The sequence below is a fragment of the Chromatiales bacterium genome, assembly GCA_014762505.1.
Lineage (GTDB): Bacteria > Pseudomonadota > Gammaproteobacteria > SpSt-1174 > SpSt-1174 > SpSt-1174.
This window is the reverse complement of sequence record JABURS010000043.1, coordinates 1-114927: the sequence shown is the minus strand read 5'-3', so window position 1 is coordinate 114927 and position 114927 is coordinate 1. Positions and strand designations below refer to the sequence as shown.

The window sequence follows — 114927 nt, the reverse complement described above, 5'->3', positions numbered from 1 at the left end:
ACGCGGCAACGCCGTCCTCGGCCGCCAGGGGACTGAGGGTCCGGTTGAGACGGCGCAGGACACGTGTACGCACGGCATCCGGGTCTTCCTCGCGATAGACCACGACGGTTGCCTTGACGACGACCTGCTTGTAGCGGGCCCAGGACAGCAGGCACTGGGTGCCGAGTGGACGGCGCTCATCGAGCGTCTTCTGCAATGCTGCCAATGAGCTGACATTTTCATGGGCATGCAGCTGTTCGAGGGTGACTCGGTCGCCGGACCAGGCCTGCACCGGCACGGAGGGCACGAGCACCAGTTCGGCCGCGCCCGGCTGCGCATGACGCCAGATGGATGCACGGGTAAAGGCCTTGGCGCGTGCCACTGCCCCCGAGCTCCGCTCGGCGAGCATCTCGAAGTCGCGCGCCGTCACGGCACGATGCAACGCGTGTATCTCCTGCGCGCCGCGGCGCATGGCGTTATCCAGTGTCTCGGTCGCCCTCCCCCCGCTGGCCGGCACCGGGTTTGTCACCTGCACGCCCGGGATTGCATCCTTTAGCTGGGTGAGCGTCTGCGCCGTCACATTTCCCGCATCCCCTCCGCCCTGCAGATACCAGGCGCGAATCTCCGCATCCTTCGGCGGGATCTCCGCAAGAGCCCGCGCCTCGGTCAGACCTTCTTTACCACCCAGGTGAATGGCCGGAGCGAACTGAATCAACCCGCTCAGGCGATCGGCGACGAACACGAACCGGTCTTCCACCGGATCGCTGAAGTTCTGCACCTCGCGCCAGATCCGGAACGCCTTGCCCTCGTATCTCAGGGCCGGGGTATCCGAACCCAGTTCGCTGGCATCGACTTCCACCCCGACCACCAGTTGCAGGCGCGGATCGGTGGCGGCCACGACAGGGTGCTGACGCAGCCGAAGCGACTGACCGGCCAGCCCGGTGCCATGCCCCAGGAGCTCGGCATCGATCATCGTGGCATGAAACCCGGGCACCTCCACCCCGGTCGCCCCGGCATCGATCGTGGCCGACTCCAGCGTCACGAACACCGGCGCATCAGCACCGCCTGCCGCGGACACGCGCGTACCGCGCGGTATCGTCACTGCCTTTTCACGTGCGCGAGCCAGGCTGAAACGCAACTGCGTGGAGGCGGCAGTCGGCGCATACAGCTTCACGCCGATCAGACGCAGGAACTCGATGTACGCCTTTTCCGGCAGCCGGTTGAGGCGATACAACATGGTCTCGGTCAGGTGGGCGAAGACGTCCACCAGCACCATGCCCGGATCGCCGGGCGACCGGTCGCTCCACTCGGGGCAACGCTGGTCGATGACATGCAGTGCATCGGCGACCAACTGCTCGAAATCGCGATCGTCGAGATTGGGCGAACGCAGCGGCATCAGATCTCTCCCTGTTCCAGCATGACAGTCACGGTCAAGGCATCCTGCTGCAGCGTGCGGCGCACGCGATATGACAGCCAGACATCCATACGATGCGACTCCTCGAGGTTGGCCGTCGCATCCACATCCAGCACATCCACACGCGGCTCCCATCGTTCGATTGCACGTCGCACGTAGTGGATCGCAAGCCCATGCGTGGTGGCATCGTTCGGTGCGAATGCCAGGCGGTACAGCTCGCAGCCATAATCGGGGCGCATCACGCGTTCGCCAGGCCTGGTCGTGATCAGCAACAGCAGGGACTGTCGCACCGAGGCCGCCTCACTCACCATGGCGATCGCGCCGGTACGCGATACCCCGATACCCTGTCCCTCGACAGGGGTATCGAAATCCGGATGCACGAAGCGCCAGGCCCGATAGCGCTCCATCAGCGCCCCTCCTCCACGAGATCCTGGCCACTACGCCGCACCTTGTACTCGACGGCTCCCGGCGGCGTCCCGTCGGTGAGCCCCGTTACGGTGTCCAGGCAGACGGGGCGGCCGTCGATGCGAAGCAGCGCGGAATATCCCTGCTTCACCTTCAATGTGGCCGTGCATGGCTTGATGGTTGGCCCCACGTTCGGGCATCCGACGATGGGCCGACCTTCCGGATCGGTTGCCACGAGTACCCTCCGGCGCTCGATGCTGACCAGGTCCTGTGTCGCCACAATACCCACCAGCCCCGTCTCATGGGCACAGACCAGCACGGCATCTTCCGTCAGCCAACGCATCATGCACTCTCGAAATCTATGGACTTGCCACGTATGGTGATCGACCGTCCCGGGGCATCGATCTCCAGGTCCACCCCCGCGTGCAGGCGTACACGCTCGGAGGACAGCTCGATGAAACTGCCGTCACTGTTGCCGGCCCGCAGTCGATCCGGCGCGAGTTCCAGGAACTCACCGTTGTCGTTCTTGACTGTGACGCGTCGCCGCCCGTCATCGAGCGTCAGTTGCTGACCGCCCGGTGTTCGGAACAGGAAGCGCTCGACCGCACCGGATGCCACGCCTGCTTCATCCGGCGGCGTCACTTCACCGTACAAACCACCCAGCACCACGCCCTGGGCGGGGTCGTCATCTGCAAACATCACCAATACGCGATCGCCTGTATCGGGCAAGGCGACAAGGCCCTTGTCCTTGCCCGCACCCGGGAGCAGCACCTGCAACCAGAGCGAGTCGGTGTCTGCGAAACCTGGCAGGCTCACCCGCACACGGCCGAGACCCTGCGGGTCGTCGACATCGGTTACCAGACCGATGGTCATGCCGCCCTGGTCGGACGACGTCGTTGACTCGGCCACCGATGTGTCGATCTCGGTGAGATAGCCGCGACGGCGATCGATACGATGCCTGGCAGCTGTGAGCACATATCGCCCGTTAACGGCAGCCGCCAGGCCGCTCACCTGCACTACCCTGCCCGGATGCAACGCAGGATCACCCGCGGCCACCCCGGCCAGCACCACTTCGTTGGCATGTCGCCGGTCGAGCTCGGCCTGGGCCAGGGCATCAGCCTGGACCGTATCCTGCAGGGTACGGCCCGCCAGGCTGCGCACCGGCTCGCCGCCAACGCGCTCCGGTTCGGCAGTGGCTGCGACTCTTCGTCCGGAACGGGCGGCCGTGGCATGCCCGGGGCGTGGCGCCGCCTCCCAGGGATCCCAGGCATGGACATCGACGCCACGGCAGGCCCGGTCGGAATTGACCTCGACGCCCGCCTCGAGCAATGAATCGCCGAGCACCAGTTCCTGCGCCGGGTACTCCATCCCCTCGAGCGTCATCAGCCGGAGGACGTCGTCATGCAGATAAAAGTAGTAGCCGCCACGTTCGGCCAGGGTACGGAGCAGTTCCAGATCCGACTGACGATGCTGAACAAGCCAGCGCAGCATCGGCCCGTCGTCCTCGCCTTGCACGGTGATCCCGATATCGGCCACCAGGCTGCCGGCAAGTGCGGCCAGCGTCTGGTCGGCGTGGGCGCGCACCGGCTGGCGCTTGCGCAGACGATGCAGACGGTCGTAGCAACGCACACGGAGCTCGCGCCCCCGGTCTGCCCCATACCGATCGTTGACGGCCGTCACCTCACCAGCGAACAGGCGTCGCCTCTCTTGCGTGACGGTCACGATCAGCGTACTGCCGGGCATCAGCGTATCGAGGTCACTCTCCACCGGCAGGTCATGGAAGACCAGCTCGCATTGACTGGGCCGTGACAGCTGTTGCGACACCATGATCTCTCCCAGTGCCTGCTGACAGGCAGCGGACAAGGCCTGGCCATCCACCGCCACCCCGATCTCCGGCAATGTGACAACCGCATCCATCAATCGGTCTCTGGCTCGATGAAGGAAGGAATTTCCAGCTGCAGCCCTGGCGCGAGCCGAAAGGGACTCTCCAGTCCATTGAACTGCGCGAGGCGTCGCCACAGCGAGGCGTCGCCATAGTAGCGGTAGGCCAGCGTATCGAGCCGGTCGGCCGCCCCCTCGCCCTGGACACCCGAGACCTCGTGCACCTGGATCCCATCGGGTGAGGCGGGCTGGGCACCCTGCTGCGGCCAGTCGCCGACCGACCCGCCCGGGTGCATACCGGGACGCCGTGTTGTCGCCACGTCCGATACGGCGCGCAGCATCCGCAGTCGCAGCCATGAGCGACGTGGCGCACCGTCGGCAGTGAAATACTCCAGACGCTCGGCGATTGCCGCGATGACGCCCGGGATGTTCCAGCTCTTCCCCCAGAAGAACCGCACCTGGGGTGGGCGCCCCCTGCCCCCGGACAGGGCAGAGTTCTCCGCCAGGCCCCATAGCGGCCCGGTGAGATCACGCACATCGGCGCTGCGAATGCTGGAGCCGTCCAGCGTTACGTCGAACAGCAGATTGAGCGTCAGCTCTGTCCAGCCGCCACCCGTGAGCAGCAAGGGATCATCGAGCAGATTCGCGCCGCTCAACAGCCCGCCGGCCGATTCCCGCGGCCTGACCCCGGACTGCCGTCGCAGCTGTACCGACTCCGGATTCAGCAGGCAGCTCACGCGCTGACCAGTCTCCTCGACCAGGAAGGCTACCCTCTCCAAGCCACCCCCTCCTGCTCACGACGCAGCCGGCTCCGATGCCTCTGCAGCCATCCGTTCCCGTCATGCCCTTCGTGCTCGCGCGTTTCCTTCGGCAGGACGGGCCAGCTCCCGGGACGGTCCTCCGTCCCGTCGGTCTCGTCCGGCAGCCTTGGCCATGGTGGCCGCAGTAGCACCTCGTCAACCTCGCTGTGCCCCTGCGCCACGGCACCGGCCCTGCGCGACCTGGGCTGCTGTGCGGCGACCGCCTCCTGCGACATTGCCTGCCGGCCCGTGTACGACACCTGTTCCCGCGCATCCGCCGACCCGGCTGAGTGACTCTTTTGCGTCCTCGAGCCGTCCAGTGCCTCGCCACGCGATATCTTCCCCTCCGGCCTGTCACCGGCTTCGTGACCCGACGCCATGGCATCGACAGGCTTGACGGGTGACCGGGGCAGCGCATCGCGCCTGTTCGCCACGGAAGCAGCCATGCGGTCCTTCGTGCGCGCCGCGTCATGGGGCGGCGCATGTCGAACCACGCCCGTCGCTGCCGCCGGGGAAACATCTGCCTGCGCCCCGCCCGCCGAGACCACGACTGCGTCGGCAGCGTCCTTCGCCGGCTCCGTTTTGCGCACGGTTTGGTGTCGGCGGGCCGTATCGTCCACCGGTGGGAGATCAGCGCGCGCCTGGATTCCCTGCACGCCACTATGGACCGGATCGCCCTGACGCGCCGCCCCCCTGCCGCGATCCCGCACATTCACTACCCCGGCAACAGGGCGTGCAGCTGTCTCGGCGGATACGCGGTCATGCCTGGCCGGCATGGATGCCACTTCCTCGGTTCGTCCACCGGACTCACCCCGGCGTCGTGCCGGTGTCGATTCCCGGGGAGATGTCGGGCCGAGGTTCGGCTGACGCTCGGCCACGCCATGCAGGGGCGGGCGCCGCAACAACCAGGGGGCACGCCGTCGCACCAGGTCAACCCAGTGGTCGGGCGCCTCGTCTGCCGGCGCCTGCCCAGCGGGGCCCGTGTCCGTGAATGCGGACGTCTCTCCGAGCAGGCGTTGCTCGATCCGCCCCTGCCAGCGGTAGAGGCGCCACTGCCACGCCTGGAGCAGACCCAGTACGCGCGTCACCAACCGTCGTTCGAACTGGCGAAGGCTCGGCCTCATGCCCGCTCGAGGCCTTCATGGGTGATGACCATGGTCTCGATGGCGACCTCGTTCTCGCTTGCATCAAGACTGGCGCCGCGCCAGCTGCATGGCCAGGCGTTGCGCAGGTTCCAGCGCGTCGCCTCTTCCACCCCATTGGGCTTGCGCAGGATGACGGAGATATCCTTGCGCTGAATGTCGCCCTGCGCGATGGCCTTGAGCCAGTCCGTGAGTTCCCTGTTCTCCGTGAGCCCCCACTTCAGTGTGACGTCGCCGTACTTGACCCGCCCGGGCAGCTTGCGTACGGCAGGCCCCGCACCGCCCTCGCGGTATTCGATGGTCTCGATCTCGACGTTCAAGCCACTGACCTCGGTGAAATACCCGGCGTCCTGGTCCTGGATCTTCAGCACGAAGTTATATGCGCGATATGTCTCGTTGATGGCTTCAGCCATGATGTTCTACTCCCTGTCAGCTATGGGCCTCAGGCCTCGGCCTCGGCAGCGGTCACGGTGGCGGTCTCGCCGCTCCACTGTGAGACGCGGAAGATGACGAACTCGGCCGGCTTCACCGGTGCCACACCGATTTCCGTCACCATCTGGCCCGCGTCGATCACCTCGGGCGGATTGGTTTCCGCGTCGCACTTCACGTAAAACGCCTGCTCCGGTGTCGCGCCCATCAAGGCACCGGCACGCCACTGCAGGGTGAGGAAGGCGCGTATATCCCGCTCCACCGTCTTCCAGGTGTTCTCGTCGTTGGGTTCGAACACGGCCCAGCGCGTCCCGTCCTGGATCGACTCACGCAGGGCGAGCATGGTGCGGCGCACGGGGATGTAGCGATACTCGCTGGCCGCCTCGTCGAGGGTGCGCGCGCCCCAGATCAGGATGCCGCTGTCGGAGAAGAAACGGATGCAGTTGACGCCGGCGCGGTTCAACTCACCCTGCTCGGCATGGGTAACCTGGTAGGTCAGGCCCAACGCCTGGCGAATCGGTTCGTTGGCCGGCGCCTTGTGCACGCCGCGTGTCGCATCGGTACGCGCATACACCCCCGCCAGGTGGCCGCTGGGCGGCTGCGTCACCGGCTTGCCACTGTACTTGTCGGATACCACCAGCCAGGGAAAATAGAATGCACCGTAGCTCGACGCGCGCGGTCGCAGACCGGACGATGCGCGCCGACGGCTGCTGCCGCCCTCCTCGTCAGCATCGGCGGCGGTAGCGCCTGCCACCTCCTTGAGTGCATCCGGGTTTTCCCTGGCGCCTTCCGCTGCATCCAGGATGGCAAAGCGATCCCCCATGCCCTCGCAGTGGGACAGCAGCGCCTCGTAGGCCGCCGCATCGGTGGCACCGGGTGCCGCGACCATGGCGATCTCGTCGATCGATGCGAGCGCGTGCACGCCGCTGCGCTTTCGGGCATCGCCGGCCACCGTGCCCTTCTCGCCGATATTCAGGACATAACAACGTGATCCGCCGTTATCGAAGAACCCATGCACCGCCCGGGACAGGACGGTCGACTCCTTTCCCGACGGGTTGAACAGGCGCTCGAATTCGCTGGGGTTGTTGCAGGCCCTCGGGGTTTCGACAAACCGGCTGCTGTCGGGCGCCACACCGATGAAGGCCGCCGTGCGTGTCCCGACCATCTCGATCGGGCGCGCACCGGATTTGACCTCCTCGACGTAAATTCCGGGTGAAAGATACTCAGGCATCTCAGGCCTCCGTCAGGTCCAGGTGAATCGTGACGGGCCCCGGCTGATCGGGCCGGTGCTCCGCGGTGGTTGCCAGATCGCGCCCCTTGGCACGTATGCGCAGCTGCTTGCGTACGGGCTCCACGGGGATGGCGGTGAGGCAGAAATAACCCTTGCGGTCACTCACGGCGTGGCGACCAAAGGCCGGCAGCTCCACCCGGGCGCCAACCACGGGATGGTCACCGGGACCCAGCAGCACCCCCTCGAACCGACCGAGGACCTGGGCGCGCAGCGTGGGCGGCTCGCGGATGAGCTGTACAGGTGCCAGTTCGCGCTCGGGCTCGAAACGGGCGCAGAGCAGGAAGGCCGGGCGCGGGGCAATGCCGAATGCAGCCCAGGCCGTGGCGGGCAGGGGCTCGAGATCAAGCTGGTAGTCAGGGTGCTCGGCCAGCTGTATGGCCAGCTCGCCCAGCCTGCGGTGTGCGATCAGTGGGTCCTCGTCCCAGGCGGTGACGAGGTAGCGCAGCAGGAGACTGAAGGTTTTCGACCGGCCGCGGTTGGCCGGCGGGGCATGCTGCATGTCCAGCAGATAGAGACTCAGGCATCCATGTTTCGGACAGAGACCGGGCGGCTCAAGGCTGACGTCCACGTCACCCAGTGTCGAAACCATCCATGCCTTCAGCGTGTTGTCGATTCCGTCGATCAACGAAGAGGTCCCTCTTCATCATCCTGAAACAAGGCGCAACCGGCGCCACGTGTCGCGATATCCCATCATCCCGCCCGGCAGTCATCCAGGATGACCCTGCCGAACGGCATCGCGACCCATGGAATCTAGTTTTATCACCCCCCAGATGCAAGCCCGGTCGCAAAACCTGTCGACAAGGCAACCCGTCACTGTCATGGGGGCAACATGGAAATCCGGCAGCGTTGCCGGTATCATTCGCGTCCCGTAATCCCCGACCTTGAAATACCCGATGCCGCATCCGCACCGCTGGCTACCGAGTCCGCCGTAGCCATCCGCGCCTCGCGCTCACAGCAATAGAGCGCACCCTCAATTCGCCTTGATCCACGGGCGACACAGTCCCCCTGTGCCTGCACGACAGGCCCTCAGATTCATCACGACACCGGCCGGCGCCCGATGCCGGACACCGTCGCAAGCAACGGAAAACAGCAACATGTACGAGACGATACGCAGAGACTGGTTCGGCAACATCCGCAACGACCTGCTCGCCGGCCTGGTGGTCGCCCTGGCCCTGATCCCGGAGGCCATCGCCTTTTCCATCATCGCCGGGGTGGATCCCAAGGTCGGGCTCTATGCCTCCTTCGCCATTGCCGTGATCATCGCCTTCACGGGCGGGCGCCCGGGCATGATTTCGGCGGCCACCGCTGCCATGGCCGTGCTCATGGTCACGCTGGTCAAGGAACACGGCCTGGAATACCTGCTGGCCGCCACCCTGCTCACCGGCGTGATCCAGATCGTCTTCGGCTTCCTCAAGCTCGGCTCGCTGATGCGCTTCGTCTCCCGCTCGGTGATGACGGGCTTCGTCAACGCCCTGGCCATCCTCATCTTCATGGCCCAGCTGCCCGAACTCACCAACGTCACCTGGCACGTCTACGCCATGACCGCCGCGGGCCTTGGCATCATCTACCTGCTGCCCCTGGTCACCAAGGCCGTACCCTCTCCGCTGGTCACCATCGTGGTGCTCACGGCGATCGCCATGTACTTCAATATCGACGTGCGCACCGTGGGCGACATGGGCGACCTGCCGGATACCCTGCCGGTCTTCCTCTGGCCCGACGTACCGCTCAACCTCGAGACCCTGGCCATCATCTTCCCCTACTCCCTGTCGCTGGCCATCGTCGGCCTGCTGGAGTCGCTCATGACAGCGAGCATCATCGACGACCTCACCGACACGAAGAGCGACAAGAACCGCGAGTGCAAGGGCCAGGGCGTCGCCAACATCGGCTCGGGCCTCATCGGCGGCATGGCCGGCTGCGCCATGATCGGCCAGTCGGTCATCAACGTGAAATCCGGCGGCCGCGGACGTCTGTCCACCTTCGCAGCAGGCATCTTCCTGCTGATCATGGTGGTGTTCCTCGACACCTGGGTCGCGCAGATCCCGATGGCCGCGCTGGTGGCGGTGATGATCATGGTCTCCATCGGCACCTTCAGCTGGCGCTCGATTCCCGACATGAGGAAGCACCCTCCGAGTACCAGCATCGTCATGGTCATGACCGTGATCGTGGTGGTCTTCACCCACAATCTCGCCTTCGGCGTGCTCACCGGCGTGCTGCTGGCCTCGCTGTTCTTCGCCAACAAGGTGGGCCAGTACAAGTACGTGGTCTCGAAGCTCTCCGAGGACGGCAACACCCGCAGCTACCGCGTGGTCGGCCAGGTCTTCTTCGCCTCGGCGGACAAGTTCATCGAATTCTTTGATTTCAAGGAGGCGGTTGATAAGGTGATGATTGATCTCACCGAGGCCCATTTCTGGGACATCACCGCCGTGGCCGCGCTGGACCGTGTGGTGATAAAGTTCCGACGCGAGGGCACCGAGGTGGAGGTCATCGGGCTCAACGAGGCCAGTGCCACCATCGTCGACCGCTTCGCCGTGCATGACAAGCCGGATGCCGTTGATAAACTCATGGATCACTAGGGAGGACACAACAATGACAAACGTGATCGCCTGCATCGACGGCTCCACGGCCTCGCCCGCCGTCTGCGACTACGCCGCCTGGAGCAGCCGGCAGATGGACGCCCCCCTGGTGCTGCTGCACGTGCTGGACAAGAGCGAATTCCCCAGCGGCAAGCGCAACCTGAGCGGGAACCTCACCTTCGGCAACCGCGAAAGCCTGCTCAACGAACTGGCCGAGCTGGACGCCCAGCGCAACAAGATCGCGCTGGAACAGGGCCGGCTGATGCTGGAAGAGGCCTACGACCGCGTGAAGGCCGCCGGCATTGCCGAGGCCGACCGCCGCCAGCGCCATGGTGACCTGCTCGAGACCCTGGTCGAGCTGCAGGAGGAGACCCGCCTGCTGGTGCTGGGCAAGGAAGGCGAGCATACCGACAGCCTCGGCGAGCACATCGGCAGCAACGTCGAGAGCGTGGTGCGTACCGTGCAGCGCCCGGTGCTCGTCACAACCACCGAATACACCGAACCGCGCCGCATCATGATCGCCTTCGACGGCAGCGACACCACCCGCAAGTGCGTGGAGATGGTCGCCGGCAGCCCGCTGTTCAAGGGCCTGCCCGTGCACGTCGTCATGGTCGGCGACGACAAGCCCGAAAACCAGACCCAGCTCGACTGGGCGCGCGAAACCCTGCAGGCCGCCGGCTTCGAGGCACCGGCCTGCATCCAGGCCGGCGACGTCGAGACCGTGCTCTGCAACTACCGCAAGGAACACGCCATCGACCTCATCGTGATGGGCGCCTATGGTCACTCCCGCATCCGCCAGTTCCTCGTCGGCAGCACCACCGCCAACGTCGTGCGGCATGCGCATGTGCCGGTATTGCTGCTGCGTTAGGCGTCAGGAGCAAAACAGTGCCGCAAGGGCGCGCCGGCGATATTGCCGGCGCGCCCGGCACGAAACCTATCACGCATTTCATGGTCCGAGTCTGGCATGCATACCTCGTGCCGCATGTCGCGGCGGGCGTACTTGCAACCCAACACCGGATGGCATAGACTTCATAGCGTGAACAGACTGACACACAGCCTGCTGAGCCTGCTGGTTACCGTCACACTCCTGACGGTGCCGCTACAGCCCCTGTTCGCCATGCCAGCCACCAGTGACGACAGCATGCAGATGCACGAACGCAGCGGCGTGGCACATCCCATGCCAATGGATGCGGCGGATCAGCATGAAAACACACACGACTGCGATTGCTGCCCACCCGGCACCTGTCATTCTGCCTCCATGAGCTGCAGCACCGGCCAGTGCGGCAGCTGCACCTTTTCCATCATCGCCCTTCCCCCCTCCCAGACGCCGACACTGGCGGATGGACACGCCCGTCTCAAGTCCGTTTCTGCGGTCGCCTCCCCCCCAGATAGCCTGTACCGCCCACCCCGTAGCTGATTTCCCCCTGTTGAACGCAGAACGGCCCTCTAGTGGCCGAAACGTTTCATGCCTGGCGTCTGTTCGCGCAGACACCACAAGCAGAGGAAAACCAGTATGGGCAACAAGATTCTCCTGCCGCGCCACCGGGGTTTCTCCCCCTCGCGCCGGCGTTTTGTCACGGGCGTCGCCGGCGGCGCGCTGCTCGGGCTGACCGCAGGCCCCAGCCTTGGCACCACCCGTAATCCGCACCAGGGGCCACAGATACTACACGGCAGCCATTTCGAGCTGACCTATAGCCCGACACGGGTCAACTTCACCGGGAAGGAGCGCATCGCCACCGCCATCAACGGCTCCGTACCTGCCCCGGTCCTGCGTATGCGCGAGGGCGACACCGTCACGCTGCGCGTGAACAACATGATGGCCGAGGACACGTCCATCCACTGGCACGGACTCATCCTTCCAAGCACACAGGACGGCGTGCCGCACATCAGTGACGGGTTCAAGGGCATCAGACCCGGCGAGAGCTTCACCTACAGCTTTCCGGTCATCCAGAATGGTACCTACTGGTATCACAGCCACTCGGGCTTTCAGGAACAGACCGGCTCCTACGGCGCCATCATCATCGATCCGAAGGCCCCGGAGCCCTTCGCCTACGATCGCGATCACGTCGTCGTACTGTCCGACTGGAGCGACGAAGACCCGTATCGCATCTACGCCAAACTCAAGAAGCTTTCGCACTATTACAATTTCCGCGAGCGCACGCTGGGAGAACAGATCGCAGAGCTCAAGGAAAAGGGCTTCGACGACTACATGGCGGCACGCGCCATGTGGAACGAGATGCGCATGTCGGACCGTGACATATCGGACGTCACCGGCTACACCTACACCTTCCTGATGAACGGCGTAACACCCGACGACGGCTGGGTGGGCATGTTCAAGCGCGGCGAGAGGGTTCGGCTACGCATCATCAATGCGGCGGCCATGACCTTCTTCGACCTGCGTATCCCCGGCCTGAAGATGACCGTGGTCGCCGCCGATGGCCAGTACGTGGAACCGGTCACCGTGGACGAGATTCGCCTCGGTGTGGCCGAGACCTATGACGTGATCGTGGAGCCGAAGGACGATCGGGCCTATACCGTCTTCGCGCAGGCCATCGACCGCTCGGGTTACGCTCGCGGCACCCTCACCCCCGACCCTCGGCTGGCCGTCGATGTGCCGCCGATGGATCCGGCACCCGTACTCAGCCACATGGACATGGGCATGGACATGAGCGGCATGGGGCACGCCGGGCACGACATGTCGACCATGCCCGACAATTCCCCCAACACACCAGCCATCGACCATTCCGGACACGACATGTCCCAGATGTCCGGCATGGACCACTCAGGGCACGACATGTCCCATGCCGGCCACGACATGGGTCGCGACAGCATGACCGCCGGCGCCATGGGAAACGGCCGTGCGGGCTATGGCAGCAAGGCCCCCATCGTCCATGCCCGGACAGAGTACGGCCCACACATCGATATGCGGGCCGAAGCCCCGCAGTACCGGCTGGATGACCCCGGCATCGGCTTGCGCGGCAACGGGCGCCGCGTGCTCACGTACGCGGATCTCGTCAACCTTCATGCCACGCCCGATCCACGCGAACCCGAACGCGAAATAGACCTGCATCTCACCGGCAACATGAGTCGTTACATGTGGTCGGTCAATGGCGTCAAGTTCGCGGATGCCGAACCGCTGCATTTCCGGTACGGCGAGCGACTACGCATCAATCTCATCAACGACACGATGATGAACCATCCCATCCACCTGCACGGCATGTGGAGTGACCTGGAGACCGGCGAGCCCGGGCGCATCCCACGCAAGCACACGGTGATCGTCCAGCCAGGCGCCATGATCAGCTATCTGGTCACGGCCGACGCCCTGGGCAGCTGGGCCTATCACTGCCACCTGCTTTACCACATGCCGGGCATGTTCCGGAAAGTCGTCGTGAGCTGAGGAGAACTGTCATGCAGAACATTAAACACGCCTTGCTCGCAGTCGGAATGCTGACCGCACTCCCGGCAGGCGCCCTGGCCGGGGCCGAGGATGACCCACTGCTGGCTATGGTCAAGATCGACCAGTTCGAATGGCGCGACGTCGATGACGGCGACCTCTACGCCTGGGAGGGCGAGGCCTGGGTCGGCCATGATCTCAACAAGTTATGGATCAAGACCGATGGCGAGCGTCTTGAGGGCAAGACGGAATCCGCTACCGGCGAATTCCTCTACAGCCGGGCTGTCGCGCCGTACTGGGATTTACAGGTCGGCTGGCGCCGCGACTTTGAGCCCGATCCGGAACGCGACTGGGCCGCCATCGGATTCTCCGGTCTGGCGCCCTACTTCTTCGAGGTGGATGCCTTCGTCTACGCCGGCGGCAATGACGGCAACCTCGCCGCCAGCCTGCAGGGCGAATACGAAATCCTCTTCACCCAGCGGCTGATTCTGTCTCCGGAGGTGGCGCTCAACTGGCAGAAGGACGAAGACCCCGAGGTCGGTCTCGGCTCCGGCTTCACCGATCTGGAGGCCGGCCTGCGACTGCGTTACGAGATCCGTCGCGAATTCGCGCCCTATATCGGCGTGAACTGGGAGAAGAAGTTCGGCGGCACCGCCGACCTGCTCGAGGCCGCCGGCGAAGACACCACCGAGACCCATCTGGTAGCCGGGGTAAGGGCCTGGTTTTAAGGGACCGCTCCGGGGTCATCACAGGACCCCGGGGCCGCCTGCCCACACAGACTAATACCATGATATTTCAAATGTTATTGCTGGTTTGCAGTTTGCCGGGCCGACGACTACTTTCTCAGGTAGACCCGTCGGCCAGGCAATCTCGGAGGGATTGGAGGATTGGCATGAACAGGCAGCACGTCAACCTGAATAGGCACTTCCAGAGACACCGCCGGCTGGCGGCGACGCTGGTTCTGCTGTGGCTTGCCAGCTGGACGGTGCTCGCGCTCGAGCCCTGCTGCGAAGCGGTGGCGGCGGCGATGCCGCATGCACACACCACGGCGAACAACCATCCCTACTCGGCAGGTACCACGCCGCCCCCCCTGGGGCATGGTCACGACACGGGCGTGCACTGCCCGTCGATCGAGTCCCCGGCCGGTGAAGCGCCCTATTTACCCATCTCGGGCGAGCCCAAATCCGGTTTCGACTCGCCCAACGGCCTCTTCACGCACCTCCCACGCACCCTCGGCCTTACGCCACGACTCATAAGCCGCCACGTCCTACTGCTCCGGCGGTACCTCCCGACCGGACGAGCCTTGTTCCTGCGCACCGAACGCCTGCGCATCTAGACAACACCAACCCCTAACGGCACCGGAGCGCGCCTGCCTCACGAGGCCGCCTTTCAAACGCCTGCCGTGGTGGTCCCTCATCTTCCGGACCCACCTGAAGCCACAACGCAGGGTACCCGCCGCCACACCGCAGAAGCCGCGGCAACCGAGGTCATCCATGAACGTCAAGATCATAGCCACGCGAACCTGTAAACATCGTCTCAATCTCGAACGCGAACTTCGGGACCTGGGCATTGACTACGAACTCGTGTTCGTGGAGGAGCATCCCCAGGAAGCCCTACGCCTCGGCATCCGGCATTCACCCTGCCTGGTGGTAGACGACAATGTCATCTCCCGCGAGGTCCCCACCGAGCACGAGTTGCGTGCACTGTTCGCCGGAGTCAAGTGAGATGCACACCCACGCACACAATGCCGATCTTCCCACGGCAGGGCTCCAGGCACGCGCGGGAGGGAATCAGCACGATCACACCGGGCATGCCGGCCATGACCACGGGGCAATGATCACCGACTTCCGGCTCCGCTTCTGGGTCTCGCTGGCACTGACCGTCCCCATCCTGCTGCTGTCGCCGCTGATCCAGTCGGTACTGGGCATCGGCGACGCGCTGGCGTTTGTGGGCGACAGCTACGCCCTGTTCGCGCTCTCCAGCATCGTCTATTTCTACGGCGGCTGGCCCTTCCTGACCGGCCTACTCGACGAGTTTGGCAAGCGTCAGCCGGGCATGATGACGCTTATCTCGCTCGCGATCACGGTGGCCTACCTCTACTCGGCCGCAGTGGTATTGGGGCTGCCCGGCGGCGTGTTCTTCTGGGAGCTCGCCACGCTGATCGACGTGATGCTGCTCGGCCACTGGATCGAGATGCGCTCGGTCATGGGCGCCTCGCGCGCCCTCGAAGAGCTGGTGCGTCTGATGCCGGCCGATGCACACCGGCTGGACGCGCAGGGCCACACCGAGGAGGTTCCGGTAACCGAGTTGCGTGCCGGCGACCGGGTGCTGGTCAAACCCGGCGAGAAGATCCCCATCGACGGCAACGTGATCGAGGGCCGCAGCTCGGTCAACCAGGCCATGCTCACTGGCGAGAGCCGTCCGGTTGAAAGAGGTATGGGCGATGAGGTGATCGGCGGCTCCGTCAACGGTGAGGCCAGCCTGACGGTGGAAGTACAAAAGACCGGCGATGAGACCTATCTAGCCCAGGTCATCGACATGGTGCGCCAGGCCCAGGCCTCGCGTTCCCGCACCCAGGACCTCGCGAACCGCGCGGCCCTGTGGCTCACCCTCATTGCCCTCACCGCCGGCGGCACCACGCTGGCGGCATGGCTGCTACTTGGCGCTGATTTCCAATTTTCCCTCGCGCGCATGGTCACGGTCATGGTCATTACCTGCCCGCATGCCCTGGGCCTCGCGGTACCACTGGTGGTAGCCGTCTCCACCTCGCTGTCGGCCAGCCATGGCCTGTTGATCCGCGACCGCTCCGCCTTCGAGCGCGCGCGGACGCTTCAGGCCGTCGTGTTCGACAAGACCGGCACGCTTACCGAAGGGCGTTTCGGCGTCACCGATGTGATCGCACTCGCGGACCGCGGTGAAGACGAGATCCTCCGCCTGGCCGCCGGGCTCGAAAACCAGTCGGAGCACCCCATCGCCCAGGGCATTGTTACCGCCGCCGTCGAGCGAGACATCGACATTCCGCGAACACGCGCGTTCCACGCCATCCCCGGCAAGGGGGCCGAGGCGGAAGTTGATGGCAACACCGTGAAGGTCGTGAGCCTCGGCTACCTCGCCGAACAGAAGATCAAGGTCGATGACGACCGCGTAGAGGACGCGGCGGCCGCCGGGAAGACCGTCGTTTACGTGCTCGTGGATGAGGCGCCGGTGGGCGCCATCGCGTTGGCCGACATCATACGCGACTCCTCGCGCGAGGCCCTGCGTCGGCTCAAGGACAAGGGCATCCAGGTGATGATGCTGACAGGGGATGCCACGGCCGTGGCGCAATGGGTGGCCGAGGAACTGGAGCTGGACGACTACTTCGCCGAGGTCCTTCCCGACCAGAAGGCGGAAAAGATCAGGGAGGTGAAGTCACGCGGTCTGCAAGTGGCCATGGTGGGTGACGGTGTCAACGATGCCCCGGCGCTCGTGGAGGCCGATGTCGGCATCGCCATCGGCGCCGGCACTGACGTCGCGATGGAATCCGCCGATATCGTGCTGGTCCGCTCCGACCCGCGTGACGTAGCAGCCATCATCGAACTGGCCCAGGCGACCTACGCCAAGATGATCCAGAATCTCTGGTGGGCAACCGGTTACAACGTTGCTGCCATCCCACTCGCCGCCGGCGTCTTCTACTGGGCCGGCCTGCTGCTCTCGCCGGCCGTCGGGGCGATGCTGATGTCGCTATCCACTGTCATCGTTGCCGTCAATGCAAAGTTGCTGGGTTGGACTCAGATGAACGATTGAAAGGCGTGCATTCACAGCACCTGAAGGAGGGACCACTCCATGAAATCCATAAGCCTGTTTACAACGTTACTTCTTGCAGCTATCGCGTTCACGCCGATGAATCTCGGCGCGACCGAACACATACCACAACCGCCGACTCTGCCTCGCGATGCGGGCGACCCATCCGAGGCATTACAAGCGTATCCACTCGGCGTGATCGACGAGCTTACAGCCTTCGGACAGCATGGGGGAGCCCATCAGAAAATCACTCTACCCAACGGGCACATGGGATGGGTCTACGAATATGGGTATGGGCATGGCACACATCGCTACATCCTGGAATTCGACCAGCGAGGCGTGGTCAGCAATGTCATTTACCGGGGACTGGGGCCACATGATGGCATATCGGCACTCATTCTCCAGTCCCCTCAAATCGAAAAACCACGCGAAGAGCACGGAGGATGGCAATGGCCTTCTTCAAACTGAGCCAAAGGGGCTCACACACACGCGACCCAGGTCGCGATAACACAACCGGCAAGGAGTAACTGCCATGAAATGCACGATCAGTAAATCGCTCAAACCGGTCCTGCTGACAACGGTCTTCGCGGCCATCCTCAGCAGCGGCACAACCGCCTTCGCCCATGGCTACGGCGGAATGATGGGTGAGGCCTACGGGCCCTGTCAGAACGGCATGCAAATGGGCATGATGGGCCCGGGTGTGGGCATGGGCTACGGAATGGGCATGATGGGCGGCCCGATGATGGGAGGCCCTGGCTACGGCCAGGGCTATGGCAACCCCATGGCCATGATGAACCTGAGCGACGACCAGCGTCAGAAACTGTTCGATCTCCAGCAGAAGGCACAAAAGGAGCGCTGGGAGCACATGACCGACATGCAGGAAGCGATGCTGGAGCTGCAAAAGGAATGGGCCAAGGAAGACCCGAATCCGGATACCGTCTCCAAGGCCTATCAGAAAATGTCGGATATCCGGCTGGAGATGATGCGTGAAGGCCTGGAAACGCGGCAGCAGATGATGCAGATGCTCGACAAGGAGCAGCGTCAACAGTTCCGCGGCATGATGGGGCCCGGCATGGGCATGATGCAGTAACCCTGCGACCGGCACGCGATAACGCGTGCCGGTTTTTCCCCCTTGAACAAAACCAGGAGACTCTCATCATGTACGACTCCGGCTGGGGCGGCCATTCGTTTTTCGGTATGGGACTGGGCGGCGGCCTGCTCATGCTCCTGTTCTGGATCGTCGTCATTCTGGGCATCGTGGCACTTGCACGGTGGCTATGGAGCAGCACCCCGAGTGGGACGGGCAAATCCGGAAGCGAACAAAGCCGCGCCCTGGATATCCTCGACGAACGCTATGCCAGGGGTGAAATCGACGAAGACGAGTACCAGGAAAAACGACGTAAGCTGCAATGACCGACTGATGTTACATGGCACCGCGGCGTTAGGCCTTAGGTGAAAGGCGAAAGCCTATGCGCCACAGAGGGCACAGAGCACACAGAGGAAGAGCAGACACGGTTGTCTCTTTGCCACCTGCAGCAGAATCTTTCGCCAAGCAACAACAAGAAGGCCCCGTGCATCGAGGCCTTTTTTTCATATGGCGCGCCCGAGAGGATGGGCCGCTCCGGCGGCGGCCTCGCGCGCTGCGCTCGGCTCGAACCCGCTTTGTCTATCGTCAGAGGTTCGAAACCTCTCGGGCGATGGCGCATGGATGACCATAAAAAAGGCCCCATGTATCGGGGCCTTTTTTTACATATGGCGCGCCCGAGAGGATGGGCCGCTCTGGCGGCGGCCTCGCGCGCTGCGCTCGGCTCGAACCCGCTTTGTCTATCGTCAGAGGTTCGAAACCTCTCGGGCGATGGCGCATGGATGACCATAAAAAAGGCCCCATGTATCGGGGCCTTTTTTTACATATGGCGCGCCCGAGAGGATTCGAACCTCTGACCTTCGCCTCCGGAGGGCGACGCTCTATCCAGCTGAGCTACGGGCGCCTGTGACGGGCGGTTGAACGGGGCCTAGGATAGCCCTTTGACGCTGTGGCGTCTATGCGGGCTCGATGTCGGCGGGCAGCATCTCGCGCCAGGGATAGGGCGGATTGCCTTCGACCATGAAGTAGGGATTGAGCAGGTCTTCCTTGTTGTAGGCCAGCGGCCTGCCGGAGAGATCGGTGACCTGCCCGCCGGCCTCGTTGACGATGGCGTGCGCCGCGCCGGTGTCCCATTCCATGGTGGGGCCGAGGCGGGGATAAAGATGCGCCGCACCCTCGGCGACGAGACAGAGCTTGAGCGAGCTGCCCATGCTCACGACCTCGAAGTCGCCCACCTGGTCGAGGAAACGCTTGAGGGTCTCGCCGCCATGCGAGCGGGAGGCGACGATGTTCGGGGTGCTGCCGTCGTAGGCCGCCACGTGGATGGGCCGCGGGGTGTCCTGACCGTCCTGGCGGAAGGCACCGTGACCGCGTGCCGCAAAGTACAGGCGGTCGAGCACGGGGGCATAGACCACGCCCAGCACCGGCACGCCGTCCTCGTCGACCAGTGCGATGTTGACGGTGAACTCGCCGCTGCGCTTGACGAACTCCTTGGTCCCGTCCATCGGATCCACCAGCCAGTAGCGGGACCAGCCGGCGCGCTCGCTGTAGGGCGCCTGCCGCGATTCCTCGGACAGCACCGGGATGCTGGCGTCCAGCTGGCGCAGGCCGTCGACGATGACGCGGTTGGAGGCGAGGTCGGCGCGGGTCAGCGGGGAGTCGTCGCCCTTGGTCTGGACGTCGAAGTCGTCGCTCTCGTAGACACGCAGAATGGCGGCCCCGGCCTCGCGGGCTAGGTCGCAGACGGCGGGCAGCAGGGCCTGGGTATCGACGGGCATGATGTACGGATTCCTGGGTCGGCGTGTTACTTGAGGAAGCCCATGCTCTCCATCTTGAGCAGGATGCGATGGGCGGCCTCGTCGGCACTGGCATCGGCGGTGTCGATGCGCATCTCGGGGTTCTCCGGCTCCTCGTAGGGATCGCTGATGCCGGTGAATTCCTTGATGAGGCCGGCGCGCGCCTTGGCATACAGCCCCTTGCGGTCACGCTGCTCGCAGACCTCCAGCGGGGTGGCGACATGCACCTCGATGAAGCCGCCGTGGGCCTCGGCCATCTCGCGCACCTGGCGGCGGGTGGCCGCGTAGGGCGCGATCGGCGCGCAGATGGCGATGCCGCCGGCCTTGGCGATCTCGGCGGCGACGAAGCCGATGCGCTGGATGTTGAGATCGCGGTGCTCGCGCGAGAAGCCGAGCTCGCTGGACAGGTTCTTGCGCACCAGGTCGCCGTCAAGCAGCGTCACCGGGCGACCGCCCATCTCCATGAGCTTCACGCGCAGGGCGTTGGCGATGGTCGACTTGCCGGAGCCCGACAGGCCGGTGAAGAAGATCACCAGCCCCTGGCGGTCGCGCGGCGGGTAGCCGCGACGCAGCTCCTGCACCACGCCCGGGTAGGAGAACCACTCGGGGATGTCGAGCCCTTCGCGCAGGCGGCGGCGGAATTCGGTGCCGGAGATGTTGAGCACGGTCTCGCCCTCGGCCACCTCGTCGATCGGCACGTACTGGGCGCGCTCCTGCACGTACACCATCATCTGGAAGGGCACCATCTGGATGCCGAGCTCGTCCTGGTAGGTCGCCACCAGTTCCTGGGCGTCGTAGGGCCCGTAGAAGTCCTCGCCCGCCCGGTTCTTGCCGGGACCGGCGTGGTCGCGCCCGACGATGAAGTGGGTGCAGCCGTAGTTCTTGCGGATGATGGCGTGCCACAGCGCCTCGCGCGGACCGCCCATGCGCATGGCCAGACCCAGCAGCGACAGGCCGGTGGTCTGGTCGGGGTAGCAGTCCAGGATCTTCTCGTAGCAGCGCACGCGCGTGTAGTGATCGATGTCGCCCGGCTTGGTCATGCCGACCACGGGCTGGATCAGGAGATTGGCCTCGACCTGCTGCGCGGCCCGGAAGGTGAGCTCCTGGTGGGCGCGATGCATCGGGTTGCGGGTCTGGAAGGCGACCACGCGACGCCAGCCCCACTTCACGAACTTCTCGCGCAGCTCGCGCGGGGTGTCGCGCAGGTGACGGAAATCGTAGTGGGTGGGCGGCTCGATGCCCTCGAGGCTGCCGCCGAGATAGACGGGGTTGGAACGGTTGAGCAGGAAATCCACGCCCGGGTGCAGGTCATCGTCGCTGCCGAACACGGCCACGGCCTCGGCCCGACGATCCGGCGTCCACATGTCGGTCACGGTGAGGATGGCGATCGGCACGCCCTCGGGGCAGCGCAGGGTAATACGATCCCCCGCCTTCACGTTGCCGGCGAAGGCCTCGCTCACGTCCAGGGTGATCGGCATCGGCCAGAGGGTGCCGTCTGCCAGGCGCATGTCGGCGAGCACGGCACGGTAATCGGCCTCGCCCAGGAATCCCGTGAGCGGGGAGAAGGCACCATTGAGCAGCAACTCGGCGTCACAGAGCTGGCGCGGGGTCAGATCCCAGGAAGGCAGGTCCGAGACCTCGCGCTTGAGCGCCTCGACGCGCGCGGAATCGGCATAAAGCTCCTTGAGCTCGCCCCCATGTGGGGCGATCAGGCCTGTTGTCATGTGGTGCTTACTCTTGCAAGTCCGTGAAATCTGTCATGCCCGCTGCTCGGGCACGATACATGCATGCCCAATGGCTGGAGACTAACGGGCGGGGGGAGAGGGTGCCACAGTGGCGGATGCACATTCTGTGCAGCACGTTCCATCAATTCCCTGCCCGGGATGATAGTTTTGGGTCGCCACGCCTTTGCCCGGGGGTAGGCGATGGTACCGAAACCGGGCGGGACGTGTCGAGTGCCGATTGAAATCACCCTGCCCGGCGTCGTATCATCGCTCGCTTATATTATGTGCCTGACAGGGTGGCGCCTAGGATAGGCCCCTGCGGCCTGGGGAAACGGGTGACTTCTGCTGTGAAATGAACCACTTGGGGAATTCAGCGGTCGTACTTTACTATTTGCCCGAACAGATTGACGCAACAACCGGATATTTCCGAAAAACGGAATAAGGAACACTGTAATGCAGCCGACAGGCAGTTCGCATGATCTAGCTTTGCGACCTTCTACATTCTCGACCCTGTGCGAAGCCCTGGATTATGCCGCTGGCGGTGAAACTGGCGTGAACTTCTACAACGCGCGGGGCGAGCTGTATGCCGCCGCGAAATATGCCGAGCTGCGTGAACAGGCCCTGGAGCTGGCGCGTCGACTGGTCGGGCTGGGCATCGAGAAAGGCGGGCGCGTGGCCCTGGTCGCCGAGACCACGCCCGACTTTGTCCGCTTCTTCTGGGCTTGTCAATACGCCGGTCTGGTGCCCGTCCCCCTGCCCGCCACCGTGCACATCGGCGGCCATGCCGCCTACGTCTCCCAGCTGCGCAAGCTGATCGAGAACTGCGGCGCCGCCGCCGCGATGGCGCCGTCCGAGTGGATGAGCTTTCTCGAGGAGGCCGTGGAAGGCCTCGACCTGCGCTGCGTGGGCACCCCCGAGGTCTTCGACCAGCTCGAGCCGGCCACCGGCGAACTGCCGGGCGCCGAACCGGGCGATACCGCCTACATCCAGTACACCTCGGGCAGCACCCGCTTCCCCCGTGGCGTGGTCATCGACCACACCACAGTGCTGGCCAACATCCACGACATGGCCGTGCACGGACTGGAGCTGAACGAGCAGGATCGCTTCGGCTCCTGGCTGCCCTTCTTCCACGACATGGGGCTGGTGGCCTTCATCATCATGCCGATGGTCACCCAGCGCTCGGTGGACTTCCTCGGCACCCACGACTTCGCCATGCGCCCGCGCAAGTGGCTGGACATGATGTCGGCCAACCGCGCCACCATCACCTCCGCCCCGCCCTTCGGTTACGACCTGGCGGCCATGCGGGTGCGTGCGCGCGATGCCGAGCAGTGGGACCTCAGCGCCCTGCGCGCCGCCTGCGTGGGCGCCGAGATGATCAGCCCGGAGCCGCTGCAGCGCTTCGCCGAGGCCCTGGCGCCTGCCGGCTTCAATCCGCGCGCCTACCTGCCCTGCTACGGCATGGCCGAATGCTCGCTGGGCATCAGCTTCGCCAAGCTGGGCGCCGACCTGGGCATCGACTACATCGACGCCGAGCACCTGCAGCATGAAAGCGTGGCCCGCCCGGTGGACCCGGAACAGGCCAAACGCGACGGCACCCGCGTGGCCCGCTACGTGGACTGCGGCGTGATGCTGCCCACCTTCGAGGTCTCGATACGCGACGACAACGGCAACCCGCTGCCGGAGCGCCATGCCGGAGCCATCCACGTGCGCGGCCCCAGCGTCATGAGCGGCTACTTCCACGACGAGGCCGCCACCCGCGAAGTACTGAGCGAAGACGGCTGGCTCAACACCGGCGACATCGGCTACCTGATCGGCGACCGGCTGTTCGTCACCGGCCGCAAGAAGGACATGATCATCGTGCACGGCCGCAACATCTGGCCGCAGGATCTCGAATACCTGGCCAAGACCCAGCCCGGCGTGCGCTATACCGACGTGGCCGCCTTCTCCGTCACCTCCGAGGAGGATCAGCACGAGATGGCCGCCCTGGTGGTGCAGTGCCGCGAGCGCGACAACGAGAAGCGCGAGCAACTGGTGAAGAACATCAAGGGCCTGGTTCGCGCCGAGTTCGGCATCGAGTGCATCGTCGAGCTGGTGCCGCCGCGCACCCTGCCGCGCACCTCGTCCGGCAAGCTCTCGCGCTCGCGCGCCCGCCTGGACTACATCGCCCGCAAGCAGGGCACCGCCTCGCGGGTCGGTTCCGAGGCCTCGCGCACGCGTTCCGCACAGCCGGCCGGGGACCCGATCCGACGCCTGGCATGACCGCAACAGTCGCCGTTACCGGGGCGTCGGGTTTCGTCGGACAGGCCCTGGTCGCGCAACTGCTGGAATCGGGGTGGCGGGTCAGGGCGCTGGTGCACCGGCAGACCCTGCCGCTGCGTCACCAGGCACTGGAAACGGTCACCGGCGGACTGCACGACGAAGCCTCCCTGCAGCAGTTGCTGGCCGGCGCGGACGCCGTGGTGCATGTAGCCGGCCGCGTACGCGGACGCACGGAACAGGATTTCCGGCCGATCAACGCCGACGGCGCCGAGCGCATTGCCCGTATCGCCCTGGCCCAGCCCCGGCCTCCCCGCCTCATCCTGATCTCGTCCCTTGCCGCCCGCGAACCGGGCCTGTCGCCCTATGCCGCGAGCAAGCGCGAGGGCGAGGTGCGCCTGGCCTCGGTGGCGGAAGGCACGGCCCTGTCCTGGGCGGTGCTGCGGCCACCGGCGGTATACGGGCCGGGGGACCGCGAACTGCTGCCGCTGTTCAATACCATGGCCTGGGGGCTGACGCCCCTGCTCGGCTCGCCTGGCGCGCGCGCCTCCCTGCTGCACGTCAGCGACCTGGCCACCGCCGTCCTCAGCCTGCTGGACAGTGAGGCGCGTGGAACGTATGAAATACACGACGGTCGTAGCGAGGGTTACAGCTGGGAAGACATCGCCACCATCGTCGAGGACGTCACCGGGCGCGGCCGTGGCCTGCGGCTGAGGGTCCCGGGCGCGCTGCTGCGCGGCCTTGCCGCCGCCAACCTCCTCGCTGCGCGTCTGTTCGGCTATCTGCCGATGCTGACGCCAGGCAAGGTAAATGAACTTCGCCATCCCGACTGGGTTTGCGACAATACCGAATTCAGTCGCGCCACCGGCTGGCAGCCCACCATCACCCTGCGTGACGGGCTACCCTTACTGCTCAAGCGAGCGCGACCTCGGACGGATGAGGGCATATCGAATGTCGAGTGAGACCAAAGACCTGTACCAGGAGATCCTGCAGACGCTGTTTCACCTGCTGGAACGCTTCCCGACCAAGAACATCGAACTGAACGAGCAGACCAACCTGGTGGCGGACATGGGTCTGGACTCCATCAACGTCATGGAACTGCTGACGGAGATCGAGGACCATTTCGACGTGATCGTCCCCCTGAACGTGATGGCCGATGTCAGCACCGTCCAGGATCTCGCCAACCAGGTCAAACGGCTTGCCGAGGATAAGTCATGAGTATTTCCAAACGCTTCGCCGAACTCACACACATTCGTGACGCCCTGGGAGCGGCCGACGCCGACCCCAGCCGGGTCGTCATGGAGAAGCTGCTGTCCGCCACCGAGGCCATGATCGCCGGCAGGCGCACCATTCTTGCCGGCACCAACAACTACCTCGGCCTCACCTTCGAGCAGGGCATTCTCGATGCGGCCTGCGACGCCCTGCACGAACAGGGCAGCGGCACCACCGGCTCGCGCATGGCCAATGGCAGCTTCTCCAGCCACGTCGCGCTGGAACAGGAATTTGCGGATTTCTACGGCGTGCCGTCGGCGATGATCTTCTCCACCGGCTACCAGGCCAACCTCGGCCTGATCATGGGCCTGCTGCGCGCGGGCGACAAGGTGGTGCTCGACGCCCACAGCCACGCCAGCATCTATGACGGCTGCCGCATCAGCGGGGCGGACTTCTTCACCTTCCGCCACAACGACCCGGACGACCTGCGCAAGCGTCTCGGCCGTCTAGGCGCGGACGCCGAGGGTTCACTGGTCATCACCGAGGGCCTGTACAGCATGCTGGGCGACACCGCCCCGCTGGCGGAGCTCTGCGCCGTGGCCAAGGAATTCGGCGCCTACTTCATGGTGGACGAGGCCCACTCCCTGGGCGTGTACGGCGAGAGAGGCCTGGGCGTGGCTGAACAGACCGGCATCCTCGACGAGGTGGACTTCATCACCGGCACCTTCAGCAAGAGCCTGGGCTCGCTGGGCGGTTTCTGCGTCAGCCGCCACGAAGAACTCAACCTGCTGCGTTACGGCAGCCGCCCCTACATCTTCACCGCCTCCTCGAGCCCGGCCAATATCGCCGCGGCACACTGGGCACTGAAGGCCATCCGCACCCGCCCCGAGATCAAGGAGCGGCTGTGGGCCAACGTGGACCGGCTTTACACCGGCCTCACCGACCTGGGTTGCAAGCTCGCCTCGCCACCCAGCCCGGTGGTCGCGGTACGCGTGGAGTCCCACGACGAGGCGGCCCGCATCTGGAACGAGCTGCTGGCCAGCGGCGTCTACGTCAACCTGGTGGTCCCGCCCGCCTCGCCGGACGGCGCCTCGCTGCTGCGCTGCAGCATGAGTGCCGGTCACAGCTTCGAGCAGATCGATGCCATCGTGGCCGCCTTCGGGGACGCCCGTGCCAGCACGGCCTTTGCCTCGGCCCGCTGCGGCGGCCAGGACTAGGCGCTCGCGGGCCGGGCCACGTGCCCGGCCCGCCATATCAACCCGGCAAACCACGACGACGCTGATGCAGCCCCGCCGCCACCCAGAGGACACGAGCAGCACGGTACTGGCACACCTGTCGGACCCGCACCTGCCGTTGCCCGCCGGTGTGCCGCCCACTGCCGTACTCAACAAGCGCCTGCTGGGCCTGCTCTCCTGGTACACGAAACGCCACAAGCGCTACCTCCCCGAGACCCTGGACCGCCTGGTGGCGGACCTGCATGCCCAAGCCCCGGACTGGATCACCGTGACCGGCGACCTCACCAATCTCGGCCTGGAGAGCGAATACCGGCAGGCGCGCGCCTGGCTGGATCGCCTTGCCGACCCCGCGCGCGTGATGATCGTGCCCGGCAACCACGACGCCACCGTACCCGGCGCCTGGGAGCAGGGCGCCGCCCACTGGGCGCCCTACTGGCAGGGCGACGCAACGGATGCAGCCGCGGACGATGTGGACAATGCCTTCCCGGTGCTGCGTCGCCGCGGCCCACTGGCCTTGATCGGGCTGTCCAGCGCCGTTGCCTCGCCCGCGGGACTGGCCGTGGGCCGGGTCGGCGCGGCACAGCGCGAGCGCCTCGTGCAGCTGCTGCGCAGCACGCGTGCCGAGGGCCTGTTCCGCGTCCTGCTCATCCATCACCCGCTCATCGAGGGCACGGTCAGCCGCCGCAAGCGCCTGGTCGACAGCGCCGAGCTGCAGGCGCTGCTGGCCGCCGAGGGCATCGAGCTGGTCATCCATGGCCACGGCCACGAGAGCCATCACCAGGCGCTGGAGACCCGTGACGGTCACGCCCCGGTGATCGGCGTCCCCTCCGCCTCCTCGGTGCACGGCGAACTGGCGGCGTATCATCTCTACCGCATCACCCGTGCCGGGCGGGGCTGGGAACTGGAACTCACCGCGCGGCGCGTAGGCATGGACCACCGCGTGGAGACGAGCACATGCACCACCCAGTCGATCGAACGCGCACACGCCGCGTGATGGCCATCGGCCGGTCACGACCATGCTGATCGACCGCTACATCGTCCGCGAGATCCTGCGCCCGGTTATCCTGGGGGTAGGCCTGTTCCTGCTCGTCTACACCGGCTTCAGCCTCTCCAAGAACCTCGCCATGGCGGCCGACGGGCTCATCGACATGCTCACCGCCCTCAAGCTGGTGGGGCTGTCCAGCATCACCACGCTGGAGATCATCCTGCCCACCTCGATGTTCTTCTCCGTGCTGTTCGTCATGGGGCGGCTGTACCAGAACGGCGAGATCGCCGTGCTCGCCTCGGTGGGCGTCTCCCCGCTGCGCCTGCTGGGCAGCGTCGGCATGGCCGCCCTGCTCATTGCCACGGTGGTGGCCCTGCTTTCGGTATTCGGTCGCCCCTGGGCCTACGACAGCATCTATCGCCTGGAGGGTCGCGCCATCAGCCAGCTCGACGCCAGCAACCTCTCGGCCGGGCGCTTCGTCTCGCTGGACGACGACGGCTACATGTTCATCGCCGACGAACGCGCCGAGGAAGAGGGGCTGCATCGCAAGGTCTTCCTCTTCCAGACCCACCTGGACGAGGACGGCGCCAGCTACATCGAGCTGATACGTGCCGAGACGGCCCGCCTGCCCCGGCTGGACCCCGGGCAGGAGGCGCTGCTGACCTTCGGCGACGGCTACAGCTACCTGCTCGACCAGGCCGGCGAGACCGACTGGAGCATGCGCTTTGCGGAGATGAACATTATCTGGGGTGCCGCCGAGGAGGCACGGGAGAAATACCGCAACAAGGCCACCCCGACCTTCGAGCTGGCGCGATCGACCGATCCGAAGGATATCGCCGAATACCAGTGGCGCCTGTCCACCCCGCTGGCCAGTATCCTGCTGGCCCTGCTCGCCTTCCCGCTGGCCCGTTCGCGGCCGCGGGCATCGCAGACCCGGGGCAACCTGCTGGCGGTAGCCGCCTATCTGTTGATCTTCACCGAGATCACGGTGATACGCACCCTCGTCGAGCAGGGCAGCATTCCGGCGGTACCCGGGCTGTGGCTCGCCTATCTGCTGCCGCTGGCACTGCTGCTGGGGCTGATGCTGCCGGGGGCACGTCTGCGGCCACTGCGCCTGCGGGGGGCCCACTGACGCCATGCGCATACTCCGCGGTTACCTGACACGCCACATGGTCGCCGGCTGGCTGATGGCCACCGCCATCCTCGCCATCCTGCTCATGCTGGTGCGCCTGATCGACGAACTCGACCGCGTCACCAGTCGCTATACCACCACCGAGGCCATGCTGTACGTGGCCTTCACCCTGCCGCAACAGCTCATCATGCTCGCCCCGGTGATCGTGCTGATCGGCACCCTCACGGCCTTTGCCCGCCTGGAACAGGCCAACGAGATGACCATGGTGCGTGGTTCGGGCCTGGACAAGTCCCGCTTCCTGCGCCTGCTCGCAGTACCCTTCCTGGTCCTGGCGCTGACGCTCTGGGGCGCCATGGAGTGGGTCACCCCGCCACTGCACCAGCTGGGCGAGGAGATCCGCAGCGACGCCCGCGGCAACAACAGCCTGGAGCCCGGCCAGAGCCTCTGGTCGCGCTCGGACAACACCTTCTTCCGTGTCGGCCGGCTGAAGGCCGGCAAGCCGCCCCGCGACATCGACATCTACGTATTCGCCGAAGACAAGCAACTGCTGCGCGCCATACACGCCGTGCGCGCCGAACCCCTGGGCGGGCGCCGCTGGCGCCTGCACAAGACCCTGGAGCGCCGCTGGGAGGGGGGAGTGATGACCATCCGGCAACCGGCCGAGCTGACGATGGACGGGCTCTGGTCGCAGGACGAGCTGGACCGGCTACTGCTCAGCCTGGACAGCATGTCGACCAGCGTGCTGCGGGAGTATCACGGCTACCTGACCCGCAGCGGCCAGGCCTCGGAGGCCCCCGCCATGGCCTTCTGGAACCGCCTGCTGCTACCACTGACCACCGTGACCATGGGACTGCTCGCCCTGGGCCTGGGCGTGAAGCCGGGTAGCCGGCGCAGCGGCATGGGCCGCCAGCTCGCCACCGGGGCGCTGATCGGCGTGCTGTTCTACCTCGGCTCCCAGGTGGTGCTGGCACTGGGCCAGATCTTCCACCTGCCGGCGCCGGCCACCGCTGCCTTCCCGCTGGCCTGCATCCTGGCGGCCGCCGTCCTGCTGGTCTACCGCCTGCGCTGGTGAGGCCGGTTTGAACACCCCCTGCCCAGAGGCGATAATCCCCGCCCCGGCCCGACCTGCGCCGCCACGCGACCTGGAAACCCGCTTATGCGTTTGATGCTCCACCTGTTCCGTGCCTACCCGCTGGCCAGCCTCCTGATGCTGCTGGCCCTGTTTCTCTCGGGTTTCGCCGAGGGGTTGGGGGTGTCGGCGCTGCTGCCCATGCTCAAGGTCGCACTCTACCCGGGCGGGACCGGCGCACCGGACGAGCAGCCCAGCGAGGCGGAGCAACTCGTGCTCGGGCTCCTCGACTGGCTCGGCATCCCCGCCACGCTCGGCCCGCTGCTCGGCCTCATCGTGGTCGCCGCCACGCTCAAGGCCATCCTCCTGCTGGTGGCCCAGCGACAGGTGGGCTACACCGCGGCACAGATCGCCACCGATCTGCGGCTCGAGATCCTGCGCAACATGATGCGCAGTCGCTGGCGCTTCTTCCTGCACCAGCCCACGGGCAAGCTCACCAACACCCTGGCCACCGAGGCCAAGCGCGCTTCCGACGCCTACATGAACGGGGCCACCGCCCTCACCTTCCTCGTGCAGGCGATCGTCTATGCCGCCGTGGCCGTGGCCGTCTCCTGGAAGGCTGCGCTTGCAAGCCTGGTCGGCGGGGCCATCATCATCGGGGCCTCGCACTTCCTGGTGCGCAAGACCCGCCGGGCGGGCAAGAAACAGACCGACCTGATGATCTCGCTCATGTCGCGCCTGACCGACACCCTCCAGTCGGTCAAACCGCTCAAGGCCATGGCCCGCGAGGAGCTGGCCGACCAGGTACTGAAGCTCGAGACCAACCGGCTGAACAAGGCCCTGCGCCGGCAGGTATTCGCCGCCGCGGCCCTCAACTCCGGACAGGACCTGATGTTCACCGCCCTCATCGCCCTGGGCATCTACCTCGCCCTGGAACCCTTCTCCATGGGACTGGCCACGGTGACCATCCTGGTGGTGACACTGGGCCGGGCCTTCGCCTTCCTCGGCAAGGTGCAGAAGCAGTACCAGAAGCTCGCCCAGGGCGAGAGCGCCTACTGGTCGCTGAAAGACACCAGCCGGCGGGCGGAAGAGGAACAGGAGCACCTCGGCGGAAACGTGCCGCCGGTGCTGCAATCGGGCATCGCCTTTCGCGACGTGGACTTTTCCTACGACGGTCACCGGGTCTTCTCCGGCCTGAACCTGGAGATACCCGTCCACCGGATCACCACCCTGATCGGCCCCTCCGGCTCGGGCAAGACCACCATCATCGACCTGCTGATCGGCCTGCTGCGCCCGGATGCTGGGCAGGTCACCGTCGACGGTGTATCGCTCGGGGACATCGACCTCAGGGCGGGGCGGCGCCTGATCGGCTATGTGCCGCAGGAGACGGTGCTGCTGCACGACAGCGTCCTGCACAACGTCACGCTCGGCGACCCTGCCATCACCGAGGCGCAGGTCATCGAGGCATTGAAAGAGGCCGAGGCCTGGGAATTCGTCAGCCGCCTGCCGGAGGGCATCCACACCCCGGTGGGCGAGCGTGGCGGACGACTCTCGGGTGGCCAGCGCCAGCGCATCGCCATCGCCCGCGCCCTCATCAACCGGCCACAGCTGCTGATCCTCGACGAGGCCACCAGCGCCCTGGACCCGGGCAGCGAGGCCGCCATCGTCGAGACCCTGGGCCGGCTCAGGGACCACCTGACCATCCTCACCATCTCGCACAACGTCGCGCTTGCCGACGCCGCCGACGTGGTCTACCGCCTCGAGCGCGGCGGGCAGGCGGAAAGGCAGTCCGGGGTCGCGAGCCTGAGGTCCTGAGCCCGTCGAATGGCATCTGCGGCGGCCACGGGGGCCGCCCTATGCATCGTGCCCCATAGGCGTACACGAAAAATCTAAGCGCCACAGAGGAAGAACACATCCGGTTTACCTCGGTGCCATAGGGCGGGCCAGGCCCGCCGCGACCGGGTGATACATCCAACCGGAAGGACGTCGCGCCGGTTTCAGGCTGGCGGCGCGTCCAGCCCCAGCAGCTCGTGTATCCGGGCCACGGCGCGCTGCATGTCGCTGGACTGGCCCTCGGCCGGCATCGGGGGCAGCGGGTCGCCCAGCCAGTTCATCTTCCCCGAGCGGATCAGGCGCAGGTGGACCTGGCTGATGTCCCGCGAGAGGTGTTTCCAGCCCCAGCGCATCAGCGCGCGGTAGGCCAGGGCGCCGATGGCCAGGTCCGGCCGGTCCGCATCCTCCCTCATGACCGCCTCTGCCCTTGCCGGCTCGCCGGCCGCGAGGTGCAGGTCGCGACGCATGCTCAGGCGCCCCGCCCCCAGGTCGAACATGTGGACCGGCTTGCCCGTGGCATAGGCCTCGGAGAGCATGGAGATGCTGTCGGCTGTGACGACGATCTCGTCGGCCAGGGCGAGAAAGCCCAGATAGGGGTTCTCGGCATCCCCGCGTTTCCAGCGGTAGAGCTGCATGGGCACGTCGCCCTGCGCGGCAAAGGCCTCGATGACGGCCGGGCGGGTCCGTGCGCTGGAACTCACCAGCAGCGAGCCGCCGCGCGCGCGCGCCAGGGCCACCGCATCGCGCACCAGTCGCCTCGCGGCATGCCGGCCGAAGGCGTAGGGGCCGCTGTTGCCACCCACGTTCACGGTGATGTAGGGACGCGGCAGATGGGCCAGCCGGGGGGCCCATCGGGCGGCGGCCTCGGCCAGCCGGTCGGGCCGCACATGGTGCAGGGGCAGGTCGTTGCGCAGTACGTTGGGCCGTTCCGGCACGCGGTACTGCGGCGTGGTGACCACCAGGTCGAAATGCGCGGGATCGGCCCACAGCCGGCCGATGAAGACGATGCGCGTGCGGCCACCGGACTGGTCGCGGATCCAGCGGCACACCGGCTCGTTGCGCATGCCGGAGGACAGCACCAGGTCCGGCCAGGGGGACTGCAGGGTATCGGAGGCGTCGAGGTCGATGCCACGGAGGTCGCGCCCACGAAACAGGTTGGTACGCATCTCGTACTTGCGGTAGCGCAGGGTCTTGATCTCGAAGGGCCAGCCCAGCCCCTCCGCCAGGGCCCGCAGCTGGGTCTGCTCCCCGGAGCGGTAGGCATCCACGACCCAGACCCGCGGCATGCTGCCGGCCTCAGGCACGCGCGGCCTCCGCCGGATACGCGTCCTTGGGCCAGCGCCGCTTCATGCACAGCCACTGGCCCGGGTCCTCGAGGATCCAGCCCTCGAAGACGTGATTGAGCTGCGCAGTAAGATCGAACACCTGCGCCTGTCGCCCGGCCTGCGGATCTGCCGGCGTGAGCGGTGCCAGCACCTCGACACGATAACGATGCCCCGGCAGGCGCAGGGCGCGGATCGGGATGAGCCTGTAGCCACGCAGGGACAGCAGGGCCGGCATGGTGTTGGTCGGGGCCGGGATGCCGAAGAAGGGCACCATCTCGCCCTGGTCCAGGCGGGTGTCGAAGGCCGCCCCCACCGAGTGGCCGGCGGCCAATTCGCGCACCAGCTCGCGCGCCCCGCCGGTGCTCGGCACCAGTCGCGCGCCGAAGGCCTTGCGCAGGCCGAGGAAGAAACGGTGCAGCCAGGGGTTCGGCTCCCTGGCGTAAATCGTGGAGATGGCCAGGCCATACTCGCGGCTGATGAGATTGCACAGCTGCCAGGCGCCGGTGTGCGCCGTGGCGAAGACCATCGCCTCCTTGCGCTCGAAGGCGGCCTGCGCCTCCGGGTGGACCGAGAATTCCAGATAGCGGTGGCGACGGCGCCAGAGTCGCCCGAGCAGGAAGAGCTCGGCCGCGGCCAGGCCGGTGGAACGGAAGATCCGCTTCACCACCCGCTCCCGCTCCGCCTCCGTGGCCTGCGGCAGCACCATCGCCACGTTACGCCGCACCACGCGCCGCTTCTTCTCGTTGTGATAACCGAGGCTGCCGAGCACGTACGAGAAGACGGCGGCGACCACCGGGAACGGCAGCAGGCGCGCAAAGGCCAGGAACAGGTAGAAGACCGATGCCTCGAGCATCCACACCGGCGTCTGCACCCAGGGGGCGCGGTCGATCAACCGTTTGGGCAGCAGATAGTACTTGGGCATGGCGGGTGTTCCGGCCTCAGCGGCCAGCGGGTGCGTGGATCACCACGACCAGGATCAGCGCTTGCCGGCGGACGCCGGTTTCGGCACGTAGGTGCCGAAGACCCAGTCCCACAGCGGGGAACTCACCCCGTAACGCCCTTCCTCACCGGCGAAGTGATGCCGCATGTGGTACTGCTTGAGGTAACGCAGCAGGGGGTGGCGCATGGGGAAGTGGTGCGTCGCGTAGTGGATGTAGTCGTACACCAGGTAACCGACGATGAAGAAGGCCGTGAAGGGCTCGGCCCAGGGCTGCGGCAGCACCAGGCTGAACAGCAGCCACAGCACGGCCAGGATCGGCGCCGCGCCGGCCGGCGGCATCACCAGGCGGGTCTTGTCCTGCGGGGTGTCATGGTGCACGCCGTGGAACAGGTAGATGAACCGCTTGCCCATCCGGCTCTTCGCCGGGAAGTGGAACAGGAAGCGGTGCAGCAGGTATTCGGCGAGCGTCCAGGTCAGCAGGCCGGCCACCGCGATCAGTGCCAGCCCGGCGGGGCCGATGCCGTGGACCGTCACCGCGCGCACCATCAGCCACAACGCCAGCGGGCCCCACACCAGCAGCGGCACGATGGGGTGCACGTGGCTGAGTTTCTCCAGCAGCGGGTTCTCGAACAGACGAACCGACTCGTCCACTCGATGCGCGCGGGTTGATTGATGCTCCGACATGACGGGATTACCTGTGCGTTGTCCGATACCTACGCCTTTCTGTAGGCATCGGTTCTGGCCCGGAGTATATCACCGGGCCAGATTTTTTTCGTACAAAGCCACTCGCCCGGACGCGCGCTGATCCAGCGCTCGTAGTGCTCGTGGATCTGGCGCGTGAGGTCGATGGCCTGCGTATCGACATCGGCCTGCGGGTCGCTCACCTGCAATGGCTCGTGGAAGGTGACACGGAACCGCGGCCCGGACAGCCGCTCGACCTGCACCGGCACCAGCGGGGCCTTGAAACGCAGCGCCAGGCGTGCGGGCAGGGTCGACGATGGCTTATCGACACCGAAGAACGGGATGGGTTCACCCCCCTCGACCCGCCGGTCGATGATCATGGCCGCCGAACCGCCGCCCTTGAGCGCGTTGACGAAGGGGCGCACCCCCTGGTCGCGCGAGATGAGCTCGCAGCCCAGCATGCCGCGATAGCGCAGCATCAGCCGGTTGAACCAGGGATTGGCCAGCGGCGCGTACATGGCATAGGAACGGATGCCGAATCGCGCCATGGAAGCGCCGACCACCTCCCAGTTGGCCAGGTGCGCCACCACGAACACCGCCGGCTGGTTCGGATCGGAATAGGCGGGGATCTGCTCGCGGATCACGATCTCCAGGAAATCGCGCTGTGGATCGATGATGCGGCGGATATGCGGGTACTCGGCCAGTATCGCGCCGGCGTTCGCCCAGACCTCGCCCACGTGGCGCTCGATCTCCTCGGCCGACTTCTCCGGGAAGGCCAGCGACAGGTTGGCACGGATATGCCGGTTTCGCCCCTCGAACAGCCGGCTGAACAGGCGACCGAGCCGGGCACCCAGTGCCGAGGCCCAGGTCACCGGCAGCAGCTTGAAGATGCCGTACAGCAGGCCGATGAGGAGCAGGTCCAGGAACCACAGCGTGTGGCGCACAACGGGGTTGTCGAACGCCTTCTTGCGAAACGTATTGCCGAGGATGAACTTGGCCACGGGGAGATCGACTTCCTTATATCCGGTGCGGGTGCCTGCCGGGGCAGGGCGTGTGAAATGCCGCCATTTTACCCGATTTGACCGGCCGGTTCGCATACCCGGGCCCGGGATGTGACCGGGGCACGCCGGCCGGGCAACCACGGCTGCAGGACGGCCCGGCATGCTATCATTCCCGGGTCTTCGCCGCGCCCGCGCGCGGCGCATCCGAGTACCGAGCGAGAAAGGACCTACATGCCGAACGCAGCGGCCGGCAGCGGCCACATCCGCGTCATCGAGGCAAACAGCCGACAGACGGTGCGTGACTTCCTGCACCTGCCGGAGCGCATCTACGCCGATGATCCGGCCTGGGTGCCGCCGCTGCTGCTCGAACAGAAACAGCGCGTGTTCCACAATGCACCGCTGTTCGCACACTGCGAGATCGCGCGCTGGGTGGCCTACCGCGACGGCGAACCGGTCGGTCGCATCACCGCCCAGCTCGATCAGCTGCAGCCGCCGCTGGACGGCGGCCCGGTCGGCTACTTCGGCATGCTCGAGGCCGTGGACGACGCGCCCGTCTTCCAGATCCTGCTGGATACGGCGCAGGCCTGGCTGCGCGAGCGCGGTGCCGCGTGGATCCGCGGCCCCTACAATCTCTCCATCAACGAGGAGATCGGCCTGCTGGTCGACAACTTCGAGGCACCGCCCTTCATCATGATGGGTCACGCCCCGCTCTACTATCAGCAACGCCTGGAGGAACAGGGCTTCGCCGGCGTGAAGAACCTGCTCACCTATACGGTGCGGCCGGACTTCACCGCCCCCGAGGTGATGGAGAAGCTCGCCACCCGTGCGCGTCGCCAGGTGACGATACGCCCCTTCAACCGCAAGGCGAAGGCGGCCGAGTTCGAGGCCATGCGCGACATCTTCAACGATGCCTGGTCCGACAACTGGGGCTTCGTCCCTTTCACGCACGCGGAGTTCGAGGAGGTTGCGAAGAGCCTCACCCTGCTGCTGCCCGACGACTATATCCAGATCGCCGAGATCGACGGGAGGCCCGTGGCCTTCATCACCGCCCTGCCCAACATCAACGAACTCATCGCCGACCTGCGCGGCCGCCTGTTCCCGCTGGGCTGGGCGAAACTGCTCTGGCGGCTGAAGGTGAAGGGTCCGCGCAGCACGCGCGTGGCGCTGATGGGCGTGCGCAAGGAATACCAGTACTCGCGCCTCGGCCCGACACTCGCCTTCCTCGTCATCGACGCCGTGAGAAAAGAGATGTCCCGACGCGGCGTGGAGACGGTTGAGATGGGCTGGATACTCGAAGATAATGACGGCATGCGCCATATCATCGAAGCGATTGGCAGCGACATCTACAAGCGCTACCGCGTCTACCAGAAGAAACTGTGAGCCGGGCGTGAGCGACCCGAAGACAACCCCCGCCCCGGAACACGCCCCGACGACCGACATGCCCGCCTTCGCCTCCGTGATTCTTGCCGGCGAGAGAACGCAGCGCGATGCCCTGCGTGACCACTCCGGCGTCGCCTGCAAGGCGCTCATCGACATCGGTGGCGCCAGCATGATCCGCCGCGTCATCCAGGCCCTGGAAGGCGCTGCCAGCATCGACTCCATCGACCTCAGTGGCCCGACCGAGGACTGCGTGAAGGCCGACACAAAGCTCGCAGAACTCGTCACGCAGCAACGCGTCGGCTGGGCACCGGCCGCGGGCACACCCAGCACCAGCGCCGATCACATGCTGCGCCGCTTCCCCGAGAGACGGCCGGTACTGCTCACCACGGCCGACCACCCGCTGCTCACCAGCGAAATCGTTGACCGCTTCTGCAGCGACAGTGCCGCCACCGGCTGCGACGTGGTCATCGGCCTCGCACCCTATGAGCTGGTGAAGAGCACCTACCCCGACCTGAAGAAGACCGTCCTGCGCTTTCGCGATGGCAACTACTGCGGCTGCAACCTGTTCGCCTTCATGACGGCGGACGGCCGGCGCGTGGCCGACTTCTGGCGACGCGTGGAGAAGGATCGCAAGAAACCGCTGGTGGTCATCCGCCTGCTGGGACTCTCGGCGGTGATTCGCTACCGGATGGGACGCCTGACGCTGGAGGATGCGCTCGCGCGCCTGTCGCGCAAGCTCGGGCTACGCCTGGGCGTGGTGATCCTGCCCTACGCCAATGCCGCGGTGGACGTGGACTCGGTGGCGGACTACCAGCTGGTGCAGCAGTACGCCAGCTCGGCCGCACACGGGGCGAAACAGAAAGGCTGAGCGGCCTCAGCCTGCCTGCGTGTAGCCGAAGACCGGCCGCAGGTGCTCGTCCACCATGGCGTCGATCACCGCGGTCTGCTCGGGCGTGAAATAATCCCGATAGCCACCCACCTTCCCACGCCTGACCTTGAAGGAGTCCGGGTTGCTGCTGTCACCCGGCTTCACGCGCTGCCCGGTTCCCCGCAGGTCCTTGCCGGCCTCGAGCTTCTTCATGTTCTCGTAGGCCGCGTACTCGACCGCCGCCGCGATCTGCTCCTCGCTGCCCGGCGTGCCGACGAAATCGAAGACCTGTCGCAGCACCGACGCCGCATCCTGGCGCAGGTCCTCGTAACGCACCATCAGCACATCCTCGCCCATGGTCTGCATGGCATCGGCGAGCACGTTGAGATAGGCGACGATCGCGGGGATACCGCAGTGCGGGTTGCAGACGAAGTCGTAGATCGACACCTCGCTGCCATGCAGCGGGTAGTTGTTGATCAGCTTCTTGCGCGGGCGCATGCGATAGCGCCACTGGAAGTACTGCGAGACGGCCACGTCACGCGGGTCGCGCACCAGCAGCACCGTCTTCTTGCCGCGGTAGTAGTCCAGGCTGTCCCGGTCGTGGACGTAGTCGCGGATATAGTTGTTGTGGGTGAACAGCACCTTCGGCGCCGACCGGTCGAGCCGGTGATAGTTGTCGAACTCGAGCAGGTGGTCGGTGGGCAGATCGTTGCGCAGCTGATAGAAGCGCGACACCATCACGCGAAACCAGGTGCGCCCGCTCTTGCCATAGGACAGCAGGACCCAGTCGGCGGCCCGGAGCAGGCGATGCTCCTCCTTGCCGCGCAGCCAGCGCTCCAGCGCCACATGCCGCGAGCGCGGCAGGAAGAACAGCAGCCCCAGCACCAGGTGGCGCAGCACGAGGGCGCTGATGGCTTTGAAGGACATGTCGGACATAGGCGGCGCGGACGTCGGTGGCGGAAAATCGGCGGGCAACAGCGCTGCATGACACACAGCCGGCAATCGGCCGGCCCGGCCGCTTTCGCCCCCCGGACAGGGCGCGTATCATAACACAGGTTTTTCAGGGGCAACCCGCCCACCTCAGGTCAGCGGATCGAACCGGCAGCGATGGAAAAACAGGTCTGGGTGTTGCTGGGCAGAAAGGCCGGTGACAACAATCAGGTACTGGCCCTGGCCGAGGCCCTCGGCTGGCCCTTCGAGGAAAAGCGCATCCTCGCCCGCAGCTGGGAGCTCGCCCCCCATCTCCTGCTCGGCACCACCCTGGCCGGCATCGACCGCAGCGCCTCCAGCCCCCTCGCCCCGCCCTGGCCCGATCTCGTGATCAGCGCCGGCCGGCGCAACGAGCCCGTGGCCCGCTGGATTCGCAGACAATCCGGCAACCGGACGCGACTGGTGCACATCGGCCGCCCCTGGGCGCCGCTGGCCTGCTACGACCTGATCGTCACCACCCCGCAGTACTTCCTGCCACGGCAGACCAACGTGCTGCACAACGCCCTGCCGCTGCATCGCATCACGCGCGAACGCGCGGCCAGCGCGGCACAGACGCTGGCCCCACGGCTCGCGCACCTGCCGCGCCCCTATACCACGGTGCTGATCGGCGGCGACAGCGGCCCCTTCGTCTTCACCCCCGAGAAGGGCCGACGCCTGGCCGCGGGCGTGAATCGACTGGTCGCGCAGACCGGCGGCTCGGTGCTGGTCACGGACAGTCCGCGCACGCCGCCCGCCGTGGCCGAGGCCTTTCGCGCGGCCCTGGACGTACCGGCCGAGGCCTACTGGTGGCACGCGCGGGACGGCGCGCAGGAAAACCCGTACCTCGCCTACCTGGGGCTGGCCGACCGCTTCGTCGTCACCGGCGAGAGCATGTCCATGCTGACCGAGGCCAGCGCACTGGGGCGGCCGCTGTACCTGTTCGACCCGGGCGATCCGCCCGGGCCCTGGTGGCGGCAGCCGCACAACTTCCGCCACAAGCCCCTGAGCCACCGTCTGGCCATGCACCTGGCGCCCCGGCGCATGCGCCGGGATGTTTCGCGCATCCAGGCGGCGCTGGTGCAGGAGGGCAAGGCACGCTGGCTGGAGGATGCGCCCGGGCTGATCGCCGGCGGCGAGGACTGGGCACGTGCGTGTGACGCACCGGACGAGGCACAGCGCGCGGCCGCGCGCATCCGCGCGCTCTTTACCGGCGCCACCACGACACAGGAACCGTAGTCCGAACGCAAGAGGCCCGGCATTGCCGGGCCTCTTTCATGGACGGTGTGGTGCTTGGCCTCAGGCCGCACTGTCCAGGCGCTGCGCGCTCAGCGGATGGGCCGGCGCGGCGGGCAGGGCCGGCGTGCGCTCCAGCACCTCGAAGGCGTCGTGGCGCACGTGGTTCCTGGCCATCTCCTCACGCAGGAATTCCTCGCTGATCTTGCCCTGTTCGACGCATTCCTTGAGCAGGCCGAAGAAGAAGACCTCCTGGTTCCGGTCCGGGTGCTCCTTGTACTTGCCGAGCAGCCCGTACTCACCAAAGATGTGACGGCGCGCGCGCAGGATCCAGGCCGCGGGCGGGAACAGACGGAAGCGCTCGGCCGGACGCCAGTCGATGGGCAGCCCGGTCTTCCAGGGCTGGGTCTTGCGCCGGGTGGTGTGCAGCATCTTCGTATTCGGCGAGAAGCTGTCGAAGTCGTTCCACTCCTTCTCGAAGAAACCGATGCTCTCGGGATCCTCGTTCTTCAGGCAGACCCAGGGCTGGTAGTCGAAGTCGCCGTCGAACATGGCATTGAACTGCTCCTCGACCTTCCAGTGCGTGAGCTTGGCGCAGTCCAGCAGCATCACGCTGCTCGCGTAGCAGCGGTCGATATAGCCCTTGGGGCCGGAACGCATGCGGCACATGATGGACTTGCCCTGCATGTCGCGGTCCAGCAGTTCCCAGATATCGGTGCAGGCGAAGATGTCGGGGTCGATCACCACCGCGCGGCCCTCGTAGCCCATCAGCTCCGGGGGCATGAAGCGGGTGGGGGTGAAGGACTGCAGGTCGTCGTTCAGCCAGACGCGCTGCACGCCGTCACGCAGATAGCTCTGCCCCTCGCGTGCCTTGAAGAAGGGATAGTCGCGGGTGTCCATGATGCGCACGTCGAACTGGTCGTTGTGCGTGGAGTACCGGCGCAGGGCGTGCTCGGCCACGATGGCGCCGACGATCTGCTTGTGGTTGGTCTGGATGAATACCGCGTGCTTCATGATGATTGGCCTGCCGATTGGCTGTTTACCTGCGCGCAAATCATACAGTATCCCCGCCACCGGTGTCATGACACAGGTCAAGCAATCCGGGCTAGCGGAACACCCCGCGCCGGTACAGCTGCCAGAACAGTCCCCAGATGTGGATGAGCGGCCGGCGGCGCACCTTGTCCGGGATCTCGACCACCTGCCCGGAGTGCCGGGTGAGCTTCCAGGCCAGGTAGTCGAGTCCGCCCTCGAAGGTGAACAGCCCCTTGATCAGCCGGGCCATGGAGAGGGTCTTGCCCTGCACCCGTCGCAGCCACCAGAGCAGCGACGCGAGGCGGCGCGAGGCGGCGCTGGCACGGGAGCGGTAACGCAGGCCGTCACCGCCTTCCTCCAGCGCCAGCAGACCGCCCAGGCGCGGGATGAGCACAGGGGTCAGGGCCGCGTAGAAGCCCTGCCCGTGACCGGCCAGCTCGGCGGCCCGCCCCCGGCGCTCGGAACGCAGCTCGGTGGCATAGCTCAGTGCCAGCGCGCCCGCCCACAGGGCGTCGAGCCGCCCCTCGGGCGGCAACGCCGGAATGGCCCGGCGCAGCAGGGTCTCGCCGGCCTGCACACAGGCCGCCTGCAGACGGGCCTCCACCGCCGGCTCGCGGCTGTACACCACCTTCACCGGCTGGGCGAAGCGACCCCAGAGGTAGGACTGGAACCAGGCCCGGCTGGTGCCACGCTCGAAATGGGCCAGACTCAGCACCGCGTACTTGCAGCGCACGGTGGCCTCCCCCACGGGGGCCTCCAGGTAATAGACGTTCGGCGGCAGCAGGCGCACACCGAGCCGCAGTCCCGCATGGGGTTCTGCGCGGGCGTAGTCGTCCACCAGGGCGTAGAGGTCCACCAGGCCATCGAGCAGGTCGGTGCTGCGCAGGCAGGAGCCGTACAGCACCACCGCCTGCAGGGCGTCGCCGAAGCGCCGTTCCAGGGCCTCGACCAGGGCGCGCAGCGGGGCCGAGTCGGCCGGCGTCGGGCCGTCGACGACAGGATAATCGGGCGGGGATGACTGCGGGCCGGTCATGGGGATCGGGCAAGCCTTGTTCGAGAAGCCGGGGGAGCAGGATACAGGCTACGGGCCTTCGTGGGCCAGGGGTGGGCCAGAGGCCCTGCGCCTGCAACACCCCTGGCCCTCTCCCATGTGGACGACCCGCGGCCGCCGCCCGCCCAGCTTCTGGCAAGAAGTGATTTTCACACGCCTAAAAATAACGGCGGGCATGGCCCGCCCTATGCCGCTCAACGCGGGCGCAGGAAGCGCACCGGGCCTTCTGCCGTCACCACCAGCGGCCGGTCGGCGGCGGTGGCGAAGAGTTCGCCGTCCAGGTTGAGCTCGCCGTCGAACCACAGCTCGGCACGATCGGCACGCAGGCTCTCGTAGCCGTTTTCAGGCGTGGCATGGCGGTTGGGCCGCCCGCGCAGCACCGAGAGGATGCTGCGCGAGAACCGCGCGGCACCGGCCTGGATGGCCGTCAGCCCCAGGGCGCCGGGCCGTGTCGACCAGAACGGGCGAATGCCCAGAAAGAGACGCCCCAGGGTGCTCGCCACCAGGATCAGCATCGGGGCCTCGTCCCGCTCGAGCGGGTCATCCTCGCCCGTCTGCAGCCGCATGCGCACCCGGGTGGGCTGGTAGAAGCGGGGATCCTGCCGGACCAGCCCCCAGAGGGCGCGAATCAGGATCAGGCCGAGACTGATCTCGCCCCCCAGCCCGCGCGAATGCACCGCGCTGTGGGCATACTGCGTGGCCTGCATGATCGCACCGGTGCCGAGGAACATGCCATAGCGTCGCTGTCCGTCCCGGGCCCCCTCCACGCGCATGATGTGGCGCTCGATGACTCGGCCGTCCAGCGGGCAGTCCTGCGCCAGCCAGCGGTAGAAGCGCCGCCAGGCGCGACGATGCGAGGCCGCCAGGCCGACGTCACCCGCCGTCATGTTGGCGGTACCGCCGGGGAGCACGAGGATCAGCGGCAGGCGATCGGCGGGCCAGTGGTGCAGGATCATGCCCACCAGGGCGGCGATGGTGCCGTCGCCGCCATTGATGGCGACCACCTCCACGTCCTCCGCGGCCAGGCGCGGGACCAGGGCCTCGGCCTCGGCGGGAGAGCGGGTGATATGGTGTGCGAGCTGCGGCCAGGCGGCCAGGCGCGCACTGACCCGGTCCAGCGCCCTGCGGTTGTTGCCGCTGCCCGGGTTGCTGATCAGCGCCACCCGCGTTGCGACGACGTTCCCAGGCCGTGTCATCGGGCGAGTCGCACGCTGTCCAGGCGCAGCTCGGTGGCGCCGACCCAGGGGGCCTCGCCACGCACGGCCAACGGCACGCGGGTCGCCGGATCGAGCAGGAGCTGCAGTGGCCCGGACATGCCGAGCAGGGTGAAGGGCTCCCGGGCGGTGCCCACGGCATGGGGCTCGACCTCGACGACCAGGACCCGGACCGGGCCGACGATCTTGCGTGTCGTGCCATCCATGGCCGTCTGCCGATATTCCACATCGACGGTCTCACGTCCCTGCACCCGCAGGGTGACACGGAAGAAGTCCTGGTCCGTGTGCACGTAGACGGTCTGGCTGTCGCCGCGCGTCTCCAGCGGGGCCGCGCTCGCCAGCGGCAGGAGCAGCATCGGCGAGACCAGACCGGCATCGGCCGGTATGGCGGCGGGTCGTGACAACCTGACCCGGCTGGACACCGTCCAGTCCGGAACGACGGCCGTCTTCGCGCCGCCCTGCACCCACTCCGGCTCGTCGGGACCGCCATTACCGCTGCGCTCGCGGCGCTCCCGCCACACCGTGGCATCCCCGTAGCGATAGCACTGGGCACGGCTGTCGCTACGGCCATAGGCCACGCGGCAGCGCTGCAACAGGGTCTCGGCCAGCGGGTCGAACCAGACCGAGAGTCGCTCGCGATTGGAGGCCGCCTGACTATCCGCCTGCAGGAGCAGCATCTGCCCGCCGGCCGGCGACAGCCCCTGAGATGCGCCCTGAGATGCCCCCTGACCCTGCGGCAGGCCGCCGGCCGGCAGGGACGAGGCAGGCAACTCGTGCAGGGCGATACGCGACGACACCGAGGCCCAGATGTTGGCGCGCGAATAGCCCAGGGACTGCCAACCGACGGCCTTCAGGTCCGGCAGAGACGACGTACTCGCCGCATCGGCCAGTGCGGAGGACGCACCCAGCACCGAGGCGAAGAGCGCTGCTGCCAACAGGCCGGTGCGGCGTCTTGCGGCGAAAAGGGGATGATGTTCGGACATGTGGGCCATGATAGGTCGGCGAAATGAATCAGGCCTGAAACAGCCTGGCGATGCGATCCGTGATGCGTGCCAGGTCCCGCTCACCCTGGCTCAGCACACGTGCCACCCCGTCCGCGCTGGAGCGCGGCTCGTCACCGCCCTCGCCGATCCAGCTCGCCAGTCCCTCGTCGACCAGCCGCTGGTGAAACCGTGGAAAATGCCGCGCCTGCTGCATGAGGCGGGCATGATACAGCCCGCGGGCCAGGGCGATGCGCAGCCGTTCACCGGCGCCGTTGTTGCGGGCCGGCTGGAACAGCCACACGGCGAGCCGGCGTCGTGCCTGGTCGAGCCCGCCGACCAGGCTGGTGGGCAAGGGCAGGATCTCGAGCGGGCGGCCCAGCTTGGCCACCTCCACCATCATCGAGATGCTGTCGCCCGTGACGACGAACCGGTCCCCCAGCGCCAGCAAACCGGCATAGGGGTTCTCCCCCTCCGGATTGCGCCAGTCGTAGAATCGCGCCGCCTCGGGCAGCGCCGCCTTCAGCCGCGCCGCATAATCCGCGGGCGTGCGCCGCGAGGTGACGAGATACGGCGTGCCGCCGGCCGCCACCACCTGCCCGACGCGCACGCACAGCCGGTCCAGCACCGCGTCGTCATAGACGAAGGGGCGCGTCGGCCCGCCGATCAGGAACACGACCAGTGGCCGGGGCAGCGCGGAAAACGCCGCCTGCCATTCCCGCCGACCCGCATCCAGGCGCGCCTCGTCGACCCGCATGAGCGGCAGACTGATGTGCGTGACGTTGGGGAAGGGCGCCGGCATGGTCTCGGCGCTGGTGATGATGAGATCGAAGCGCGACTGATAATGGAACAGGAAGCCGGCCGGCCGGCCCACCAGCACGATGCGGCTGCGCCCGCCGGACTGCTTCCTGATCCACAGCGCCACGTTGGCCGGCCGGCGTCCGGAGGTCAGGATCAGGTCCGGCCAGGGCGGCGCCAGCGGATCGGAACGCTCGCGGTCGATATGGTGCAGGGTGGGGCCGGGGCGCGGCTTGCCCAGCACGTATTTCGGCAGCATCTCCACGTGATGCCACTCGCTGAACCAGCCGAAACGCCGCGACAGGGCCTCGGCGATCACCTCCACCTGGCCGTTGTCGCCGCGCTTGTCGCCGAGGACCAGCCAGATACGTGGAGATGCAGGTTGCGCTTGCGCCAAGACCAGTCCTTTGAAAAAACGAAAACGGGCGGAAGAATAGGCCGAAATTATACGCATTTTGCCACCTCGCCAGAAAGGAGGCCGGGTATTGATCTGGCTCAACCAGAACGCGACTCGCGTTGGCTTACCCCGATGGGCCCGGTAAAATGCGCGCACTTACGGTGGCAGCAACCTCGAGGACCCCTGCATGGACCACTGCGTCTTCATCCAGACCAACGACAAGCAGTACGTTGGCGCCCTGGTCGCACAGCATGCGCTGCGCCGCAACTCGAAACACAACGAGCGCTTCGACATCCGCATCATGCACTATGACGACTTCCCGATACTCCGGTCGCGCGAGGGCCAGCTCTACCTGCGGGACGGCGAATGGCGCCCCTGGGTCCGGGACGACCTGCAATCCTTCACCCCCACCCGCTTCATGCCGCCCGAGCTGATGGGCTTTGAGGGTCGCTCTGTCGTCATCGACCCGGACGTCTTCGCCGTGGGCGACGTGTGGGAGCTGTTCTCGCGCGACATGGAAGGCAAGGCGATCTGCTGTCGCCCCAAGGACCTGGCCAAGGGCAAGAAGGGCTGCATGGCGACCAGCGTCATGCTGCTGGACAACGCCCGACTCAGCCACTGGAAGTTCGAGGAACAGTTCAACGCCATGTTCGAGGGCACCCGCGACTACATGGGCTGGGTCTGCCTCAAGTACGAGGACCCGGACACCATCGGCCTGCTCGAAAAGCAGTGGAACGACCTCGACCACCTCGACGCCGGCACGAAGATGCTGCACACCACCAAGCGCAAGACCCAGCCCTGGAAGACCGGGCTGCCGGTGGACTTCCGCGCCGCCGACAAATTCCGCCTGTTCCCGCCCAAGCACTGGCTACGCCGCGCCCGCCGCGCCCTGTTCGGCGACTACGGCCTGGCCGGCAGATACCAGCCGCACCCGGACCCCAACCAGGAAGCCCTGTTCTTCGGACTGCTGAAGGAATGCCTGGACGAGGGCATCGTCACCGAGGCCAGACTGCGCGACGAGATGCAGAAGGACCACATCCGCCACGACGCCTTCGAGGTACTGGACCGCACCCCGCCGCTGGCCAAGGCAAACTGACCGAGAGCGAAAAAATCCAGGAAGTTCTGCGGAGGGTCGCCAACAGGGCGGGCCATGCCCGCCAGAATTGAAGCGGCTGGATGACGTCCCGTACCGCGCATTGAATTGGCACCGGCCCTAGCGCGCAGAGCCAGATAACTCTTTATTTTTCAACAGGCTCCGAGGCCCGGTACCCGTACACCGGGTCGAGGGTCGACTCCATCAACTCGTCGATGGCCCGCACCTGTTCATCCTCGAAGTAGTCTCGGTAGCCACCTACCTTGGCCCGACGCACCTTGTAGCTATTCGGGTTGTTCTTGTCCCCTGGCATCATACGACCGCCGCCGAGACGGAAACTCCCTGCAGCCTCTTTCTTCTTCAAGCTCTCGAACGATGCATACTCCACCGCCTCGCGGATCTGCGCATCAGCGGCGCCCATTTCCATGAACTCGGCCAGTTTGGCCAGCGTCTTCTCCGGTTCGGCACGCATGTCCTCGTAGCGGATCACGCAGATGTCCTTTACGTTCCCCATCTCCCGGGCCCATAGGTTCATGAAATCGATCACCTTCGGCATGCCACCGCCCGGATGCATCACGAAGTCGAAGAGGGAAAGTTCCGTACCATGTGGGGGATACTCGTTTAGAAGCTTCTTCTCCGGCTTCATGCGGTACATCCACTGGAAGAACTGCGAGACCGCCACGTCACGCGGGTCCCGTGCCAGCAGCACGACTTTCTTGCCGTAGAAATCGACCTTGCTGTCCTTGTGCCCGGTGTAGTCGCCGATGTAGTTGTCGTGGGTAAAGAAGACACGGGGGATGGCCTTATTCATGTTATGGAAGTTGTCAAAGCCGAGCAGGGCGTCTTCCGGCAAATCGTGCATCTGCTGATACAGCCGGGAAACCATCACCCGCAGCCAGGTTCGCCCGCTCTTGCCGAACGACACGACCACAACATCGGCACGGCGAAGCCTGTCCAGCTGGTCCTTGCCCCGCAACCTTCGCTCCGCCGCCACATGGTCATCCAGATGCCGCCTGGTCAACCTGGCCCACTTCTTCAGCCCCCAGACGCTCACCTTCAGGCGTAGCGTCCTGGAGATTTGAGGCAGGGAGGCCGCAAATACAGCTAACTGATTCGGCATAAGGGGCATCACAACATGGCATTTTAATGTGCGCCCAATCATATGCGTAGCCAGCCATAAATTCCACCGGGGACCGTGGAATAGGAGCAGCGCATCGACTACACTGCCGCCTGGCAGGACCTACCCACCCCTGCCCCGACAATGCCGCCCGGAGCCGTTTAGACATCACCCCCAAAGCGGATGCAGCCAACCGTCAAACCGGATCTAGCCGGACCGCAATTGAGAAACATGAACTCGTTATTACACAACAACATCCTCACAGACCTGCGCTCGCCTCAGCCGAAATCCGAGATCCTTCAGAAATTAGGTATTCTCCTATTTTCCTTCGGCGTATGGTCGTTCCGGGAGATCGCCGTTGTCGGCCTGGCTTTCCTGCTCCTGGGCGCAATTATCAATTGGAGACAAACATCTCGCTGCCTGACGAGATCTCCGACTGGCATCCTCTCCCTGACGTTGATCGCCTACATTGCGCTCAGCATGCTCTACTTCTCGCTGGAGTTTCGAGAACATGCCCTACTGATGATCGAGGAAGGCGCGCGCCACATCTACCTCTTCGGTTTCCTATTGTTTGCGCTGGCACTCCGCACTAACGCGAACTATTTATGGCCTACTATCGTGCTGGCCATAGCGGGATTCTTCATCGGGCGATTCGTTAATCTGCCCGATCTGATCAGCACGTCCCAACAATGGTGGTCAACTCGCCATGCGCTTGGATTCCCCACCGCGATACCGATGGGACAGTACGCATTTGCGGCCATGCTTGGGCTGCTCATTTTCTTTCCGCGGCTCGTCGCCCCAGGCAATCGCACGGCAATGCTCATCTGGCTCTTGTCACTGGCGATCATAATTCAGTTTATTGTCATTTCTCAGTCACGGTCCGTGTGGCTGATCGCACCTGCCTTCATAGCCTTCACTGCTTTCATGGCATGGAGGCTCGGAATAATGTCGCGCCGATCACTGGCGCTATTGGCCATCTCAATTTCGATCATCGCACTGATATTCGCAGCCTTCCAATACCAGACAATTCAGAACAGACTGACAACAGAAGCCGAGACCTGGAACCAGCTAGTCGAGGGAGAAATAGAATCTATCCCATCAACGCACGAAGCAGGCAGCGTCAAGTCGATCGGGATTAGAGTTAACATGATCGAATTCGGTTTCGAGATGTGGGCCGAAAGGCCATTTTTCGGCTGGGGCCCCGGATCAAGCAAGATGCTCATACAGTGCTGCGCACCTGACAGCTTCAAGCTCTTTAATGACCTGCATAGCGCCTACCCGGAAACCTTGCTGCGATTTGGCCTGATAGGGGCCTTGATTGGGATCGCACTGGTAGCATCTCTTTTCAGGGACATGATCGCAGCCACACGGAATGGCTCGCTACCAAAGGATGTTTTCTTGTTTGTCCTTATCTGTCTGGCACTACATTTTGTAGTAGCGATGGGGAACTACCGCGTCATTAACTATGACTGGCGTTTCTACTGGATCTTCTTCGCGGGCATCGCGATGGCCTTCTCGCCGTACTTCAGTATCAACAAAGAACACCCTTCGGACCGAGTTCAACAGGGCTGACGAGGAGATGAAGCTTCCCTCAAAACCCTGAGCACAGAAAGCGAATGGCACTCACACCATCCTCTCCACGGTGTGATAAACCTTCTTTCGATTCTTGGCGAAACCGAATTTCTTCCTCGGCCCCGTTGCCGTTGACATGATCAGACGATACGAAACACCAGTGTGCCGCATTGCAATGGCATGAACGACACCCGCCCACCACTGGGGGGGGCGCACTGTGCAATGCGCATTCTGCCCATTGGGCAGCAACTTCACAGCCGGATAACATGCGATATTGGCGTAAACAAACTTGCGAGCGAGCGAGAACATCTCATCTATCACCCACGGCACATCAGGCTCGGTAATATGCTCCAGCACATCGGTGCTTATGACACCGTCATACTGCTGAGTCGGCAATTCGCTAAATGGCTCATAACCCGGGTCATAGCAACGAATCTCGTCGACGTCCCAGTAATCCTGGATACTGGCGACCTTAAGGGACTTGGTTAACTGAACATCTTTCAATGTATATCCCAGCCCCTTGCCAGCACCATAATCCAGGATCGTCTTCGCACCGGTACGATCAATCATCTCTTTTATTCCAGGCGCATGCCTGATTAGCATCTTTCCGGGAAAGGTCTGCTTGGCCGACTTGCCTGCTGACGCCTCACCCTCTTCATGCAATGTCTCGTACATCCTGACCATTTCAAGGTATTCAGGACTTGGGTTCTCACGCGTGTACATACTCATGTCTCAACAATTCCTTTATCATTACAGAATATGCGGAAGACGCTCTCACGCTGGCTCAGCGCAACCCCATCTGGACACGCGAACCAACATCTTCTTCCGTGCCAGAAACCAGGCGTACAAATATCCCGGCCAAACGGAGCACCCCGTAGCCAGACAAGTGTAGGAAATTACGCTCATTCTGATACTTGATCCGCTACACGCTGAGGGCGAGCCGGTACGGGCGTCAAACACTGACAATCCGTTAAAGGCAGACACCCCATTCTGCTCAGGCAAAGCTCGCCAGTATAGGCATAGCGGCCTGCTCGAACCACCCACCACTACGCAAACTCAAGCCCGAAGGTGCCGGATGGCAGTATCAAGGCCGCACTCCCTACGCCCAAGACCAGAACGCCAAGTCCCCACACCTCCCCGACCTCCTTCTGCTCTCCGGCCCCACCCTCTCGGGCCTGACCTGGACCCCGACCAAGTATCTGAATTGGCACGGATTCCAGGGTTTTTCAGGTGATCAGCATCACCGCCTGTGGCCGCATCCGCCTGCTACTGCCGACCTGCCCGCGCCAGTAGCGCTACTAGCGACCCCACCCTGGCACCCCGCTTCACTCCGCAGTCCATCCCCGTCAGGATCAGACGCCGAAACGGTGCACCCAGGCACCCAACGCACGCTTACAGTGCGTAAACACCCGGTCTTCCCCCCGGCCTCGCGCAGCCCCAGCCATGTTACCGGCTGGCACGTACTTTGCGAGACCTTCCCCCCAGACAGCGCGTGTGCGCTCACGATCCGGCGGGACGACCCGGCGGGTCAGGCTCACCATGCGGGACGACCCGCGGACTCTCCATATGCCGCGCCTGCTGAGGTATCACGACGGATTTGTTCCAAACACACTCGCCCTGGGCTATGGCCTAGCCGGTTACGCCGGCGGGCTGTTGCTGATCACCAGCGACTCGATCCTGCTGGTACTGCCTGGCGTCTTCCTGCTGGCGCACGCCCTGGTGATCGCCGCCTACCTGCTGCACGAGTGCGCCCACAACACCATCTTCCGTGACAACCGCCTCAACGCCCGCCTGGGCGCCATCCTGAGCTGGCTGGTGGGCAGCGCCTATGGCGATTACGATGGCATCCGCCACAAGCACTTTCGCCACCACGTCGACCGGGCCGACATCGTGGCCTTCGACTTCCGCGGACATCTGCACCGCCACCCGGGCCTGCTGCGCACCATCCAGGCACTGGAATGGACCTACGTCCCGGCGGTGGACCTGCTGATGCACGCGCTGGTGCTGATCCTGCCCTTCGTCCTGCCGAACCGGCGCCCGAACCGCCGCCGGGTAGTCCTGGTGCTCGCCTCGCGCGTCCTGTTCTTCGCCCTGCTGGCCGCCGTCAGCCCCTGGGCCCTGCTGTTCCATGGACTGGCGTACCTGCTGTTCCTGCACGTGTTGCGCTTCATGGACGTGCACCAGCACACCTACCCGCTGTTCGAGACGCTGGAAGGGGACCGCGACGCAGCTCAGGTCCGCTTCGATCGTGCCCACGAGGAACGCAACACCTACTCCAACCTGGTATCGACACGCCACCCGTGGCTCAACCTGCTGACGCTCAATTTCGGTTACCACAACGCCCATCACGCGCGACCCACCGAGCCATGGTACCGCCTGCCTGCCCTGCACCGGCAGCTCTACGGCGATTATCTGACCGACCGCGTACTGCCCGTGAGCCGCCTGCTGGCCTCCTATCACCGCCACCGCGTGGCCCGCGTGCTCAACGCCGACGATCCCGATGGCCGCATCACCGATCCGGCCGGGTTCATCGGCGTGGTCGGCGTCTCCTTCCTCACCGCCCACTGAGCCCCTGCCATGCAGCTGAAACTCTACAAGACACTCTGGGGCTTAGACGGCGACTACGTGGGAGCGGTGGAGGCGGCCGCGGCCGCCGGCTTCGACGGGATCGAGGGCCCGGCCCCCGAGGACGCCGACGAGCGGCGCCGGTTCAGGCGGGCCCTGGCCACGCATGGCCTCGACTACATCGCCGAGATCTGCACGGCCGGCGGCTACGTGCCCGACCGCCATGCCTCGCCCGCCGAGCACCTCGCCTCGCTCGGGCAGCGCCTGTCCCGGAGCCGCGAACTCGACCCGCGCTTCATCACCTCCCTGGCCGGCTGCGACGCCTGGGCGGAATCGCAGAGCATCGACTTCCTTGGCTCTGCAATGGACCTTGCCGCTGACCTCGAGCTGCCCATCAGCTTCGAGACCCACCGCAGCCGCTCGCTCTTCAACCCCTGGACCACGCATCGCATCGCCATGGCCCTGCCTGACATGCAGCTGACCGTGGATTTCAGCCACTGGTGCGTGGTCTGCGAACGCCTGATGGACACGGAGCTCGACGTGATCGAGGCCATTGCCCCCCAGGTGCGCCACATCCATGCCCGCGTGGGCTATGACCAGGGTCCGCAGGTCCCGCACCCCGCAGCACCCGAATACGCCGAGGCCCTGCAGGCCCACCAGCGCTGGTGGACCATTGTGTGGCGCGCCATGCGGGACCGCGGGTTCGAGGTGGCCACCATGACGCCCGAGTTCGGTCCCGACGGTTATCTCCACCACCTGCCCTTCAGCCAGGTGCCGGTGGCCGACCTCGACGAGCTCAACCTATGGATGGCCGAGACCGAACGCACCCACTTCGCGCAGTTCATGGCGGCAAGCTGCTAGCATAGCGGCCACGCTTCCAGACCGAGGTCCTCATGCGTACGCCGCCGCCCGCACATCTGCCCATCATCGTGCTGCTCACTGGCTCCGTGCTGTGGGGGCTCACCTGGCTGCCGCTCAAGTGGCTCAACGGCCTGGGCTTCGAGGGCGTGGCCGTGACCACCATCGCCTTCGGCACGGCCGGACTCCTGCTGCTGCCCGCCCTCTACCGGCAGCGCGCCCAATGGTTGGACCGGCGCACGCCCCTGATTCTCGTCGCACTGATCGGCGGCTATGCCAACCTCGCCTTTGCCATGGCCATGATCTACGGCGAGGTGGTGCGGGTGATGGTGCTCTTCTATCTCCTGCCTGCCTGGGGCGTGCTCGGCGGCCGCATCTTCCTCGGCGAGCGCATCGATCTCGCCCGCTGGCTCGCCGTGGCCCTGGCGCTGACCGGCGCATTTTTCGTGCTCGGCGGCGTGGAGGCCCTCAAGGGCGCGATCACCTGGGTGGACGTCATGGCCCTCACCGCCGGCATGGGACTGGCCGGCAACAACCTCGTCTTCCGTGCCGACCAGCACGTGCCGGTGCCGAGCAAGCTCACCGCCATGATGCTCGGCGGCTTCGGCATGGGCGCCCTGTTGCTCGCCGCCGGCGTACAGCCGGAAACGGTGCTGTTCGTGCCGGACACGCTCTGGGTAGCGGCCTACGGCGGCATCTGGCTGATGGCGGCCACCGCCGCCACCCAGTGGGGGGTCACCCACATGGAGGCGGGGCGCGCCTCGATCCTGATCGTCATGGAACTGGTCACCGCGGTAGGCAGCGCCATGCTCATCGCCGGGGAACGACTGGAACCGATGGAATGGTTCGGCGCGACCCTGATCTTCGCTGCGACCCTGATCGAGGCCACGCGCGCGACGAGTCCCGCCGAGGCGGAGCCGGAGCAGACACCGTTTTCCTGAGCTGAAGACCGGGGCTTTTCGCAGAGGCTTGCCTGCAGAGAAGACCTCGAGGCCATACCCCTGCGGCCCCGCGAGGAGACCTGGGGCCTCGTCCGCCGCTGCCGTCTGCCCCCTCACGCGCGTTACCCCGGCGGATCACATCCGCTATCGTTAGGCCATGGGTGACCATCATCACGGCCACGCGCACGACCGCTCGGGCAAACGCCTGGGCCTTGCCGTGCTGTTCACGCTCGGGTTCGCCGGGGTCGAGGTCGTCGGCGGGCTGTGGGCCAACTCGCTGGCGCTCATCAGCGACGCCGGCCACATGCTCACCGATGCCTCGGCCCTGGGGCTGGCCGCGCTGGCCGCCTGGCTGGCCCATCGTCCCCCGTCCAGGCGCCACAGTTACGGTCTCGGCCGGGTGGAGATCCTCGCCGCGCTGTTCAACGCCCTGCTCATGATCGCCCTCGTGGCCGGCATCGCCGCCTCGGCTGTCGGCCGGCTACTGGAACCGCGGCCGGTCACCGGCCAGGCAGTCATGATCGTCGCGACCATCGGCCTGGTGGTGAATATCGTCGTCGCCTGGATGCTGATGGGCGAGCACGAGAACATCAACGTGCGCGGGGCGCTGCTGCACGTCATGGGCGACCTGCTCGGTTCGGTGGCCGCCCTGATCTCGGGCGTGGTCATCACCTTCACCGGCTGGACGCCCGTCGACCCCCTGCTCGCCATGCTCATCGCCGCCCTGATCCTGTTCTCCAGCCTGCGCCTGCTGCGCGAATCGCTGCACAGCCTGCTCGACGGCGTGCCCTTCTCACTGGACCTGGAGGCGGTGCGCCGCAGACTGGCCGGTATCGAGGGCGTGCGCGAGGTCTACGACCTGCACATCTGGCAGCTCTCCGCCGGCCGCGTGGCCTTGAGCGCCCACGTGCGCGTGGACGACGTCAACCAATGGCCCGCGCTCGCCCGCCGCCTCACGCAGCTCGCGGGGGAGGACTTCGGCATCGACCACGTCACGCTCCAGCCCCACAACGGCGACCACCCGCCGCGCGGTTGCGACACCTGAGGCCCTCACCCGCCGGCACGCTTGCCATATCGATCAGTTTAGATATACTCGCACGAGACTATATCTAAAAAGGTCGATATTGTATGGCAACCGCTGATCGATACCTGCGCGCCCTGGCCGATGAAACACGGCTGCGCTGCATCGTCCTGCTGGCCGGGCAGGACGAACTCTGCGTCTGCGAGTTCACCCACGCCCTCGGCCTGCCCCAGCCCAAGGTCTCGCACCACCTCGGCAACCTGCGCAAGGCCGGGATCGTGCAGGACCGCAAGGCAGGGCTCTGGGTGTATTACCGCCTGCACCCCGACCTCCCGGCCTGGGTGCACGGGGTGATCACGCAGACCGCGGCGGGCGTAAAGACCCAGGCGCCCTTCGCCGAGGATCGCCAGGCGCTGGCCACCATGCCCAACCGCCCGGGCGCGGCCTGCTGCGCCTGAATACCCGCTGGCAGGCAGACACCCGATTTCGCCACAGGAGAGATGAAGATGAACCGAACCATCCGATACCTGACCCGCTTCCTGCTCCCGCTGCTGTTGCTCGCGGCCGGGCCGGCGCTGGCCTACACCCCCGTGGCGGAGAAGGTCAGCGGCAATGTCTACGCCATCGTCGGCCCGCTGGACCAGCGCAGCCCGGAGAACGACGGGCTCAACAACAACCTGGGTTTCATCGTGACGGACGAGGGCGTGATCCTGATCGACTCGGGTGCGAGCAAGCTCGGCGCGCAGCAGCTCGAGGCCGCCATCGCGAGGGTGACATCGCAGCCGGTGAAGTGGGTGATCAACATCGGCAGCCAGGACCACCGCTGGCTGGGCAATGCCCATTTTGCCGGACAGGGCGCCGAAATCATCGCCCTGGCGCGCACCGCCCAGACCCAGGAGCGCTTCGCCGACCGCCACATGCAGACGCTGGAACGCTTCCTCGGTGAGCGCCTGGCGGGCACCGAGCCGCTGCCGGCCACCACCCGTATCGAGGGCGATACGGTCACGCTGACCTTCGGCGGCATGGATCTGGTGCTGAGCTACACCGATGCGCATTTCCCGGGCGACGCCATGCTGTGGATCCCGGGCGAGAAGACAGTCTTCACCGGCGACCTCGTCTACGTCGACCGCATGCTCTCCGTGCACGACTGGTCCGACATGCAGAAGGCGCAGGCCGCCTTCGAGGCCATGGAGGCCCTGGCGCCCGAGCACGTGGTCCCCGGCCACGGTCACGTGACGGACCTGGCCACGGCCCGCCGCGACACGGGCGACTACTACGACTTCCTGGTGGACGTGGTGGGTGCCGCGGCCCGGGAGATGGAATCCATGGCCGACGTGATCGCGCGCCACGCCGGGCACCCGGACTTCCGGCACCTCGAGCACTTCGACTCGCTGCACCGCGCCAACATGAACCGCACCTACCTGCAGTTCGAGGCCATGTAAGCCCGTGTTCGACGCGCTCGCCAACCTGCTCGTCTTCGACCTGCTGGGCCTGTCGCCGGGAACCGCCTTCGGCGCGGCCCTGCAGTTCTTCGTCATGGACATCGCGAAGATCTTCGCGCTGCTCGTGGTCGTGATCTACGTGATGGGCCTGTTGCGCGCGCTGTTCACCCCCGAACGGGTACGCGCCTACGTGCGCGGCAAGCCGAAATGGCTGGCGCGCATCCTCGCCATCCTGCTCGGCGCGGTCACGCCCTTCTGCTCCTGCTCGTCCGTGCCACTGTTCATCGGCTTCGTCGAGGCCGGCGTGCCGCTGGGGGTCACCTTCTCCTTCCTCATCGCCAGCCCGATGATCAACGAGGTGGCCGTGGTCATCCTCATCGGCATCCTCGGCTGGGAGATCGCCCTGCTCTACGTGCTGGCCGGACTCATCGTCGCCTACATCGGCGGCATGATCATGGACGCGGCGCGCTCGGAACGCTGGGTGGAGGAGTACGTCTGGAAGATCCGGATGGGCGAAGTGGCCGCTGCCGAGCCGGACAGCAGCCTGCTCGGCCGCCACCGTTACGCCATGGGCGAGGTGCGCGAGATCGTGCGGCGCATCTGGAAGTGGATCATCGCAGGCATCGCCATCGGCGCCCTGTTCCACGGCTACGTGCCCGAGGACTGGGTGGTCGAGAATCTGGGCAGCGGCAACAACTGGCTGGCCGTGCCCATGGCCGTGATCCTCGGCGTACCGCTCTATTCCAATGCCACCGGCGTCATCCCGGTGGCCGAGGCCATGCTCGGCAAGGGCGTGGCCGTGGGTACCACGCTCGCCTTCATGATGAGTGTCGCCGCCCTGTCCGTCCCCGAGCTGCTGATCCTGCGCAAGGTCGTGCGCTGGCCGGCGCTCGGCCTGTTCGTCCTCATCCTGGCCGTGGCCTTCATCCTGGTCGGCTGGGGCTTCAATCTGTTCATCCCCGAGGAGATTCTGCCATGACCACGCAACCGCAGCTGCATCCCTCCATCGTCGCCATGGTCTCGCTCGCGGCCTCGATCGCCTCCAACCACCCGAGCAAGGGCCTCTGCCAGCTCGCGCGCCTGCGCGAACTCGGCATCCCGGAGCACCAGATCGACACCGTGATCGAGGTCGCGCGTCACATCCGCGACGAGGCGGGTGACAAACTCGATGCCATCTTCGACGAGGAGGCGGCCGAGGGACAGCTTGCCGCGCCGGCCACGACCAGCACCGGTAGCTGTTGCGGCACCGCAGCCAGCGGACAGTCCTGCTGCTGAACGCGCCGACACAGTACACAACGGAGAAACAAACATGCAGAGCACCGATCAGGAAAAGATCCGCGGTGTCGTCCGCGAGACTTACGGCCAGGTCGCCCAGGGCGGCAACGGTTGCTGCACGGGCAGCAACTGCTGTGACCCCGTGGTCGGCACCGGAGCATCCGCCCGCCTCGGCTATTCCGACACGGAACTGGCTGCCGCTCCGGAAGGCGCGGATCTCGGTCTGGGCTGCGGCAACCCACAGGCCATCGCCGCCCTCCAACCCGGCGAGACCATCCTGGACCTGGGCAGCGGCGCGGGTTTCGACTGCTTTCTCGCCGCCCGCGCCGTGGGCGGGTCGGGCCGCGTGATCGGTGTCGACATGACACCGGAGATGCTCAGCCGCGCCCGCGAGAACGCACACAAGGGCGACTACCGCAACGTCGAGTTCCGCCTCGGCGAGATCGAGCATCTGCCAGTGGCCGACGACAGCATCGATGCCATCATCTCCAACTGCGTGATCAACCTCTCGCCCGACAAGGCGCAGGTCTTTCGCGAGGCATTCCGCGTGCTCAAAGCGGGCGGGCGACTGGCCATCAGCGACATCGTGGCCACGGCCAAGCTGTCCGAAACGGCACGACAGGACCTGGCCCTCTATACCGGCTGCATGGCCGGCGCATCCCTCATCGACGACCTGGAAGCCATGCTCGCGTCAGCCGGCTTCGCGGACATCCGTATCCAGCCGAAGGATGAGAGCCGTGAATTCATCCGCCACTGGGCACCGGGACGCCGCGTCGAGGACTACGTCGTATCCGCAAGCATCGAGGCCGTCAAGCCGGCCTGAACACCGGAGGAAGCAGACATGAAGAATATAAAGGTACTGGGCACCGGCTGCGCCAACTGCAAGGCCACCCTAACGCTCATCGATGAGGCCGCCCGCGCCCGGGGAGTGGAGATCGAGCTGGAAAAGGTGGAAGACATCGGCCAGATCATGAGCTTCGGCGTGATGTCCACGCCGGGCGTGGTGGTCGACGGCAAGGTGGTGCACGCTGGCGGTGTCCCCTCGCGCGACCAGGTCGACGCCTGGCTGTAACCGGTGTTCTTCACCAGGTTTAAACAACACGGGCGCATGCTTTGCGTCGGGCTTTCAACCTTCGGATTTCTGACATGACGACACGTATCGGCATCAACGGTTTCGGCCGCATGGGACGGCTCGGCCTGCGCGCGGGCTGGGACTTCGACGAACTGGACATCGCGCGCATCAACGAGATCGCGACGGACGCGGCGGGCTCGGCGCATCTGCTGGTCTTCGACTCGGTGCACGGCCGCTGGCCGCACGATTGCTCCGGTGAAGGCGACGCCCTCGTCATTGACAGCAAGCCCATCGCCTACACACGAAATACAACGATTGCCGACACCGACTGGTCGGACTGCGACCTCGTCATCGAGGCCACCGGCCGGTTCCGCAAGCCCGAGCAGCTCCAGGCCTATTTCGACCAGGGCGTGAAGAAGGTCATCGTCGCCGCCCCGGTCGAAGGTGCGCTCAACATCGTCTACGGCGTCAACCACGATGCCTACGATCCGACAACGCATCACCTGCTCACGGCCGCCTCCTGCACCACCAACTGCCTGGCGCCAGTGGTCAAGGTGATGCACGAAAAGATCGGCATCCGCCACGGTACGATGACGACCATCCACGACATCACCAACACCCAGACCATCGTCGACAAGGGCCACAAGGACCTGCGCCGTGCGCGGGCCTGCGGCCAGTCGCTCATCCCGACCAGCACCGGCTCGGCCAAGGCGATCACGAAGATCTTTCCCGAGCTGGAAGGCAAGCTCAACGGCCTGGCCGTGCGCGTGCCACTGCTCAACGCCTCGCTCACCGACTTCGTCTTCGAGGCCGCGCGCAGGGTCACGGCCGAGGAGGTGAACGGCTATTTCCGCGAGGCGGCGGACGGGCCGCTCGCCGGGATCCTCGGCTACGAGGAGCGTCCGCTGGTCTCCATCGACTACAAGGATGACCCACGCAGCTCCATCGTCGACGCCCCCTCCACCATGGTCATCGACGGCACCCAGGTGAAGGTGCTGGCCTGGTACGACAACGAATGGGGCTACGTGAACCGCATGATGGAGCTCGCGCGACACGTAGCGCGAAGTTTGAAGAGTGAAGTTTGAAGTCTGAAGGAGACAAGGAAGTGAAATCTGATTTGCCGAAAAGGAGCTTCGAGTTTGCCACGCGCATCGTGCGCCTCTGCCAGTTGCTGGACAAGCGGCCAGGGGCTTCAAGAACGCTTGCCTCGCAGCTGCTTCGTTCCGGCACATCGATCGGAGCCAACATAGAAGAAGGTCAGGCAGCACAGAGCGAGGCTGACTTCATCAGCAAATACAGCATTGCGTGCAAGGAGGCACGCGAGACGCATTACTGGCTGCGCCTGATGGCCGCAACCGACCTCGTGGCAGAAACACGATTGGTCGAACTGCAAAACGAGTGCAACGAACTGATCGCCATTCTCACCACAATCATCCGTAAAATGCGCGGCATGACATGATGCACTTTCTTTCAAACTTTAAACTTCAAACTTCACTCTTCCACTACCTGGTAGTGACCGGCGGTTATTGGGGCTTCACCATCACCGACGGCGCGATCCGCATGCTGGTGGTGCTGTACTTCCACCAGCTCGGTTATTCGCCGTTCGAGGTGGCGATGCTGTTCCTGTTCTACGAGTTCTTCGGCATCGTCACCAACCTGGTGGGCGGCTGGCTGGGCGCGCGCATCGGCCTCAACCTGACCATGCACATCGGCATGGCCCTGCAGGTGCTGGCCCTGCTGATGCTCACCGTTCCCGACCCCTGGCTGTCGGTGGCCTACGTGATGGCCGCGCAGGCCCTGTCGGGCATTGCCAAGGACCTCAACAAGATGTCGGCCAAGGCCTCGGTGAAGGCCATCGCGCACGAAGGCGGACCGGACAACGAGTCGAAGCTCTTCCGCTGGGTGGCCCTGCTCACGGGCTCGAAGAACGCACTCAAGGGGGCAGGCTTCTTCGTCGGTGCAGCGCTGCTGCAGCTGATCGGCTTTCGCGGTGCGCTGGCGCTGCTGGCGGGCCTCCTCTTCCTCGTGCTGCTGCTCACCGCCGCGCTGTTGCCAAGTGGCGTAGGCAGGATGAAGGCCCGTGCGAAATTCACGCAGGTCTTCTCCAACACCCCGGCCATCAACTGGCTGTCGGCCGCGCGCTTCTTCCTCTTCGGTGCGCGCGACATCTGGTTCGTCGTCGCCCTGCCCGTTTATCTCTCCGCCGTGCTCGGCTGGGACCACATGGCCATCGGTAGCTTCTTCGCTCTGTGGATCATCGGCTACGGGGCGGTGCAGGCCAGTGCGCCACGCCTGCTGCGCCGCAGTCACCACGGCCGGGGCCCGACCGGCAATACGGCGCGTCTCAGCGCGGCGGCGCTGCTGCTCGCCCCTGCCGGCATCGCCCTGGCACTGCTGCAGGGCTGGGACCCGGCTACGGTGCTCATCGTGGGCCTCGCCATCTTCGGCCTGTTGTTCGCACTCAACTCGGCCGTGCACTCCTACCTCATCCTCGCCTACGCCGATCACGACCGCGTCGCCATGAACGTCGGCTTCTATTACATGGCCAACGCCGGCGGCCGACTCACCGGTACCGTGCTCTCCGGCGTGCTCTACCAGACGGCCGGCCTTGCAGGCGCACTCTGGGCATCGGCCGGCTTCGTGCTGCTCGCGGCCCTGCTCTCCTTCCGCCTGCCCGACCCGGCGGCCCGCTAGGCGTCCTGCCCCAATAAGGGTCTGCCACAAGCAACCCTGCACCAGCACGGGGCGGCGCACGCCCACAGCCGGCCTCCGCAGTCGGCACAATCCCACGTATTAACAGTCGCTTAGCGCGTATCCGGCCATATCTGGCACAGGCGTTGCTCTGTTCGTATTACCCGATTCACCAACGGTAATACCGAAGAGGCCGCACCATGAAAAATCCGCTCAAGAAAATGCTCGGCGCCCTGGCCGGCGTCGCCATGCTGGGCATGTCCGCCCAGGCCCTGGCCGAACCGCTCAAGATCGGCTACAGCGACTGGCCCGGCTGGGTAGCCTGGGAGGTCGCCATCGAGAAACAGTGGTTCAAGGAGGCCGGCGTCGACGTGCAGTTCGAATGGTTCGACTACGTCGCCTCCATGGATGCCTTCGCCGCCGGTCAGCTCGATGCCGTGGCCATGACCAATGGCGACGCCCTCGTCACCGGTGCCACCGGCGCACGCAACGTGATGATCCTGATCAACGACTACTCCAACGGCAACGACATGGTCGTGGCCGCTCCCGGCATCGATTCCGTCAAGGATCTCAAGGGCAAGAAGGTGGGCGTGGAGATCGGCTTCGTTGGTCACCTGCTGCTGCTCAATGCGCTCCAGGAAAACGGCATGAGCGAGGCCGACGTGGAACTCGTGAACGTGCCCACCAACGAGACGCCTCAGGTGCTCGCCTCGGGTGACGTGGACGCCATCGTCGCCTGGCAGCCGAACTCGGGCATGGCACTGCAGATGGTGCCGGGTGCCACAGCCGTCTACAGCAGCGCCGACGAGCCGGGGCTGATCTACGACGTGCTGGCCGTCTCGCCCTCCAGCCTCGCAGCCAACCGCGACGAATGGATCAAGGTCGCCCGGGTCTGGTACCGCGTGGTCGATTACATCAATGATCCGAAGACCCGCGACGACGCCGTGCGCATCATGGCCTCGCGCGTGGGCCTCGAGCCGGCCGAGTACGAGACCTTCATCGAAGGCACCAAAATCCTCACCCTGGACGAAGCGCGCAGCTTCTTCGAGAAGACCGACGGCTTCGACTCGCTCTACGGTTCCTCGAAGCTCTCCGACGAGTTCAACGTCGCCAACGAGGTCTACAAGGACCCGCAGCCGATCGACGACTACATCGACGCCACGATCACCGACGCGCTGTAGACCGACATCACACGAAACCCCGGACCAGCAAGCGGAGAGAGGTAGGACATGAGCGAGGCATGGTTTGCCGTGCGCAAGGAACTGAACCCGCGACGACGGACAGTCCTGGCCGTGCTGAGCTTCCTCATTCCGTTGCTGGTCTGGGCGCTCGTGAGTTACCTGCCATTCCTCTGGCACCCCAAGGTCGAGGTGATCGAACCCGGCGATGTCTCCTACTTCAGGGAGGGCATGCAGGTCGATCGCGAGGTCTTCGAGCGCGAACTCGAGGCCATGCGCACCGAAGGGCTGACGCCGCCCGAGGGTCGGCGCACCAATCCCATCTACCTGCCGGCGCCGCACGAGGTGGCCACTGCACTCTACACGGCCTTCACCACGCCGCCGGAACGGCGCAACGAGCAATGGTTACATGAAAGCCTGGCCGACAGTATCCAGGTCATCTTCTGGGGCTTCTTTCTCTCCTCGCTGATCGGCGTGCCGCTCGGCATCCTGGCCGGGACCTACGACGTGGTCTCGCGCCTCAACGAACCCTTTATCGAATTCTTCCGCTACCTGCCCGCACCCGCGTTCGGCGCACTGGCGGTCGCGATCCTCGGTATCCACGATGCACCGAAGATCGCCATCATCTTCATCGGCACCTTCTTCCAGCAGGTGCTGGTGATCTCCAACACCACGCGCAAGCTCGACCCGGCCCTGCTCGAGGCAGCCATGACCCTGGGCGCGAAGAACGTTGCCCTGCTGTTCAAGGTCGTACTGCCCGGCATCATCACCGATGTCTACCGCGACATGCGCATCCTGCTCGGCTGGGCGTGGACCTACCTGATCGTGGCCGAGATGATCGGCACCAGCTCGGGCATCACCTGGTTCATCACCCAGCAGGCGCGATACAAGAACTTCGACAACGTCTACGCCGCCATCATCATCATCGGGATCATCGGGCTGACCACCGACCTGATCCTCGCCTGGCTCGGCCGACGCATCTTTCCCTGGCAGCGCCACGGCGCCCGTGCCTGAACAGCAGACGAGCGAGAACTCCATGAAACCGCTAGCCCTGCCGAGCTATCTCGACCAGTCGCCCGAAGTGGCCGATCGCTTCTCACGACTGAAAAAACGGCCCGTCATCCTCGAGGTGAACAACCTCACCAAGGAGTTCGACAGCCCCCAGGGTCGCGTGACGGCATTGAAGGACATCAGCTTCCAGACCCACAAGCGCGAGTTCGTCTGCGTGATCGGCCCCTCGGGATGCGGCAAGTCCACGCTCATCCGCACCCTGGCGGGGCTGGAGGAGCAGAGCAGCGGCGAGGTGCTGCTGGACGGCAGGCCGGTGAAGGGCCCGGGGCCGGATCGCGGCATGGTGTTCCAGGGCTACACGCTGTTTCCCTGGCGCACGGTGAAGAAGAACGTGATGTTCGGCCTGGAGATGGCCGGTCGCGGGCGCGTGGCCAGCGAGGACGAGGCCATGCAGTGGATCGATCTCGTCGGCCTGTCCAAATTCGCCAATGCCTATCCGCACCAACTCTCGGGCGGCATGAAACAGCGCGTGGCCATCGCACGGGCCCTGGCCAACCAGCCGCGCATCCTGCTCATGGACGAACCCTTCGGCGCACTCGACGCACAGACGCGGGCCAAGATGCAGGCCTACCTGCTCGAGATCTGGAAGAACATCGACGTCACCATCCTCTTCATCACCCACGACCTCGACGAGGCCGTGTACCTGGCCGACCGCATCCTGGTGCTCAAGGCCCATCCGGGCGAGGTGCAGGAACTGATCGAGGTGCCGGTGCCGCACCCACGTACCCCGGAGCAGTTCCTGAGCCCGGAGTTCCTGGCCACCCGTCGCCGGCTGGAACAACTCATCCACCCCCCGCAGGCAGAAGCGGAACCGGGCATCAACGGCGACCATCTCAACATGGTGCGCATGGTGCCGGTGGATGCCGACGTGGAGTCCGTCTACTGATGCTGAACGACTGGTACCAGATGACCTGGGAAGAGATCGGTGCGCTGCCCGTCAAGGGCATCGACGCGGCGATCCTGCCGGTGGGTGCGACCGAACAGCACGGCCCGCACCTCGGCTGCGGCATGGATGCCGAAATCGCGGGACGGCTGTGCCGCGACGTGGCCACCAACACCGGGGCGGCCCTGCTGCCGGCCTTGCCCTATGGCTGCTCCATCGGCCACTCGAAACGCTGGCCCGGCACCATCGCGCTGAACCCGAAGACGCTCATCGACGTCATCAAGGACATCGGCGACTGGGTGCATGCCTCCGGCTTCAAACGCCTGTTTCTGGTCAATGGGCATGTCACCAACGAGGCGCCGCTGCGTTGCGGGCTCGAGATGCTGCGCGCCGCGCACGACGACCTGATGATTGCCCTGATCAACACCCCGGCGGTGAGCGCACGCGTACGCGAACAGCACTTCGCCGACGCCGGCGACTGGCACGCCAACGCCGCCGAGACCGCGCTAATGCTGGCCATCGCCCCGCACATGGTGCGAGAGGAAAAGATCACCGAGGCCGACGACCCGGACCGCACGACGGGCAGCGTCTTCGCCCATCCCGTGAACCGTACCAGCACCAACGGCGTCACCGGCTTCCCCAGCCAGGCGACCAGGGAACAGGGCGAGATCCTTTACGCCTGGATGGTGGAGGACCTCTCGTCCCTGGTAACGCGCGGCATGGACGAGGAGCCTCCGCTCCCCCATTCCTATTTCGAACCCGTACAACCGAACGAACGAAAGGCCTGACATGAAGACCGATGCAGAGATCAAAAAGATTCAGGACCAGCTCAAGTCCAAGGGCGTGAAGTACTGCCTCGGTGCCTACGTCGACATACACGGCGTACCCAAGGGCAAGGTCGTCCCCATCGACCACCTGGCCCACATGGCCCACGGCTCCGAACTCTACACCGGTTATGCCCTGGACGGCCTCGGCCAGGCGCCGAACGACGACGAGATCGCCTCGGTGCCGGACCTCGACCACATCATCCAGCTGCCGTGGCAGCCGGAGATGGCATGGATGCCGGCGGACAATCACTTCAAGGGCGAACCCTACCCGCTCAACACCCGCGTCGCACTGAAGAACATGATGGCGAAGGCGGCCGAGATGGGCTTCGGCTTCAACCTCGGCATCGAGGCCGAGGTATTTGTGCTGCGCCAGAAGGAGGACGGCTCGCTCGAGGTGCCCAACCCCGATGACAAGCTGACCAAGCCCTGCTACGACGCACGCGGCTTCCTCGACCAGTTCACCTGGCTGGACAAGATGGCCACCACCGTCAACGCGCTGGGCTGGGATCTCTATTCCTTCGACCACGAGGACGCCAACGGCCAGTACGAGTTCGACTTCATGTACGCCGACGGCCTCACCACCTGCGACCGCTTCACCTTCCTGCGTCTGATGGCCAAGGAGTACGCGAAGCAGGAGGGGCTGGTCGCGACCTTCATGCCCAAGCCCTTTGCCGACAAGACCGGCAATGGCGCGCACTTCAACATGTCGCTGTACGACCTCGAGACCGGCGAGAACGTCTTCGCCTGCGACCCGAAGGACGACCCGCGCGGTCTCGGCCTCACCGATATCGGCTACCACTTCATCGGCGGCATCATCAAGCACGGCAAGGCGCTGTGTGCGGCCTTCGCCCCCACGGTGAACAGCTACAAGCGCCTGGTACGCCAGGGTGACATGCCCTACTTCACCTGGGCACCGGTGTTCAACTCCTTCGGTTCGAACAATCGCACCAACTCCATCCGCGTGCCCATGGGCGGCGGGCGCTGCGAATCGCGCAACGCCGACGGCGCGGTGAACCCTTATCTCGCCGCCACGCTCGCCCTGGCCGCCGGCCTTGAAGGCATCCGCGAAGGCATTGATCCAGGGCGGCCGCAGGAGGACAACCTCTACGCGCTCACCGATGCCGAGCGCGAGGCGCGCGGCATCGAGTTCCTGCCGAAGAACCTGTCGGAGGCGATCGACGCCTTCGAGGCCGACCCCTTCGTCATCGAGGCCCTGGGCCAGGAACTGCGCGACGAGTTCATCAAGTACAAGCGTGCAGAGTGGGTCTCGTATCACCAGACCATCTCTGCCTGGGAAATCGAACGCTACAGCCACCTGTTCTAGGCAGGCGAAACGAAATGGCCAGGAGAGAAACATGATCAAGGGACAAGGTGGCGTGAGCCGGGTGAGCATCTCCCTGCCGGAGATGCTCCTCAACCAGCTCGACGACATGGTGATTGCGCGCGGCTACGAGAGCCGCTCGGCCGCCATCTCCGAGATGATCAGCCACGAGGTGGTGGCGCACAAGCGGGAGCTGGGCAACGAGGTTATGGCCGGCACCATCACCCTGCTCTACGACCACTCGACCCCACGCCTGCAGAAGATACTCGCCGACCTGCAGCACGAACACGTCGATGAGGTCATCAGCTCGCTGCACGTGCACCTCATGCACTCGCAGACCATGGAGGTGATCCTCGTCCAGGGGCCGGCCTCGCGCCTGCAACAGATCGCCGACCGGATGATCACCAACCGGGGCGTGATCTCGGGCAAGCTGGAGCTGACCACCACGCTGATTCCGCAGGTGCACCAGCCGCCAGCGCGCAAGGCGGGCTGAGTGACTTTGTGCCGGACGGAAAACCTCGCCCTGGCGGTATTACCAGAACGAACTTTCGTATTAACGACGCATCAGGAGAGAACGACATGACTCAATCACTCGACAGCAGCCGGGTCCTCTGGGATGAACTGGTTCCCGGTGGTGCGCACTGGTCCGGGGTGATGCGCCGCGGCACCACGCTGCGTCTCACCGACGTGAACGGCGGGGCCAACGTCGCCATGCTGCTCTACAACTGGGAAGATCGCGGCGAGCGCTACAACATGGCCGACACGCTCAAGGGACAGCACACGGCCTTCCTCACCACCGGCAACGTCTGCTACAGCGACATGGGCCGCGTGATGTGTTCGATCACGTCTGACAGCTGCGGCTGGCACGATACCATTGGCGGCGTGTCCAACGCGAAGATGGTGAAGGTCAAGTACGGCGAGGCGCGCTACCAGGAACACCGAAATGCCTACCACCGCAACGGCTACGATAGCCTGATCAACGAGCTGGGCAAGTACGGTCTCGGCCGCCGCGACCTGGTCTCGAACCTCAACCTGTTCAGCAAGATCGTGGTCAGTGACGCGGGCGACATGCAGTTCGTGCCGAACAACTCGAAGGCGGGCAGTCACATCGACCTGCGATTCGAGATGGACTGTCTGGTGGCGCTCTCCACCTGCCAGCACCCGCTCGACCCCAACCCGGCATACGCACCGCAGGACGTGAACCTCACCGCCTGGCGCTCCGAGAAACCCGGCCCTGACGACGCCTGCCGCAACCACTGCGAACAGAACCAGCGTGCGTTCATCAACACCGAACGCCTGTATCCGCTCGGCTGAACCAAGGAGACATCGACATGAGTACCCAACTGGTGGAAAGCAGCCTGGATGCCAGCCAGGCGATCTTCAGCGAGGTTGTGCCGGCCGGCGAGCCCTTCATGCACGTCGTGAAGAAGGGCCAGACCGTTCGCATCCTCGACCTCGAGGGCAACCAGGCCGTGGACACCCTGTTCTACAACGCCAACGACCTGGAAGAGCGCTACAGCGCCAACGACACCATCCGCAACCAGGGCAACATCTACCTCACCACCGGCACGCAGCTGCTGTCGAACGAGGGCAACGTGATGCTCACCATCACCGCCGACACCTGCGGCCGTCACGACACCATCGGCGGCGCCTGTTCGGCCGAGAGCAACACCGTGCGCTACGCGCTGGACAAGCACCACATGCATAGCTGCCGCGACAGCTTCCTCATGGCCCTGGCCCACTTCGACCATGGCATGGGCAAGCGCGACCTTTCCTCGAACATCAATTTCTTCATGAACGTGCCGGTCACCCCGGAAGGCGGGCTCCGGTTCGAGGACGGTATCTCGGCCGCCGGCCGCTACGTGGAGATGCGGGCCGAGATGGACGTGATGATCCTCATCTCCAACTGCCCACAGCTCAACAACCCCTGCAACGCCTACAACCCCACACCGGTTGAAGTCATGATCTGGGATTGACCCCGTTTCACGACATGCTCATGCCAGACCGCCCCTGACATCAGGGGCGGTCTGCGTTCAGGCCCAGACGTTACCGCCGTCGCCGATCAGCGCGGCTCCAGCAGCGCATCGTCGGCCGCCAGCTGCATGTAGCGATTGTCGAAACGCAACTTGATGTTGTCCCGGTTACCCAGCACGCTGCCATCCGGAAACGCGATGCCGACCGTCTCCGGGCTGTCGAGCAGGCCCGCCTCGGCCGAGAAGCGGCGCACCTTGTCCATGGTCTCGACCAGGGCACGATCGGTCGCGAAGCGCGTCGCCTCACCGGCGTCATAGAACATGCGGGTGGAGGCGAGCTGCGATTCGTAGCCGACCAGGTGCGAACCCGATGCCTCGCCCATGTAGGCGCGCGCATTGCGACCCACGCTGTCCTGGCGCGACATCAGCGCCATGGTCTCGTACCAGGCGCCCACCAGGGCCCGGCCGAGGTCCGGATTCTCCTGCAAGGTGCGCGTATTCACCACGGTGAGGTCGATGATCTCACCGGGAATCTGGCTGGAGTCGAACACCTTGTTCGATTCGAGCAGTCCCATCACCAGGTTGAGCTGCGGATTCCAGGTCGCGATGGCCTGCATGTCGGTCATGGCAAACGCCATATCGATGACCGCGTCCGAGGTATCCTTGAGCCGGATGTCGGTCTCGCGCAGCCCGACCGAACCCAGTGCGCGATGCAGCAGGTAATGGGAAACGGAGTACTGCACCAGACCGACCTCCAGGCCCTTGATGGCCCGCAGGTCGTCCCGGCGCTTCAGCACCACGGCATCGTTGCCATTGGAGAAGTCACCCACGATCAACGCGGTGGAATCCGTGCCCATGGCGGCAGGCAGGGTGAGCGCATCGATGTTGGTCATGGTGCAGGCATCGAACTCGCCGGCGGCGAAACGCTCGATGGAGTCGATGTACTCGGCCACCTGCACCACCTCGATCTCGATGCCGTAACGCGCGGCCCATTTGTCCACGATACCTTCGGCCCGCGCCAGCTCCCAGGGCATCCAGCCGACATACAGCGTCCAGGCCACCTTGAAACGCTCCCTGGCCATGGCCGGCGGCGCCAGCAGGACGAGAACGACGAGCACGTTCACGAGCAGAAAGTAACAACGCTTGCGGGGGCCAGACATGGTGATCGCTCCTGATCTGTTGGTTATATCGGTCTCGCCCCGTCGGCGTTAATACCAAACCGGGCGACCGTAATACGCGACTCAGCAACTTCCATGCCCGCAGTCGACCGCCTGCACCGGAACACGGCTGACGACAGGCCACGCACCACGTGCTGGCAGACGTGAGCGGAATCGCCCCGTTGCGGTGCATGCGTGCCATCATCTGGCCTGCCGCGTCGCCGTATTACGCAACACGCATCGGGTAATACGGCCTGGCCCGAGATTTGCTCCGGTATTGGCAAGACGCGCCTCGCGGGACGACCCCCGGGGCCTTGGCCAGCACGCCGGGACGGCCCGGCACGACCAGGGAGTGATGTGCACCGACGGACACCTGCGCTGGCGCGGGCCCGTGGTCACGACTGACGATGTTCAACAAGGTACTGATAGCGAACCGCGGCGCGATTGCCTGCCGCATCATCCGCACCCTCCGACGCATGGGCATCCAGTCGGTGGCGGTGTACTCCGAGGCCGATGCGCACTCGCTGCACGTCGCCCAGGCCGACGAGGCCGTGTGCATCGGCCCGGCGCCGGCTAACCAGAGCTATCTCGATCAGGCCCGGATCCTCGAGGCCGCGCGCGCCACCGGCGCACAGGCCATCCATCCGGGCTACGGCTTCCTCAGCGAGAATGCAGACTTCGCCGAGGCCTGTGCGGCGAACGGCATCGCTTTCATCGGGCCGACACCAGTGCAGATGCGCGACTTCGGTCTCAAGCACAAGGCGCGGCACCTGGCCGCCGAGAACCAGGTGCCGCTGCTGCCCGGCACGGGTCTGCTCGACGATGCCACCCACGCCAAACGCGAGGCTCTGCGCATCGGCTATCCGGTGATGCTGAAGAGCACGGCGGGGGGTGGCGGCATCGGCATGCAGCTCTGCCACGGCGAGGAGCAACTCGAGGAGGCCTTTCATTCCGTCGAGCGCCTGAGCCGTAACAACTTCAGCCAGGGCGGCATCTTTCTCGAAAAATACGTCGAGTACGCGCGTCACATCGAGGTACAGATCTTCGGTGACGGGCAGGGCAATGTGGTCGCGCTCGGCGAGCGCGACTGCTCCGTGCAACGCCGCAACCAGAAGGTGATCGAGGAGACGCCCGCGCCCGGCATCAGCTATCGCCTGCGTGCACAGCTGATGGAGGCGGCGGTGCGCCTCGGACAGGCCGTCAACTACCAGTCCGCCGGCACGGTGGAATATGTCTTCGACACGAAGACGGGCGAGTTCTACTTCCTGGAGGTGAACACCCGCCTGCAGGTGGAACACGGGGTCACGGAGGAGGTCACGGGCGTCGATCTCGTCGAGTGGATGCTGCGCCAGGCTGCCGGAGAGAATGCGTTCCTGCTGGACTACCGGCACGCGCCACAGGGTGCGGCCGTACAGGTGCGGCTCTACGCCGAAGATCCCGGCAAGCAGTTCCAGCCGGCCAGCGGCGTGCTCACCGAGATGCGCTTCCCGCCCGGGGCACGTGTCGACACCTGGGTGGAGCAGGGTTCATCGATCCCGCCCTACTACGACCCGATGGTGGCGAAGATCATCACCCGCGGCCGCGATCGCGCCGAGGCGATCGACAGGCTGCTCGATGCGCTGGACGAGACCTCACTGCATGGCATCGAGTCCAACCTGCCCTACCTGCGCGCCATCCTGCGCGACGACATCTTCACCCGCGCCGCGCACTACACGCGCTATCTCGACGGCTTCGCCTACCGGCCAGCCACCATCGAGGTGCTCGCGCCCGGCACCCAGTCCACGATCCAGGACTACCCGGGACGCACCGGCTACTGGGACATCGGCGTCCCACCCTCGGGACCGATGGATCACCTCGCCTTCCGGCTCGCCAACCGTGCCGTGGGCAATGCCGAGGGCACGGCCGCACTGGAGCTCACCGTCACCGGACCCACGCTGCGCTTCAACACCGACGCCGTGATCGCGCTCGCCGGCGCGCAGATGAAGGCCCAGCTCGACGGCGAGGACATCGACTACTGGCAGCCGATCGAGGTGAAGGCCGGCAGCACGCTGAAACTGCGCGGCATCACCGGCAGCGGCAGCCGCAGCTACCTGGCCGTGCGGGGCGGCTTCGACGTGCCGGACTACATGGGCAGCAAGTCCACCTTCACGCTGGGTCAGTTCGGCGGGCACGGCGGGCGCACGCTGCAGGTCGGCGACGTGCTGCGCCTGAACGGCTCGGCGAGGAATGGCGAACCGGCACGGGCGATCCCGGCCGGACTCATCCCGCGCTACGACCGGCACTGGGAAATCCAGGTGACCTACGGCCCGCACGGCGCGCCGGATTTCTTCACCGACGACGACATCGCGACCTTCTTCTCCACCGACTGGGAGGTGCACTACAACTCCAGCCGCACGGGCGTGCGCCTGATCGGGCCGAAGCCCGCGTGGGCACGTGAGGACGGTGGCGAGGCCGGGCTGCACCCGTCCAACATCCACGACAACGCCTATGCCATCGGCGCAGTGGACTTCACCGGCGACATGCCCGTGATCCTCGGCCCGGACGGCCCCAGCCTCGGCGGCTTCGTCTGTCCGGTCACCATCGTGCAGGCCGAGCTGTGGAAGATGGGCCAGCTCGCGCCCGGCGACACGGTACGCTTCCACTGTATCGACATCCCCACGGCCAACGTACTGGAGCAGGCACAGGACATGTCGATTGCGCAGCGCGTCGAGGCCCCAGCCTCGACACCCACGACCTGCACGCCCGGCCGGGATGCCACACCGATCCTCTTTCGCGCCGAACCCGACGCGGGTCACGTGGGCGTCTGCTACCGCCAGGCCGGCGACAAGTACCTGCTGGTCGAGTACGGCGAACTGGTACTCGACCTCAATCTGCGTTTTCGCGTGCACGCGCTCATGGAATGGATGCGTGCGCAGACCATCGACGGCCTCGTCGATCTCACGCCCGGCATCCGCTCCCTGCAGATCCACTACGACAGTCGCGTCATCAGCCAGGACGCGCTATTGCATATCCTCCGGCGCGCCGAGGACGAACTGCCGCCGATCGAGGAGATGGAGGTTCCCAGCCGCATCGTGCACCTGCCGCTGTCCTGGGACGACCCCTCCACCCGGCTGGCCATCGACAAGTACATGCAATCGGTACGGCCCGACGCGCCCTGGTGCCCGAGCAACATCGAGTTCATCCGTCGCATCAACGGGCTGGAACGCATCGAGGATGTGAAGGACATCCTCGTCAACGCGAGCTACCTGGTGATGGGGCTGGGGGACGTCTACTTGGGTGCGCCGGTGGCCACGCCGCTGGACCCCCGGCATCGCCTGGTCACCACCAAGTACAACCCGGCGCGCACCTGGACGCCGGAGAACGCCGTGGGCATCGGCGGGGCCTACCTGTGCGTGTACGGCATGGAAGGGCCCGGCGGCTACCAGTTCGTCGGCCGCACGGTGCAGATGTGGAACCGCTACAGGCAGACGCGGGACTTCACCGACGGCAGGCAATGGCTGCTGCGCTTCTTCGACCAGTTACGCTTCTATCCCGTGAGCCACGAGGAGCTCACGCAGATGCGCAAAGACTTCGTGCAGGGCCGCTTCAACCTGAAGATCGAGGAGACCACGCTCAAGCTCGGCGACTACAACCGCTTCCTGCAGGACAACGCGGACAGCATCGCCGCCTTCAAGCAGACGCAGCAGGCGGCCTTCGAGGCCGAGCGCGAGCGCTGGAAGCAGGCCGGCCAGGCCGAGCACGTCGACGCACTGCCGGACGAGGAATCGGCTTCCGACGCCCCCTTCGACATCCCGCCGGGCTGCATCGCCGTTGCCTCGCCCGTCACCGGCAGCGTGTGGGAGATCACGGCACGTGCCGGCGACAAGGTCGCGCCGGGCGACCTGCTCCTCGTCGTGGAGGCCATGAAGATGGAGATCCCCATCGAGGCGGACGAGGAAGGGGTGATCCGCGAGATCCTCTGTACGGCCGGGAGCGCCGTCCACGCCGGTCAGGCCATGATCCTCATCGAACTTGCCAGTGAATGATTCGCGAACCTCGACACGGGAAACACCCATGAACCACGCACAGCTCAGCCTGGACATCGCCTCACTGCACGCCGCCTACCGCGAGGGCACGCTCACTCCCCGCGACCTCGTCGACGTGCTGCTCGAGCGCATCGCCGCGCAGCCGGACCGCAATGAATGGATCCACCGCCTCTCTCGCGAGGAGCTGCAGGGCTATGCCGACAGCCTCGAGGGCCATTCGCCCGAAACGCTGCCGCTCTACGGCATCCCCTTCGCCATCAAGGACAACATCGACCTCAAGGGGGCGCCCACCACCGCCGCCTGCCCGGCCTTCGCCTACCAGGCACAGAAGAGCGCCTTCGTGGTCGACTGCCTCATCGCCGCCGGGGCCATACCGATCGGCAAGACCAACCTCGACCAGTTCGCCACCGGCCTGGTGGGCACGCGCTCGCCCTACGGCGCCTGCCAGAATGCCTTCGACCCCCGCTACATCTCCGGCGGTTCCAGCGCCGGTTCCGCGGTGACGGTGGCCACCGGCATGGTGAGCTTCTCGCTCGGCACCGACACGGCCGGCTCGGGACGCGTGCCGGCCGCCTTCAACAACCTGGTGGGGGTCAAACCCACGCGCGGCCTGCTCTCCGCCAGCGGGGTGGTGCCGGCCTGTCGCACGCTCGATACGGTTTCGATCTTCGCGCTCAACGTGGCCGACGCCCGGAAGGTCTTGCAGGTCACCGCGAAATTCGACGTGCAAGACGCCTACGCCCGCCCGGCGCCGGACTTCCCCCATGACTTCGATACCCATGCCTTCCGCTTCGGTGTGCCGCGTCCCGACCAGCTCGAATTCTTCGGCAACACCGAGGCGCAACGGCTGTTCGCCGAGGCCGTCGCGCACCTGGAGGGACTCGGTGGCACACCGGTGGAGATCGACTTCGCCCCCTTCCTCGAGGCCGCCCGCCTGCTCTACGAGGGACCCTGGGTGACCGAGCGCTACCTGGCCGCTCAGCCCCTGATCGACGAGGCCCCCGAGGCCCTCATGGACGTGACCCGTACCATCATCGCCGGCGGCGCGAAACCCATGGCCACCGATGCCTTTGCCGCACAGTACCGCCTGATGGACTACCGCCGCGCGGCCGAGGCCGCCTGGCGCGCGGTAGACGTCATCGTCACCCCCACCGCCGGCACGATCTACCCCATCGAGGCGGTGAATGCCGATCCCATCCGGCTCAACGCCAACCTCGGCTATTACACCAACTTCATGAACCTGCTGGACCTCGCCGCCCTGGCGGTGCCCGCGGGATTCCAGGCCGACGGCCTGCCCTTCGGCGTGACCCTGATCGCGCCGGCCTTCGGTGACGCCGCGTTGCTGCCGCTGGGCGACCGCCTGCAACGCGCCACGGTGCAGACCATGGGCGCGACACCGCATCCACTGCCCCCGCAGGTCGACGGCCCGGCCCGCGACAACGGCCGGATTCGGGTGGCGGTCTGTGGCGCACACATGGAAGGGCTACCGCTCAACCACCAACTCACCGAACGCGGTGGCCGGCTGGTCCGGCGCACCCTCACCAGCCCCGACTACCGGTTCTATGCCCTGCCCGGGGGGCCGCCCTACCGTCCTGGCCTGGTGCGTGCGGGAGACGGGGCCCCGATCGAGGTGGAGGTGTGGGAACTGCCTGCCGAACACTTCGGCAGCTTCGTGGACGGGATTCCCGCCCCCCTGGGCATCGGGCGCGTGGAACTGGCCGATGGCGAGCAGGTCGCGGGGTTTCTGTGCGAGTCCTACGCCATCTCCAGGGCAGAAGACATCACCGCGCAGGGCGGCTGGCGCAGCTACCTCTCCCGCACACCCGGATCGGCCCGCTAAAACCCTTCAATATTTAAGTCTTTCGCGCTAATCTGCATCTGGTGCTGCCGGTGATTTTCACCGGCAGAGACCACTTTCCTGGACCATACTCCCCTGCGAGGGAGACATAACCATAACAGCACGCCGCCGCCCGTCAGGCCGGCACTCAACGCTTGCATATTGAAGGAGGAAGTCCATGACACATCGGCTACACAAGGGAGGGGCGATCTGCATCCTGCTTGCCGGCATCGCCGCCCTGCCCCTCACGGCCAGCGCGGAGATCTCGCGCGGCCAGATACTCGCCAGCACCTGCTTCGCCTGCCACGGCACCGACGGCAAGAGCCCCGGCGCCATCCCCCCCATCAACGGCTACCCGGCCGAGGTGATCGAACGCCAGCTCAAGGGCTTTCGTGACGGCTCGCGCGCGGCCACGGTGATGAACCGCCACGCGAAGGGCTATACCGACGAGGAGATCCGTCTCCTCGCCGAATACCTCGGCACGCTGAAATAAAGGGGACCGGCATGACGCATATCTCACGCAGAAGCTTTCTCAAGACCGTCGGCGCCGGCAGCGCCCTCGGGCTGTTCGGCCTGTCCGGCTGCGGCAAGAACGGCAGTGGCGGCAAGGCCCGCATTGTCATCATCGGCGGCGGTCCGGGTGGTGCCACCTGCGCCAAGTACCTCAAGCGCTTCGACGCCGGCCTCGACGTCACGCTGATCGAACCCAGTGCCAGTTACACCACCTGCTTCGGCAGCAACTGGGTGCTCGGCGGCCTGGGCGAGATGGACGACATCGTGCAGACCTACGATGCGCTGAAGACGACCTACGGTGTGACCATCGTGCAGGACAGCGCCACCGCCGTCGACCCGGCGGCCCGCACGGTCACGCTGGGCAGCGGCGACACCCTGTCCTACGACCGCCTGGTGGTCTCCCCCGGCATCGACTTCCGCTGGGAGACCGTCGAGGGCCTGGACGCCTCCACCGCCAGCGCCATTCCCCATGCCTGGAAGGCCGGCGAGCAGACCCGCATCCTGCGCAGCCAGCTCGAGGCCATGGACGACGGCGGGGTGTTCGTCATGTGCGCCCCCGGCAATCCGTTCCGCTGCCCGCCCGGGCCCTACGAGCGTGCCGGCATGGTGGCCCACTACCTCAAGCAGCACAAACCGCGCTCCAAGGTGCTGATCCTGGATGCCAAGGACAACTTCTCCAAGCAGGGCCTGTTCCAGGCCGGCTGGAAGGCGCTCTATGGCGACATGATCGAATGGGTGCCGGGCTCGCAGGGCGGCATGGTGGACCGCGTGGACGTCAACACGCGCACCGCCTATTCCGATGGCGGCCTGAACTCGTTCAAGGCCGACGTGCTGAACTTCATCCCGCGGCAGAAGGCCGGGGCCATCGCGCATGTGGCAGGCCTCACCAACGACGACGGCTGGTGCCCGGTGAACCAGGAGACCTTCGAGTCGACCATCCATCCCGGCATTCACGTCATCGGCGATGCCAGCGTCGCCGGCGCCATGCCCAAGTCCGGCCACTCGGCCAACAGCCAGGGCAAGATCGCGGCAGCGGCCATCGTGCTGGGTCTCCAGGAACAGCCGATGATCACGCCCTCCCACGTCAACACCTGCTACAGCCTGGTCGGTCCCGACTACGGCATCTCGGTGGCCGCCGTGTATCACTACACGGATGGCGGCATCAAGGGCGTGGAAGGTGCCGGTGGCGTGAGCCCTGCCGATGCCGGCCCGCAGTTCCGCCAGCAGGAGGCCGACTACGCCCGCGGCTGGTACGCGAGCATCACCCAGGACATCTGGGGCTGACGGGGATCTCTCCCCGACAAGAAAAAGGCCGCGCATTGCGCGGCCTTTTTCTTGTCGGGGCGTGAGGAGGGAGGAGTGAGAAGATAGGCGTAAAACGACTAACGCCTCACTACTTGCTACTCACAAATTCCGCCCCTGCCCCCGCGGGTCATCGGCCTCCAACGGGTCGACCAGCTGGATGGCCTGCGAGTTGCCCCAGGCTTCGATGTCGTCGACCTCGATGCCGAGCCAGCAGTACCAGCCCATGTCGTCCTCGCCGCAACCGCCGACCACGCGCTGGCCATCCTCCAGCAGGATGTGGCGCGAGTACTCGAGCGCCTGGTCTTCGTTGCGAAACGCCTTCCACAGCACGACGCGCTCGGCTCTGGCGTCCTGCGGCAGCGGTCGCGATTGCGCCAGGATACGGCGTGCTTCGTTGTCTCCCTCGAATGATTTCATCGGGCCTCCTGCGGTTTGGATTCTGTCTTCACCCTAACGCGGCCGGCACGAAGCTCAAGAAACCACGGTCGCCAGGCGGTCTTTTCAGGCCAGTGCCTCCACCATCTTCCAGCAGGGAATCATCGGGCGTCCACCACGCTCCCCAGATGTGCCAGAAGATCCCATTCGCATTGTCCTGACTTGCCGCGGAACATGCAGTCAGAGCTTGCGTCCCTGCCCCCTTGGGTCGTCTGCATCGAGAGGGTCGCAGAGCTGGATGGCGCCCGGATGCCCCCATTTCTCGATGTCGTCGACTTCCACCCCGATCCAGTGGTAGGCACCGACATCGTCGCGGCCACAGCCACCGATTACGCGCTGCCCATCCTCGAGCAGGATATGGCGAGAAAACTCCACCGCCTGATCCTCATTTCGAAAAGTACGCCACACTACGACGTGTTCGCTCCGAGGATCCTCTGGTAGGAATCGCTCTGTGCGCAGAATCTGCCGTGCTTCTTCGTCTCCTTCAAAGGCTCTCATGAGGCCTCCTGCTAGGCGATGCATGTAGGAACAATATGCTTCGCATAGGCCACGTGGACATTGAAATTCATCAACCGCGAGATATGCCAGTCTAGAATGCACCCTCGGCCGCCGCCTCCATCATCGACATCAGGGTGTCGTTGATTCGGTTGGCTATGGACTTGAGCTCCGGTGGCAGCTCGGCATTGTCGATGAGCATGTCCAGGTCGATCATCATCAACCAGAACTTGCCATCCTGATCCTCGACCAGCGCAATCCGGCAGGGCATGTAGGCGGCGAAGACCGGGTTGTACTGGACCATACGGTACGCATCAGCGGGATTGCAGAACTGGAAGATCTCCAGACGCCCCGAATCGATTCCGCGCGCGGCGAGTTCCTTCGATAGCGGCTGGTGGGCCACCAGCTTCATGTTGTACTGCACCGCGCGCGAACGTAACGCTTCGATGGCGTCGTCGGCATTCACGCCGTCGGCCAGCGGCACACGCACCACGGTCTGGGTGATGTCGAAAAACTGCATGGTCGACTTGTCGGTGGCCAGCGCAGCCACTGGCAAGAACAGCAACAGGACGAGAAAACAGGTTTTCAGGACGGGCGTATTCATGAGCAGCACCTCCTGGTCCGTCGGCAGGCTTACCCTGAGTGTAGAAGTCGCGCGGCAGCTACGCGATCCCCACCAGTATCGTCGTCCTCACATTGCTGCCATCATCCCCGCAATGACCGCGCTATATCGTCCTGACTCTTTCGAGTATTTTCTGGGCGTGGCCTTCGGGGTCGACACCATACTCTACACAGGCAAGATGCCCCATCCTGTCTATTATGAAGGTTGAACGCACGATACCCATTTTTTTCACGCCCTGCTTTTCCTTCTCCTGCCACACGCCATAGGCCTCGCAGATCCGCCCGTCGGTATCGGCGAGCAGCTCGACCTTGAGGCCGAACTTGTCGATGAAGGCCTGGTGACTCTCGCAGGAATCCCGGCTCACCCCGATCACGATGCTGTCGGCCGCGGCAAAAGCATCGGCCAGGGCGGTGAACTGGTTCGCCTCGATGGTGCAACCGGGCGTGTCGTCCTTGGGGTAGAAATACAGCACCACGGACTTGCGCCCCCGAAAGTCGTCGAGCGATATCGTCCTGCCGGCGGCAGTGGCGGCGGCAAAGCCCGGGGCCATCTGATTGACTTCAAGCATAGGGTCTCTCCTCGAGGATTACTGACACGATGCAGAGCATTGCCCATGCCGGCAGTGCCGACAAGATCACGCACAGACCACGCGGTTTCGGCCCTCGCGCTTGGCCGCGTAGAGCGCCGTGTCGGCACGCGAGATGAGCGTATCCAGGTTGTCGTCATAGCGGCACTCGGCCACGCCGATGCTGGCCGTCACGGAGAGAAACTCCCCCTCGTGCCGCAAATCCAGGCGGGCAATGGTGGCGCGCAGCTTTTCGGCGAGGTCGCGGGCGGCACCGAGCTCCGTATGCGGCAGCACGATACCGAATTCCTCGCCGCCCAGCCGCCCGAGGATGTCCGTGCCACGCACCGCCTCGCGCACGATCTCGCTCACGGCCACGAGCAGGGCGTCGCCGGCCGCGTGGCCGAAGCTGTCGTTGATCTCCTTGAAGTGATCGAGATCCATCATCAGCAGCGAGACCGGGTGCCGATGGCGATGCGCGATCTCCAGCGCGCGCATGCCATAGTCGTAGAAGGCGCGCCGATTGTTGATGCCGGTGAGTTCGTCGGTCCGTGCCAGGTTTTCCGCCCGTTCCTTGGCGGTACGCAGTTCCTGCGTACGTATGGCGACCTCCTGTTCGAGTGTCTGTTTGGTCTGCGCCAGCGAATCCCGGTAGCGGGCCTCTACCCGGTCCCGCTCCTGGCGCATGAGGTTGTAGCGGTCCGCCAGGGCCATCGCGAGCAGGGTGACGTCCAGCATCATGCCGAACTCCACTGCACGGTAGGTCGCGAAGTGATAGGGCAGCACCCCGGCCACGACCAGTGCGGTGATGCTCGCCCCCACCAGCGAGGAAAAACTGCCGACGATGAAGAAGCGCGCGGCACGATTGCCCCGGTACCAGGACAGCAGGCCGGCCACGACCACGGTCAGGGTGTAGGTGACCACAAGTGCGATCGACAGCGAGACATGCGTGTAATAGCCGCCGAGCACCCACGAGCCCAGCAGGGCCAGGACCAGCACGGCGAGAAACGCCAGCAGGAAACGGTGCAGATACGGATTGCGCAGCCGCGTGCCGAGAAAGTGGATCGCGAACAGCACGCCGGTGATCTGGAACAGGTAGATGGTGATGGGGTGCAACCAGTTCACCCACTCCGGCGAGTCGCGCCAGACCAGCGCATAGGTGAACCCGTTGTAGGTGAGGTTCATGACGAGAAAGGCCGCGAGATACAGCACATAGAAGAGATACGGCCGGTCGCGCAGGAACAGGAAGAGAAACAGGTTGTACAACGCCATGATGGCAATGGCGCCGTAGAACACGCCGTAGTAGAACGACGTCCAGCGATCCTGCCGGGCGAAGGCCTCGGGCTCCCAGAGATCGACGGGCACCAGCAGCGGGTCACGCGCCTCGGCGCGCAGGTACAGCGTGCTGGTACCGGGTGGCAGCGTGAGACGAAACACCGGCAGCGGGTGGTCGTAGCTGCGCTCGCCGTAGGGCAGGGTGTCGCCGAAGTGCTGGCGCAGGAGATCGCCGTCGGGGCCTCTCACCCACAGGGTCAGGGCATCCAGCCAGGAGCACTCCACCACCAGCAGCCGGTCGAGTGCCCCGGGGCCTGCATTCACCAGTTCGAAATGCAGCCACACCGCCGTGTTGGCAAAGCCGAAACTCGGCACGTCCGTCTCCAGCGGGCGAAATGCCGCGGATACCGTGCCCTGCTCCACGTCCTCGAAGTCGAACGCGCGCTCGCGGTCATCGAGCACCAACACACCCTTGCCGATGCTCACATGGGGGGCCGTGGCATCCATGACCGCCATGCCCGTGGCCGGCAGCAACAGAAAGAACAGCATCCAGGAGCGGAATCGCCTGCTGATCCTGCGCCCGGTAATCATGCGAATTCCATGCGACTCTTCTTCTTCGACTCTGGCGCCCACGGCGGATCGCCCCCCGCCGACCACTCTACCGGAGATGGCCCGGCGAGGGTATGTGCAGCGTTCGCACGCGGCGCCGGATTCGCGCTAAGCTTGGTCCGCGTTCACCACCGGAGTACCGAGTGTCCCTCTCCCTGCTACGCGGCCTGACCGCCTTCCTGCTTCCTGGCGGCCTGCTCTTTCTCCTGCAGCTGATCGCCGCCGGACACCCGGATGTCTCGCCCAGGCTCGCCCACCTGGAGGGCGTCTACCCCGCCACGGTCGTGATCATTGCCCTGCTGCTGGGCTGGCGCTTCGACCGCAGCCGCCTGGTCTTCGCCACCGTGGTCGTCGCCGTCGCCGGCATCGCGCTGCATGCCGGCGACTCGTTGCTGCGTCACGCCATCACCGTGCTGCTGCCGCTGAACATCGCCGTCATCGCCCTGCTCAAGGAACGCGGCATCTTCACCTGGCATGGCCTGCTGCGCTGGGCCGTCATCGCCGCCCAGGTCGCCGGTCTCTGGATGCTGCTGTACGGCCAGCGGCTCGACTGGCTACATGGCTTCGGCCATGCCCTCCTGCCACTGCCCGCACTCGACGCCCTGCGCCTGGGGCAACCGGCACTGCTCGCCTTCGGTCTGGCCCTGGCCGTCACCGCCATCCAGGGCCTGCGCCAGCGCAATGCCATGGAATACGGCCTGTTCTGGGCACTGGCCACCATGCTCTACGTCCTGCTCGCCGCGCCCGTCGACGGCCTGCTGGCCACCGGCTTCGCGACCGCTGTGCTCATCCTCGTCATCGCCCTGCTCGAGGTCTCGCACTTCATGGCCTACCGTGACGAGCTCACCGGTCTGCCCGGCCGCCGCGCCCTGAACCAGGCCCTGCTCAAGCTCGGCGGCCGCTACACCATTGCCATGCTGGACGTGGACCACTTCAAGAAATTCAACGACACCTACGGCCACGACGTCGGTGACGAGGTGTTGAAGATGGTCGCGGCACGCCTGAAGGGGGTGAAGGGCGGCGGCAAGCCCTTCCGCTATGGCGGGGAGGAATTCACGGTGCTGTTCGCCGGGCGCCGGGCGGAAGATGCCCTGCCCCAGCTCGAGCGCCTGCGCGCGGCCATTGCCGATGCACCGTTTACCGTGCGCGGCAGGAACCGGCCGAAGCGGAAGGGGGAAAAGAAGGTCAGGGGTAGCGACCGGCAGGTGCCGATCACCATCAGCATCGGCGCCGCCGAACCCGGCGAGCACGCCCGCGACCCCCAGGCGGTGATCAAGGCCGCCGACAAGGCCCTCTACCGGGCCAAGAAGGCCGGCCGCAACCGCGTCGCCACCTAGGGCGGGCCGCGACCCGCCGTAACCATCATCGGACGCCCGCCATCACCTGGTTTGGATGGCGGCCGTGGGCCGCGCCGCCCTGTGGATTGGGCATAAAAAAACGGGGCGTCTCCGCCCCGCTGCTGACTACGCCGGCCGCCAGGCCGAAGCGCGGTTTACTTGAAACTGGAACCCGGCTTGAAGCCCAGCTTCTTCAGCAGGATGGCCGGCGGGCAGAAGCCGGTGATGGCGGACTGGATCAGGTTGAAGCCGGCAAAGGCCGTGAGCCACAGCCAGTGGACGGAGTGCAGCTGGGAGAGCGCCAGGCTCACCAGGATCACGGTGCCGGCGAAGATCATGACGATGCGGTCGATGGTCATTGGTGTTGCCTCCAGAGATGCGATTCGGGCCGAGACCCGGGATGCGGCCAGAATAACATATTAGAAAACTCTAATATAGATACCGCCAGCCGCCGCCGGTTCCCCCAGCCGGCATGTTACCCTGCCACCATGCTGGTCATCTCCCGCAACGTATCCCTGCCTGACGACGAGATCGAGCTCACCGCCGTGCGCGCTCAGGGCGCCGGCGGACAGAACGTCAACAAGGTCGCCACCGCCATCCACCTGCGCTTCGACATCCGCGCCTCGTCACTGCCCGAGTTCTACAAGGAGCGTCTGCTGGCCCTGCGGGACCGGCGCATCACCGGCGACGGCGTGGTGGTGATCAAGGCGCAGCGCTTCCGCACCCAGGAGAAGAACAGGGAGGATGCCCTGGCGCGCCTGCAGGCGCTGGTCCAGGCGGTGGCAGAGGTGCAGAAGAAGCGCCTGCCCACCCGGCCCGGCAAGGCGGCCAAACGCAAGCGCATGGATGAGAAGACGCAGCGCGGCAGGACCAAGCAGCTGCGCGGCCGGGTCCGCGGCCTGGACTGAGGCCCGCCTACCCCTGGACGGCGGCCTTGAGCGCCCGCCGGTGGGCATGCAGCAGCGGCTCGGTGTAGCCGTTGGGCGATTCCCGCCCCTGGAAGATCAGGTCGCGCGCCGCCTGGAAGGCGATGCCGTCATGGCCCGGGGCCAGTCGGGCATAGTGCACGTCGGTGGCATTCTGTTCATCGACCAGCAGCGCCATGCGCCGCAGCCCGTCCATCACCTCCTCCTCGCTCACCACTCCGTGATGCAACCAGTTGGCCAGCAACTGACTCGATATGCGCAGGGTCGCGCGGTCCTCCATCAGGCCGACGTGGTTGATGTCCGGCACCTTGGAGGCGCCGATACCCTGGTCGATCCAGCGCACCACGTAGCCGAGGATGCCCTGGCAGGCATTGTCGAGCTCGGCACGGATCTCCTCGGCCGGCCAGTCGGGCTGCGCCACCACCGGGATGGCGAGCAGGTCGTCGCGCGTGGCGCGTCGCCCGCCCTTCAGCAGTTCGGTCTGGCGGGCGGCCACATCCACGCGGTGATAGTGCATGGCGTGCAGGGTGGCCGCGGTGGGCGAGGGCACCCAGGCGCAGTTCGCGCCGGCCCGGGGGTGACCGACCTTGGTCTCGACCATGGCCTTCATCTCGTCGGGCATGGTCCACATGCCCTTGCCGATCTGCGCCCGGCCGCGAAAGCCGCAGGCCAGCCCCGTGTCCACGTTCCAGTCCTCGTAGGCGGTGAGCCAGGTGGACTGTTTCATGCGGGCCTTGCCAAGCATCGGCCCGGCCTCCATGGAGCTGTGGATCTCGTCGCCGGTGCGATCCAGAAAGCCCGTGTTGATGAAGATCACCCGCTCGCGGGCGGCGCGGATGCACTCCCGGAGATTGAGCGTGGTACGCCGCTCCTCGTCCATGATGCCGATCTTGAGCGTGTTGGGCGCCAGCCCCAGGGCCGCCTCGGCGGCGGCGAAGAGTTCCACGGCAAAGGCGACCTCCTCCGGCCCGTGCATCTTCGGCTTGACGATGTACATGCTGCCGCTGCGGCTGTTGTTCAGCTCCCCGTCACCCCGCAGGTCGTGCAGGGCGCAGAGGGCCGTGACCATGAGATCCAGCATGCCCTCGAAGACGGGCTCGCCGTCGGCATCCTGCACGGCGTCGATGGTCATGAGATGGCCGACGTTGCGCACCAGCATGAGGCTGCGGCCCGGCAGGGTGATGGTCCGCCCGCCGGGTGCGGTGTAGCTGCGGTCGGGTGCGAGACGCCGCACCACCGGCCGGCCGCCCTTCTCGAAACTCGCCTCCAGCGTGCCCTTCATCAGGCCCAGCCAGTTGCGGTAGACGGCCACCTTGTCCTGCGCATCCACCGCCGCCACCGAGTCCTCGCAGTCCTGGATGGTCGTGAGGGCCGATTCGAGGATCACGTCCCGGATGGCCACCGGCCGCACCTCGTGGGGCTCGAGATCGGTGGCCAACTGCAGCTCGATGTGCAGGCCGTGGTGCCGGAACAGCAGGGTGGTCAGACGGCCATCCTCGTGCCGATAGCCTGCCAGCTGCCCCGGGTCCGCCAGTCCTGTGTGCGCACCGCTGGTCAGCGTGACACGCAGGACGTTGTCGCGCAGGTCATAGGCCAGGACCTCGGCGTGTCGCCCCCGGGCCAGCGGAATGGTCTCGTCCAGGAAGGCCCGGGCCGCCTCGATCACCTTCGCGCCGCGCAGCGGGTTGTAGCGCGTGCCGCGCGTGGCGCCCTCGTCCTCGGGCAGCACGTCGGTGCCGTAGAGCGCATCGTACAGACTGCCCCAGCGGGCATTGGCGGCATTGAGCGCATAACGCGCATTGTTCACCGGCACCACCAGCTGCGGCCCGGCCACCTCGGCGATCTCCGGGTCCACGTTCCCGGTGGTGATGCGAAAGTCCTCGCCCTCCGGCAACAGGTAGCCGATGTCCTCGAGGAAGGCGCGATAGGCCGCGGCATCATGTGGCTGGCCGCGCCGCTCACGGTGCCAGGCATCGAGCTGTTGCTGCAGGGCGTCCCGGCGCGCAAGCAGCTCGCGGTTGCGCGGGGCGAAACCCCGATGCAGATCCGCCAGTGCCTGCCAGAAGGCACCCGGGTCGATGCCCGTACCCGGCGCCGCCTCCTGCCCGATGAAATCGAACAGGGAACGGGCGACCTGCAGGCCGGCGATGTCGATGCGTGCGTCACTCATGATCATCACCTCCGAAGAGCCGACCTTGTCGGACGTCTCTAACCATACACCAGGCTCGGCAACCAGGTGGCCAGCGCCGGGAACAGGATCACCAGCACCAGACCGAAGGTCTGCAGGCCGAGGAAGACCAGCGCCGAGCGGAAGATCGTGGCCATGCTGATATCCGGCGGGCAGACGCCGCGGATGTAGAACAGGGCATAGCCGAAGGGCGGGCTGAGGAACGACATCTGCATGTTGACCAGGTACAGCACGCCGAACCACAGCACCACGGCATCCGCATCCGGCCCCGGCAGGCCGAACAGCCCGTCGAAGGTGAGCGCGCGGATGATGGGCACGAAGATCGGCACGGCCAGCAGCAGGATGCCCACCCAGTCGAGGAACATGCCCAGGATCACCAGCAGCACCATCATCAGGAACAGGATGCCGTAGGCCGACAGCCCGGTACCCAGCAGGGTCTCGGTAATGAAGGTCTGCCCGCCCTGCAGGATGTAGAAGCCGACAAAGACCGAGGCACCGAAGATGATCCACAGCACCATGGCCGTGGCCTTCACCGTGGTCACCGAGGCCTCGCGCAGGGCGAGGATATTGAAGCGCCGGTGCATCATGGCCACCACGATCGCGCCGAAGGAACCGATGCCGGCGGCCTCCACCGGGGTGGCGATGCCGCCGAACAGCAGGCCCAGCACCAGGAACACCAGCACCAGCGGCGCGGTCAGGCGCGACAGCAGTCGAATCTTCTCGCCCATGCCCACTCGCTCCTCGACCGGCAGGGCCGGCCCGAGCTTGGGGTTCTTCCAGCTGCGGAACAGCACGTAGGCGATGTAGAGCCCGGAGAGCATCAGGCCCGGCAGCACCGAACCGAGATACAGCTCGCCCACCGACTGCTGCGCCACCACCGCATAGAGGATCGCCAGGATCGACGGCGGGATGAGGATGCCGAGCGTGCCGCCGGCCATGATCGAGCCCAGCGCGATCTTCGGATCGTACTTGCGCCTGAGCATGGCCGGCAGGGCGATGATGCCCATGGTCACCACCGCCGCGCCGATCACGCCGACCATGGCGGCGAGTATCGTGGAGGCGAGGATGGTGGCCGCGGCCAGACCGCCGTTGAGCCCGCCCATCCACTTGTAGACCACGTCGAACATCTCCTCGATGAGCCCGGCCCGCTCCAGCATTGCGGCCATGAAGATGAACAGCGGGATGGCGGCCAGGTCCGAGTTGGTCATCATCGGGAAGATGCGCGTGGGGATGATGTTGAGCATCAGCTGGTCACCGACCAGGTAGATGAACACCACCCCGAGCCCACCGGTGACGAAGGCCAGCGGCAGGCCCAGCATCAGCAGCACGAACAGGCTGCCGAACATGATCCAGGTGAGGGTGGCGATGTCCACGCCGGCCAGCATGCCGGCCGAGCGGAACAGGAAGACCTCCTCGCCCCAGGGATCGTAGAACAGGATGTTGATGATCTCGACGCCGACGACGAAGACCGCCAGCAGCGTGAGCGCATAGGTCAGCCAGGTGCCGATACGGCTGCCCGGCGTGGGTGCGGCCATGGACTGGCTCATGCGCGCGCCCTCCCCAGCTTGTGGAAGAGGACGATGTCCTTGACCAGCTTGGAGAACCCGGCCAGCAGGATCAGGATCGAACCCAGCAGCATCATGCCCTTCACCGGCCAGTGCTGGATGCCCCAGGTCTCCATGGTGACTTCACTCATGTTGTAGGAATCCATGAAGAAACGGAACGAAGTCCCCATCAGCGCCACGGCGAAGATGAAGAAGAAGACGGAGGTGAAGATGTCCACGCCGACGCGGGCGCGCAGCGGAAACTTCACGTACAGGATGTCGACCCGCACATGCGCGCCGTGCAGCAGGGCATAGGCCCCGGCCAGCAGGTACTGCATGCCGAACAGCAGGTAGGAGCCCTCGTGCACCCAGATGGTCGGCATGTTGAAGAGGTAGCGCATCACCACCTCGAAGAAGTAGAAGATCACCGCGTTCACGGTCCAGAACGCGACGAAGATCCCGGTGGCGTTGCTCAGCCAGTCGATGGATTTCGTGAACCAGTTGCCGGGCCAGTCCCGGGTGGGATCTTCCGTGGCGAGCAGTTCCTGCGCGAGATTCTCGTCAGGTGTGGGGGATAAGGGTGGGTGTTTCTTCTCGTGACGTTTTGCCAGCCAGATCATCGCCAACGGCATGATGGCCAGCCAGCCCCAGTACAACCAGTGGGGCATGACAAAACCGAAGCCTTCCAGATCGGACATGTGTAACCGACTCCGCGTAACTTTAGGAGAAGGCGGGCGGCGATGATCGCCGCCCGCCCCGGATGAGGACCCTGTCGCCGATCAGAGGCTGTAGCCCTTGATGTCCTCCGGCGTCACGTAGCCCATGGTCTCGTTCATCATGTAGTCGAGCTGCAGCTTGAACACGCGTGCGGCGTCGGCGTCCTTCTTCGCCCACTTGAACCAGATCGGGATCGCGGCGGCGCGGAACTTGTCCACGTCCTCGGCACTGAGGCGCGAGACCGTGTTGCCGGCGGCCTTGAACTTGCCCATGGCCTCGATGTTCTTCTTCTGGATGCCGTTGTAGTGATCGCGCGAGTAGATGTACACCTGCTCCTCGACGAACTCCTGCATCTTCGGCGACAGGGCCTTCCAGGCGCGCATGTTCACCGTCAGGTCCATCACGTCGCAGGGCTGGTAGATCGACATGGTGCCGGGCGGGCCGAACAGGATGTAGTCCGTCACCTGGTGGAAGCCGAGGTCGTAGTTCACCGCCGGGCCGACGTAGTCGGCGGCGTCGATGGTGCCTTTCTCCAGCGCGGGGAAGATGTCCGAGCCCGGCAGCGAGACGGTGGAGACGCCGAACTGCTGGAACACCTCGGCCACCATGCCGCCCGGCAGGCGGATCTTCATGCCCTTGAGGTCTTCCACCGAGTTCACCGGCTTCTTCGAGTGGATGATGTTGGCATCGTGCTGGATGGGGCCGACGAACATCAGGCCGAACTTGGCATAGATCTCGCGCGCCATCTGCAGCATGCCCAGGCCGTAGTGCATGGTGTCCCACTGCGCCGGCTGATCCGGGCCGAGCGGATAGGAGGAGAGAAACACGCTGGCCGGGATCTTGCCGGGCCAGTAGAGGGTGAAGGGGTTCATGCCCTGCAGCACGCCGGAACGCACGGCGTCGAACAGCGCGTTGTTGTCGGCGGCCACCGCCTTGGCGGCGAAGGGCTTGATGTCGAGCTCGCCGCCCGACTTCTCCTTGATGCTGTTGCACCAGTTCTCGAACAGGGCGTAGCCGGTGGTGCCGGCGTCCCAGACGGACTGGACCTTCCAGGTATGTCCCTGGGCGGCCTGGGCACTGCTTATGAAAGGCGCACCGAGGACGGTGGCCCCGCCAGCGGCGGCCAGTCCCTTCAGGAACTTGCGGCGCGAGCCGGAACGGGTATCGCGGAAATCGCTCATCAGTAACCTCCTTTGGGAAGCAGCCGGGCCTTGTGCGCGGCCGCAGTTCTTATCGTTTATGTGTTGACGGGGAGGTGGACCCCAGAGAAAAGATAGCAGCTGGGGCGGGAGAATGGGACCGCCGGGGCCACCGCCTGTCCGGGCAGCGCCTCGGCCCGCCCGGCTAGCGGTCCGCGAAGGCCTCGTCCAGCAGCTCGATCCAGTGCCGCACGGGCGTATCGGTGCCGGTGGCCAGGTGCAGCTGGCAGCCGATATTGGCCGTGGCGATGACCTCGGGCGCGCCCTTGCCGAGCGCCGCGAGCTTGTTGTCGCGCAGCTGCTGCGACAGCCCGGGCTGGAGGATGGAATAGGTGCCGGCCGAGCCGCAGCACAGGTGGGCGTCGGCCACGGGGGTGAGGCTGAAGCCCGCGCGGGTCAGTATGCCCTCGACCACGCCGGCGAGTTGCTGACCGTGCTGCAGGGTGCAGGGGCTCTGGAAGGCGATCCTGCGCCGCTGTGGCTTCAGGCGCTCCTTCGGCAGCGGCTCGTCGCGCAGCACCTCGGCGATGTCCTTCGCCAGCGCCGTGACGCGCGCGGCCCTGTCGGCGTAGTCCGGGTCGTCCTTCAGCAGGTGGGCATACTCCTTCACCATCGCCCCGCAGCCGCTGGCGGTGATGATGATCGCCTCGGCCCCCGCCTCGATGTGCGGCCACCAGGCATCGATATTGCGGCGCACGAACCCCAGCGCCTCGGCCGGGGCGGCCAGGTGCTGGCTCACCGCCCCGCAGCAGCCCGCGCCCTGCGGCGTGACCAGCGTGATGCCTAGCCGGTCGAGCACGCGTGCGGTGGCGGCATTGGTGGCGGGCGTGGCCACGCTCTGGGCGCAGCCCTCCAGCACCAGCATCCGGCGGGCATGCCCGGAGGCGGGACGCGCGCCCGCCGACTGGGCGACCGGCACCTTGCGGCGCAGCGCCGCGGGCAGCAGCGGACGCGTCAGCCGGCCCAGGGCCAGCAGCGGGGCGAAGCGCGCCGGGTAGGGGAGCAGCTTGCGCAGCAGCCTGCGCGTGAGCCGCGCGCCCGCCGGGCGCGGCACCTCGGCCTCGACCAGCTCGCGGCCGATGTCCACCAGCCGGCCGTACTGCACGCCGGAGGGGCAGGTGGTCTCGCAGGAGCGGCAGGTCAGGCAGCGGTCGAGGTGGGTCTGCGTCTTCGCGCTCACCGCGCCGCCCTCGAGCAGCTGCTTGATGAGATAGATGCGCCCGCGCGGGCCGTCGAGCTCGTCACCCAGCAGCTGGTAGGTCGGGCAGGTGGCGGTGCAGAAGCCGCAGTGCACGCAGGCGCGCAGGATACGCTCGGCCTCCAGGCCCTGGCGGGTGTCGCGGTACCTGGCGCTGATCTGCGTCTGCATGCCTACAGCTCCGCGTACAGGCGGCCGGGGTTGAGGATGCCCGCCGGATCGAAGGCGGCCTTGAGGCGACGGTGCAGCGCCAGCAGCCCCGGGGCCAGGGGCTGGAAGATCTCGCCGGTCTCGGCGCCCGCCGGCCGGTTGTGCACCAGCGTGGCGTGACCGCCGGCGGCCCGCGCCCAGGCACGGATCTCCTCGGCCGGGGCGTCGCTCACCAGCCAGCGCTGCGCCCCGCCCCACTCGTAGAGCCACTTGCCATCGATCTCGCCCGGCGGGGCGTCCGAGGCCACCGACAGCCGCCAGATCGGCCGCTTCGCCGTGAAGAAGGCGTGGCGCTGCTCGCGCAGCTTGTGCCAGAAGCCGGCGCTGTCCTCGACGAGCTCCCCGCCCACGCGCTGGCGTGCCGCCGCCACCCCCTTGGGCGTGCCGCAGAGGCGAACATACAAGGTGTCGCCGTGAAAACAGGTGGCGGTGATGGGCAGCTGCCGCCCGGCCCAGCGATGCAGCAGGAACAGGGCCTCCTGGTCCGTGGTCCTGCGCGCCAGGGTGATGTGCGTTTCGGGGCGCGGGATCACGCGCAGCGAGACCTCGAGCAGCACGCCCAGCGTGCCCATGGCCCCGGCCATCAGGCGCGAGACGTCGTAGCCCGCCACGTTCTTCATCACCTCGCCGCCGAAGGAGAGGATCTCGCCGCGGCCGTTCAGCACCTTCGTCCCCAGCACGAAGTCGCGCGCCGCACCGGCGTAGGCGCGGCGCGGCCCGGAGAGGTTGCAGGCCACGGTGCCGCCCACGGTGGCGCCCGCGCCCAGGTGCGGCGGCTCGAAGCCCAGGATCTGGTTGTGCTCGGCCAGGGCCGCGTCGATCTCGGCCAGCGGCGTGCCCGCGCGGGCGGTGACGACGAGTTCGGTGGGCTCGTAGTGCACGATGCCGCGATGCCCGGCCGTGGCCAGCGCCTCGCCCGGCGTCGCCCGCCCGAGGAAGTGCTTGGTGTCGCCGCCGACGATGCGCAGCGGCGTCCCGTCCGCGGCGGCGGCCCGCACCTGGTCGCGCAATTCGGCCGAGCGATCGTCCATCAGAAACGCTCCAGCTCGGGGAAGGGCAGCTCGCCGCGGTGCACGTGCATGGCGCCGAACTCGGCGCAGCGATGCAGCGTGGGCACGGCCTTGCCCGGATTCAGCAGGCCCTCGGGGTCGAAGGCGTGCTTGATGGCATGAAACTGGGTCAGCTCCAGGGCATCGAACTGCACGCACATCTGGTTGATCTTCTCCATGCCCACGCCGTGTTCGCCGGTGATGGTGCCGCCCACCTCGACACAGAGCTCCAGGATCCGGCCGCCGAATTCCTCGGTACGTTCGAGCTCGCCCGGCTGGTTGGCATCGTAGAGGATGAGCGGGTGCAGGTTGCCGTCGCCGGCGTGGAAGACGTTGGCCACGGCCAAGTCATATTCCTGCGAGAGCTCGGCCATGCGCTTGAGCACCTCGGGCAGCCGCTTGCGCGGGATGGTGCCGTCCATGCAGTAGTAGTCGGGCGAGATGCGGCCCACGGCGGGGAAGGCGGCCTTGCGGCCCTTCCAGAAGGTCAGGCGCTCGGCGTCATCACGTGCGGTGCGCACCTCGGTGGCGCCGCTTTGCTTCAGGATCTGGCGCACGGCGAAGATGTGCTCCGAGACCTCCTCGTTGGTGCCGTCGAGCTCGCAGAGCAGGATGGCCTCGGCATCGCGCGGGTAGCCCGCGTGCACGAAGTCCTCGGCGGCCTGGATGGCGAGCCGGTCCATCATCTCCAGGCCTGCGGGGATGATGCCGGCGGCGATGATGTTGCCCACCGCCGCGCCCGCCTTCACCACGTCGTCGAAGGCGGCCAGCAGCACCTGGGCGCGCTCGGGCCGGGGCAGCAGCTTCACCGTCACCTCGACGATCACGGCCAGCATGCCCTCGGAGCCGGTCAACAGCGCGAGCAGGTCGTAGCCCGGGCTGTCCAGGCCGTCGCCGCCGATCTCCAGCAGCTCGCCGTCGATGGTCACCACCTTGAGCTTCTGGATGTTGTGCACCGTGAGACCGTACTTGAGGCAGTGTACGCCGCCCGAGTTCTCGGCCACGTTGCCGCCGATGGTGCAGGCGATCTGCGAGGAGGGGTCGGGGGCGTAGTACAGCCCGAACTCCTCCACCGCCTGGGAGATGGCGAGGTTGCGTACGCCGGGCTGCACACGGGCCGTGCGCCGCGTGGTGTCGATCTCGAGGATCTGCGAGAATTTCGCCAGGCTCAGCAGCAGCCCCTGCTCGAAGGGCAGCGCGCCGCCGGAGAGCCCCGTGCCCGCCCCGCGCGCCACCACCGGCACGTTGTACTGGTGGCAGAGCCGCAGGATGGCCTGCACCTGGTCCACGGTCCCGGGCAGGACGGCCACCATCGGCAGGCGGCGATAGGCCGACAGCCCGTCGCACTCGTAGGGACGCAGGTCCTCCTCCGTCGAGAGCACCGCCTCGGCCGGCAGGAGCTCGCGCAAGCGGCGCACCAGAGCGGGCTTGTCGATGGCGGGCGTGGGAAATTCGTCTGTGTGGTCGTGATGCATGGCTCGTCGTACTCGGATCACCCGGACCTGTCGCAAGCATAGCGGTTGCAACGAAACCGGTGGCGACCGACCATAAAGACTTCACTTTGGCCGACCCCGGCGCGGATGGCAACCTTTACCGCGGCGGGGTTACTGACCCCCACGACGCCCGTGACCGAACCCGACATCCTCTTCCAGGACGACTGGCTGGTGGCCGTGCACAAGCCGGCCGGTCTGCTCGTGCACCGCAGCCTGATCGACCGGCGCGAGACGCGCTTCGCCCTGCAGCTGGTGCGCGACCGCATCGGCCGGCGCGTCTACCCCGTGCATCGCCTGGACAAGCCCACCTCGGGCGCGCTGCTGTTCGCGCTCGACCCGGAGACCGCCCGGCGGCTCACCGCGGCCTTCACCGCAGGCGCGGTGCAGAAGACCTACCTCGCCGTGGTACGCGGGCACACACCGGAGGCCGGCGTGATCGACTATGCCCTGCGCGAGGAACAGGACCGCATGACCGACGCGCTGGCCGACCCGGACAAGGCCGCCCAGCCGGCCGTCACACCCTGGCGGCGCCTGGCCACCGTGGAGCTGCCCCATGCCGTGGGCCGCTACCCCACGGCGCGTTACTCGCTGCTGCGCCTGACCCCGGAGACCGGCCGCAAGCACCAGATCCGCCGTCACATGAAGCACATCTTCCATCCCGTGGTGGGCGACACCACCCACGGCGACGGCCGCCACAACCGCTTCTTCCGCGAGCAGCTCGACTCCCACCGCCTGCTGCTGGCGGCCACCGGCCTGGCGCTCGCCCACCCGCACACGGGCGCGCCGCTCGCCATCGAGGCGCCGCTCGCGGCGGACTTCCGCCAGGTACTGGACCGGCTGGGCTGGGAGGCCTGCGCGTGAGCGGCTGGTGCGTATACATCCTGCGCTGCGCCGACGGCAGCCTCTACACCGGCGTGACGGTGGACGTGGACCGCCGCCTGCGCGAGCACAACGGCGAGCTGCCGGGTGGGGCGCGCTACACGGCCAGTCGCCGGCCCGTCATCCTCGCCCACGTCGAGACGGCGGCAAACCGCGCCAGCGCCTGCCAGCGCGAGGCGGCCATCAAGCGCCTCTCCCGCGTTGCCAAACTGACCCTGATCGAACGGACGGCCACCCATGCATCCAGTCACTGAGCGCGCGGCCGCCGCGCGGCGCGCCGAGCGCTTCAACACCATCAGTCATCTCATCGGCGCCGCACTCGCCTTCCCCGCCGCCGTGGTGCTCATCGTCTTCGCCAGCCTCGACGGCTACGCGCGCGAGATCATCGCCTTCTCGGTGTATGGCTTCACGCTCTTCACCCTCTACCTGATCTCGGCCCTCTACCACGGCCTGGACGGCAAACCCAAACGGGTCTTCCAGATCCTCGACCACCAGGCCATCTACCTGCTCATCGCCGGCACCTACACGCCTTTCACCCTGGCCGCGCTGCGCGACACCGCCTGGGGCTGGTGGCTGTTCGGCCTGACCTGGGGACTGGCGATCTTCGGCATGGTCTACGACGCCCTGTTCCGGCGCGGGCCGCGCATCGTGCCGGTGCTGATCTACGTGATCATGGGCTGGTGCATCATCGTCGCCCTGGACCCCCTGCTCGAGCGGATCAGTCCCACGGGCTTTGCCTGGATGCTGGCCGGCGGGCTGCTCTATACCGGCGGCATCGGCTTTTACATCCTCTCCCACTGGCGCCCGGGGGCCCACGGCATCTGGCACCTGTTCGTGCTGGCCGGCAGCGCCGCGCACTACGTCGGCATCCTGCTCTACAAATAAGCCCCCGCGCTGCAGCGTCGACGCGATTGCGCTACTCTGAAGGGCCACCCACACGGGCCTGCCGGGCGCAAGCCGGCGGGTGATGCATGGACACGCTACTGGCCCCCGGGCGCAACTGCTGGCACCTCGCACACGCCCACCGCGCCGCCTTCGTCATCGACGGTGCCGACTACTACCGCGCCATACGCGAGGCCATTATTCGCGCGCGCCACGCCGTCTTCATCGTCGGCTGGGACATCCACAGCGAACTGCGCCTGGTGCGCGACGACACCCCGCCGGACGACGGCTACCCCGTCACCCTCGGCGCCCTGCTCGATGCCGTGGCGGCCGAACGTCCCGACCTGCACGTCTACATCCTGAGCTGGGACTTCGCGATGATCTATGCACTGGAGCGCGAGTTCTTCCCGCGCTACAAGCTGCGCTGGCGCTCCCACGACCGCGTGCACTTCTGCCTGGACGGGGAGCACCCGCTGGGCGCCTCGCAGCACCAGAAGATCGTGGTGGTGGACGATGCCATCGCCTTCTCCGGCGGGCTGGACATCAGCAAGTGGCGCTGGGACACCAGCGAGCACCGGCCGGATGACCCGCGCCGCCTCGACCCGGACGGCAAGCCCTACCCCCCGTTTCACGACGTGCAGATGCTGGTGGACGGCGAGGCCGCCGCCCGGCTCGGCGAACTGGCGCGCGAACGCTGGCGTTTCGCCGGCGGCGAGGCCGACCCGGTCGAGCCGCGCGGTGCCGACCACGACCCCTGGCCACCCAGCGTGCAGCCCAGCCTCACCAGCCTCGACGTGGCCATCGCCCGCAGCCTGCCCGCCTACCGCGACCGCGGCGAGATCCGCGAGGTGGAACGGCTGTATCTCGACAGCATCGCCGCCGCCCAGCGCTTCCTCTACATCGAGAACCAGTACTTCAGCTCGCACCGCATGGCCGAGGCCCTGGCCGAACGCCTGCGCGAGCCCGACGGCCCCGAGGTGGTACTGGTGATGCCCGAGCAGACCGGCGGCTGGCTGGAACAGCACACCATGGACGTGCTGCGCGGGCGCGTGCTGCGGGACCTGCACGAGGCCGACCGGCACGACCGCCTGCGCGTGTACTACGCGCGCCTCTCCAGCGAGCCGCCGGTCTCGCTCATGGTGCACGCCAAGGTGATGGTCATCGACGATGCCTTCGCCCGCGTGGCCTCCTCCAATCTGAGCAACCGCTCCATGGGGCTCGATTCCGAATGCGACCTCGCCGTCGCCTCCACGGAGGAGCGCGACCTGGGCGAGCCCATCGCCGCCTTCCGCCGGCGCCTGCTGGCCGAGCACCTGGGCGTATCCGTGGACGCACTCGCCACGGCCGAGGCGGAACACGACGGCCTGATCGCGGCCATCGAGTCCCTGCGCGGCGGTGAACGCACGCTGCAACCGCTGGATGCCGGGGTCCCCGCCGAGGTGGACGAATGGGTACCCGACGCCGCCCTGCTCGACCCCGAAAAGCCCGTCTCGCCGCAGGAGCTCTTCGACCAGATCGTCGACCCGGACCAGCAGACCCCGGCCTGGGGGCATTTCCTCAAGATCGGGCTGCTGATCGCCGGCGTGCTGACACTCGCCGCCCTGTGGCGCTGGACTCCGGTGGGCGACTGGCTGGACGTGGACCGGCTGGCCGATGTCGGGCGCTGGATCGACGAGCGCCCCTTCACCCCCCTGCTGGTGATCGGCGCCTATGTGCTGGCCGGGCTCGCCGTGGTGCCGATCACGCTCATGTTCATCGTCACCGTGATGGTCTTCGGTGCCTGGACCGGGGCCATCTACTCCCTGGTCGGCGCTGAGATCTCGGCACTGGTCACCTACGGAATCGGCCACCTGCTCGGACGCGATGCGGTCGCACAACTCGCCGGCGGCCGGGTGCACCGCATCAGCCGCACCCTGGGACGACGCGGCCTGCTCACCACCATCGCCCTGCGCATCATCCCGGTGGCGCCGTTCTCGGTGATCAACGTCATCGCCGGGGTCTCCGACATCCGCCTGCGCGACTTCGCCATCGGCAGCCTCATCGGCCTGCTGCCGGGCGTGGCGGCCACGGCCTTTCTCGCCGACCGCATCGTCGCCTCGCTGCGCGACCCCACGCCCACGCAGATCCTCATCCTGCTGGTGGCCATCGGCGTGGTGATCCTGGCCATGGCCGGGCTGCGCTACTGGCTCCGGCGCAAGCGTGGCGGGAACGGGGAAGACGGGGACACCGCCGGCGCATGAGCCTGCGCATCGCGAGCTACAACATCCATCGCGCCATCGGCCGCGATGGCCGGGAGGATGCCCTGCGCATCGCCCGCGTGCTGCGGGAGATCGATGCCGACATCGTGGCCCTGCAGGAGGTGGGCTTTCATGCCGACACCCCGGGCCACCTGCTCGACACCCTGGCCGAGGCACTGGGTGCACACGCCATCGATGGTGTCACCTTCACCGACGCGCGCGGCCACTACGGCAATGCCGTGCTCACCCGCCTGCCGGTGGCCGGCATCAGCCGTCACGACCTCAGCGTGCCAGGGCGTGAACCGCGCGGCGCCATCGAGCTCGCCCTCACCCACAACCAGGTCGACCTCCGCCTCGTCGCCACCCACCTCGGCCTGCGGCCCGGCGAGCGCCGCGCCCAGATCCGGCAACTGCTGCCGCTGCTCGAGGCCGACGATGCCGAGGTGCGCATCCTGCTCGGCGACCTCAACGAGTGGTTCCTCTGGGGCCGGCCGCTGCGCTGGCTGCGGCGCGTCTTCGGCCGCCTGCCGGCCCCCGCCACCTTCCCGGCCCACCGCCCCTGGTTCGCCCTGGACCGCCTGTGGGTGAAGCCCCTGGAGGTCATCGACGCCATCCACGTGCACGACAGCCCCGCCGCGCGCGTCGCCTCCGACCACCTGCCGCTGGTGGCCGAACTCGATCTCTGACCTCAATCAAGTACCTGCTTGAAAGCATGGTCCGACCGGCATCCGCGACGTAGAATCGGTCGCATGATCCGCCTGCTCACGCGCCTCGCCTCCCGGCTCCTGCCGCTGCTGCTGCCCGGCCTGCTGCTCGCACCGCTCGGCGCGCTGGCCGAAGCCCCGCCAGGGCCCGCCCCCCTCGTCATCTCCCAGGACCACGCCTGGCCCCCGCTGGCCTATCGCGACCGGCAGGGCGAACCCCAGGGCCTGCTGGTGGACCTGTGGCGCCGGCTGGGCGAGGAGCTGGGGCGTCCCGTCGAGTTCCGCCTGGCCGACTGGCCACAGAGCATCGAGCAGCTGCGCGACGGCCGGGCCATGGTGCATGGCGGTCTCTTCCCCTCGCCCGAACGCTCGGCCTTCCTGGATTTTTCGCGACCGCTGCTGCCCATGGAGGCCGTGGTCTTCGTCGCCACCGAAACCGGGCCCACCACGCTGGATGATCCGGGCATCGGGGCCGTCGGCGTGGTCGCCGGCAGTTACGAGCGCGAGTTCCTGCAGGGCCGGTATCCGGACCTGTCGTTGCACGACTACCCCAACAACGCCGACCTGGTCGCGGCCGCCGTGGCCGGCGAGGTCAGGGCCTTCGCCGCCGACTATCCCGTGGGCCGCTACCTGCTCGACCGCCAAGCCACACCGGACGCCTTCCACGTGATCGAGGTGCTGTACGCCCAGCAGCTGGTCGCCGCGGTGCCCAAGGGAGAGGCCGCCCTGCTCGCCGAGATCGACCGCGCCATCGCCGCCCTGCCACCCGAGGAACTGGCGCGCATCGTCCATCGCTGGACCCATACCGAGACGTTCGAGGTCGCCCCGCGCTGGCTCCTGCCGCTGGTGGCGGCCACGGTGCTGGGGCTGATGCTGCTCTTTCTCGGCGCCCATCTGCGCGGACTGCAGACCCAGCGGGCACGCCTGGAGCAGCACCTGCTGGCGCGCACCCGGGAGCTGCGCGAACGCGGCGCCCAGTTCCGCGCCCTGTTCGACAACTCCGCCGTGGCCGTCATGGTGCACGACCCGTATACGGCCCGGGTGCTGGAGGCCAACCAGCGTGCACTGCAGACCTACGGCATGCCCGACATCGACGCACTCAATCTTGCGGCCTTCGAGGACGAATCGGTCTGGGCCGGCCCGCCCTACTCCCTGGCCGACGTCGAACGCTGGTTCGCCCGCACGCGCGAGGAAGGGCCGCAGCGCTTCGAGTGGCTCACGCGCCGCCTCAACGGGGAGCAGCTCTGGGAAGACGTCTTCCTGCAACAGGTCACCATCGGCGGCGAGCCCCGCATCGTCTCCAGCTCCATCGACATCACCGCCCGCAAGCTCGCCAAGCTGCGCGACCAGCACCGCAGCGAGATCCTCGCCGCCCTGGTGGCCAACGAGCCGCTCGAGGCCCTGCTGCGACGCATCGTGCGCTCCATCGAGGACGAGGACCCGGAATCCATCTGCTCCATCCTGCTGATCGACCCACAGGGTACCCAGCTGCACCACGGTGCCGCCCCCAGCCTGCCGGCGGACTACACAGCAGCCATCGACGGTCTGCCGGTGCGCGAGGACGTCGGCTCCTGCGGCGCGGCGGCCGCCACCGGGCGGCGCGTGGTGGTGGAAGACGTGCTCAGCCACCCGAACTGGGCCGGCTACCAGGACGTGGCCCGTGCGGCCAACCTGCGCGCCTGCTGGTCCGAACCGATCTGCTCGACCAGTGGCCAGGTACTCGGCACCTTCGCCATCTATCACCGCGAACCACGCACCCCGGGACCGGATGACCTCGACCGCCTGCGTGTGGCCGTGGATCTGGCCAGCCTGGCCATCGAGCGCAAACAGACCGAAACGCTGCTGCAGCGCCAGACGGCACTGGAAGAACTGGTACGCGGCATCTCCCTTGCACTCCTGGCCGGCGAGGCCAGGGAGACGGATACCGCCATCGCTGGCGCCATGGCGCGCATCGGCGCCTTCATGCAGGCCAGCCGCTGCGTGCTGCTCGAGCTGACCCCCCTAGCCGACCTGCGTCTGCGGGAACAATGGTGTGCTCCGGGCATCCCGCCGCGCGCACCGGACTTCCGGGTGCCCGCCGAAGGGGCCATGCCCTATCTCGCCCCCCTGAACCGCGGCGAGGCCGTGATCCTGACCGACAGCGAGACGATCCGCCCCCTGGAGCGCGATCTCCTGCGTGCCGGCGGCACCGGTTCCATCCTGGCATTGCCGATCCTGCGCGACGGCCGCCTGCAGTCCGTGCTGGTACTGGCGGCCGTCGAAACGGATCGCCTCTGGCCGGCCGCCGACATCAAGCTGCTGCAGGTGGCCGCCGACCTGATCGGCGGGGCCCTGGCACGCCAGCGCCTGGAGCAGGAACTGGAACACCAGGCCACGCACGACCTGCTCACCGGCCTGTACAACCGTCGCAAGCTCGAGTCGCTGCTCGAACTGGAGATCGGCCGGGCGCAACGCTACGGTCGGCCCTTTAGCCTGGCCCTGCTCGACATCGACGGCTTCAAGGCAATCAACGACGCCCATGGCCATGACATTGGAGATGCCGTACTGCGCCAGCTGGGTAACGTCTTCAGCGAACGTCTGCGTGACAGCGACCTGCCGGGACGCTGGGGCGGCGAGGAATTCGTGATCCTGCTGCCCGAGACAGACGAACCGGGGGCACTACAGCTTGCCGAGACCCTGCGCCGGTCGATAGCCGACACCACTTTTGCCCCGGTGGAACAGGTTACGATCAGCCTGGGTGTGGCGAGCTATCGCGAGGGCGACACCCTGGACGAGCTGTTGCGCAGGGCCGACCGGGCCCTGTACCGGGCCAAGGACGCGGGCCGCAATCGCGCCATGCTGGCGGGCTGAGGCCCGGCAGGCCGGCGCTCGATACTTGACCGTCTATCCCTGGCGCTGCTTGCGAAACCCCTCGGTGAGCAGGCGCATGCGCCGGGCCATGTCACCCAGTTTCTCTGCCGTGGCGGCGGTATGCTGCACGCAGTCCGCCGTGCTGCGGGCGATCCCGCTGATGGCCGTGATGCTGCGATTGATCTCCTCGGCCACGGCGGTCTGCTGTTCCGAGGCGCTGGCGATCTGGGTGTTCATGTCGTTGATGCGGTTCACGGCCTGGGTGATGGCGGCCAGCGCGGCCCCGGCCTCGGCCACCTGCCCGACCGTTCCCTGGGCACGGCTGCGACCCTGCTCCATCACGGCCACGGCATCTGCCGTGCCCTGCTGCAGGCGCTCGATCATGCCCTGGATCTGCTGGGTGGAGTCCTGGGTGCGACTGGCCAGGGTACGCACCTCGTCGGCCACCACGGCAAAGCCGCGACCCTGCTCGCCGGCACGGGCCGCCTCGATGGCGGCGTTCAGCGCCAGCAGGTTGGTCTGCTCGGCGATCCCGCGGATCACGTCGAGGATTCCGCCGATGTTCTCGCTCTCGCGGGCCAGCCCCTGCATGGCATTGGCCGCCTGCTCGACGTCGTCGGCCAGGTGACGGATCTCCGCGATGGTGGCCTCCACCACGTCACGCCCGGCATCCGCTCGCTGGCTGGCCTCGTCGGCCGCACCCGCCGCCTCGCAGGCGTTGCGCGTCACCTCCTGGATACTCGCCACCATCTCGTTCATGGCCGCCGCCACCTGCTGGGTCTGCTCGTCCTGCTGGCGCACGCCGTCACGGGTCAGGGCCACGTCCTTCTCCAGGCCGTCCACCGCCTCGCCCAGCACCCGCGCCGAATCGCCGATACGGCCGACGATGGCGCCGGCCTCCGAGTTCATCATCTTGATGGCCAGGCTCAGCTGGCCGACCTCGTCCAGGCGGCCGCTGTACACCCAGCGCATGAGCTTGTTGTCCACCAGGGACTGCGTCTGCGCGATGGCCCGGCAGATCGGCGTCATCAGGTAATGCGCGATCAGACCCGCCCCGGCCAGCGACAGCCCGGCCGCCCCCAGCACCACGGGCAACGGCAGGGGCGAGGCCACGGCCACGGCGATGCTCGGCATCAGTGCGGCGGCGACGAAGGCGAGGAACTTCGTGCGCATGCCCAGCGGGCGCCGCTTCAGCCAGCGCGGCGGACGCCCCTGCATCAGCCGGGCATAGAGCCGCTCGGCCCGTTCGACGTGACGCCGGTCGGGCAGAGTGCGCACGGACTGGTACTCCACCACCTCCCCGCCCTCGTTGATGGGCGTGACGTAGGCATCAACCCAGTAGTGATCGCCGTTCTTGCGCCGGTTCTTCACCAGACCCATCCAGGGCCGGCCCGACTTCATGTGCGACCACAGATCGGCGAAGGCGGCCGGCGGCATGTCCGGGTGGCGCACGATGTTGTGGTTGCGACCGAGCAACTCGTCCTCCTCGAAGCCGCTGACCTCGACGAAGTCGTCGTTGACATAGCTTACGGCCCCCTTGAGGTCGGTGGTGGACAGGATATTCGCGTGGGGCGGGAAGACGTACTCCACCCCCGTGACGGGCAGGTTCTTCTTCATGCAGTGGACTCCGTTGGCGTGGCGTTGTGGCATCGCGTAATGCCTTTATTATTCTTGTGGTTATTAACACATGATTTTTTTATGGTCTTTATCGCCGAACCGGCCGGACTGACGGAAGGTGGGTTTTTGAAGACGGACGGCAGGAAGCCCCAGGAACGCACGCGGAACAGACCCGCATAATGCGGAAGATATGCGCTGCTTAACATTTCTCGTCACTGGGCCGGCTACCGGCCATCAGTGCAAAGACCGTGGGCTATAGTCGGGAATGGCGCAGAAACGGACGGCATCCCATACTAAAGAATCACGCACACGGACCCGCATGACACGACCTTCCTGCTACGCCGACACCACGCGCCTTCGCCACCTGCCGCAGGGCAGCCCATGACCCTCCCGCATGAACTGCGCGAGATCGCGCGCCAGTCCTACCTGCTGGTGGTGATGGCGGCCACGGTGGCGCTCGGGGCCCTGGGCCTGATCGACGGCCTCACGGCCGCCACGCAGCTGCCGCTGCATGCCGTGATCACGCCCTCCGGGGCCGCGGCGGCCCTGCTGGTCGGGCTGGGGCTGATCGCCACCCAGCAGGGCCATGCCTGGCTGCGCATGACGGCGGGCCTGCTGCTGCTGTTGATCGCCTCCCATTGCCTGGTGGACCCGACGGCCTGGAGCGGCGCCAGCCTGATGAAGGTCTCGGCACCCATGGCCGTCGTCTTCGGCTCGATCGGCACGCTCCTCCTGCTCGGCCTGGGCGGGTCCGTCACGCGCAGGCTCTGGCAGACGGTCGGCTGGGTACTGTTCCTCGTCGGCGGCCTGCTGCTCGCCAGCCACTGGGTGACCGATACCTCGCAATGGCTCGCCCTGCACCCGCCGGCCGCCACCATGGCCAGCCTCTTCACGGCCGCTACCGGCCTGGCCATCGCGCTGATCCGTACCCGCGACGGCGCCGCCCGCAGCCGGCTACAGACCGGGGCCATGGGGGTGGGTGTGCTGGGCGTGCTGCTCACCTCGCTACTCTGGTTCCAGCTGAGCGCGCAGCACAACGCCGAACTGCGCGAACAGGGCACGCAGCTTGCGGCCAACATCGCTGCGCATACCGAGGAGCTGATCATCCAGCACCTGCTGTTGCTGCAGCGCATGGCCGACCGCTGGGCGGTGCAGGGCATCAACGGGGAACAGCGCACGCGCGATGTCGAGACCTATCTGCGCGACATCGACAGTATCGAGGCCCTCGCCCTGCTCGAAAGGCAGGGACAGATCGCCTGGCAGCGCACGCGGGAGGACAACCCGGTCACCCCGGCGCTGCTGCTGCAACAACCGGCCATCCAGGACTGGCTGACCACCCCCGCCGATGGCCACGAACTGTATGTTCCGCCGGCCCTGGCGGACGTCGCCCCGTCCGTGGTCGCCCTCATACGCGTGCCGCTGGAGATCCCCGGCAGCGACGATGCCATCCTGCTCGGCGTCTTCGACATCAGCACCCTGCTCGCCTCGCGCAACCTGCTGGAGGCCGCGCCCTTCCGGGTAGAGACCCTGGCCGATGACCAGCCGTTGTCGGCCAGCCCCGTCGATGACGACGCGGGCCAGCTCCTGATCACCTCGCGCGAGATGACGCTGGCAGCCGGGCCCCGGCTCCTGCATCTCGTCTACCTGCAGGACAGGACACAGCTGCTGGAGGCCGCGCGCCTGCGCCTGCTGATGGCCTTCATCGGCTTCATGTTCAGCTTCCTGCTCATCATGTCCACCCAGGTCAGCCGCCTGGCCCTCGACCGCCAGCGCACCCTGCAGGGCGCCCAGCACTACCTGGCCCGCACCCAGGACATCCAGGCCATGATGCTGCGGGGCCAGCCGCTCACGCAGACCCTGGAGGCCGCCTGCCAGCTGGTCGAACAGCAGCTGCCCGGCACCCTGTGTTCCGTGATGCTGGTGGACGAGGACGAGGCGCAGACCCTGACCCTGGCCGCCGGCGCCAGCCTGCCGGCCGACTACCGGGCGGCCACGCATCGCATCCCGATGGCGCCCGACAAGGGCACCTGCGGCAGCGCCGCCTGGCAACGCCAGCCCGTGATCTGCGCCGAGATCGCCACCGACCCGCGCTGGGAGGGCTTCCAGCAGATTGCCGCCGACGCCGGCCTGGCGGCCTGCTGGTCCTATCCCCTGCTCAACAGCCAGGGCCAGGCGCTCGGCACCTTCGCCGTGTACCGGCAACAACCGGGTGAGCCCGATGCACGCGAGCGCTACCTGATCGAACAGACCAGCGCCCTGGTCGCCCTGGCCATCGAACGGCATTGCGACCGCAAGCAGCTGGCCGCGAGCGAACAGCGCTATCGCTCGCTGTTCGCGCACAACCCGGACCTGGTGTATTCCTTCGATCTGGAGGGACACTTCACCAGCGCCAACCAGGCCCTGTTCGACGCGCTGAATCTGTCCGAGGCCGACGTCATCGGCCAGCACTTCGCCAAACTCGTCAGCAGCGAGGACATCGAGACCACGCTGCAACACTTCCGGCAGGCCTGCGAGGGCAGGCCCCAGCGCTACGAGCTGCACACCCGGCCCATCGACGGCCGGCCACGCATCCTCGATATCACCAACCTGCCGATATTCGTCGATGATCGCATCGTCGGCGTCTACGGCATCGCCAAGGACATCACCGAGCGCAAGCAGCAACAGGAGCAGCTCGAGATCCTGCGCCGCAGTGTCGAGTCCAGCATCAACGGGGTGGTGATCGTCGATGCCCTCAAGCCCGACATGCCCATCGTCTACGTGAACCCCGCCTTCGAGCGCATCACCGGCTACAGCTCGGCCGAGACGCTGGGCAGGAACTGCCGCTTCCTGCAGGGCATAGGCACCGAGCGCAAATCGGTGGACCGTATCCGCAAGGCCCTGCGCAAGCACAGCGAAGTACACGTCACGCTGCGCAACTACCGCAAGGACGGCACGCCCTTCTGGAACGACCTGCACATCTCCCCGGTGCGCAATGACAAGGGCATCACCACGCACTTCATCGGCGTGCAGAACGACATCTCCGAACAGCGCGAACAGGAAAGCCAGCTGGCCTACCAGGCCAGCCACGACGTGCTCACCGGGCTGCCCAACCGCTCGCTGTTCCAGGACCGGCTGGTCCAGCAATGCCAGCTCGCCTCGCGCAGCGGGCATTACCTCGCCCTGCTGTTCATCGACATGGACGGCTTCAAGCCCATCAACGACAGCCTCGGCCACGCCGTGGGCGACCGCCTGCTGGTCGAGATCGGCCGGCGCCTCTCGGACGTGCTGCGTCCCGGCGACACCGTCGCCCGCTTCGGCGGCGACGAGTTCGTGGCCCTGCTGCCCGACCTGGAAAGGCCCACCGATACCGAGAGCGTCATCGAGCGTATCCTCGACGCACTGGCCAAACCCTACCGGGCGGGAGAGAAGGAGATCTTCATCACCGCGAGCATCGGCGTCACCGCCAGCGACGGCAGCGAGGAGGACCCGGGCATCCTCATCCAGCAGGCCGACATGGCCATGTACAAGGCCAAGCAGCTCGGCCATAACCAGCATCAGTGGTATACGGACGACATCAACGCCCGGCTCAGCCGTCGCGTCTCCCTGCGCAACGAGCTGCAGGACGCCATCGACCGTCAGCGCTTCGAGATGCACTACCAGCCGATCGTGCGCCGTGGCGATGGCCGCCTGCACGGCTTCGAGGCCCTGGTTCGCTGGCAGCATCCGACGCATGGCTACATGTCGCCGGCGGAGTTCATCCCGCTGGCCGAGCACACCGGCCAGATCATCCCGCTGAGCAACTGGATCCTGCGCCAGGCCTGCATCGATGCCGCCATGCTCAACCAGCGCGGCGACTACCAGATGGCGGTCAACCTCTCGCCCATGCAGTTCCATCGCCCGAATTTCCTCGACATCGTGCGTCGCACCCTGAAGGAAACCGGCCTCGCGGCACAACGCCTGGAAATGGAGCTCACCGAAGGCATCCTGATGGACGATGCCCAGCACGCCATCCGCATCCTCACCGAACTCAGGGAGATGGGTGTGAGCGTTGCCATCGACGACTTCGGCACCGGCTTCTCCAGCCTCAGCTACCTGAAGTCACTGCCGATCGGCAAGATCAAGATCGACCGCTCCTTCGTCCAGGAGATCAACAACGACCCGGACGATGCCGCCATCACCGTGAGCATCATCAACATGGCGCATCACCTGGGTCTGACCGTGGTGGCCGAAGGCATCGAGACCCGCCCGCAGCTGGACTTTCTCGCCAGCCAGGGCTGCGACCTGTACCAGGGCTATTACTTCGCCCGCCCCATGCCGATGGAGGACCTGCTGAAGTTCCTCGAGAGCAGTGCCGCGCTGAGCAGCGAATGGGCGCAGGATTGACAGTCGTACCCGGCCGCACCAGTCTTGCCGGCATGACCCCGGCAGCAGACCACCGATGATCGACCTCTCGCACGCCCTGGCGGCCTATGGCACCCCGGACTTCGGCACCCGGCTGAAGCAGGCCCTGGAGGGGCTCGGCCTGGACGAACTCCCCCTGCAACAGGGCCTGCGCACGGGCAACGCCGCGCGCGACGACAGGCTCGGCGCGATGATCATCGGCACGCAGGCGACCGACGAGGCCATCGTCGTGCGGGCGGGCCTGTTCTACACCAGCATCACCGCCGGCTGCGCCTGTGCCGACGACCCCACGCCGACGGACGAGAACACCGAGTACTGCGAGGTGCTGCTCTGCATCGACCGCGACACCGGCCAGGCCGACGTCCGGCTCGCGGACAACTGAGCACCGCCTCCGCCGCCATACCCCGAAACACCCCGCAAAGCCTTGCCGCATGCGGGGTTGCGCCACCTCTCACGGCCAGTTTTCCTTATTGATCAGCAGGTTACGTTGGCCGCCCCCGGCCGGCTGTGGTATACTTTGGTGCTTTCCTGAAACCGTAAAGGAGGGCTACTCTCCAGCCGAGGGCGAAATCCCACTATCAATCCGGCGCTTGCCGCCTGATTCATAATGGGATTTGCAGGGACACCCCCTGTCGACGGCTGACGAGATCATCCGACATGACCATCACCTACAGACCGCCGTCCAAAGAGGACGGCAAGTCGATCCATCAGCTCATCCGGGACAGCAAGACCCTGGACCTCAACTCGGCCTATCTCTACTTCCTGCTGGCCGACCACTTCCGCGATACCTGCGTGGTCGCCGAACGCGACGGCCAGCTCATCGGCTTCGTCTCCGCCTACCGCCTGCCTGCCCGGCCCGACACCCTGTTCGTCTGGCAGATCGGCGTGGACGCCAGCGCGCGCGGGCAGGGTGTGGCCTCGGCCATGCTGCAGGCATACGAGCAACGCCCCTTCTTCAGCGAGATCCGGCGCATCGAGCTCACGATCTCGCCCTCGAACAAGGCCTCGCAGGCCCTGTTCCAGCGCTGGGCCGAACGCCTCGGTACCACGCTCGAGACGCAGCCCTACCTCACCGAGGACCACCTGGGCGCCTCGCACGAACCCGAACTACTGTATTCGATGAATTTGAAATAAAGACCGGGAGACCACCATGGACATCGGAATTTTCGAACAATACGAGTCGAACGTGCGCGGTTACATCCGCTCGTTCCCGACCATCTTCACCACCGCGACCAACGCCACCATCATGGACGACAAGGGCAAGGCCTACATCGACTTCTTCGGTGGCGCCGGTTCGCTCAACTACGGGCATAACGACCCGGCGGTGAAGGCCGCGCTGATCGAGTACATCCAGAACGACGGCATCACCAACGCGCTGGACAAGGCCACCAAGGCCAAGCACGACTTCATCGTCGCCTTCCAGGAGACCATCCTCAAGCCGCGCGACATGGAGTACAAGATCCAGTTTGTCGGCCCCACCGGCACCAACGCGGTGGAAACCGCGCTCAAGCTCGCGCGCAAGGTGAAGGAGCGCTCCAACGTCATCGCCTTCACCAACGCCTATCATGGCCACACCCTGGGCGCACTGGCGGTGACCGGCAACGAGTTCTATCACGACAACTATTACGGCGTGCCGCTCAACGTCAACAAGCTGCCCTACGACAACTACTTCGACCACGACATGGACAGCGTGGACATGATGCGTCACTACCTGGAGGACGGCAGCTCCGGCTTCGACCTGCCGGCGGCGGTCATCGTCGAGACCATCCAGGGCGAGGGCGGCATCAACATCGCCAGCGTGAAGTGGCTGCAGAAGCTCTCGCAGCTCTGCCAGGAGAAGGACATCCTGCTCATCATCGACGACATCCAGGTGGGCAATGGCCGCACCGGCGACTTCTTCAGCTTCGAACGCGCCGGCATCAAGCCGGACATCATCACGCTGTCGAAGTCCATCGGTACCGGCCTGCCCATGTCCATCGTGCTGATGCGCCCCGAGATCGACCAGTGGGAACCGGGCGAGCACACCGGCACCTTCCGCGGCAATAGCCTGGCCTTCATCGCCGGCGCCACCGCGCTCGAACGCTGGAAGACCGACGACTTCAGCAAGGAGATCCGCGCCAAGGGCGAGCGCGTCGGCGAGGCCTTCAGGGCCCTGCAGGCGAAGTACCCCAAGTACATCTGCGACGCCCGCGGGCTCGGCATGATCTGGGGCCTGGAATCCCAGGTGGAGGGCTTCTGCAGCGAGGTCTCGCACCAGGGCTTCCTGCGCGGCCTGCTGGCCGAGACCGCTGGTGCCAGCGACCACGTGCTCAAGTTCCTCGCTCCGCTCACCATCAGCGAGCAGGAACTCACCGAGGGCCTGAAACTGCTGGAAGAGGCCGTGAAGGCCACCGTGGACAAATTCGACAAGGAGGCTGCGTGATCATTCGACGCCTGAACGAGATCATTGGTACCGACCGCGACGTCGAGGCCGAGAACGGCAACTGGGTCAGCCGTCGTCTGCTGCTGGCCGGCGACGGCATGGGCTTCTCCATGCACGACACCATCATCCGTGCCGGCACCGAGACCTACATCCACTACGCCAACCACCTCGAGGCCGTGTACTGCGTGGCGGGTGAAGGCGAGATCGAGGACCTCGACAACGGCGTCACCACCCAGATCAGCGACGGCACCCTGTACGCGCTGAATGGCCACGAGCGCCACTACCTGCGTGCGCGCAAGGACATGCGCATGATCTGCGTCTTCAACCCGCCGGTGGTGGGCCCCGAGACGCACGACGAGAACGGCGTCTACCCGCTGATGACGCTGGACGACTGAGGCTGGCGTACATACCGGGGTAACCGGCATAAAAAGGCCCGCGCAATGCGCGGGCCTTTTTCATCTCCGACCGGCGTGACCCGGCAACAGACTCAGGACTCGACGCGCGGTGTCCACACCTGTTGCACCCGTGCCAGGTTGGCGGGCCTGGGCCAGGCGGCCGCCTGGAGCCACTGTTCCAACGCCCGGGCCTCCATCGGCCGCGCCACGAAGAACCCCTGGGCCGTATCACAGCCGTGCGCGGCCAGGGCATCCAGCTCCGCCTGGCTCTCCACGCCCTCGGCCACCACCTGCATGTTGAGATAGTGCGACAGCGCAATCGTCGACTCGACGATACGGCCGATGCGGCGGTTCTCCAGCATGCGCGAGACGAAGGAACGATCGATCTTCACGGTGTCCGCCGGGATCTCGTGCAGATAGGACAGCGAGGAATAACCCGTACCGAAGTCGTCGATGGACAGACCCATGCCCCGGCTGCGTACGCCGCGCAGGCAGTCGATCACGGTGTCGGCATCCTCCATGATCGCCGATTCCGTCACCTCCAGCTGCAGGGTGTCGGGTGCCAGCCCATGCGCCTTCAGGGTCTCATCGATCACCCCGAGCAGCCACTCGTTGTGCAGGTTCTTCACCGAGACATTCACCGCCATGTCGAGGCAGAACCCCGCCGCCTGCCAGCGGGCCTGTTGCGCAATCGCCTCCTCCACCACCCAGCGCGACAGCGGCGAGATCAGATCGGTGTTCTCCACGTTGCCGATGAAATCGCCCGGCGGCACCATCCCGCGCGAGGGGTGACGCCAGCGCACCAGTGCCTCCACCCCGTCGATCTCACCCGTCCGCAGGTTGAGCTTTGGCTGGTAATGGAGCTGCAGGTGATTGTCGCGTATGGCCCCCAGCAGCTCACCCATCAGGGCGAGATTCGCGCGGCTGGTGCGGTCGGTGTGGATGTCATAGAGCGCATAGCGCATGCCCCGGTGCTGCCCGGAATACAGGGCGATATCGGCGCGGCGGATGAGCGCATCCGGATCGCCCTCCGCATCGTGCAGGTGCGCCATGCCCACGCTCACGGCCGCATGCACGTTGAGGCCGCCGGCCGGAAACGAGGTACGCATGGCACGCAGCACCTGCTCGGCCAGCACCCCCGGATGCGAGGTGTCGCCCTCCACCGGGATCAGTGCCGCCAGGCGGTTGCCGCTGACGTGGTAGACGCGTGTCACCTGGGGCAGGCTGTCCCGCAGTCGTTGCGCCACGTTGCGCAACAGGCTGTTGCCGACCGGATAACCCAGGGTGTTCAGGATCTCGGTGAGATTCTCCAGGCGCAGCACCATCAGGTACACGCCCTGGCCGTCGGCCTCGCTTACCAGCAGCGGCCGCAGGTCCTGCGACAGCGCCCGCCGATTGGCGAGCCCCGTGTCCATGTCATGCGTCATCGCCCAGCGCAGGCGACGCACCTCGCGCAGCAGGCGCCCCGCAAGCCAGCCGGCGAAGGCGCCGATACCGACAAACGCCGCCATGCGCGAGAGCCAGTTCACCAGCGACTGCTGCAGCCCGCTCTCCACGTGTATCGGCATGAAGGGGCCGACGAGCAAACCGGCCACCAGGCCGGCGAGTATCCCGCCCCGCACGCCGAAGACGACGGCTGCGAGAATGATCGGCACATACATCAGGTGGAGATAGGCGTAACGGGTGCCCCCCGTTGCGTAGACCAGACCGGCCGCCGCCAGCAGCAACACCACGACCACGGCGGCCAGCCACCAGCGACGATGCCCCGCCGCCTCCACCCAGCCGGGGGCGAGCAGTTTTTCCATCGAAGTCGTATCCATGACCCTGTCCTTGCCTCACGTAACCACTGGTAGTGTCTTCTATAGACAAGCCAGCGACTTTACGCCACGCCGGCTTGCCGAAAGGAACACCGCCTGCCGACTAGGCCTTCCTGACGAACGCCGACTTGAGCTGCATGGCACCGATGCCGTCGATCCGGCAATCGATGTCGTGGTCGCCCTCGACCAGGCGGATGTTCTTCACCTTGGTCCCGACCTTCACCACCAGCGAGGAGCCCTTCACCTTCAGGTCCTTGATCACCGTGACGGTATCGCCATCTGCCAGCGCGTTGCCGTTCGCATCACGCACCACGCGTACGTCCTCGCTCGCCTCACCCGCCGCATCACGAGACCACTCGTGCCCGCATTCCGGACACACGTACATGGCCCCATCTTCATAGGTATATTCCGATCCACATCGTGGACACCTGGGTAGCTCACTCACTGCCTATCTCCTCGTCATACGCCCGACTTGCAACTTGTAACTTGCGACTTCATCCATGGCTCGCGAGCTTCAGGCCGACGATGCCCGCCACGATCAGCCCGATGCTGATCATCCGCCCGGTATTCAACGGCTCGTTGAACAGCACGATACCGAGAATCACGGTGCCCACCGCACCCACGCCCACCCAGACGGCATAGGCCGTCCCCACCGGCAGCTGCTTCATGGCCAGGGCCAGCAGCCAGAAGCTCGCTATCATCGCCAGCACCGTCCACACCGACGGCCACAGCCGCGTGAAGCCCTCGGTGTATTTCAGGCCGATGGCCCAGCCGACCTCGAACAGGCCGGCGAGGAAGAGCAGTGTCCAGTTCATAGGGGGTGTTGGAACGTGTTCAGAAGATCCAGGCCAGCAGCAGCCAGATGATGACGAAGAACAGGAAGAACCCGCCGAGGATGAACTGCAGCTCGCCCAGCAGGCCATCGCCCGAGGCCACGGCGAACACGATCAGCAGGATGGCCGTGACGAAGAAGGAGATCACGGCCGACTCCTTCAGCCCCAGGCCCGGTGAGAAATGCACCGCCGCGATCTCCGACAGTGCCGGCAGCATCAGCAGCATGGCCACGCCGACGATCACCACCAGGGCGATCAGCGCGATGGCGATGCGCCGCGACTCGTTCCGGTCCTTGCGGTCCTCTTCGCCCACCATGCTCAGGCCTCGCGGTTCTGCCGCAGCTTGATCAGCTCCCGCACCCGGTTCGGGTCCGGCAGGCCGTTGGCCACGATCTCCGGGCTGTCGCCGGCCGTGAAGATCTCCACCCGGCCCACGCCGAAGATGCGGTCGAAGAACGACTGCTTCACGCGTATCGTGCGCACACTGCCCACGCTCACCTCCGAGCGATCCTTGCTCAGCAGGCCCTTCTCGAACAGGATCTCGGACTCCGTCACCGTCAGCCTGGTCGACTTGTTCTTCAGGTGCCACACCAGCAGGATCAGGATGCCGATGCCCACCGGCACCAGGATCAGCGAGACGATAAAACCGAGCGGGTTGTTCTTGAACATCACCGGATGGGCGGCATACAGATCACTCATGGCGGCTCCCTGATGGGGTCGGATGGTCTTGGGCCACTACTATATACCATCCACCCCCCAGGGCCGGCACCGCCCGGCATTTTCACGTCTCCAGCCAGTCGTGCCGCATAGACCCAGGTGCAGATCGTCGAGTGAAGACGGTGTACTCGCGGCGGCACATCAAATCCTGGCTGACAAGGCCTTACGCCTCAGTGCTGAATTCACGACGCCCTGCCGCCTGGGTATGAGACGTTATCAACGACGGTTCTGGTCATTGATCCCCGGTTGTTGCGTGGTGCGCAACACGCTATACTCCGCCCATGATCAAGTCGTTCCGCCACAAGGGATTGCATCGGTTCTACCTGACCGGCAGCACGGCACGGCATACAGCCCGTGCATGCCCGGCGTCTGCGCATGCTGCTCGCCGCGCTGGATACGGCGCAGACGATCGATGACATGGATGTACCCGGTTTCCGGCTCCATCGCCTGCACGGCCGGGCCGGTCATCGCTGGTCTGTCCGGGTAAATGGCAACTGGCGCCTCACCTTCGAATTTCGTGACGGTAACGCCTACTTGCTGGACTACGAGGATTATCACTGATGGTCATGCACAACCCGCCGCATCCCGGCGAATTCATCCGCGAGGTCTATCTCGAACCGTTCGGCCTGAGCGCGCGCCAGCTTGCGCAGCGGCTCGGCATCTCCGCCTCCACGCTCACGCGCGTGCTCAAGGGCAGCAGTGGCATCAGTCCGGAAATGGCCCTGCGCCTGTCCAGGGCGCTGGGCCGCTCGCCCGAGAGCTGGCTGGAAATGCAGGACCGCTACGACCTGTGGATAGCACGCCAGCACGTGCGCCTCGACGACATCGAGCCCATCGAATTCGACGCGGCATAACGGCCGTCTCTCGCCACTAACACGCGACGACGCAATCCATCAGCCGAACGTCTCGCACGCGACGTATCCAGCCTGCCCGGCGGTGTCGCCTGCTCCAGCCCCCCGACCAACCCTACGCTTTCTCGGTGTTTGCCCGGCCGCGTCCGTGCCAGCATGGGCACGGACACTACACAGGGAGCCACCATGAACACCCCGCAACTGCACATCCGGGTCGATACCCGCGAGAAGGGCAAGATCATCCAGCGCCTGGAGGGCCTGGAGGGCGTCAGCCTGGAATTCGTCGAGATGGACCTGGGCGACTACCTGCTGCCCGGTGATGTGATCGTCGAGCGCAAGTCCGCCACCGACCTCATCCTGAGCGTGGTGGACAAGAGCCTCTGGGCCAAGGTGGCCAAGCTCCGCAGCCAGCACGAACGCGTGGTGTACATCGTGGAGGGCGACCTCTACACCGCCCGCTTCCACCAGCAGGCCCTGGACGTGCACCGCGCCCTGTCCATGATGGTCATCGACCACGGCGTGTCCATCCTGCCGAGCCCCGATGCCGACAACAGCGGCATGCTGGTCTACCTGCTCGGCCTCGCCGCCCTGCAGGGGCCGGAGACCGGCGAACGCGCCGGCAAGCCCACCATCCGCCTGGATGCCCAGCTCTACCTGCTCGCCAGCCTCCCCAACATCGACCCCGACCGCGCCAAGGTCCTGCTCAAGCACTTCGGCAGCGCCCGCCAGGTCCTGGACGCGGATGCCGATGCACTCGCACAGGTGGAAGGGATCGACCGGGAGACGGCCGAGCGGATCGCGGAAGTCCTGGATTACGGGGCGAAGGGCTGAAGACGGCAACCGAGGCGCTGTAACAAAGCGTCAGGCCAGACGGCCTGGCGTGTTTCTCACGGCGAGCGGAGCCCCGGGGCGATCGGGGCCGCCAACCGCTTCAGGCACCGCCCTCTCGCACTAGACCCCGGGCGGCAGCTTCGACGCCATCATCTTACGGCGGTCATACCTGCGGCCATCGGCGATGAAGGTCCCGTCGCCCACCGCATGCAGGGTGCGCCGCTCCTTGCGCGCGTGATCGACCCAGGCGGCCACGGCATCCAGCACCACGATGTTGTGCCGTTCGACGATATCGACCACCTTGCACGCGATGTTGGCGATGCACTCCCCGATGAGCGGTGCGCCAACCTCCCTGGCCGGCACCGGCGTCAGCCCGAAGCGCGCGAACTTGTCGGTGTCCTCCCCCGAGCAGGTGCCAATACCCACCACCGTATCCAGCATGTCCACAGTGGGGATCGCGATCACGCACTCGCGGGTGTTCTCCAGCGCCCGGTACGAGTAATTCCATTCCCCGGTGGTGATGGCGAAGCGCGGGGTGAAGTCCATCACCATCGTCCAGGAGATGGTCATGATGTCGTAAGCTTCCCCGTCAAGTAGACAACCCAAAAGTAGAATCACTTGCCTGCTTGA

At 66.1% G+C, this 114927-nt stretch carries 106 protein-coding genes, 1 tRNA gene and 1 pseudogene (1 of these 108 only partly in view); 64 read left to right on the top strand and 44 right to left on the bottom strand.

Annotated elements, in window-relative coordinates:
* The 8 genes from HUJ28_12315 to HUJ28_12280 form a co-directional block, all read right to left on the bottom strand.
* A protein-coding gene (locus tag HUJ28_12315; protein ID MBD3620245.1) for a putative baseplate assembly protein crosses the window boundary here: on the bottom strand, window positions 1–1375 show its 5' portion. The gene continues 1238 nt to the left of window position 1, outside the view; 1375 of the gene's 2613 nt are visible here — the first part of the coding sequence; the start codon lies at window positions 1373–1375; its stop codon lies off the left edge, out of view.
* Window positions 1375–1800 carry a GPW/gp25 family protein gene (locus tag HUJ28_12310; GenBank protein ID MBD3620244.1) on the bottom strand — a complete coding sequence of 142 codons (426 nt, stop codon included), beginning with the start codon at window positions 1798–1800 and terminating at the stop codon, window positions 1375–1377. The genes HUJ28_12315 and HUJ28_12310 overlap by 1 nt, the downstream gene beginning before the upstream one ends.
* Window positions 1800–2141, bottom strand: coding sequence for a hypothetical protein (locus HUJ28_12305; protein MBD3620243.1), 342 nt, complete (start codon window positions 2139–2141; stop codon window positions 1800–1802). Before HUJ28_12305 ends, HUJ28_12310 begins: the two co-directional genes overlap by 1 nt.
* Complete coding sequence (locus HUJ28_12300; GenBank protein ID MBD3620242.1) at window positions 2141–3715, bottom strand: type IV secretion protein Rhs; 1575 nt, start codon at window positions 3713–3715, stop codon at window positions 2141–2143. Before HUJ28_12300 ends, HUJ28_12305 begins: the two co-directional genes overlap by 1 nt.
* Window positions 3715–4416: a hypothetical protein gene (locus HUJ28_12295; protein ID MBD3620241.1), complete on the bottom strand. Its 702-nt coding sequence runs from the start codon at window positions 4414–4416 to the stop codon at window positions 3715–3717. The genes HUJ28_12300 and HUJ28_12295 overlap by 1 nt, the downstream gene beginning before the upstream one ends.
* A gap of 1183 nt (window positions 4417–5599) precedes the next feature.
* Window positions 5600–6034 (bottom strand): phage tail protein, encoded by a 435-nt coding sequence (locus HUJ28_12290; protein ID MBD3620240.1) that lies wholly within the window; start codon window positions 6032–6034, stop codon window positions 5600–5602.
* A gap of 29 nt (window positions 6035–6063) precedes the next feature.
* Entirely contained in the window at window positions 6064–7281 is a 1218-nt protein-coding gene (locus tag HUJ28_12285; GenBank protein MBD3620239.1) for a phage tail sheath family protein, read from the bottom strand.
* Window position 7282: 1 nt separating this feature from the next.
* On the bottom strand, window positions 7283–7966 hold the full coding sequence (locus HUJ28_12280; GenBank protein ID MBD3620238.1) for a hypothetical protein: 684 nt from the start codon (window positions 7964–7966) through the stop codon (window positions 7283–7285).
* A 469-nt stretch (window positions 7967–8435) separates the two neighbouring features.
* Here HUJ28_12280 and HUJ28_12275 point away from each other — a divergent pair, with 469 nt between their 5' ends.
* The 10 genes from HUJ28_12275 (at window position 8436) to HUJ28_12230 (ending at window position 18501) form a co-directional block, all read left to right on the top strand.
* Window positions 8436–9914 carry a SulP family inorganic anion transporter gene (locus HUJ28_12275; GenBank protein MBD3620237.1) on the top strand — a complete coding sequence of 493 codons (1479 nt, stop codon included), beginning with the start codon at window positions 8436–8438 and terminating at the stop codon, window positions 9912–9914.
* A gap of 13 nt (window positions 9915–9927) precedes the next feature.
* A complete protein-coding gene (locus tag HUJ28_12270) occupies window positions 9928–10782 on the top strand; it encodes a universal stress protein (protein MBD3620236.1) in 855 nt (284 codons plus the stop codon).
* Between the two features lie 645 nt (window positions 10783–11427).
* Window positions 11428–13311, top strand: coding sequence for a copper resistance system multicopper oxidase (locus HUJ28_12265; GenBank protein ID MBD3620235.1), 1884 nt, complete (start codon window positions 11428–11430; stop codon window positions 13309–13311).
* Between the two features lie 11 nt (window positions 13312–13322).
* Window positions 13323–14036, top strand: coding sequence for a copper resistance protein B (locus HUJ28_12260; GenBank protein MBD3620234.1), 714 nt, complete (start codon window positions 13323–13325; stop codon window positions 14034–14036).
* 164 nt (window positions 14037–14200) lie between these two features.
* Window positions 14201–14644 carry a hypothetical protein gene (locus tag HUJ28_12255; GenBank protein ID MBD3620233.1) on the top strand — a complete coding sequence of 148 codons (444 nt, stop codon included), beginning with the start codon at window positions 14201–14203 and terminating at the stop codon, window positions 14642–14644.
* 157 nt (window positions 14645–14801) lie between these two features.
* Window positions 14802–15032, top strand: coding sequence for a thioredoxin family protein (locus tag HUJ28_12250; GenBank protein ID MBD3620232.1), 231 nt, complete (start codon window positions 14802–14804; stop codon window positions 15030–15032).
* 109 nt (window positions 15033–15141) lie between these two features.
* Complete coding sequence (locus HUJ28_12245; protein MBD3620231.1) at window positions 15142–17091, top strand: heavy metal translocating P-type ATPase; 1950 nt, start codon at window positions 15142–15144, stop codon at window positions 17089–17091.
* 39 nt (window positions 17092–17130) lie between these two features.
* The gene (locus HUJ28_12240) at window positions 17131–17556 is read left to right on the top strand and encodes a hypothetical protein (protein ID MBD3620230.1); all 426 of its coding nucleotides are present in this window, start codon (window positions 17131–17133) and stop codon (window positions 17554–17556) included.
* A gap of 64 nt (window positions 17557–17620) precedes the next feature.
* Entirely contained in the window at window positions 17621–18178 is a 558-nt protein-coding gene (locus tag HUJ28_12235) for a periplasmic heavy metal sensor (protein MBD3620229.1), read from the top strand.
* A gap of 68 nt (window positions 18179–18246) precedes the next feature.
* The gene (locus HUJ28_12230; GenBank protein MBD3620228.1) at window positions 18247–18501 is read left to right on the top strand and encodes an SHOCT domain-containing protein; all 255 of its coding nucleotides are present in this window, start codon (window positions 18247–18249) and stop codon (window positions 18499–18501) included.
* 498 nt (window positions 18502–18999) lie between these two features.
* Here the strand turns inward: HUJ28_12230 and HUJ28_12225 are convergent.
* From HUJ28_12225 to HUJ28_12215, 3 genes are all read right to left on the bottom strand, one after another.
* Window positions 19000–19076, bottom strand: a tRNA-Arg gene (locus HUJ28_12225).
* Window positions 19077–19128: 52 nt separating this feature from the next.
* The gene (gene cysQ / locus HUJ28_12220) at window positions 19129–19950 is read right to left on the bottom strand and encodes a 3'(2'),5'-bisphosphate nucleotidase CysQ (protein ID MBD3620227.1); all 822 of its coding nucleotides are present in this window, start codon (window positions 19948–19950) and stop codon (window positions 19129–19131) included.
* Between the two features lie 26 nt (window positions 19951–19976).
* The gene (locus HUJ28_12215) at window positions 19977–21692 is read right to left on the bottom strand and encodes a bifunctional sulfate adenylyltransferase/adenylylsulfate kinase (GenBank protein ID MBD3620226.1); all 1716 of its coding nucleotides are present in this window, start codon (window positions 21690–21692) and stop codon (window positions 19977–19979) included.
* Between the two features lie 453 nt (window positions 21693–22145).
* Between HUJ28_12215 and HUJ28_12210 the strand changes: the two genes are divergently transcribed.
* The 8 genes from HUJ28_12210 (at window position 22146) to HUJ28_12175 (ending at window position 31396) form a co-directional block, all read left to right on the top strand.
* A complete protein-coding gene (locus tag HUJ28_12210) occupies window positions 22146–23951 on the top strand; it encodes a fatty acyl-AMP ligase (protein ID MBD3620225.1) in 1806 nt (601 codons plus the stop codon).
* Entirely contained in the window at window positions 23948–24910 is a 963-nt protein-coding gene (locus HUJ28_12205) for an NAD(P)-dependent oxidoreductase (GenBank protein ID MBD3620224.1), read from the top strand. Before HUJ28_12210 ends, HUJ28_12205 begins: the two co-directional genes overlap by 4 nt.
* Entirely contained in the window at window positions 24900–25166 is a 267-nt protein-coding gene (locus HUJ28_12200) for an acyl carrier protein (GenBank protein ID MBD3620223.1), read from the top strand. Before HUJ28_12205 ends, HUJ28_12200 begins: the two co-directional genes overlap by 11 nt.
* Window positions 25163–26377: an aminotransferase class I/II-fold pyridoxal phosphate-dependent enzyme gene (locus HUJ28_12195; protein ID MBD3620222.1), complete on the top strand. Its 1215-nt coding sequence runs from the start codon at window positions 25163–25165 to the stop codon at window positions 26375–26377. Before HUJ28_12200 ends, HUJ28_12195 begins: the two co-directional genes overlap by 4 nt.
* 64 nt (window positions 26378–26441) lie before the next feature.
* The gene (locus HUJ28_12190) at window positions 26442–27389 is read left to right on the top strand and encodes a metallophosphoesterase (protein ID MBD3620221.1); all 948 of its coding nucleotides are present in this window, start codon (window positions 26442–26444) and stop codon (window positions 27387–27389) included.
* A 22-nt stretch (window positions 27390–27411) separates the two neighbouring features.
* A complete protein-coding gene (gene lptF / locus HUJ28_12185; protein MBD3620220.1) occupies window positions 27412–28512 on the top strand; it encodes an LPS export ABC transporter permease LptF in 1101 nt (366 codons plus the stop codon).
* Window positions 28513–28516: 4 nt separating this feature from the next.
* On the top strand, window positions 28517–29584 hold the full coding sequence (gene lptG, locus HUJ28_12180; protein MBD3620219.1) for an LPS export ABC transporter permease LptG: 1068 nt from the start codon (window positions 28517–28519) through the stop codon (window positions 29582–29584).
* An 84-nt stretch (window positions 29585–29668) separates the two neighbouring features.
* Window positions 29669–31396 carry an ABC transporter ATP-binding protein gene (locus HUJ28_12175; GenBank protein ID MBD3620218.1) on the top strand — a complete coding sequence of 576 codons (1728 nt, stop codon included), beginning with the start codon at window positions 29669–29671 and terminating at the stop codon, window positions 31394–31396.
* A 182-nt stretch (window positions 31397–31578) separates the two neighbouring features.
* On the opposite strand, the gene HUJ28_12170 is transcribed toward HUJ28_12175, so the two are convergent.
* Genes HUJ28_12170 through HUJ28_12155 form a run of 4 tightly spaced genes read right to left on the bottom strand, consistent with a single transcriptional unit; the run spans window position 31579 to window position 35361 of the window.
* The gene (locus HUJ28_12170) at window positions 31579–32718 is read right to left on the bottom strand and encodes a mitochondrial fission ELM1 family protein (GenBank protein MBD3620217.1); all 1140 of its coding nucleotides are present in this window, start codon (window positions 32716–32718) and stop codon (window positions 31579–31581) included.
* A complete protein-coding gene (locus HUJ28_12165) occupies window positions 32711–33661 on the bottom strand; it encodes a lysophospholipid acyltransferase family protein (GenBank protein MBD3620216.1) in 951 nt (316 codons plus the stop codon). Before HUJ28_12165 ends, HUJ28_12170 begins: the two co-directional genes overlap by 8 nt.
* 54 nt (window positions 33662–33715) lie before the next feature.
* Complete coding sequence (locus HUJ28_12160) at window positions 33716–34363, bottom strand: sterol desaturase family protein (protein MBD3620215.1); 648 nt, start codon at window positions 34361–34363, stop codon at window positions 33716–33718.
* A gap of 29 nt (window positions 34364–34392) precedes the next feature.
* A complete protein-coding gene (locus tag HUJ28_12155) occupies window positions 34393–35361 on the bottom strand; it encodes a lauroyl acyltransferase (GenBank protein ID MBD3620214.1) in 969 nt (322 codons plus the stop codon).
* A gap of 231 nt (window positions 35362–35592) precedes the next feature.
* On the opposite strand from HUJ28_12155, the gene HUJ28_12150 reads away from it, so the two are divergent.
* The gene (locus HUJ28_12150) at window positions 35593–36741 is read left to right on the top strand and encodes an N-acetyltransferase (protein MBD3620213.1); all 1149 of its coding nucleotides are present in this window, start codon (window positions 35593–35595) and stop codon (window positions 36739–36741) included.
* Window positions 36742–36799: 58 nt separating this feature from the next.
* Complete coding sequence (locus HUJ28_12145; GenBank protein ID MBD3620212.1) at window positions 36800–37609, top strand: NTP transferase domain-containing protein; 810 nt, start codon at window positions 36800–36802, stop codon at window positions 37607–37609.
* 6 nt (window positions 37610–37615) lie between these two features.
* Here the strand turns inward: HUJ28_12145 and HUJ28_12140 are convergent, their stop codons facing one another.
* The gene (locus tag HUJ28_12140) at window positions 37616–38545 is read right to left on the bottom strand and encodes a sulfotransferase domain-containing protein (protein MBD3620211.1); all 930 of its coding nucleotides are present in this window, start codon (window positions 38543–38545) and stop codon (window positions 37616–37618) included.
* A gap of 195 nt (window positions 38546–38740) precedes the next feature.
* Here HUJ28_12140 and HUJ28_12135 point away from each other — a divergent pair, with 195 nt between their 5' ends.
* Window positions 38741–39814 (top strand): mitochondrial fission ELM1 family protein, encoded by a 1074-nt coding sequence (locus tag HUJ28_12135; protein MBD3620210.1) that lies wholly within the window; start codon window positions 38741–38743, stop codon window positions 39812–39814.
* Window positions 39815–39874: 60 nt separating this feature from the next.
* Here the strand turns inward: HUJ28_12135 and HUJ28_12130 are convergent, their stop codons facing one another.
* The 5 genes from HUJ28_12130 to HUJ28_12110 form a co-directional block, all read right to left on the bottom strand.
* On the bottom strand, window positions 39875–40825 hold the full coding sequence (locus HUJ28_12130) for a hypothetical protein (protein MBD3620209.1): 951 nt from the start codon (window positions 40823–40825) through the stop codon (window positions 39875–39877).
* Between the two features lie 91 nt (window positions 40826–40916).
* Window positions 40917–41876 (bottom strand): hypothetical protein, encoded by a 960-nt coding sequence (locus tag HUJ28_12125; GenBank protein ID MBD3620208.1) that lies wholly within the window; start codon window positions 41874–41876, stop codon window positions 40917–40919.
* 212 nt (window positions 41877–42088) lie between these two features.
* The gene (locus HUJ28_12120; GenBank protein ID MBD3620207.1) at window positions 42089–43090 is read right to left on the bottom strand and encodes a kinase; all 1002 of its coding nucleotides are present in this window, start codon (window positions 43088–43090) and stop codon (window positions 42089–42091) included.
* On the bottom strand, window positions 43087–44091 hold the full coding sequence (locus tag HUJ28_12115; GenBank protein ID MBD3620206.1) for a hypothetical protein: 1005 nt from the start codon (window positions 44089–44091) through the stop codon (window positions 43087–43089). The genes HUJ28_12120 and HUJ28_12115 overlap by 4 nt, the downstream gene beginning before the upstream one ends.
* A gap of 28 nt (window positions 44092–44119) precedes the next feature.
* Window positions 44120–45340 carry a mitochondrial fission ELM1 family protein gene (locus HUJ28_12110; protein MBD3620205.1) on the bottom strand — a complete coding sequence of 407 codons (1221 nt, stop codon included), beginning with the start codon at window positions 45338–45340 and terminating at the stop codon, window positions 44120–44122.
* A gap of 130 nt (window positions 45341–45470) precedes the next feature.
* On the opposite strand from HUJ28_12110, the gene HUJ28_12105 reads away from it, so the two are divergent.
* On the top strand, window positions 45471–46379 hold the full coding sequence (locus HUJ28_12105; protein MBD3620204.1) for a hypothetical protein: 909 nt from the start codon (window positions 45471–45473) through the stop codon (window positions 46377–46379).
* Window positions 46380–46521: 142 nt separating this feature from the next.
* Here the strand turns inward: HUJ28_12105 and HUJ28_12100 are convergent, their stop codons facing one another.
* Entirely contained in the window at window positions 46522–47496 is a 975-nt protein-coding gene (locus HUJ28_12100; GenBank protein ID MBD3620203.1) for a sulfotransferase domain-containing protein, read from the bottom strand.
* A 228-nt stretch (window positions 47497–47724) separates the two neighbouring features.
* On the opposite strand from HUJ28_12100, the gene HUJ28_12095 reads away from it, so the two are divergent.
* On the top strand, window positions 47725–49065 hold the full coding sequence (locus HUJ28_12095) for an O-antigen ligase family protein (protein MBD3620202.1): 1341 nt from the start codon (window positions 47725–47727) through the stop codon (window positions 49063–49065).
* Window positions 49066–49116: 51 nt separating this feature from the next.
* Here the strand turns inward: HUJ28_12095 and HUJ28_12090 are convergent, their stop codons facing one another.
* Window positions 49117–49794: a class I SAM-dependent methyltransferase gene (locus HUJ28_12090; protein MBD3620201.1), complete on the bottom strand. Its 678-nt coding sequence runs from the start codon at window positions 49792–49794 to the stop codon at window positions 49117–49119.
* An 837-nt stretch (window positions 49795–50631) separates the two neighbouring features.
* Here HUJ28_12090 and HUJ28_12085 point away from each other — a divergent pair.
* The 21 genes from HUJ28_12085 (at window position 50632) to HUJ28_11985 (ending at window position 68186) form a co-directional block, all read left to right on the top strand.
* Window positions 50632–51633, top strand: coding sequence for a fatty acid desaturase (locus HUJ28_12085; protein MBD3620200.1), 1002 nt, complete (start codon window positions 50632–50634; stop codon window positions 51631–51633).
* 9 nt (window positions 51634–51642) lie between these two features.
* The gene (locus HUJ28_12080) at window positions 51643–52491 is read left to right on the top strand and encodes a sugar phosphate isomerase/epimerase (protein MBD3620199.1); all 849 of its coding nucleotides are present in this window, start codon (window positions 51643–51645) and stop codon (window positions 52489–52491) included.
* Window positions 52492–52523: 32 nt separating this feature from the next.
* Window positions 52524–53429: a DMT family transporter gene (locus tag HUJ28_12075; GenBank protein MBD3620198.1), complete on the top strand. Its 906-nt coding sequence runs from the start codon at window positions 52524–52526 to the stop codon at window positions 53427–53429.
* A 157-nt stretch (window positions 53430–53586) separates the two neighbouring features.
* Entirely contained in the window at window positions 53587–54474 is an 888-nt protein-coding gene (locus HUJ28_12070) for a cation transporter (GenBank protein MBD3620197.1), read from the top strand.
* A gap of 83 nt (window positions 54475–54557) precedes the next feature.
* On the top strand, window positions 54558–54908 hold the full coding sequence (locus HUJ28_12065; GenBank protein MBD3620196.1) for a metalloregulator ArsR/SmtB family transcription factor: 351 nt from the start codon (window positions 54558–54560) through the stop codon (window positions 54906–54908).
* A gap of 48 nt (window positions 54909–54956) precedes the next feature.
* Window positions 54957–55892, top strand: coding sequence for an MBL fold metallo-hydrolase (locus tag HUJ28_12060; GenBank protein ID MBD3620195.1), 936 nt, complete (start codon window positions 54957–54959; stop codon window positions 55890–55892).
* Window positions 55893–55896: 4 nt separating this feature from the next.
* Window positions 55897–56871 (top strand): permease, encoded by a 975-nt coding sequence (locus HUJ28_12055; GenBank protein MBD3620194.1) that lies wholly within the window; start codon window positions 55897–55899, stop codon window positions 56869–56871.
* On the top strand, window positions 56868–57167 hold the full coding sequence (locus HUJ28_12050) for a hypothetical protein (protein ID MBD3620193.1): 300 nt from the start codon (window positions 56868–56870) through the stop codon (window positions 57165–57167). The genes HUJ28_12055 and HUJ28_12050 overlap by 4 nt, the downstream gene beginning before the upstream one ends.
* Before the next feature lie 34 nt (window positions 57168–57201).
* Complete coding sequence (locus HUJ28_12045; protein MBD3620192.1) at window positions 57202–57990, top strand: arsenite methyltransferase; 789 nt, start codon at window positions 57202–57204, stop codon at window positions 57988–57990.
* Window positions 57991–58008: 18 nt separating this feature from the next.
* A complete protein-coding gene (locus tag HUJ28_12040) occupies window positions 58009–58239 on the top strand; it encodes a TM0996/MTH895 family glutaredoxin-like protein (GenBank protein ID MBD3620191.1) in 231 nt (76 codons plus the stop codon).
* A 74-nt stretch (window positions 58240–58313) separates the two neighbouring features.
* Complete coding sequence (locus tag HUJ28_12035; GenBank protein ID MBD3620190.1) at window positions 58314–59324, top strand: ArsJ-associated glyceraldehyde-3-phosphate dehydrogenase; 1011 nt, start codon at window positions 58314–58316, stop codon at window positions 59322–59324.
* Between the two features lie 20 nt (window positions 59325–59344).
* On the top strand, window positions 59345–59698 hold the full coding sequence (locus tag HUJ28_12030) for a four helix bundle protein (protein MBD3620189.1): 354 nt from the start codon (window positions 59345–59347) through the stop codon (window positions 59696–59698).
* The gene (arsJ, locus tag HUJ28_12025) at window positions 59698–60933 is read left to right on the top strand and encodes an organoarsenical effux MFS transporter ArsJ (protein ID MBD3620188.1); all 1236 of its coding nucleotides are present in this window, start codon (window positions 59698–59700) and stop codon (window positions 60931–60933) included. The genes HUJ28_12030 and arsJ overlap by 1 nt, the downstream gene beginning before the upstream one ends.
* A 197-nt stretch (window positions 60934–61130) precedes the next feature.
* The gene (locus HUJ28_12020) at window positions 61131–62111 is read left to right on the top strand and encodes an ABC transporter substrate-binding protein (protein ID MBD3620187.1); all 981 of its coding nucleotides are present in this window, start codon (window positions 61131–61133) and stop codon (window positions 62109–62111) included.
* A 48-nt stretch (window positions 62112–62159) separates the two neighbouring features.
* Window positions 62160–63122: an ABC transporter permease subunit gene (locus tag HUJ28_12015; protein MBD3620186.1), complete on the top strand. Its 963-nt coding sequence runs from the start codon at window positions 62160–62162 to the stop codon at window positions 63120–63122.
* Window positions 63123–63144: 22 nt separating this feature from the next.
* Entirely contained in the window at window positions 63145–64065 is a 921-nt protein-coding gene (locus HUJ28_12010; GenBank protein ID MBD3620185.1) for an ABC transporter ATP-binding protein, read from the top strand.
* On the top strand, window positions 64065–64850 hold the full coding sequence (locus HUJ28_12005) for a creatininase family protein (protein ID MBD3620184.1): 786 nt from the start codon (window positions 64065–64067) through the stop codon (window positions 64848–64850). Before HUJ28_12010 ends, HUJ28_12005 begins: the two co-directional genes overlap by 1 nt.
* A 1-nt stretch (window position 64851) precedes the next feature.
* The gene (glnT, locus tag HUJ28_12000; protein MBD3620183.1) at window positions 64852–66213 is read left to right on the top strand and encodes a type III glutamate--ammonia ligase; all 1362 of its coding nucleotides are present in this window, start codon (window positions 64852–64854) and stop codon (window positions 66211–66213) included.
* A 31-nt stretch (window positions 66214–66244) separates the two neighbouring features.
* Window positions 66245–66703 carry a nickel-responsive transcriptional regulator NikR gene (gene nikR, locus HUJ28_11995; protein ID MBD3620182.1) on the top strand — a complete coding sequence of 153 codons (459 nt, stop codon included), beginning with the start codon at window positions 66245–66247 and terminating at the stop codon, window positions 66701–66703.
* Between the two features lie 86 nt (window positions 66704–66789).
* Window positions 66790–67524 carry an urea carboxylase-associated family protein gene (locus HUJ28_11990; GenBank protein MBD3620181.1) on the top strand — a complete coding sequence of 245 codons (735 nt, stop codon included), beginning with the start codon at window positions 66790–66792 and terminating at the stop codon, window positions 67522–67524.
* Between the two features lie 17 nt (window positions 67525–67541).
* Complete coding sequence (locus HUJ28_11985) at window positions 67542–68186, top strand: urea carboxylase-associated family protein (protein ID MBD3620180.1); 645 nt, start codon at window positions 67542–67544, stop codon at window positions 68184–68186.
* Window positions 68187–68272: 86 nt separating this feature from the next.
* Here HUJ28_11985 and HUJ28_11980 read toward each other — a convergent pair whose 3' ends face one another.
* Window positions 68273–69343, bottom strand: coding sequence for a lipid kinase (locus HUJ28_11980; protein MBD3620179.1), 1071 nt, complete (start codon window positions 69341–69343; stop codon window positions 68273–68275).
* Between the two features lie 404 nt (window positions 69344–69747).
* Here HUJ28_11980 and uca point away from each other — a divergent pair, with 404 nt between their 5' ends.
* The 4 genes from uca (at window position 69748) to HUJ28_11960 (ending at window position 76999) form a co-directional block, all read left to right on the top strand.
* Window positions 69748–73365 (top strand): urea carboxylase, encoded by a 3618-nt coding sequence (gene uca / locus HUJ28_11975; GenBank protein MBD3620178.1) that lies wholly within the window; start codon window positions 69748–69750, stop codon window positions 73363–73365.
* Between the two features lie 28 nt (window positions 73366–73393).
* A complete protein-coding gene (gene atzF, locus HUJ28_11970; GenBank protein MBD3620177.1) occupies window positions 73394–75205 on the top strand; it encodes an allophanate hydrolase in 1812 nt (603 codons plus the stop codon).
* 175 nt (window positions 75206–75380) lie between these two features.
* Entirely contained in the window at window positions 75381–75695 is a 315-nt protein-coding gene (locus HUJ28_11965; protein ID MBD3620176.1) for a c-type cytochrome, read from the top strand.
* An 11-nt stretch (window positions 75696–75706) separates the two neighbouring features.
* Window positions 75707–76999, top strand: a complete 1293-nt coding sequence (locus HUJ28_11960) for an FAD-dependent oxidoreductase (GenBank protein ID MBD3620175.1) — start codon at window positions 75707–75709, stop codon at window positions 76997–76999.
* A gap of 120 nt (window positions 77000–77119) precedes the next feature.
* Here HUJ28_11960 and HUJ28_11955 read toward each other — a convergent pair whose 3' ends face one another.
* From HUJ28_11955 to HUJ28_11935, 5 genes are all read right to left on the bottom strand, one after another.
* The gene (locus HUJ28_11955; protein MBD3620174.1) at window positions 77120–77437 is read right to left on the bottom strand and encodes a hypothetical protein; all 318 of its coding nucleotides are present in this window, start codon (window positions 77435–77437) and stop codon (window positions 77120–77122) included.
* 198 nt (window positions 77438–77635) lie between these two features.
* Window positions 77636–77953 carry a hypothetical protein gene (locus tag HUJ28_11950; protein MBD3620173.1) on the bottom strand — a complete coding sequence of 106 codons (318 nt, stop codon included), beginning with the start codon at window positions 77951–77953 and terminating at the stop codon, window positions 77636–77638.
* Between the two features lie 91 nt (window positions 77954–78044).
* Window positions 78045–78554 carry a DUF302 domain-containing protein gene (locus HUJ28_11945; protein MBD3620172.1) on the bottom strand — a complete coding sequence of 170 codons (510 nt, stop codon included), beginning with the start codon at window positions 78552–78554 and terminating at the stop codon, window positions 78045–78047.
* Between the two features lie 121 nt (window positions 78555–78675).
* Window positions 78676–79140 carry a peroxiredoxin gene (locus HUJ28_11940; protein ID MBD3620171.1) on the bottom strand — a complete coding sequence of 155 codons (465 nt, stop codon included), beginning with the start codon at window positions 79138–79140 and terminating at the stop codon, window positions 78676–78678.
* A gap of 66 nt (window positions 79141–79206) precedes the next feature.
* Window positions 79207–81003 carry a GGDEF domain-containing protein gene (locus HUJ28_11935; GenBank protein ID MBD3620170.1) on the bottom strand — a complete coding sequence of 599 codons (1797 nt, stop codon included), beginning with the start codon at window positions 81001–81003 and terminating at the stop codon, window positions 79207–79209.
* A gap of 161 nt (window positions 81004–81164) precedes the next feature.
* Between HUJ28_11935 and HUJ28_11930 the strand changes: the two genes are divergently transcribed.
* Window positions 81165–82358 carry a GGDEF domain-containing protein gene (locus HUJ28_11930; GenBank protein ID MBD3620169.1) on the top strand — a complete coding sequence of 398 codons (1194 nt, stop codon included), beginning with the start codon at window positions 81165–81167 and terminating at the stop codon, window positions 82356–82358.
* Window positions 82359–82513: 155 nt separating this feature from the next.
* Here HUJ28_11930 and HUJ28_11925 read toward each other — a convergent pair whose 3' ends face one another.
* Window positions 82514–82717, bottom strand: a complete 204-nt coding sequence (locus HUJ28_11925) for a DUF2892 domain-containing protein (protein ID MBD3620168.1) — start codon at window positions 82715–82717, stop codon at window positions 82514–82516.
* Between the two features lie 129 nt (window positions 82718–82846).
* Between HUJ28_11925 and arfB the strand changes: the two genes are divergently transcribed.
* Window positions 82847–83266: an aminoacyl-tRNA hydrolase gene (gene arfB / locus HUJ28_11920; protein ID MBD3620167.1), complete on the top strand. Its 420-nt coding sequence runs from the start codon at window positions 82847–82849 to the stop codon at window positions 83264–83266.
* Window positions 83267–83273: 7 nt separating this feature from the next.
* Here arfB and HUJ28_11915 read toward each other — a convergent pair whose 3' ends face one another.
* The 7 genes from HUJ28_11915 to glcD form a co-directional block, all read right to left on the bottom strand.
* Window positions 83274–85454, bottom strand: a complete 2181-nt coding sequence (locus HUJ28_11915; protein ID MBD3620166.1) for a malate synthase G — start codon at window positions 85452–85454, stop codon at window positions 83274–83276.
* Between the two features lie 38 nt (window positions 85455–85492).
* A complete protein-coding gene (locus HUJ28_11910; GenBank protein MBD3620165.1) occupies window positions 85493–87019 on the bottom strand; it encodes a TRAP transporter large permease subunit in 1527 nt (508 codons plus the stop codon).
* Window positions 87016–87714 carry a TRAP transporter small permease subunit gene (locus HUJ28_11905; GenBank protein ID MBD3620164.1) on the bottom strand — a complete coding sequence of 233 codons (699 nt, stop codon included), beginning with the start codon at window positions 87712–87714 and terminating at the stop codon, window positions 87016–87018. The genes HUJ28_11910 and HUJ28_11905 overlap by 4 nt, the downstream gene beginning before the upstream one ends.
* 81 nt (window positions 87715–87795) lie before the next feature.
* Window positions 87796–88914 carry a TRAP transporter substrate-binding protein DctP gene (gene dctP, locus HUJ28_11900; protein ID MBD3620163.1) on the bottom strand — a complete coding sequence of 373 codons (1119 nt, stop codon included), beginning with the start codon at window positions 88912–88914 and terminating at the stop codon, window positions 87796–87798.
* A 163-nt stretch (window positions 88915–89077) separates the two neighbouring features.
* Window positions 89078–90301 (bottom strand): glycolate oxidase subunit GlcF, encoded by a 1224-nt coding sequence (gene glcF / locus HUJ28_11895; GenBank protein ID MBD3620162.1) that lies wholly within the window; start codon window positions 90299–90301, stop codon window positions 89078–89080.
* 2 nt (window positions 90302–90303) lie between these two features.
* The gene (gene glcE, locus HUJ28_11890; protein ID MBD3620161.1) at window positions 90304–91371 is read right to left on the bottom strand and encodes a glycolate oxidase subunit GlcE; all 1068 of its coding nucleotides are present in this window, start codon (window positions 91369–91371) and stop codon (window positions 90304–90306) included.
* Window positions 91371–92864: a glycolate oxidase subunit GlcD gene (gene glcD, locus HUJ28_11885; protein ID MBD3620160.1), complete on the bottom strand. Its 1494-nt coding sequence runs from the start codon at window positions 92862–92864 to the stop codon at window positions 91371–91373. Before glcD ends, glcE begins: the two co-directional genes overlap by 1 nt.
* Window positions 92865–92969: 105 nt before the next feature.
* On the opposite strand from glcD, the gene truC reads away from it, so the two are divergent.
* From truC to HUJ28_11855, 6 genes are all read left to right on the top strand, one after another.
* A complete protein-coding gene (gene truC, locus HUJ28_11880; GenBank protein MBD3620159.1) occupies window positions 92970–93743 on the top strand; it encodes a tRNA pseudouridine(65) synthase TruC in 774 nt (257 codons plus the stop codon).
* Window positions 93740–94015 carry a GIY-YIG nuclease family protein gene (locus HUJ28_11875; GenBank protein ID MBD3620158.1) on the top strand — a complete coding sequence of 92 codons (276 nt, stop codon included), beginning with the start codon at window positions 93740–93742 and terminating at the stop codon, window positions 94013–94015. The genes truC and HUJ28_11875 overlap by 4 nt, the downstream gene beginning before the upstream one ends.
* Entirely contained in the window at window positions 93999–94646 is a 648-nt protein-coding gene (locus HUJ28_11870) for a hemolysin III family protein (protein ID MBD3620157.1), read from the top strand. The genes HUJ28_11875 and HUJ28_11870 overlap by 17 nt, the downstream gene beginning before the upstream one ends.
* 86 nt (window positions 94647–94732) lie before the next feature.
* Complete coding sequence (locus tag HUJ28_11865) at window positions 94733–96883, top strand: VTT domain-containing protein (GenBank protein ID MBD3620156.1); 2151 nt, start codon at window positions 94733–94735, stop codon at window positions 96881–96883.
* The gene (locus HUJ28_11860) at window positions 96880–97566 is read left to right on the top strand and encodes an endonuclease/exonuclease/phosphatase family protein (protein ID MBD3620155.1); all 687 of its coding nucleotides are present in this window, start codon (window positions 96880–96882) and stop codon (window positions 97564–97566) included. Before HUJ28_11865 ends, HUJ28_11860 begins: the two co-directional genes overlap by 4 nt.
* A 63-nt stretch (window positions 97567–97629) precedes the next feature.
* On the top strand, window positions 97630–100434 hold the full coding sequence (locus tag HUJ28_11855; GenBank protein MBD3620154.1) for a diguanylate cyclase: 2805 nt from the start codon (window positions 97630–97632) through the stop codon (window positions 100432–100434).
* A 33-nt stretch (window positions 100435–100467) separates the two neighbouring features.
* Here the strand turns inward: HUJ28_11855 and HUJ28_11850 are convergent, their stop codons facing one another.
* The gene (locus HUJ28_11850) at window positions 100468–102051 is read right to left on the bottom strand and encodes a methyl-accepting chemotaxis protein (protein ID MBD3620153.1); all 1584 of its coding nucleotides are present in this window, start codon (window positions 102049–102051) and stop codon (window positions 100468–100470) included.
* Window positions 102052–102432: 381 nt separating this feature from the next.
* Between HUJ28_11850 and HUJ28_11845 the strand changes: the two genes are divergently transcribed.
* The 5 genes from HUJ28_11845 to HUJ28_11825 all read left to right on the top strand — a co-directional run bounded on the left by HUJ28_11845 (window position 102433) and on the right by HUJ28_11825 (window position 109248).
* The gene (locus tag HUJ28_11845; GenBank protein MBD3620152.1) at window positions 102433–106413 is read left to right on the top strand and encodes an EAL domain-containing protein; all 3981 of its coding nucleotides are present in this window, start codon (window positions 102433–102435) and stop codon (window positions 106411–106413) included.
* 55 nt (window positions 106414–106468) lie between these two features.
* On the top strand, window positions 106469–106813 hold the full coding sequence (locus HUJ28_11840; GenBank protein ID MBD3620151.1) for a hypothetical protein: 345 nt from the start codon (window positions 106469–106471) through the stop codon (window positions 106811–106813).
* Window positions 106814–107088: 275 nt separating this feature from the next.
* Window positions 107089–107565, top strand: a complete 477-nt coding sequence (gene ectA, locus HUJ28_11835; GenBank protein MBD3620150.1) for a diaminobutyrate acetyltransferase — start codon at window positions 107089–107091, stop codon at window positions 107563–107565.
* A gap of 16 nt (window positions 107566–107581) precedes the next feature.
* Complete coding sequence (ectB, locus tag HUJ28_11830; protein MBD3620149.1) at window positions 107582–108853, top strand: diaminobutyrate--2-oxoglutarate transaminase; 1272 nt, start codon at window positions 107582–107584, stop codon at window positions 108851–108853.
* Window positions 108850–109248, top strand: coding sequence for an ectoine synthase (locus tag HUJ28_11825; protein ID MBD3620148.1), 399 nt, complete (start codon window positions 108850–108852; stop codon window positions 109246–109248). Before ectB ends, HUJ28_11825 begins: the two co-directional genes overlap by 4 nt.
* 92 nt (window positions 109249–109340) lie before the next feature.
* Here HUJ28_11825 and HUJ28_11820 read toward each other — a convergent pair whose 3' ends face one another.
* From HUJ28_11820 to HUJ28_11800, 5 genes are all read right to left on the bottom strand, one after another.
* Window positions 109341–111068, bottom strand: a complete 1728-nt coding sequence (locus HUJ28_11820) for a bifunctional diguanylate cyclase/phosphodiesterase (GenBank protein ID MBD3620147.1) — start codon at window positions 111066–111068, stop codon at window positions 109341–109343.
* 100 nt (window positions 111069–111168) lie between these two features.
* Window positions 111169–111510 carry an alkylphosphonate utilization protein gene (locus HUJ28_11815; GenBank protein MBD3620146.1) on the bottom strand — a complete coding sequence of 114 codons (342 nt, stop codon included), beginning with the start codon at window positions 111508–111510 and terminating at the stop codon, window positions 111169–111171.
* Window positions 111511–111559: 49 nt separating this feature from the next.
* Complete coding sequence (sugE, locus tag HUJ28_11810) at window positions 111560–111880, bottom strand: quaternary ammonium compound efflux SMR transporter SugE (protein MBD3620145.1); 321 nt, start codon at window positions 111878–111880, stop codon at window positions 111560–111562.
* Window positions 111881–111899: 19 nt separating this feature from the next.
* Complete coding sequence (locus HUJ28_11805; GenBank protein ID MBD3620144.1) at window positions 111900–112214, bottom strand: hypothetical protein; 315 nt, start codon at window positions 112212–112214, stop codon at window positions 111900–111902.
* A 2-nt stretch (window positions 112215–112216) separates the two neighbouring features.
* Complete coding sequence (locus HUJ28_11800) at window positions 112217–112597, bottom strand: PH domain-containing protein (protein ID MBD3620143.1); 381 nt, start codon at window positions 112595–112597, stop codon at window positions 112217–112219.
* 299 nt (window positions 112598–112896) lie between these two features.
* On the opposite strand from HUJ28_11800, the pseudogene HUJ28_11795 reads away from it, so the two are divergent.
* From HUJ28_11795 to HUJ28_11785, 3 genes and pseudogenes are all read left to right on the top strand, one after another.
* Window positions 112897–113176 (top strand): annotated as a pseudogene (locus tag HUJ28_11795) (type II toxin-antitoxin system RelE/ParE family toxin).
* A complete protein-coding gene (locus HUJ28_11790) occupies window positions 113176–113469 on the top strand; it encodes a HigA family addiction module antidote protein (protein MBD3620142.1) in 294 nt (97 codons plus the stop codon). Before HUJ28_11795 ends, HUJ28_11790 begins: the two are co-directional and overlap by 1 nt.
* A gap of 183 nt (window positions 113470–113652) precedes the next feature.
* Window positions 113653–114297, top strand: a complete 645-nt coding sequence (locus tag HUJ28_11785) for a hypothetical protein (GenBank protein MBD3620141.1) — start codon at window positions 113653–113655, stop codon at window positions 114295–114297.
* 120 nt (window positions 114298–114417) lie between these two features.
* Here HUJ28_11785 and HUJ28_11780 read toward each other — a convergent pair.
* Window positions 114418–114927: flavin reductase family protein (locus HUJ28_11780; GenBank protein ID MBD3620140.1), on the bottom strand; the 510-nt coding region annotated here is incomplete at its 5' end.

Excerpts from the sequence above, each read along its gene's own strand:
- HUJ28_12310 (MBD3620244.1), bottom strand. The coding sequence starts at position 1,800 with ATGGAGCGCTATCGGGCCTGGCGCTTCGTGCATCCGGATTTCGATACC.
- HUJ28_12305 (MBD3620243.1), bottom strand. The coding sequence starts at position 2,141 with ATGCGTTGGCTGACGGAAGATGCCGTGCTGGTCTGTGCCCATGAGACG.
- HUJ28_12300 (MBD3620242.1), bottom strand. The coding sequence starts at position 3,715 with ATGGATGCGGTTGTCACATTGCCGGAGATCGGGGTGGCGGTGGATGGC.
- HUJ28_12290 (MBD3620240.1), bottom strand. The coding sequence starts at position 6,034 with ATGGCTGAAGCCATCAACGAGACATATCGCGCATATAACTTCGTGCTG.
- HUJ28_12285 (MBD3620239.1), bottom strand. The coding sequence starts at position 7,281 with ATGCCTGAGTATCTTTCACCCGGAATTTACGTCGAGGAGGTCAAATCC.
- HUJ28_12275 (MBD3620237.1), top strand. The coding sequence starts at position 8,436 with ATGTACGAGACGATACGCAGAGACTGGTTCGGCAACATCCGCAACGAC.
- HUJ28_12270 (MBD3620236.1), top strand. The coding sequence starts at position 9,928 with ATGACAAACGTGATCGCCTGCATCGACGGCTCCACGGCCTCGCCCGCC.
- HUJ28_12265 (MBD3620235.1), top strand. The coding sequence starts at position 11,428 with ATGGGCAACAAGATTCTCCTGCCGCGCCACCGGGGTTTCTCCCCCTCG.
- HUJ28_12260 (MBD3620234.1), top strand. The coding sequence starts at position 13,323 with ATGCAGAACATTAAACACGCCTTGCTCGCAGTCGGAATGCTGACCGCA.
- HUJ28_12255 (MBD3620233.1), top strand. The coding sequence starts at position 14,201 with ATGAACAGGCAGCACGTCAACCTGAATAGGCACTTCCAGAGACACCGC.
- HUJ28_12250 (MBD3620232.1), top strand. The coding sequence starts at position 14,802 with ATGAACGTCAAGATCATAGCCACGCGAACCTGTAAACATCGTCTCAAT.
- HUJ28_12245 (MBD3620231.1), top strand. The coding sequence starts at position 15,142 with ATGATCACCGACTTCCGGCTCCGCTTCTGGGTCTCGCTGGCACTGACC.
- HUJ28_12240 (MBD3620230.1), top strand. The coding sequence starts at position 17,131 with ATGAAATCCATAAGCCTGTTTACAACGTTACTTCTTGCAGCTATCGCG.
- HUJ28_12235 (MBD3620229.1), top strand. The coding sequence starts at position 17,621 with ATGAAATGCACGATCAGTAAATCGCTCAAACCGGTCCTGCTGACAACG.
- HUJ28_12230 (MBD3620228.1), top strand. The coding sequence starts at position 18,247 with ATGTACGACTCCGGCTGGGGCGGCCATTCGTTTTTCGGTATGGGACTG.
- cysQ (MBD3620227.1), bottom strand. The coding sequence starts at position 19,950 with ATGCCCGTCGATACCCAGGCCCTGCTGCCCGCCGTCTGCGACCTAGCC.
- HUJ28_12215 (MBD3620226.1), bottom strand. The coding sequence starts at position 21,692 with ATGACAACAGGCCTGATCGCCCCACATGGGGGCGAGCTCAAGGAGCTT.
- HUJ28_12210 (MBD3620225.1), top strand. The coding sequence starts at position 22,146 with ATGCAGCCGACAGGCAGTTCGCATGATCTAGCTTTGCGACCTTCTACA.
- HUJ28_12205 (MBD3620224.1), top strand. The coding sequence starts at position 23,948 with ATGACCGCAACAGTCGCCGTTACCGGGGCGTCGGGTTTCGTCGGACAG.
- HUJ28_12200 (MBD3620223.1), top strand. The coding sequence starts at position 24,900 with ATGTCGAGTGAGACCAAAGACCTGTACCAGGAGATCCTGCAGACGCTG.
- HUJ28_12195 (MBD3620222.1), top strand. The coding sequence starts at position 25,163 with ATGAGTATTTCCAAACGCTTCGCCGAACTCACACACATTCGTGACGCC.
- HUJ28_12190 (MBD3620221.1), top strand. The coding sequence starts at position 26,442 with ATGCAGCCCCGCCGCCACCCAGAGGACACGAGCAGCACGGTACTGGCA.
- lptF (MBD3620220.1), top strand. The coding sequence starts at position 27,412 with ATGCTGATCGACCGCTACATCGTCCGCGAGATCCTGCGCCCGGTTATC.
- lptG (MBD3620219.1), top strand. The coding sequence starts at position 28,517 with ATGCGCATACTCCGCGGTTACCTGACACGCCACATGGTCGCCGGCTGG.
- HUJ28_12175 (MBD3620218.1), top strand. The coding sequence starts at position 29,669 with ATGCGTTTGATGCTCCACCTGTTCCGTGCCTACCCGCTGGCCAGCCTC.
- HUJ28_12165 (MBD3620216.1), bottom strand. The coding sequence starts at position 33,661 with ATGCCCAAGTACTATCTGCTGCCCAAACGGTTGATCGACCGCGCCCCC.
- HUJ28_12160 (MBD3620215.1), bottom strand. The coding sequence starts at position 34,363 with ATGTCGGAGCATCAATCAACCCGCGCGCATCGAGTGGACGAGTCGGTT.
- HUJ28_12150 (MBD3620213.1), top strand. The coding sequence starts at position 35,593 with ATGCCGAACGCAGCGGCCGGCAGCGGCCACATCCGCGTCATCGAGGCA.
- HUJ28_12145 (MBD3620212.1), top strand. The coding sequence starts at position 36,800 with ATGCCCGCCTTCGCCTCCGTGATTCTTGCCGGCGAGAGAACGCAGCGC.
- HUJ28_12140 (MBD3620211.1), bottom strand. The coding sequence starts at position 38,545 with ATGTCCGACATGTCCTTCAAAGCCATCAGCGCCCTCGTGCTGCGCCAC.
- HUJ28_12130 (MBD3620209.1), bottom strand. The coding sequence starts at position 40,825 with ATGAAGCACGCGGTATTCATCCAGACCAACCACAAGCAGATCGTCGGC.
- HUJ28_12125 (MBD3620208.1), bottom strand. The coding sequence starts at position 41,876 with ATGACCGGCCCGCAGTCATCCCCGCCCGATTATCCTGTCGTCGACGGC.
- HUJ28_12120 (MBD3620207.1), bottom strand. The coding sequence starts at position 43,090 with ATGACACGGCCTGGGAACGTCGTCGCAACGCGGGTGGCGCTGATCAGC.
- HUJ28_12115 (MBD3620206.1), bottom strand. The coding sequence starts at position 44,091 with ATGTCCGAACATCATCCCCTTTTCGCCGCAAGACGCCGCACCGGCCTG.
- HUJ28_12110 (MBD3620205.1), bottom strand. The coding sequence starts at position 45,340 with ATGCGTATAATTTCGGCCTATTCTTCCGCCCGTTTTCGTTTTTTCAAA.
- HUJ28_12105 (MBD3620204.1), top strand. The coding sequence starts at position 45,471 with ATGGACCACTGCGTCTTCATCCAGACCAACGACAAGCAGTACGTTGGC.
- HUJ28_12100 (MBD3620203.1), bottom strand. The coding sequence starts at position 47,496 with ATGCCGAATCAGTTAGCTGTATTTGCGGCCTCCCTGCCTCAAATCTCC.
- HUJ28_12095 (MBD3620202.1), top strand. The coding sequence starts at position 47,725 with ATGAACTCGTTATTACACAACAACATCCTCACAGACCTGCGCTCGCCT.
- HUJ28_12090 (MBD3620201.1), bottom strand. The coding sequence starts at position 49,794 with ATGAGTATGTACACGCGTGAGAACCCAAGTCCTGAATACCTTGAAATG.
- HUJ28_12085 (MBD3620200.1), top strand. The coding sequence starts at position 50,632 with ATGCCGCGCCTGCTGAGGTATCACGACGGATTTGTTCCAAACACACTC.
- HUJ28_12080 (MBD3620199.1), top strand. The coding sequence starts at position 51,643 with ATGCAGCTGAAACTCTACAAGACACTCTGGGGCTTAGACGGCGACTAC.
- HUJ28_12075 (MBD3620198.1), top strand. The coding sequence starts at position 52,524 with ATGCGTACGCCGCCGCCCGCACATCTGCCCATCATCGTGCTGCTCACT.
- HUJ28_12070 (MBD3620197.1), top strand. The coding sequence starts at position 53,587 with ATGGGTGACCATCATCACGGCCACGCGCACGACCGCTCGGGCAAACGC.
- HUJ28_12065 (MBD3620196.1), top strand. The coding sequence starts at position 54,558 with ATGGCAACCGCTGATCGATACCTGCGCGCCCTGGCCGATGAAACACGG.
- HUJ28_12060 (MBD3620195.1), top strand. The coding sequence starts at position 54,957 with ATGAACCGAACCATCCGATACCTGACCCGCTTCCTGCTCCCGCTGCTG.
- HUJ28_12050 (MBD3620193.1), top strand. The coding sequence starts at position 56,868 with ATGACCACGCAACCGCAGCTGCATCCCTCCATCGTCGCCATGGTCTCG.
- HUJ28_12045 (MBD3620192.1), top strand. The coding sequence starts at position 57,202 with ATGCAGAGCACCGATCAGGAAAAGATCCGCGGTGTCGTCCGCGAGACT.
- HUJ28_12040 (MBD3620191.1), top strand. The coding sequence starts at position 58,009 with ATGAAGAATATAAAGGTACTGGGCACCGGCTGCGCCAACTGCAAGGCC.
- HUJ28_12035 (MBD3620190.1), top strand. The coding sequence starts at position 58,314 with ATGACGACACGTATCGGCATCAACGGTTTCGGCCGCATGGGACGGCTC.
- arsJ (MBD3620188.1), top strand. The coding sequence starts at position 59,698 with ATGCACTTTCTTTCAAACTTTAAACTTCAAACTTCACTCTTCCACTAC.
- HUJ28_12020 (MBD3620187.1), top strand. The coding sequence starts at position 61,131 with ATGAAAAATCCGCTCAAGAAAATGCTCGGCGCCCTGGCCGGCGTCGCC.
- HUJ28_12015 (MBD3620186.1), top strand. The coding sequence starts at position 62,160 with ATGAGCGAGGCATGGTTTGCCGTGCGCAAGGAACTGAACCCGCGACGA.
- HUJ28_12010 (MBD3620185.1), top strand. The coding sequence starts at position 63,145 with ATGAAACCGCTAGCCCTGCCGAGCTATCTCGACCAGTCGCCCGAAGTG.
- HUJ28_12005 (MBD3620184.1), top strand. The coding sequence starts at position 64,065 with ATGCTGAACGACTGGTACCAGATGACCTGGGAAGAGATCGGTGCGCTG.
- glnT (MBD3620183.1), top strand. The coding sequence starts at position 64,852 with ATGAAGACCGATGCAGAGATCAAAAAGATTCAGGACCAGCTCAAGTCC.
- nikR (MBD3620182.1), top strand. The coding sequence starts at position 66,245 with ATGATCAAGGGACAAGGTGGCGTGAGCCGGGTGAGCATCTCCCTGCCG.
- HUJ28_11990 (MBD3620181.1), top strand. The coding sequence starts at position 66,790 with ATGACTCAATCACTCGACAGCAGCCGGGTCCTCTGGGATGAACTGGTT.
- HUJ28_11985 (MBD3620180.1), top strand. The coding sequence starts at position 67,542 with ATGAGTACCCAACTGGTGGAAAGCAGCCTGGATGCCAGCCAGGCGATC.
- HUJ28_11980 (MBD3620179.1), bottom strand. The coding sequence starts at position 69,343 with ATGTCTGGCCCCCGCAAGCGTTGTTACTTTCTGCTCGTGAACGTGCTC.
- uca (MBD3620178.1), top strand. The coding sequence starts at position 69,748 with ATGTTCAACAAGGTACTGATAGCGAACCGCGGCGCGATTGCCTGCCGC.
- atzF (MBD3620177.1), top strand. The coding sequence starts at position 73,394 with ATGAACCACGCACAGCTCAGCCTGGACATCGCCTCACTGCACGCCGCC.
- HUJ28_11965 (MBD3620176.1), top strand. The coding sequence starts at position 75,381 with ATGACACATCGGCTACACAAGGGAGGGGCGATCTGCATCCTGCTTGCC.
- HUJ28_11960 (MBD3620175.1), top strand. The coding sequence starts at position 75,707 with ATGACGCATATCTCACGCAGAAGCTTTCTCAAGACCGTCGGCGCCGGC.
- HUJ28_11955 (MBD3620174.1), bottom strand. The coding sequence starts at position 77,437 with ATGAAATCATTCGAGGGAGACAACGAAGCACGCCGTATCCTGGCGCAA.
- HUJ28_11950 (MBD3620173.1), bottom strand. The coding sequence starts at position 77,953 with ATGAGAGCCTTTGAAGGAGACGAAGAAGCACGGCAGATTCTGCGCACA.
- HUJ28_11945 (MBD3620172.1), bottom strand. The coding sequence starts at position 78,554 with ATGAATACGCCCGTCCTGAAAACCTGTTTTCTCGTCCTGTTGCTGTTC.
- HUJ28_11940 (MBD3620171.1), bottom strand. The coding sequence starts at position 79,140 with ATGCTTGAAGTCAATCAGATGGCCCCGGGCTTTGCCGCCGCCACTGCC.
- HUJ28_11935 (MBD3620170.1), bottom strand. The coding sequence starts at position 81,003 with ATGATTACCGGGCGCAGGATCAGCAGGCGATTCCGCTCCTGGATGCTG.
- HUJ28_11925 (MBD3620168.1), bottom strand. The coding sequence starts at position 82,717 with ATGACCATCGACCGCATCGTCATGATCTTCGCCGGCACCGTGATCCTG.
- arfB (MBD3620167.1), top strand. The coding sequence starts at position 82,847 with ATGCTGGTCATCTCCCGCAACGTATCCCTGCCTGACGACGAGATCGAG.
- HUJ28_11915 (MBD3620166.1), bottom strand. The coding sequence starts at position 85,454 with ATGAGTGACGCACGCATCGACATCGCCGGCCTGCAGGTCGCCCGTTCC.
- HUJ28_11910 (MBD3620165.1), bottom strand. The coding sequence starts at position 87,019 with ATGAGCCAGTCCATGGCCGCACCCACGCCGGGCAGCCGTATCGGCACC.
- HUJ28_11905 (MBD3620164.1), bottom strand. The coding sequence starts at position 87,714 with ATGTCCGATCTGGAAGGCTTCGGTTTTGTCATGCCCCACTGGTTGTAC.
- dctP (MBD3620163.1), bottom strand. The coding sequence starts at position 88,914 with ATGAGCGATTTCCGCGATACCCGTTCCGGCTCGCGCCGCAAGTTCCTG.
- glcF (MBD3620162.1), bottom strand. The coding sequence starts at position 90,301 with ATGCAGACGCAGATCAGCGCCAGGTACCGCGACACCCGCCAGGGCCTG.
- glcE (MBD3620161.1), bottom strand. The coding sequence starts at position 91,371 with ATGGACGATCGCTCGGCCGAATTGCGCGACCAGGTGCGGGCCGCCGCC.
- glcD (MBD3620160.1), bottom strand. The coding sequence starts at position 92,864 with ATGCATCACGACCACACAGACGAATTTCCCACGCCCGCCATCGACAAG.
- truC (MBD3620159.1), top strand. The coding sequence starts at position 92,970 with ATGGCAACCTTTACCGCGGCGGGGTTACTGACCCCCACGACGCCCGTG.
- HUJ28_11870 (MBD3620157.1), top strand. The coding sequence starts at position 93,999 with ATGCATCCAGTCACTGAGCGCGCGGCCGCCGCGCGGCGCGCCGAGCGC.
- HUJ28_11865 (MBD3620156.1), top strand. The coding sequence starts at position 94,733 with ATGGACACGCTACTGGCCCCCGGGCGCAACTGCTGGCACCTCGCACAC.
- HUJ28_11860 (MBD3620155.1), top strand. The coding sequence starts at position 96,880 with ATGAGCCTGCGCATCGCGAGCTACAACATCCATCGCGCCATCGGCCGC.
- HUJ28_11855 (MBD3620154.1), top strand. The coding sequence starts at position 97,630 with ATGATCCGCCTGCTCACGCGCCTCGCCTCCCGGCTCCTGCCGCTGCTG.
- HUJ28_11850 (MBD3620153.1), bottom strand. The coding sequence starts at position 102,051 with ATGAAGAAGAACCTGCCCGTCACGGGGGTGGAGTACGTCTTCCCGCCC.
- HUJ28_11845 (MBD3620152.1), top strand. The coding sequence starts at position 102,433 with ATGACCCTCCCGCATGAACTGCGCGAGATCGCGCGCCAGTCCTACCTG.
- HUJ28_11840 (MBD3620151.1), top strand. The coding sequence starts at position 106,469 with ATGATCGACCTCTCGCACGCCCTGGCGGCCTATGGCACCCCGGACTTC.
- ectA (MBD3620150.1), top strand. The coding sequence starts at position 107,089 with ATGACCATCACCTACAGACCGCCGTCCAAAGAGGACGGCAAGTCGATC.
- ectB (MBD3620149.1), top strand. The coding sequence starts at position 107,582 with ATGGACATCGGAATTTTCGAACAATACGAGTCGAACGTGCGCGGTTAC.
- HUJ28_11820 (MBD3620147.1), bottom strand. The coding sequence starts at position 111,068 with ATGGATACGACTTCGATGGAAAAACTGCTCGCCCCCGGCTGGGTGGAG.
- sugE (MBD3620145.1), bottom strand. The coding sequence starts at position 111,880 with ATGAACTGGACACTGCTCTTCCTCGCCGGCCTGTTCGAGGTCGGCTGG.
- HUJ28_11805 (MBD3620144.1), bottom strand. The coding sequence starts at position 112,214 with ATGGTGGGCGAAGAGGACCGCAAGGACCGGAACGAGTCGCGGCGCATC.
- HUJ28_11800 (MBD3620143.1), bottom strand. The coding sequence starts at position 112,597 with ATGAGTGATCTGTATGCCGCCCATCCGGTGATGTTCAAGAACAACCCG.
- HUJ28_11790 (MBD3620142.1), top strand. The coding sequence starts at position 113,176 with ATGGTCATGCACAACCCGCCGCATCCCGGCGAATTCATCCGCGAGGTC.
- HUJ28_11785 (MBD3620141.1), top strand. The coding sequence starts at position 113,653 with ATGAACACCCCGCAACTGCACATCCGGGTCGATACCCGCGAGAAGGGC.